The 113,675-nt window shown below is 71.6% G+C and carries 98 protein-coding genes and 4 pseudogenes (1 of these 102 running past the window's edge); 40 read left to right on the top strand and 62 right to left on the bottom strand.

Annotated features, from left to right (window positions below):
• Positions 1–2,791: the 5' portion of an AAA family ATPase gene (locus AB0H81_RS04430; protein WP_358369083.1), read on the bottom strand. The gene continues 269 nt to the left of window position 1, outside the view; the window shows 2,791 of its 3,060 coding nt (coding positions 1–2,791); its start codon is at positions 2,789–2,791; its stop codon lies beyond the left edge, outside the window.
• Positions 2,792–2,801: 10 nt separating this feature from the next.
• Positions 2,802–3,482 (bottom strand): hypothetical protein, encoded by a 681-nt coding sequence (locus AB0H81_RS04425; RefSeq protein WP_358369081.1) that lies wholly within the window; start codon positions 3,480–3,482, stop codon positions 2,802–2,804.
• 254 nt (positions 3,483–3,736) lie between these two features.
• On the opposite strand from AB0H81_RS04425, the gene AB0H81_RS04420 reads away from it, so the two are divergent.
• Positions 3,737–4,060, top strand: coding sequence for a carboxymuconolactone decarboxylase family protein (locus AB0H81_RS04420; protein ID WP_358369079.1), 324 nt, complete (start codon positions 3,737–3,739; stop codon positions 4,058–4,060).
• Positions 4,061–4,081: 21 nt separating this feature from the next.
• Here the strand turns inward: AB0H81_RS04420 and AB0H81_RS04415 are convergent, their stop codons facing one another.
• Positions 4,082–5,197 carry a ferritin-like domain-containing protein gene (locus tag AB0H81_RS04415; protein WP_358369076.1) on the bottom strand — a complete coding sequence of 372 codons (1,116 nt, stop codon included), beginning with the start codon at positions 5,195–5,197 and terminating at the stop codon, positions 4,082–4,084.
• An 82-nt stretch (positions 5,198–5,279) separates the two neighbouring features.
• Here AB0H81_RS04415 and AB0H81_RS04410 point away from each other — a divergent pair, with 82 nt between their 5' ends.
• Complete coding sequence (locus AB0H81_RS04410) at positions 5,280–5,945, top strand: TetR/AcrR family transcriptional regulator C-terminal domain-containing protein (RefSeq protein ID WP_358369073.1); 666 nt, start codon at positions 5,280–5,282, stop codon at positions 5,943–5,945.
• 125 nt (positions 5,946–6,070) lie between these two features.
• Here the strand turns inward: AB0H81_RS04410 and AB0H81_RS04405 are convergent, their stop codons facing one another.
• On the bottom strand, positions 6,071–6,622 hold the full coding sequence (locus AB0H81_RS04405) for a lytic transglycosylase domain-containing protein (RefSeq protein ID WP_358369070.1): 552 nt from the start codon (positions 6,620–6,622) through the stop codon (positions 6,071–6,073).
• 338 nt (positions 6,623–6,960) lie between these two features.
• Positions 6,961–7,248: pseudogene (locus AB0H81_RS04400) on the bottom strand (transglycosylase SLT domain-containing protein); the annotation flags it as partial.
• Between the two features lie 350 nt (positions 7,249–7,598).
• On the opposite strand from AB0H81_RS04400, the gene AB0H81_RS04395 reads away from it, so the two are divergent.
• Complete coding sequence (locus tag AB0H81_RS04395; RefSeq protein ID WP_358369067.1) at positions 7,599–8,084, top strand: glutathione peroxidase; 486 nt, start codon at positions 7,599–7,601, stop codon at positions 8,082–8,084.
• Between the two features lie 510 nt (positions 8,085–8,594).
• Here the strand turns inward: AB0H81_RS04395 and AB0H81_RS04390 are convergent.
• Both AB0H81_RS04390 and AB0H81_RS04385 read right to left on the bottom strand, forming a co-directional pair.
• Positions 8,595–9,167, bottom strand: a complete 573-nt coding sequence (locus AB0H81_RS04390; RefSeq protein ID WP_358369064.1) for a hypothetical protein — start codon at positions 9,165–9,167, stop codon at positions 8,595–8,597.
• 56 nt (positions 9,168–9,223) lie between these two features.
• Positions 9,224–9,586, bottom strand: a complete 363-nt coding sequence (locus AB0H81_RS04385; RefSeq protein ID WP_358369061.1) for a helix-turn-helix domain-containing protein — start codon at positions 9,584–9,586, stop codon at positions 9,224–9,226.
• A 207-nt stretch (positions 9,587–9,793) separates the two neighbouring features.
• Between AB0H81_RS04385 and AB0H81_RS04380 the strand changes: the two genes are divergently transcribed.
• Positions 9,794–10,948, top strand: a complete 1,155-nt coding sequence (locus tag AB0H81_RS04380; protein WP_358369059.1) for an FAD-dependent oxidoreductase — start codon at positions 9,794–9,796, stop codon at positions 10,946–10,948.
• A 29-nt stretch (positions 10,949–10,977) separates the two neighbouring features.
• On the opposite strand, the gene AB0H81_RS04375 is transcribed toward AB0H81_RS04380, so the two are convergent.
• From AB0H81_RS04375 to AB0H81_RS04355, 5 genes are all read right to left on the bottom strand, one after another.
• The gene (locus AB0H81_RS04375) at positions 10,978–11,652 is read right to left on the bottom strand and encodes a response regulator transcription factor (protein ID WP_358369056.1); all 675 of its coding nucleotides are present in this window, start codon (positions 11,650–11,652) and stop codon (positions 10,978–10,980) included.
• Positions 11,649–13,061 carry a sensor histidine kinase gene (locus AB0H81_RS04370; RefSeq protein ID WP_358369053.1) on the bottom strand — a complete coding sequence of 471 codons (1,413 nt, stop codon included), beginning with the start codon at positions 13,059–13,061 and terminating at the stop codon, positions 11,649–11,651. The genes AB0H81_RS04375 and AB0H81_RS04370 overlap by 4 nt, the downstream gene beginning before the upstream one ends.
• Before the next feature lie 33 nt (positions 13,062–13,094).
• A complete protein-coding gene (locus AB0H81_RS04365; RefSeq protein WP_358369050.1) occupies positions 13,095–14,456 on the bottom strand; it encodes an acyltransferase in 1,362 nt (453 codons plus the stop codon).
• Complete coding sequence (locus AB0H81_RS04360; RefSeq protein WP_358369047.1) at positions 14,449–15,432, bottom strand: alpha/beta hydrolase; 984 nt, start codon at positions 15,430–15,432, stop codon at positions 14,449–14,451. The genes AB0H81_RS04365 and AB0H81_RS04360 overlap by 8 nt, the downstream gene beginning before the upstream one ends.
• Positions 15,433–15,650: 218 nt before the next feature.
• Entirely contained in the window at positions 15,651–16,718 is a 1,068-nt protein-coding gene (locus tag AB0H81_RS04355; protein WP_358369044.1) for a LacI family DNA-binding transcriptional regulator, read from the bottom strand.
• Positions 16,719–16,897: 179 nt separating this feature from the next.
• Between AB0H81_RS04355 and ugpC the strand changes: the two genes are divergently transcribed.
• Positions 16,898–18,118 carry a sn-glycerol-3-phosphate ABC transporter ATP-binding protein UgpC gene (ugpC, locus tag AB0H81_RS04350; protein WP_358369041.1) on the top strand — a complete coding sequence of 407 codons (1,221 nt, stop codon included), beginning with the start codon at positions 16,898–16,900 and terminating at the stop codon, positions 18,116–18,118.
• 148 nt (positions 18,119–18,266) lie between these two features.
• Here the strand turns inward: ugpC and AB0H81_RS04345 are convergent, their stop codons facing one another.
• Positions 18,267–19,031, bottom strand: coding sequence for an SDR family oxidoreductase (locus AB0H81_RS04345; RefSeq protein WP_358369039.1), 765 nt, complete (start codon positions 19,029–19,031; stop codon positions 18,267–18,269).
• A gap of 193 nt (positions 19,032–19,224) precedes the next feature.
• Between AB0H81_RS04345 and AB0H81_RS04340 the strand changes: the two genes are divergently transcribed.
• Positions 19,225–19,536, top strand: coding sequence for a hypothetical protein (locus AB0H81_RS04340; RefSeq protein WP_358369036.1), 312 nt, complete (start codon positions 19,225–19,227; stop codon positions 19,534–19,536).
• A gap of 77 nt (positions 19,537–19,613) precedes the next feature.
• Entirely contained in the window at positions 19,614–22,790 is a 3,177-nt protein-coding gene (locus AB0H81_RS04335; RefSeq protein ID WP_358369033.1) for a protein kinase, read from the top strand.
• Between the two features lie 21 nt (positions 22,791–22,811).
• Here AB0H81_RS04335 and AB0H81_RS04330 read toward each other — a convergent pair whose 3' ends face one another.
• The 9 genes from AB0H81_RS04330 to AB0H81_RS04290 form a co-directional block, all read right to left on the bottom strand.
• Positions 22,812–23,639 (bottom strand): MBL fold metallo-hydrolase, encoded by an 828-nt coding sequence (locus AB0H81_RS04330; protein ID WP_358369031.1) that lies wholly within the window; start codon positions 23,637–23,639, stop codon positions 22,812–22,814.
• A gap of 30 nt (positions 23,640–23,669) precedes the next feature.
• Entirely contained in the window at positions 23,670–24,917 is a 1,248-nt protein-coding gene (locus tag AB0H81_RS04325) for an NAD(P)/FAD-dependent oxidoreductase (protein ID WP_358369146.1), read from the bottom strand.
• Between the two features lie 71 nt (positions 24,918–24,988).
• Positions 24,989–26,626 carry a cytochrome c oxidase subunit I gene (gene ctaD, locus AB0H81_RS04320; protein ID WP_358369143.1) on the bottom strand — a complete coding sequence of 546 codons (1,638 nt, stop codon included), beginning with the start codon at positions 26,624–26,626 and terminating at the stop codon, positions 24,989–24,991.
• A 188-nt stretch (positions 26,627–26,814) separates the two neighbouring features.
• Positions 26,815–30,351 (bottom strand): S8 family serine peptidase, encoded by a 3,537-nt coding sequence (locus AB0H81_RS04315; RefSeq protein WP_358369028.1) that lies wholly within the window; start codon positions 30,349–30,351, stop codon positions 26,815–26,817.
• 167 nt (positions 30,352–30,518) lie between these two features.
• Complete coding sequence (locus AB0H81_RS04310; RefSeq protein ID WP_358369025.1) at positions 30,519–32,015, bottom strand: Ig domain-containing protein; 1,497 nt, start codon at positions 32,013–32,015, stop codon at positions 30,519–30,521.
• A gap of 16 nt (positions 32,016–32,031) precedes the next feature.
• Entirely contained in the window at positions 32,032–32,943 is a 912-nt protein-coding gene (locus tag AB0H81_RS04305) for a carbohydrate ABC transporter permease (RefSeq protein ID WP_358369022.1), read from the bottom strand.
• The gene (locus tag AB0H81_RS04300) at positions 32,940–33,821 is read right to left on the bottom strand and encodes a sugar ABC transporter permease (RefSeq protein WP_358369019.1); all 882 of its coding nucleotides are present in this window, start codon (positions 33,819–33,821) and stop codon (positions 32,940–32,942) included. The genes AB0H81_RS04305 and AB0H81_RS04300 overlap by 4 nt, the downstream gene beginning before the upstream one ends.
• A complete protein-coding gene (locus AB0H81_RS04295) occupies positions 33,822–35,195 on the bottom strand; it encodes an extracellular solute-binding protein (RefSeq protein WP_358369016.1) in 1,374 nt (457 codons plus the stop codon).
• Positions 35,196–35,208: 13 nt separating this feature from the next.
• Entirely contained in the window at positions 35,209–37,128 is a 1,920-nt protein-coding gene (locus AB0H81_RS04290) for a beta-L-arabinofuranosidase domain-containing protein (RefSeq protein ID WP_358369013.1), read from the bottom strand.
• Positions 37,129–37,271: 143 nt separating this feature from the next.
• Here AB0H81_RS04290 and AB0H81_RS04285 point away from each other — a divergent pair, with 143 nt between their 5' ends.
• Entirely contained in the window at positions 37,272–38,294 is a 1,023-nt protein-coding gene (locus AB0H81_RS04285; RefSeq protein WP_358369011.1) for a LacI family DNA-binding transcriptional regulator, read from the top strand.
• Positions 38,295–38,409: 115 nt separating this feature from the next.
• On the opposite strand, the gene AB0H81_RS04280 is transcribed toward AB0H81_RS04285, so the two are convergent.
• Both AB0H81_RS04280 and AB0H81_RS04275 read right to left on the bottom strand, forming a co-directional pair.
• The gene (locus AB0H81_RS04280) at positions 38,410–39,552 is read right to left on the bottom strand and encodes a serine hydrolase domain-containing protein (RefSeq protein ID WP_358369008.1); all 1,143 of its coding nucleotides are present in this window, start codon (positions 39,550–39,552) and stop codon (positions 38,410–38,412) included.
• Positions 39,553–39,637: 85 nt separating this feature from the next.
• Complete coding sequence (locus AB0H81_RS04275) at positions 39,638–40,123, bottom strand: metallophosphoesterase family protein (protein WP_358369005.1); 486 nt, start codon at positions 40,121–40,123, stop codon at positions 39,638–39,640.
• A gap of 201 nt (positions 40,124–40,324) precedes the next feature.
• Here AB0H81_RS04275 and AB0H81_RS04270 point away from each other — a divergent pair, with 201 nt between their 5' ends.
• Positions 40,325–40,546, top strand: a complete 222-nt coding sequence (locus AB0H81_RS04270) for a hypothetical protein (protein WP_358369002.1) — start codon at positions 40,325–40,327, stop codon at positions 40,544–40,546.
• A 338-nt stretch (positions 40,547–40,884) separates the two neighbouring features.
• On the opposite strand, the gene AB0H81_RS04265 is transcribed toward AB0H81_RS04270, so the two are convergent.
• From AB0H81_RS04265 to AB0H81_RS04250, 4 genes and pseudogenes are all read right to left on the bottom strand, one after another.
• The gene (locus AB0H81_RS04265) at positions 40,885–41,517 is read right to left on the bottom strand and encodes a hypothetical protein (RefSeq protein WP_358368999.1); all 633 of its coding nucleotides are present in this window, start codon (positions 41,515–41,517) and stop codon (positions 40,885–40,887) included.
• A gap of 230 nt (positions 41,518–41,747) precedes the next feature.
• Positions 41,748–42,116: a hypothetical protein gene (locus tag AB0H81_RS04260; protein ID WP_358368996.1), complete on the bottom strand. Its 369-nt coding sequence runs from the start codon at positions 42,114–42,116 to the stop codon at positions 41,748–41,750.
• An 85-nt stretch (positions 42,117–42,201) separates the two neighbouring features.
• Positions 42,202–42,383: pseudogene (locus AB0H81_RS04255) on the bottom strand (transposase); the annotation flags it as partial.
• 220 nt (positions 42,384–42,603) lie between these two features.
• Positions 42,604–44,253, bottom strand: coding sequence for a hypothetical protein (locus AB0H81_RS04250; RefSeq protein WP_358368993.1), 1,650 nt, complete (start codon positions 44,251–44,253; stop codon positions 42,604–42,606).
• 219 nt (positions 44,254–44,472) lie between these two features.
• Between AB0H81_RS04250 and AB0H81_RS04245 the strand changes: the two genes are divergently transcribed.
• Positions 44,473–44,925, top strand: a complete 453-nt coding sequence (locus tag AB0H81_RS04245) for a hypothetical protein (protein WP_358368990.1) — start codon at positions 44,473–44,475, stop codon at positions 44,923–44,925.
• Positions 44,926–45,092: 167 nt separating this feature from the next.
• On the opposite strand, the gene AB0H81_RS04240 is transcribed toward AB0H81_RS04245, so the two are convergent.
• The 3 genes from AB0H81_RS04240 to AB0H81_RS04230 all read right to left on the bottom strand — a co-directional run bounded on the left by AB0H81_RS04240 (position 45,093) and on the right by AB0H81_RS04230 (position 47,625).
• A complete protein-coding gene (locus tag AB0H81_RS04240) occupies positions 45,093–46,088 on the bottom strand; it encodes an alpha/beta hydrolase (RefSeq protein ID WP_358368988.1) in 996 nt (331 codons plus the stop codon).
• A 221-nt stretch (positions 46,089–46,309) separates the two neighbouring features.
• The gene (locus tag AB0H81_RS04235; RefSeq protein ID WP_358368985.1) at positions 46,310–47,026 is read right to left on the bottom strand and encodes an alpha/beta hydrolase; all 717 of its coding nucleotides are present in this window, start codon (positions 47,024–47,026) and stop codon (positions 46,310–46,312) included.
• Between the two features lie 239 nt (positions 47,027–47,265).
• A complete protein-coding gene (locus AB0H81_RS04230; protein WP_358368982.1) occupies positions 47,266–47,625 on the bottom strand; it encodes a hypothetical protein in 360 nt (119 codons plus the stop codon).
• A gap of 67 nt (positions 47,626–47,692) precedes the next feature.
• Between AB0H81_RS04230 and AB0H81_RS04225 the strand changes: the two genes are divergently transcribed.
• Positions 47,693–48,676: a YafY family protein gene (locus AB0H81_RS04225; RefSeq protein ID WP_358368981.1), complete on the top strand. Its 984-nt coding sequence runs from the start codon at positions 47,693–47,695 to the stop codon at positions 48,674–48,676.
• 75 nt (positions 48,677–48,751) lie between these two features.
• Here the strand turns inward: AB0H81_RS04225 and AB0H81_RS04220 are convergent, their stop codons facing one another.
• Both AB0H81_RS04220 and AB0H81_RS04215 read right to left on the bottom strand, forming a co-directional pair.
• Positions 48,752–49,588 carry an NAD(P)H-binding protein gene (locus AB0H81_RS04220; RefSeq protein ID WP_358368978.1) on the bottom strand — a complete coding sequence of 279 codons (837 nt, stop codon included), beginning with the start codon at positions 49,586–49,588 and terminating at the stop codon, positions 48,752–48,754.
• Between the two features lie 176 nt (positions 49,589–49,764).
• Complete coding sequence (locus AB0H81_RS04215) at positions 49,765–51,303, bottom strand: amidase (protein WP_358368975.1); 1,539 nt, start codon at positions 51,301–51,303, stop codon at positions 49,765–49,767.
• A 293-nt stretch (positions 51,304–51,596) separates the two neighbouring features.
• Between AB0H81_RS04215 and AB0H81_RS04210 the strand changes: the two genes are divergently transcribed.
• Positions 51,597–51,815 (top strand): hypothetical protein, encoded by a 219-nt coding sequence (locus AB0H81_RS04210; protein ID WP_358369148.1) that lies wholly within the window; start codon positions 51,597–51,599, stop codon positions 51,813–51,815.
• Positions 51,816–51,854: 39 nt separating this feature from the next.
• Here the strand turns inward: AB0H81_RS04210 and AB0H81_RS04205 are convergent.
• A pseudogene (locus AB0H81_RS04205) lies at positions 51,855–51,920 on the bottom strand (hypothetical protein); the annotation flags it as partial.
• A 159-nt stretch (positions 51,921–52,079) separates the two neighbouring features.
• Here AB0H81_RS04205 and AB0H81_RS04200 point away from each other — a divergent pair.
• Complete coding sequence (locus AB0H81_RS04200; protein ID WP_358368972.1) at positions 52,080–52,493, top strand: hypothetical protein; 414 nt, start codon at positions 52,080–52,082, stop codon at positions 52,491–52,493.
• Positions 52,494–52,538: 45 nt separating this feature from the next.
• Here AB0H81_RS04200 and AB0H81_RS04195 read toward each other — a convergent pair whose 3' ends face one another.
• The gene (locus tag AB0H81_RS04195) at positions 52,539–52,997 is read right to left on the bottom strand and encodes a MarR family transcriptional regulator (protein ID WP_358368969.1); all 459 of its coding nucleotides are present in this window, start codon (positions 52,995–52,997) and stop codon (positions 52,539–52,541) included.
• 57 nt (positions 52,998–53,054) lie between these two features.
• Between AB0H81_RS04195 and AB0H81_RS04190 the strand changes: the two genes are divergently transcribed.
• Positions 53,055–54,197: an FAD-dependent monooxygenase gene (locus tag AB0H81_RS04190; RefSeq protein ID WP_358368966.1), complete on the top strand. Its 1,143-nt coding sequence runs from the start codon at positions 53,055–53,057 to the stop codon at positions 54,195–54,197.
• Positions 54,198–54,430: 233 nt separating this feature from the next.
• Positions 54,431–54,829 (top strand): hypothetical protein, encoded by a 399-nt coding sequence (locus AB0H81_RS04185; protein WP_358368964.1) that lies wholly within the window; start codon positions 54,431–54,433, stop codon positions 54,827–54,829.
• Here the strand turns inward: AB0H81_RS04185 and AB0H81_RS04180 are convergent.
• Complete coding sequence (locus AB0H81_RS04180) at positions 54,819–55,244, bottom strand: tetratricopeptide repeat protein (RefSeq protein WP_358368962.1); 426 nt, start codon at positions 55,242–55,244, stop codon at positions 54,819–54,821. The two genes, AB0H81_RS04185 and AB0H81_RS04180, sit on opposite strands and share 11 nt — an antisense overlap.
• Before the next feature lie 93 nt (positions 55,245–55,337).
• Here AB0H81_RS04180 and AB0H81_RS04175 point away from each other — a divergent pair, with 93 nt between their 5' ends.
• Positions 55,338–55,790 carry a nuclear transport factor 2 family protein gene (locus AB0H81_RS04175; protein WP_358368959.1) on the top strand — a complete coding sequence of 151 codons (453 nt, stop codon included), beginning with the start codon at positions 55,338–55,340 and terminating at the stop codon, positions 55,788–55,790.
• Positions 55,791–55,870: 80 nt separating this feature from the next.
• Here AB0H81_RS04175 and AB0H81_RS04170 read toward each other — a convergent pair whose 3' ends face one another.
• Positions 55,871–56,278, bottom strand: a complete 408-nt coding sequence (locus AB0H81_RS04170) for a hypothetical protein (RefSeq protein WP_358368957.1) — start codon at positions 56,276–56,278, stop codon at positions 55,871–55,873.
• 93 nt (positions 56,279–56,371) lie between these two features.
• Here AB0H81_RS04170 and AB0H81_RS04165 point away from each other — a divergent pair.
• Positions 56,372–57,328, top strand: a pseudogene (locus AB0H81_RS04165) (sigma-70 family RNA polymerase sigma factor); the annotation flags it as partial.
• Positions 57,329–57,429: 101 nt separating this feature from the next.
• On the opposite strand, the gene AB0H81_RS04160 reads toward AB0H81_RS04165, so the two are convergent.
• Positions 57,430–58,068 (bottom strand): class I SAM-dependent methyltransferase, encoded by a 639-nt coding sequence (locus AB0H81_RS04160; RefSeq protein ID WP_358368954.1) that lies wholly within the window; start codon positions 58,066–58,068, stop codon positions 57,430–57,432.
• 649 nt (positions 58,069–58,717) lie between these two features.
• Here AB0H81_RS04160 and AB0H81_RS04155 point away from each other — a divergent pair.
• From AB0H81_RS04155 to nirD, 5 genes are read left to right on the top strand one after another with little or no spacing between them, the layout of a single operon-like run.
• Positions 58,718–60,031, top strand: a complete 1,314-nt coding sequence (locus AB0H81_RS04155; RefSeq protein ID WP_358368952.1) for an MFS transporter — start codon at positions 58,718–58,720, stop codon at positions 60,029–60,031.
• A gap of 3 nt (positions 60,032–60,034) precedes the next feature.
• Complete coding sequence (locus tag AB0H81_RS04150) at positions 60,035–62,059, top strand: molybdopterin-dependent oxidoreductase (RefSeq protein ID WP_358368950.1); 2,025 nt, start codon at positions 60,035–60,037, stop codon at positions 62,057–62,059.
• Positions 62,056–63,453, top strand: coding sequence for an FAD-dependent oxidoreductase (locus AB0H81_RS04145; protein WP_358368948.1), 1,398 nt, complete (start codon positions 62,056–62,058; stop codon positions 63,451–63,453). Before AB0H81_RS04150 ends, AB0H81_RS04145 begins: the two co-directional genes overlap by 4 nt.
• Entirely contained in the window at positions 63,450–65,882 is a 2,433-nt protein-coding gene (nirB, locus tag AB0H81_RS04140) for a nitrite reductase large subunit NirB (RefSeq protein ID WP_358368946.1), read from the top strand. The genes AB0H81_RS04145 and nirB overlap by 4 nt, the downstream gene beginning before the upstream one ends.
• A gap of 8 nt (positions 65,883–65,890) precedes the next feature.
• Positions 65,891–66,298 carry a nitrite reductase small subunit NirD gene (gene nirD, locus AB0H81_RS04135; protein WP_358369141.1) on the top strand — a complete coding sequence of 136 codons (408 nt, stop codon included), beginning with the start codon at positions 65,891–65,893 and terminating at the stop codon, positions 66,296–66,298.
• Here nirD and AB0H81_RS04130 read toward each other — a convergent pair.
• The 6 genes from AB0H81_RS04130 to AB0H81_RS04105 all read right to left on the bottom strand — a co-directional run bounded on the left by AB0H81_RS04130 (position 66,269) and on the right by AB0H81_RS04105 (position 74,233).
• Complete coding sequence (locus AB0H81_RS04130; protein WP_358369139.1) at positions 66,269–68,686, bottom strand: glycoside hydrolase family 2 protein; 2,418 nt, start codon at positions 68,684–68,686, stop codon at positions 66,269–66,271. The two genes, nirD and AB0H81_RS04130, sit on opposite strands and share 30 nt — an antisense overlap.
• A gap of 2 nt (positions 68,687–68,688) precedes the next feature.
• Complete coding sequence (locus AB0H81_RS04125) at positions 68,689–69,591, bottom strand: ATP-binding cassette domain-containing protein (RefSeq protein ID WP_358368944.1); 903 nt, start codon at positions 69,589–69,591, stop codon at positions 68,689–68,691.
• Positions 69,591–70,532 carry an ABC transporter ATP-binding protein gene (locus AB0H81_RS04120; RefSeq protein ID WP_358368941.1) on the bottom strand — a complete coding sequence of 314 codons (942 nt, stop codon included), beginning with the start codon at positions 70,530–70,532 and terminating at the stop codon, positions 69,591–69,593. Before AB0H81_RS04120 ends, AB0H81_RS04125 begins: the two co-directional genes overlap by 1 nt.
• Positions 70,529–71,416: an ABC transporter permease gene (locus tag AB0H81_RS04115; protein WP_358368939.1), complete on the bottom strand. Its 888-nt coding sequence runs from the start codon at positions 71,414–71,416 to the stop codon at positions 70,529–70,531. Before AB0H81_RS04115 ends, AB0H81_RS04120 begins: the two co-directional genes overlap by 4 nt.
• A complete protein-coding gene (locus AB0H81_RS04110) occupies positions 71,413–72,408 on the bottom strand; it encodes an ABC transporter permease (RefSeq protein WP_358368936.1) in 996 nt (331 codons plus the stop codon). The genes AB0H81_RS04115 and AB0H81_RS04110 overlap by 4 nt, the downstream gene beginning before the upstream one ends.
• 67 nt (positions 72,409–72,475) lie before the next feature.
• Positions 72,476–74,233: an ABC transporter substrate-binding protein gene (locus tag AB0H81_RS04105; protein ID WP_358368934.1), complete on the bottom strand. Its 1,758-nt coding sequence runs from the start codon at positions 74,231–74,233 to the stop codon at positions 72,476–72,478.
• Between the two features lie 258 nt (positions 74,234–74,491).
• On the opposite strand from AB0H81_RS04105, the gene AB0H81_RS04100 reads away from it, so the two are divergent.
• The 4 genes from AB0H81_RS04100 to AB0H81_RS04085 all read left to right on the top strand — a co-directional run bounded on the left by AB0H81_RS04100 (position 74,492) and on the right by AB0H81_RS04085 (position 79,025).
• Positions 74,492–75,517, top strand: a complete 1,026-nt coding sequence (locus AB0H81_RS04100; RefSeq protein WP_358368931.1) for a LacI family DNA-binding transcriptional regulator — start codon at positions 74,492–74,494, stop codon at positions 75,515–75,517.
• A gap of 77 nt (positions 75,518–75,594) precedes the next feature.
• A complete protein-coding gene (locus AB0H81_RS04095) occupies positions 75,595–77,097 on the top strand; it encodes a sugar ABC transporter ATP-binding protein (protein ID WP_358368929.1) in 1,503 nt (500 codons plus the stop codon).
• On the top strand, positions 77,087–78,052 hold the full coding sequence (locus AB0H81_RS04090) for an ABC transporter permease (protein WP_358368926.1): 966 nt from the start codon (positions 77,087–77,089) through the stop codon (positions 78,050–78,052). Before AB0H81_RS04095 ends, AB0H81_RS04090 begins: the two co-directional genes overlap by 11 nt.
• Positions 78,053–78,065: 13 nt before the next feature.
• Entirely contained in the window at positions 78,066–79,025 is a 960-nt protein-coding gene (locus tag AB0H81_RS04085; protein ID WP_358368923.1) for a D-ribose ABC transporter substrate-binding protein, read from the top strand.
• A gap of 89 nt (positions 79,026–79,114) precedes the next feature.
• On the opposite strand, the gene AB0H81_RS04080 is transcribed toward AB0H81_RS04085, so the two are convergent.
• A complete protein-coding gene (locus AB0H81_RS04080) occupies positions 79,115–79,999 on the bottom strand; it encodes an FRG domain-containing protein (RefSeq protein WP_358368920.1) in 885 nt (294 codons plus the stop codon).
• Positions 80,000–80,114: 115 nt separating this feature from the next.
• On the opposite strand from AB0H81_RS04080, the gene AB0H81_RS04075 reads away from it, so the two are divergent.
• Positions 80,115–80,765, top strand: coding sequence for a DUF2975 domain-containing protein (locus AB0H81_RS04075; protein WP_358368917.1), 651 nt, complete (start codon positions 80,115–80,117; stop codon positions 80,763–80,765).
• Entirely contained in the window at positions 80,766–81,008 is a 243-nt protein-coding gene (locus AB0H81_RS04070; RefSeq protein WP_358368915.1) for a helix-turn-helix transcriptional regulator, read from the top strand.
• A 25-nt stretch (positions 81,009–81,033) separates the two neighbouring features.
• On the opposite strand, the gene AB0H81_RS04065 is transcribed toward AB0H81_RS04070, so the two are convergent.
• Positions 81,034–81,411 (bottom strand): VOC family protein, encoded by a 378-nt coding sequence (locus AB0H81_RS04065; RefSeq protein WP_358369136.1) that lies wholly within the window; start codon positions 81,409–81,411, stop codon positions 81,034–81,036.
• Between the two features lie 117 nt (positions 81,412–81,528).
• Positions 81,529–83,205 carry an endo-1,4-beta-xylanase gene (locus AB0H81_RS04060; RefSeq protein ID WP_358368912.1) on the bottom strand — a complete coding sequence of 559 codons (1,677 nt, stop codon included), beginning with the start codon at positions 83,203–83,205 and terminating at the stop codon, positions 81,529–81,531.
• 373 nt (positions 83,206–83,578) lie between these two features.
• On the opposite strand from AB0H81_RS04060, the gene AB0H81_RS04055 reads away from it, so the two are divergent.
• Positions 83,579–83,959, top strand: a complete 381-nt coding sequence (locus AB0H81_RS04055) for an STAS domain-containing protein (protein WP_358368909.1) — start codon at positions 83,579–83,581, stop codon at positions 83,957–83,959.
• A 257-nt stretch (positions 83,960–84,216) separates the two neighbouring features.
• Here AB0H81_RS04055 and AB0H81_RS04050 read toward each other — a convergent pair whose 3' ends face one another.
• The 3 genes from AB0H81_RS04050 to AB0H81_RS04040 form a co-directional block, all read right to left on the bottom strand.
• Positions 84,217–84,420 carry a cold-shock protein gene (locus tag AB0H81_RS04050; protein WP_358368906.1) on the bottom strand — a complete coding sequence of 68 codons (204 nt, stop codon included), beginning with the start codon at positions 84,418–84,420 and terminating at the stop codon, positions 84,217–84,219.
• A gap of 270 nt (positions 84,421–84,690) precedes the next feature.
• On the bottom strand, positions 84,691–85,641 hold the full coding sequence (locus AB0H81_RS04045) for a nitronate monooxygenase (RefSeq protein ID WP_358368903.1): 951 nt from the start codon (positions 85,639–85,641) through the stop codon (positions 84,691–84,693).
• Between the two features lie 177 nt (positions 85,642–85,818).
• Positions 85,819–87,156, bottom strand: coding sequence for a sugar ABC transporter substrate-binding protein (locus AB0H81_RS04040; protein ID WP_358368900.1), 1,338 nt, complete (start codon positions 87,154–87,156; stop codon positions 85,819–85,821).
• Between the two features lie 122 nt (positions 87,157–87,278).
• Between AB0H81_RS04040 and AB0H81_RS04035 the strand changes: the two genes are divergently transcribed.
• On the top strand, positions 87,279–88,478 hold the full coding sequence (locus AB0H81_RS04035) for an RNA-guided endonuclease TnpB family protein (RefSeq protein WP_358368897.1): 1,200 nt from the start codon (positions 87,279–87,281) through the stop codon (positions 88,476–88,478).
• 20 nt (positions 88,479–88,498) lie between these two features.
• Here the strand turns inward: AB0H81_RS04035 and AB0H81_RS04030 are convergent, their stop codons facing one another.
• Together AB0H81_RS04030 and AB0H81_RS04025 are read right to left on the bottom strand one after the other, a co-directional pair.
• Complete coding sequence (locus AB0H81_RS04030) at positions 88,499–89,389, bottom strand: carbohydrate ABC transporter permease (RefSeq protein ID WP_358368894.1); 891 nt, start codon at positions 89,387–89,389, stop codon at positions 88,499–88,501.
• Positions 89,386–90,321: a sugar ABC transporter permease gene (locus tag AB0H81_RS04025; protein WP_358368891.1), complete on the bottom strand. Its 936-nt coding sequence runs from the start codon at positions 90,319–90,321 to the stop codon at positions 89,386–89,388. Before AB0H81_RS04025 ends, AB0H81_RS04030 begins: the two co-directional genes overlap by 4 nt.
• Before the next feature lie 170 nt (positions 90,322–90,491).
• On the opposite strand from AB0H81_RS04025, the gene AB0H81_RS04020 reads away from it, so the two are divergent.
• A complete protein-coding gene (locus tag AB0H81_RS04020) occupies positions 90,492–91,448 on the top strand; it encodes a carbohydrate kinase family protein (RefSeq protein ID WP_358368888.1) in 957 nt (318 codons plus the stop codon).
• Positions 91,445–92,746: an alpha-glucosidase/alpha-galactosidase gene (locus AB0H81_RS04015; RefSeq protein ID WP_358368885.1), complete on the top strand. Its 1,302-nt coding sequence runs from the start codon at positions 91,445–91,447 to the stop codon at positions 92,744–92,746. Before AB0H81_RS04020 ends, AB0H81_RS04015 begins: the two co-directional genes overlap by 4 nt.
• A 60-nt stretch (positions 92,747–92,806) precedes the next feature.
• Here the strand turns inward: AB0H81_RS04015 and AB0H81_RS04010 are convergent, their stop codons facing one another.
• Positions 92,807–93,586 (bottom strand): DeoR/GlpR family DNA-binding transcription regulator, encoded by a 780-nt coding sequence (locus AB0H81_RS04010; protein WP_358368882.1) that lies wholly within the window; start codon positions 93,584–93,586, stop codon positions 92,807–92,809.
• Positions 93,587–93,594: 8 nt separating this feature from the next.
• The gene (locus tag AB0H81_RS04005; protein ID WP_358368881.1) at positions 93,595–94,893 is read right to left on the bottom strand and encodes an alpha-glucosidase/alpha-galactosidase; all 1,299 of its coding nucleotides are present in this window, start codon (positions 94,891–94,893) and stop codon (positions 93,595–93,597) included.
• A gap of 462 nt (positions 94,894–95,355) precedes the next feature.
• Here AB0H81_RS04005 and chvE point away from each other — a divergent pair, with 462 nt between their 5' ends.
• The 3 genes from chvE to mmsB are packed head-to-tail and all read left to right on the top strand — an operon-like array spanning position 95,356 to position 99,307.
• The gene (gene chvE / locus AB0H81_RS04000; protein WP_358368879.1) at positions 95,356–96,486 is read left to right on the top strand and encodes a multiple monosaccharide ABC transporter substrate-binding protein; all 1,131 of its coding nucleotides are present in this window, start codon (positions 95,356–95,358) and stop codon (positions 96,484–96,486) included.
• Between the two features lie 22 nt (positions 96,487–96,508).
• On the top strand, positions 96,509–98,038 hold the full coding sequence (gene mmsA / locus AB0H81_RS03995) for a multiple monosaccharide ABC transporter ATP-binding protein (RefSeq protein WP_358368877.1): 1,530 nt from the start codon (positions 96,509–96,511) through the stop codon (positions 98,036–98,038).
• 6 nt (positions 98,039–98,044) lie between these two features.
• Positions 98,045–99,307 carry a multiple monosaccharide ABC transporter permease gene (mmsB, locus tag AB0H81_RS03990; RefSeq protein WP_358368875.1) on the top strand — a complete coding sequence of 421 codons (1,263 nt, stop codon included), beginning with the start codon at positions 98,045–98,047 and terminating at the stop codon, positions 99,305–99,307.
• Positions 99,308–99,366: 59 nt separating this feature from the next.
• Here the strand turns inward: mmsB and AB0H81_RS03985 are convergent, their stop codons facing one another.
• The 5 genes from AB0H81_RS03985 to AB0H81_RS03965 all read right to left on the bottom strand — a co-directional run bounded on the left by AB0H81_RS03985 (position 99,367) and on the right by AB0H81_RS03965 (position 106,193).
• Positions 99,367–100,203 (bottom strand): carbohydrate ABC transporter permease, encoded by an 837-nt coding sequence (locus AB0H81_RS03985; RefSeq protein WP_358368873.1) that lies wholly within the window; start codon positions 100,201–100,203, stop codon positions 99,367–99,369.
• Positions 100,200–101,168: a sugar ABC transporter permease gene (locus AB0H81_RS03980; RefSeq protein WP_358368871.1), complete on the bottom strand. Its 969-nt coding sequence runs from the start codon at positions 101,166–101,168 to the stop codon at positions 100,200–100,202. The genes AB0H81_RS03985 and AB0H81_RS03980 overlap by 4 nt, the downstream gene beginning before the upstream one ends.
• A 70-nt stretch (positions 101,169–101,238) precedes the next feature.
• A complete protein-coding gene (locus tag AB0H81_RS03975; RefSeq protein WP_358368868.1) occupies positions 101,239–102,570 on the bottom strand; it encodes an ABC transporter substrate-binding protein in 1,332 nt (443 codons plus the stop codon).
• 69 nt (positions 102,571–102,639) lie between these two features.
• Complete coding sequence (locus AB0H81_RS03970) at positions 102,640–104,892, bottom strand: alpha-galactosidase (RefSeq protein WP_358368867.1); 2,253 nt, start codon at positions 104,890–104,892, stop codon at positions 102,640–102,642.
• 248 nt (positions 104,893–105,140) lie between these two features.
• Positions 105,141–106,193 (bottom strand): LacI family DNA-binding transcriptional regulator, encoded by a 1,053-nt coding sequence (locus tag AB0H81_RS03965; RefSeq protein ID WP_358368864.1) that lies wholly within the window; start codon positions 106,191–106,193, stop codon positions 105,141–105,143.
• 163 nt (positions 106,194–106,356) lie between these two features.
• Between AB0H81_RS03965 and AB0H81_RS03960 the strand changes: the two genes are divergently transcribed.
• From AB0H81_RS03960 to AB0H81_RS03945, 4 genes are all read left to right on the top strand, one after another.
• Positions 106,357–107,319 (top strand): CAP domain-containing protein, encoded by a 963-nt coding sequence (locus AB0H81_RS03960; protein WP_358368862.1) that lies wholly within the window; start codon positions 106,357–106,359, stop codon positions 107,317–107,319.
• A 145-nt stretch (positions 107,320–107,464) separates the two neighbouring features.
• Positions 107,465–108,208, top strand: a complete 744-nt coding sequence (locus tag AB0H81_RS03955) for a class I SAM-dependent methyltransferase (RefSeq protein WP_358368859.1) — start codon at positions 107,465–107,467, stop codon at positions 108,206–108,208.
• On the top strand, positions 108,208–109,263 hold the full coding sequence (locus AB0H81_RS03950; protein ID WP_358368856.1) for an iron-containing redox enzyme family protein: 1,056 nt from the start codon (positions 108,208–108,210) through the stop codon (positions 109,261–109,263). The genes AB0H81_RS03955 and AB0H81_RS03950 overlap by 1 nt, the downstream gene beginning before the upstream one ends.
• Positions 109,260–110,357 (top strand): glycosyltransferase family 2 protein, encoded by a 1,098-nt coding sequence (locus tag AB0H81_RS03945; protein ID WP_358368853.1) that lies wholly within the window; start codon positions 109,260–109,262, stop codon positions 110,355–110,357. Before AB0H81_RS03950 ends, AB0H81_RS03945 begins: the two co-directional genes overlap by 4 nt.
• Here AB0H81_RS03945 and AB0H81_RS03940 read toward each other — a convergent pair.
• Positions 110,347–110,790 carry a DUF4383 domain-containing protein gene (locus tag AB0H81_RS03940; protein ID WP_358368851.1) on the bottom strand — a complete coding sequence of 148 codons (444 nt, stop codon included), beginning with the start codon at positions 110,788–110,790 and terminating at the stop codon, positions 110,347–110,349. The genes AB0H81_RS03945 and AB0H81_RS03940 overlap by 11 nt on opposite strands.
• Before the next feature lie 149 nt (positions 110,791–110,939).
• On the opposite strand from AB0H81_RS03940, the gene AB0H81_RS03935 reads away from it, so the two are divergent.
• Entirely contained in the window at positions 110,940–112,142 is a 1,203-nt protein-coding gene (locus AB0H81_RS03935; RefSeq protein WP_358368849.1) for a hypothetical protein, read from the top strand.
• A gap of 29 nt (positions 112,143–112,171) precedes the next feature.
• Here the strand turns inward: AB0H81_RS03935 and AB0H81_RS03930 are convergent, their stop codons facing one another.
• Positions 112,172–113,005, bottom strand: a complete 834-nt coding sequence (locus AB0H81_RS03930; protein WP_358368846.1) for an SAM-dependent methyltransferase — start codon at positions 113,003–113,005, stop codon at positions 112,172–112,174.
• 146 nt (positions 113,006–113,151) lie between these two features.
• A partial coding sequence (locus AB0H81_RS03925) for a universal stress protein (RefSeq protein ID WP_358368843.1) occupies positions 113,152–113,675 on the bottom strand: 524 nt, incomplete at its 5' end.

Below are 113,675 nucleotides of genomic sequence, written 5' to 3'. Positions count from 1 at the left end.
CCATCCCGGTCAGGGTCAGGCCGACCAGCAGGACGAGCGTCACCAGGGCGAGCAGGCTCACGACCAGCACCCAGCCGCAGCCGCGCGGCCCGCGCGCCGGGCCGGCGACGGCTCCGGTGGTGACGGACTCCGCCGCGGGCCCGCCGACCATCGCGGCCGCCGGGCCGTATCCGGGGACGGGCGAGGGCGGGGACGCGGGCGCGGCCGCGGGGACGACCGCCGGTCCGGGCTCCGGCGCCCACGGCATGAACTCCGGCCGCCCGTCAGCCCCCGCCCCCGGCGACACCCCGCCCGCCGGAGTCCCGGCCGTGGGGAGCGCCGTCGTGGTGGTCACGGCGGGAGAGGACGGCGGCGAGGCCGCCGCGACCGGCAGCGCTCCGCTGGGCACGGTCTCGACGATCTCCCCGGTGACCACCTCCCCCGCGGGCGGCGGGCCGGCGGCCTCCGGCAGGTCCCGGTCGACGCGGCTGTGCTCCTTGTGCGCCCGCGCCGCGTCCCGGTGGTACTCCTCCAGTTCCTCGTACAGCTCGTCCGAGGCGTAGACGGTGCCGTTGATGATCGCCCCGGGCCGCCGCTCGATGATGGCCACCACGTCGTCGCCGTTGAGCGTCTTGTGGGTCTCCAGGGCGTGCGCCACGCACAGCACGTCGCGCCGGTGCTCCTCCAGCAGCCGCTCGGTCCGCTCCAGCAGCCGTACGAGGTTGAACTCGATCCGCTCCCCCAGCACGTCGGGCGCCGGCTCCGCCTGCCCCTGGACGGGCCGCTTGTCGGCGATGCCGACGGGACCGCCGCCGCGCCGGGGCATGGCCTTGCCGCCCATGATCTCCAGCTCCTGGAGGGCGGGCAGCGAGGTGACGCCGGAGCCCATGCCCCAGTGCGACTCCATGAGCGCCGTCAGGTAGGTCGCCGAGTGCAGGTCGCCGGAGACGCCGGAGGAGTTGTCCTCGCCGAAGAACATCCGCTCGCCGGCCAGGGAGGCGAGGGAGACCATGATGTCGGCCTCGTACTCGGACTTCCAGCGGGTGAACTGGTCCTCCGGCTTGATGGAGGCCACCATGCCGAGGTAGTCGGCGCCCTTCTCGATGGTGGCGATGTCGATCTCGAGGTGGAAGCGGGTGACGTAGGCGACGACGGCGTGGCACGCCTCGTGGACGGCGACCGCGTGCCGTTCCCGCTCGATGTACTCGACGTCCTCGGGCGGCCCGAGCTGCTTGAGCCGTTTGGCGCGCAGCACGTCGGACCAGGTGATGACCTCGCGCCCGTCGCGGATGGCGGTGATCAGCGACTCGTTGACCAGGTCCTTGATGGTGGCGCCGGTGGCGTACGGGGTGATGGTGGCGAGCTTGTCGATCTGCTCGGCGGTGAGCTCGTGCTCGACCTTGTCGAAGTAGCCCTGGTAGGTGCGCAGCCGCCCGGCCTTGGACGGGTAGCCCACCTTGTAGATGCGGTCGATGCGGCCGGGCCGCAGGAGCGCCTCGTCGAGCGCGTCCGGCCGGTTGGTGGCCATCATGACGAGGATGCGGTACTTGGGCGGCGGCTTGGGCCGCATGCCGAGCAGCCGCCGGACGAGGCGGTTGAAGAATCCGCGCGGCTTCTTGAGCCCCGACAGCTCGGTGAGCAGCGCCTGAAGGGTGCCGGGGTCGCCGCTGTTCATGCCGCCGCCCATGATGAAGCGGTTGCGGGCGCCGGGCTCCTCCGGTTCGCGGGCGCGGCGGAAGGCCAGCGCCGAGCGGGTCTCCTCGGACAGGTAGCCGAGGCCGTGGCAGCCGTGCGCGCCGGAGAACGCCGACCAGCCGCCGCCCTGGCCGGGCGGCCCCTGCACGGCGAGCCGGCCGCGCTTGCCGAGCGAGTCGGCCTCGTCGAAGAAGACGATCACGCCGCCGTACCGCAGGGCTAGTTTGCGCAGTTTGCGGAACAGCGTCTTGACCTTGAGGATGCCGATGCCCATGAACATGTTGGTGAACGCGCCGGGGTCCACGAACACGTACGGCTTGCCGGTCTCCCCCGCGACCGCCTCGGCCATGAGGGTCTTGCCGGTGCCGGGCGGCCCCCACAGCAGCAGGCCGCTGGGCACGTAGCCGCCGCGCTCCTCGATCTCGCCGGGCCGTTCGAGGAAGACGATGTTCTCCCGGACGCGCTCGACGACGTGGTCCTGGCCCCAGACGTCGGCGAAGCGGGTCTTGATGTCGTCGGGGAAGTACGTCTCGACGCCGCCCCGCGACAGGAACCAGAACATGCCGACGAACTGGATGATGACCACGAAGAACAGGAAGACGATCTGGAGCAGGAACGGCAGCGCCTGGAACACCAGCGCGGGCGCCCGGAACAGCGCCAGGAACGGGCTGGTCTCCAGCACCGCGCCGAGCACCAGCGCCACCAGCACGCCCCAGAAGGCGATCTTGACGGCCCGGGCGATCCGGTAGCGCGTCCAGTCGTCGAAGCGCCGGTGCGACCACCGCTCGAACCCGCCGAAAACCCGGCGGCTCCAGAAGCCGTGGTAGCGGGACGAGCGCTCGCTGACGAGGAAGTGGAGCTGGCGCAGCGCCTCAGCGCCGAGCAGCCAGAAGATCCACTGGTGCTCGTACGCGATGACCTGGACCGCCTCGGGGAAGCCGACGATGCCCTCGTAGTCGGCCATGGTCTTCCAGGAGAGCACGAGGAAGGCCGCGACCAGCCCGAGGAGGAACTTGCTCCGGTCCCAGAACGGCATCCTCTTCCTGGTGACGGAGTCGGGGTCGGCCGGCCCGCTGCCGGGCGCGCGCAGCCCTTCGTGGTGGGTGGTGGTGATCAACTGTGCCCCCTCAACCGGGCAGCCGGAGCAGTCGGAACGAGTCGGCGATCTTGTCGAACTCCGCGGCGCGGGCCCGGAAGCAGATCGCCTGGCAGCCGATGAGCATGATCGAGACGGTGTCGCCCTGCTCATCAAGGATGGCGGTGTGGTCGAAGGTCTGGATCTGCGTCCCGATCCGGTAGGTGAAGCGCACCCTGACGCCCCTGGCGCCCCGGTCCAGGGTGAGGACCTGGTCGCTGATCTCCTCGAAGCCGCTGAACAGCGGCTGCCTGCCGGAGGCGGCCGCCCGCGCCTCGTACAGCTGACGCACCCGCTCGGTCACCGGGAAGAGGAAGTCGCGCAGCTGGTCGAGGGAGATCGTGTCGCGCTGCTCGTCGGTGAGCTGGTGGACGGTGGCGTAGAGGAAGGGGTCGGTGGAGCCGAGCAGGTGGGTGACGTTCGGCTCGGCCGACTGGTCGAAGGCGACGGACCAGACGCGCCGCGCGCGCTCGGCCTCGGCGAGGGAGCCGGGCTGGGTCCCGCTCAGGTACAGGTCGATGGGGTGTGCGTTGAGCTGGGCGAACGAGGAGGGCACCTTGAAGTAGGTGGTGCCGTCCCGATCGCGCACGTAGGTGTACTCGGGCTGTCCGCAAGCGGACAGCGACATGAGGGCCGCGGCCATGAGCGCGACCCAGGCCCGTGCCGTTCTCACCGGGGGGTACCTCCGCTTTGCGGACCGACGCCGTTGTTGTGCCCGTTTTCAGGCCAGGTGAGCCGGATGTACGGTGAGAAATCTTGACCAAATCTTGGCCGGGCCTTGGCTTCAGTTGTTACAGACCAGGCAATGCCCCAGTCAGGGCGTCACCTTCCACGGTCACCGCCGTACAACGTTCGTGCAACCCCCCATTGGTTCCTCTCAGGAAGTGACGAAAGATATGAGGATCCCTCCGACTGGGGAGCACACTCATGAAGGAACCGGTGATCGAGACCGTGGACTCCTACGGCATGACGGCTGAGCGTCAGTTCAGCGACCTGTGGGCGCGCGACGTGCTGTCCATGAGGGACCGCCGCCTGCTGCTGCTCGGCCTGCTGGTCGGGCAGGGCATCGACGACCAGGCCGAGGTCCAGCTCGACGCCGCCCTGCGCACGAAGCTGCTGTCGGAGGGCGAGCTGCGCGAGGTCGTGGTGTTCGTCACCCACTACGCGGGCTGGTCGCGGGGGGCCAAGCTGAACGCCCAGGTGGAGGAGCTGATCGCCCGGGCGGCGGAGGACGGCGCGGGCCCCGCCTGATCGCGGGGCCCTCCCCGGCCGTCAGGACGACTCGCCGAGGGCGATGGTCTCGGCCACCTCGGCGTGCCGTTCCTCCTCTTCCTGGGCGAAGCGCTTCTGGTCGAGCCGCTCGGCGATGTCCTCGTCCTGCTTCATCAGGGCCTCCAGCGACTGGCCGGCCATGTCGAGCACGCCCATGTCCGCGTACGCCTGCTGGAGCCTGGGGCTCCACAGCCCGATGTCCTTCACGCACGGGACGATGCGGCTGAACAGCAGCGACCGGAAGACGCGCAGGTACTCCGAGCGGTCGGTGGCGACCATGGCCTCGTCGACCTCGGCCTTGGACAGACCCATGTACTCCCAGGTCTCCCGGCCGCGCAGGCGGTCGCGCATGAGGTAGCAGCCCTCGATGACGAAGTCCTCGCGATCGCGCAGCTCGCTCTCCGACAGGTCGCGGTAATAGTCGCGCAGCGCCATCCGGCCGAAGGCGACGTGCCGCGCCTCGTCCTGCATGACGTACGCGAGGATCTGCTGGGGCAGCGGCTTGGTGGTGAAGTCGCGCATCACGCCGAACGCGGCCAGGGCTAGCCCCTCGATGAGCACCTGCATGCCGAGGTAGGGCATGTCCCAGCGGGAGTCGCTCAGGGTGCTGTCCAGCAGCGCCTTGAGGTGCTCGTTGATCGGGTAGGCCAGGCCGACCTTCTCCTGGAGGAAGCGGGCGTAGGTCTCGGCGTGGCGGGCCTCGTCCATGGTCTGGGTGGCGGCGTAGAACTTCGAGTCCAGGTCGGGGACGCTCTCGACGATCTTCGCGGAGCAGATCATGGCGCCCTGCTCGCCGTGCAGGAACTGTGAGAACTGCCAGGCGGCGCTGTGCCGGCGCACCTCGCGGCGCTGCGCCTCGTCCATCCGCTCCCACAGCGGGGTGCCGTGGATGGCGATCGTCTCGTCGGGGACGCCCAGCACGTCGTACGGGTCCACCTCGAGGTCCCAGTCGATGCGCTTGGTGGAGTCCCACTGCTTGTCCTTGCCCTTCTGGTACAGGGCGAGCATCCGGTCCCGGCCGTCGTCGTACTCCCAGGTGAACCTGGTCTGCCCGGCCATGTCCACGTTCCAGGTGGAGAGCTCGGCGGGGATCGTGTAGAGATCGTGCGTCGACATCGGACCTCCGAGGGGGGACGTACACCGTACGTACCCTTTCGAGGCTGGCACGTACACCGTACGTCCGTCAATAGAATGAGCTATGACCACGGAGCCCCTGTCCAGGGCGCGCATCGTCACCGCCGCGATCGACCTGATCGAGAGAGAGGGCGCCGACGCGGTGTCCATGCGGCGCATCGCGGCCGAGCTGGGCGTCGGCGTGATGTCCCTCTACAACCACGTCCCCAACAAGGACGCGCTGCTCAACGGCGTGGCCGAGACCGTGCTCAGCGAGATCGAGTTCACCGACGACCCCGACGCCGACTGGCCCGACCGGGTGCGCACCCAGGCGCGCGCCTTCCGGCAGATCGCGCACCACTACCCGCGGTGCACCATGCTCGTGGTCAGCCGTCAACTCTCCTCCGCCGCCGGGCTGCTGCCGGTGGAGCGGGCCCTGGCCACGCTGCGCAGCGCCGGGTTCGACGGGCCCGACGCGGTGCGGGTCGTACGGCTGTTCATCGCCTTCATCGTCGGCTCGCTGCTGCGGGAGGTGGGGGTGACGCCGACGTTCGCGCCCGTCCACCACCGGCACCTCGCCGGGGCCGAGGCCGTCGACCCGGCCCTGTTCCCGGAGGTGAGCGCCCTCGCGCCGCTGCTCGGCGCGTGCGACCACGAGGCCGAGTTCGAGTTCGGGGTGGAGCTGCTCATCCAGGCGATCACCGTGCTCCAGGCGCACAAGGAGGGCACGCGCCGAGGCAGTGAGCGCTGAGGCACTGAGCGCTGAGGCACTGAGGACGGACACGCGGGAGGGCGCCCGCTGACACCGGGCGCCCTCCGGGCGGGGCAGCCGTCCCTTCCCCTGAACGGCTGCCGTCAGTACCGGTCGTCCGACCGTCAATACCAGTTGTGCGACTGGAAGTGTCCCCAGGCGCCGCACGGGCGTCCGTACCTGCCCTTGATGTAGGCGAGTCCCCAGCGGATCTGCGTCGCCGGGTTGGAGCGCCAGTCGGCGCCGGCCCCGCTCATCTTGCCTCCGGGCAGGGCCTGCGGGATGCCGTACGCGCCCGACGAGCTGTTGTAGGCGCGATGGTCCCAGTTGCTCTCCCGGGTCCAGAGGCTGTCCAGGCAGCGGAACTCCTGGTAGGACCAGGATCTGCGGACCACCTGGTCCAGGGCGATCACCTTGTTCCTGCGCTTGGGCCGCAGGTCGTCGGCGCGGCGGCCGTTCAGGAGCACGGGGGCGAGCCGGGGCTTGGCCGACGGGCTCCACGTGCCGATCCGGATGACGGGAGCGTGCCAGACGCCCTGGCGGACCACCGGAGGGGCGGCCTCGCGCCGGAGTGCTCCCTGGTTCGAGTCGGCCCTGGCCGCCGCGGTCGTGGAGCCGAGCGCGACGACGGCGGCCGTCGCGGCCAGAGCGCTGTGAAGAGCGCGTTTGCTGTCCAATGCGATCCTTGCTGTCGGGTCGCGTGCGGACAGGCGTACCGGCTGGCCGGCCGCCCTGACGCTCCTCGTCCGTGGCTCGGACGCGGATGGTCCGCGCGGCCGCTCCGGGTTCCTGTGACCGCCCGGTCGTGCTGGGCGGCCCGGAGGGCTCCGCGACGTTCCTCTAGCCGGTTTCTATTACGCTGCGTAATCATCGGTCACGGACAGCGACACGCGACGGACAGGTGTTTGCGCGATCGTTCACGATCGATCACCGTCTCGCTGGCTCCTCGTGGCGCGGCCCGGCGGCGGGCTTGCGCCACCTTTACGGGAAACGGGGACGCCCGAGAGCTCCCGGCTCAGTACCAGCCGGTGGACTGGGAGTGCGCCCACGCGCCGCACGGCGAGCCGTAACGCTGCTTGATGTAGGACAGGCCCCACTTGATCTGCGTCCGGGGGTTGGTGCGCCAGTCGCCGCCCTTGGAGGCCATCTTGCGGCCGGGCAGCGCCTGGGGGATGCCGTAGGCGCCGGACGAGCTGTTCTGGGCGCGGTGGTTCCAGCCGCTCTCCCGGTGCCAGAGCTTGACGAGGCACTTGAACTGGCCGTTCTTCGTCCAGCCGCGCTTGGCGGCCAGGGTCTTGGCGATGGCCTTGTTCTGCTTGCTGGCCGCCTGGGCGGTCTGGGCCTGCGCGGCCGTCGCCCCGCCAGAGGTCACGAGGGCGGCGGAGAGGATCAGGATTCCGGCACGGCGAAGCGTGGGCATGGGCGGGGGTCCCTTTCGAAACGGGGGTCGGGGAAGCGACACCATGCCCGAATTGCACCCTTTATCGCTAGTTGTCCATGTATGCGTAGATCGGTAGCAAAGAGCGTAATATGCCGTTTATCAGGGCTTTTGTAGGGAAATGTGAGGCTCGTCACACTTTTTGGTGATCACGTTTAGAGATCCACAACGCCGCCTCGCGGGGTGATCGCGCAGGGGCTCTATAGGGTCGGTTCATGACCATTCGCGACATTCCGGTCCGCACGCTCGCGGGCTCCCCCACCACGCTCGGCGAGCTCGCCGGCGGCCAGACCCTCCTGATCGTGAACGTCGCCTCGAAGTGCGGCCTCACCCCGCAGTACGCCGGCCTCGTGGAGCTCCACCAGCGGTACGGGCCGCGCGGTTTCAGCGTCGTCGGCGTGCCCTGCAACCAGTTCATGGGCCAGGAGCCGGGCACGGCCGAGGAGATCCAGGAGTTCTGCTCGACGACGTACGGAGTGGACTTCCCGCTGCTGGAGAAGGCCGACGTCAACGGCCCCGACCGGCACCCGCTCTACGCCACCCTCACCGAGGCGCCGGACGCGGACGGCCAGGCGGGCGACATCCAGTGGAACTTCGAGAAGTTCCTGGTCACGCGGGACGGCGAGGTGGTGGCCCGCTTCCGCCCCGGGACCACTCCGGAGGACCCGGCGGTCGTGGCCGCCATCGAAAACGCCCTGTAAAGTCCACACCAAGGACAGCGGGCCAAGGGAAACCCGGAGGCAAGAAACCCAAGAGCGCACCAGATGTCCGCGGGGCGCAAGGCTCGAAGGCAAGGTCCTTCGGGGGGCGCGCTACGCGCGACACGCCTCGGGCAGGCTCTGCCCCGAACCCCGAGCGGGTGGCCTCCGGGCCCCTTGCACCCCCGCGCCCTGCCCGCCTCGGCGCCAGAGGTGGACTCCCACGAGCCTCGAAAAGAGGCACACAACCAGCCGCAGCAGGACGAAGAGCCCCGCCGTGGAGGTCCTGACGAGGTATTACGCGCGGGAGGGGCTGGGCCCGCCGAGCAGTGCGCCGGCGGGTTCCTTCACGGGCAGACGTTCCGGTAGGGGACCCCGGTCACGTATCGCCTCCACTCGGCCTCCGACACCGAGCCGGTAGCCGCCCAGCCGCCGGGGATCCCCCTCGATCGACATTTGCCATGATCCCTTGGACGGGGCATGGCCGCGCGAAGGTTCGCGGACGGCCCGAGATCAGAGCTCGATGCCCTTGATGATCTGCGCAAGCTCGGGGACGAGCGGCTGACTGGCCATCACGGTGACCACGACGCCCTTGCGCTCGACCCAGCCCGCGTACCGCCCGTGGCCCAGCGCGCCGTCGCCCTCCTGGGTGAGCACCCGGCGTGCGCCGACCTTCATGGTCCTCGTCTCGCCGGAGAACGTCCCGAGGTCGAACGGCGCGTTCTTGAGCTGGGTCAGCCTGCTCGCCCTCGGCCAGCACACCACCCGCACCCACAACGACCGGTGCTTGATGTCGACCTCGCTGCGGTCGTCGCTCCACTGGTAGCTGTACTCGGTGATGCCGTCGTGCTTGTTGACGACGGTGCCGCCGTTGGTGAAGCCCCTCGGGATGTGGTTGACGCGGACGCCCTTGATCGCGCCGGCGCCCTTGGGCGGCGTGTCGGTCTCGGCGGCGGCCGCCTGCTTCTCCTGCGCCGTCGTCGGAGCCGGGCAGCCGGGACGCTGGGCGGCCTGCGCCGGCAGCGGGATCAGTCCAGCGGCGAGGGACAGAACTGACAGGGCGGCGAACTTCTGGATCTTGTGCATGCCGGGTTGGATACCGCGGGCATGCGAAAGGTTCGTCGGCGCCCTCTGGCAGACCTCTAGCAGTCGCCGGAGAGCAGGTGCTCCTGCGCCCAGGCCGAGATCTGGGCGAGCGCCGGCATCAGCGCCTCGCCGCGCTCGGTCAGCGCGTACGACACGGCGACCGGCGGCCCCTCCTCGACCCTGCGCGTGATCAGGCCCGCGGCGGCCAGGTCGGCGAGGCGGTCGGACAGCACCGAGTCGGAGATCTTGCCGATGAAGCGCGACAGCTCACGGAAGCCCGCCGGCCCCTCGCTCAGCGCGCCCAGGATGACGGCGTTCCAGCGCTTCCCCAGGAACACGAACGCGCGAGCCAGCGCGGCGTCGCCACGGACGCACGCCTCGGACGTCACGTCGTGGCTCCGGTTGGGGGTTGCCGCCATGCTCCAACGCTAGCGCACGGACCCGCCCGGCGGACGGTGACGACCGGGGCGCGCACACGGCTCTCCGCCGGCGGCACGGCCCTTCCCCGGCACACCAATGGGGGACTTCCCCATCGCACTCGGGGAACGCTAGCGTGTAGCTTCTAACTAGGAAATTAGAAGCGACTCGGTTTTAACTCACTCGCATCCGTAGAGGCTGGATTCGCCATGACCGACACCACATCCACCGGCCGTCCGTCCGTCGTCGTCCTCGGGGGCGGGTACGGGGGCGTCGGCGTCGCCAAGACGCTCGACGACGTCGCCGACGTCACCCTCGTCGACCCCACCGAGGGCTTCGTGCACAACGTCGCCGCGCTGCGCTCGCTGGTGCAGCCCGACTGGGTGGAGCGCATGTACCTGCCCTACGACCGCCTGCTGACCCACGGCCGGTTCGTCCGCGACCGCGCCGTACGAGTCGACGGGCGGCGGGTCGAGCTGGAGTCCGGCGGCGTCCTCGACCCCGACTACCTGGTCCTCGCCACCGGCTCCTCGTACCCGTTCCCGGCCAAGAACGACGAGCCCGGCCTCGCCGCCGCCAAGGCCCGTCACCGGGCGGCCCACGAGGAGCTGGCCCGTGCCGGGCGCGTCCTCATCGTGGGCGCGGGACCGGCGGGGCTGGAGCTGGCCGGCGAGATCAAGGCGTTCCACCCGGACAAGCATGTCGTCATCACGGACGTCGCCGACGACGTCCTGACCGGCCCGTTCGTCCAGGAGCTGCGCGACGAGCTGCGCCGCCAGCTCGTCGAGCTGGGCGTCGAGCTGCGGCTCGGCGTCAAGCTGCGCGAGCTGCCCGGTGCGCCGCCCGCCACGCGCGAGGCCATCCGCGTGACGACGACCGAGGGCGACGAGATCGCCGCCGACATCTGGTTCCGTACGTTCGGCGTCAAGCTGCACACCGAGTACCTCGACGGCGGGTCGCTGGCCGGGCGGCGCGACGAGCGCGGCTACGTCCGCGTCGACCCGCGGATGCGCGTGGAGGGCGAGACGCGCGTCTTCGCCGTCGGGGACATCACGAACGCCGACCGCGACATGGCCGCGGCGGCCGGTCGCCAGGCGGAGGTGGTGGCCGGCAACATCCGCGCGCTGGTCACCGGCGAGGGCGAGCCGCTGGAGTACGCGCCGATCGGCTCGCTCATCGCGGTCCCGCTCGGGCCCGAGGGCGGTTCGGGCTTCTTCGGCGACGGCGGCATCGCCACCCCGGAGATGGTCGCCGAGGTCAAGGGACGCGACATGATGACCGGCCACTACGACGCCCTGTTCGGCCCGTCCCCCGACGCGGCTCAGGAGCCGGACGGGGCGCGGCAGGCCGGCGAGGCTCGGTAGCCGGGCCAGGCTCAGCAGCCCGACGGGGCTCAGTAGCCGGACGGGCGGACGAGGCCGACCTCGTACGCGAAGACCGCCGCCTGGGTGCGGTCGCGCAGGCCCAGCTTGACCAGGATCCGGCTCACGTGGGTCTTCACGGTCTGCTCGGCCACCACCAGGCGTCCGGCGATCTCCGCGTTCGACAATCCCTGAGCGATCAGGGCCAGCACCTCGGTCTCGCGCTCCGTCAGGTCGCCGACCCGCTCCTTGAGCGGGGCGCGGGGGGCCTCGGCCATGCGGGAGAACTCCCCGATGAGCCGCTTGGTGATGTTCGGCGCCAGCAGGGCGTCGCCCGCCGCCACCACTCGCACCGCGTGGGCCAGCTCGGCGGCCGAGGCGTCCTTCAGCAGGAACCCGGACGCCCCCGCGCGCAGCGCCTCGTACACGTACTCGTCCAGGTCGAACGTGGTCAGGACGAGGACCTTGGCGCTGACGCCGGCGAGCCGGGTGATGCGGCGGGTGGCCTCGATGCCGCCGAGCTCCGGCATCCGGATGTCCATGAGGACGACGTCCGGGGCCAGCTCTTCCGTGACGGCGACGGCCTCGAGGCCGTTCACGGCCTGGCCGACGACCTCGATGCCGGGCTCGGCGCCGAGCAGCACCGTGAAGCCCTGGCGCACCATCATCTGGTCGTCGGCGATCACTACGCGGATGGGGGTCGTCATGGGGTGTCCTCGCTGGGATCGGGCCGCGGGGACGGCAGGGGGGCGGACGTGGGGGCGGCCTCGGGCGTCCTCGCCGCGGAGGAGGTGGTGGCGACGGCCGTCACGGGAACGGCGGGGAGGACGGCGGTCACCTCGAAGCCGCCGTCCGGGGCGGGTCCGGCGGCCAGCTCCCCGCCCAGCATGGCCGTGCGCTCCCGCATGCCCAGCAGCCCGTGCCCGGGGCCGCGCGAGGGCGGCGCGGGGCGGGCGGACCCGGTGTTGGCGGGTGCGGTGTTGGCGACCCGGATCGCCAGGGCGGCCGGCAGGTAGCCGACCTCCACCCGCACCCGCGCTCCGGGCGCGTGCCGCAGCACGTTGCTGAGCGCCTCCTGGATGATCCGGAACGCCGACAGCTCCACTCCCGGCGACAGCGGCCGGGCCTCGCCGGTGGTCTCGATCGTGACGGCCAGCCCGGCGCCGCGTACGTTGCCGATCAGCTCGTCCAGCCGGTCGAGGGTGGGCTGCGGGCTGTGGCGCAGCCCGTCGGCCTCGGCGTCCTCCGAGCGCAGCACGCCGAGGATCCGCCGCAGCTCGGTCAGCGCCTCGACGGCGTTCTCGCGGATGCCCGCGAGGTTCTCGGTCAGCTCCTGGGGAGGGTCCTTGACCAGGTGGGGCGCCACCTGCGCCTGGATGGAGATCACGGACATGTGGTGGGCGACCACGTCGTGCAGCTCGCGGGCGATCCGGTTGCGGGTCTCCAGCACGGTGCGCCGCGCCCGCTCCTCGGCGGTGAGCACTTCCTGCTCGACCAGCTGGGTACGGGCGACACGACGGCCGCGCAACGCGGCGCCCGTCGCGGTCGCGATCAGGAAGATCGGCACGGCGTACACGGCGTCGCGGGAGCTCTCCGGCACGTCCCAGCCCACCACGGAGACCGCCCCCACCAGGATGGTGATCACCAGTGTCTCGGCCGCCACTCGGGGCTGCACTCTGAGCGCGACCAGGAACAGCACCCCGGCACCCAGGGCCAACCCGGGGCCGGTCCAGTACCAGGCGAGCGGAGGCCACTCGTCGATGGATACCGCCGAATCCGGCAGTTGGGGCATCGGGGTCGGTGGCCCACCGACCCACAGACGCGGATCGGTGGGTGTCGAACCGACGATCATGACAGCTATGGACGCCCACCACGCCATCAGCGGGCGGAACATCGCCACGACGAGCACCGCCGCCTGGACCGGGGCCAGCACGGCGAAGGCCGGGTAGTCGGGGTAGGACCGGCCTGCGAAAGCCATGAGCACCGCGTACAGCACCACCAGCGTGTGCGGCAGCCGTGCCAGCAGGCGCGTCCCCTCCCTGCGCGGCAGCGGGTCGGCGGCGGTCGTCCAGAGGTCCGCGCGCAGGGTACGCGCCACATCCGCCACCTGGATCACGCCCACTCCCCCTCCCCGATCACCACGCTCACCCTAGACATTCCGGGCCGCCTCCCCGTGACCGAGGCCGGTCCCCACGCGCCCGGAGGAACCGGGAGGCGTGGTTCCGGCGCGCCCGGAGGAGCCCCGGCGCCCCGGCGAAGAGCCTCGCTCGTACGCGTGGAAGGCCGCCAGGCAGACCAGCAGGGCCAGCGCGAAGACGGGCAGCCAGGCCAGGCGGGCGAGCAGCCAGCCCGCGTCACCGGGGACCGTGTGCAGGCCGGGCAGGGGCGCTCCGGCGAGCAGGCCGAGCGCCGTCACCGCGATCATGGCGGTCTGGTGCCAGAGGAACAGCGTCATCGCCGACAGGTTCACCACCGCCACCATCGCCCAGGCGGCGGGGCGCCGCAACACCCGTCGCAGCGGGTCGTACAGCAGCCGGGCGGCCCCGCACTGCGCCAGCCCGAACGTGACGGCGGCCAGCGTGGGCGGCGACAGGTTGGAGACGGGGGCTCCCGGCACGCCGACCATCGCGGCCGGGTAACCCGCCCACAGCACGAGCCCGGTCGTGACCGCCACGCCCCCGGCCAGCAGACCCCACCCGGCCGCGCGGGCGCGCGGGCCGTCCCAGAAGCGGGCCGCGCCCAGGCAGTACGGCACCAGCCAGCCCGCCGGCAGGTTGATCCAGCCGGCCCAGGCGGGGCCGTCGAGCCCGTACCGGACCAGGTCGGCCAGCGCGACGACGGCCAGCGGCCACAGCGGGTTCAGCCGGGCGGCGAGCGGGGTGGCGGCCGTCAGCGCGGCGTAGACCAGCAGGAACCACAGCGGCGACAGCACGAGCCTGAAGAGCCCGTACACGGTCTGCTGGCCGGCGCCCTGGGCGAGCATCGCCACCGCCGCAACGCTCCACACGGCGAGCACGGGCGCGACCGGGCGGGACAGCCGCGCCAGCCGGCCGCGCGCCCACGGTCCGTAGCCCGCTCCCGCGGCCCGCGCGGCGGCATACCCTCGTGCCGCCGCCCTGCCGCCCACCCAGAAGAACACGGCCAGCGTCTGCAGGGTCCAGGAGACGGGGGCCAGCCCGGGCAGGTACGACAGGGGACTGGTGCCGCGCAACGCACCGCTGTCCAGGACCAGGGCGGTGACGAGCCAGTGCCCGAGGACCACCCCGGCGATCGCCAGGGCACGCAGCCCGTCCAGCGCCCGGTCGCGTCCTTCGGGGGTGTCCGCCTCGATCCGGGCGACCAGGCGACGGACACCCGCTCCCCACGCCCCGCCCACGCCCACCGGCCCGCCCCGCCCCCGCACGCTCGCAAGTCCGGACGCCCCGCCCACGCTCACCGGCCCGCCCGCTCCTCCGGCCGCACCCCGGACGATCTCCCGCCCGGCCGTGCCACGCGCCACGGAGTCACGCATGTCCGCCCACCTCCGCAGGAGCCCGGCCCGACACGATCGCCGCCAGTCCGGCGAGGGAGAGCGAGCCCTCCTTGAGGTAGTCGCTGTGCCCGCCGTCGCCCGCCGCGAAGATCCGCGCGCCGAACCCCGGCGTGACCGGGTCGGCGCCGAAGCCCAGCATGGCGAACGGCAGGACGATCCGCGTGTGCGGCACCGCCGCCACCCAGTCGCCGCCGGCGCGCCCGGCCCAGACCGTGGCGCGGGTGCGCAGGGCCGCGACGGTGTCGACGCCCACACCGCCGCTGCCGTACAGGACGATGTCGTTCACGTCGAGGCCCGGCGCAGCCCGCCCGCACACCACCGACCCGTAGGAGTGGCACAGCAGCGCGATGCCGGCGTCCGGCCTGAGGCGGCGCAGCGTCCGCACGAACTCCCGCAGGGCGGGCGCGCCCTCGTCGGCGCGTGCCGCGGTCAGCACCTCGGTGCTCAGCGTGGCCGGCGTCCGGTACCCCAGCCAGGCGATCACCGCCGTCTCGCCGGGCGCCGCCCGCAGGCCCGTCGCGCCGCCCAGCGCCGCCCGTAAGCGCGTCGCGCCGTCCAGCAGCCTCCCGTACGTGTCCAGCGCCGTGTCGGAGCCGGGCACCAGCACGGCGACCCGCTCCGCGCGGGACAGGTCGCCGAAGACCTCCACCGTGCGCCCTCCGTCGCGCCCGTCGAAGGACAGGAACCGCCGGCCGGGGTCCGCCATCTCGCGCAGGTTCCCGGCCCGCCGGCGATGGCCGGCGCGCTCGGCGGCCCGCCCGGCGGCCAGGATGTCCTCGCGGGTCGCGGCGTAGCGCTCCTCCAGGGCGGCGGGCGTCGCGGACCCCAGCGGCGGCAGGGCGGCGGGGGCGGGCGCCGGTACGGCCCCGGGGCGGGCGGCCCCGGACACCGGCACGGCCACCGCCCCGGCGACGAGCGCGGCCAGCAAGGCACGGCGCAGGCGGGCGCGGGGCAAGCGAGCGTGGTGATCCGCTCGGCCGGGTGTTTCCGCCGTCGCTGCCGGCACGTCGCTTCGCCCGGATGTACGCGGAGGGGATCCCTGGAGCGAGGATGCCATCGCTGTCGGTCCTTCCGAGCCGGAGATTGTTCCGGCACCGACGCTAGGGATCACCCGTCGTGGTCATCGTCCCTCCGGGGAGCCCACTTCCGCGTAGCTCTCAGGTATGACGGCGGTCAGCGGAGCGGGCCGCAGCTTCCGCGGACGATCAGCTCCGTGGGCAGGACGACGGTGCGCGGGCGGCGCCCCGCGGTGCGCAGCACCAGCTCGCACGCCCGGTAGCCGATGTCGCGCCCCGGCTGGGCGATCACCGTGAGCGGGGGCGAGCACAGCTCGGCCCACGGCACGTCGTCGTACATGACGAGCGACACGTCGCGCGGCACCCGCAGGTCCAGCTCGCGGGCGGCCAGGACGGCCGCCTCCCCCAGCATGTTGCCGCCCGCCAGGACGGCCGTCAGGTCGGGACGACTCTGGAAGAGGCCGGAGGCGGCGGCGTAGGCCGAGTCGCGGCTGCCCGTGGCGAACACGACGAGGTCCTCGTCCGCCGGCGGGCCGACCGCCTCGCGGAACGCGGCCACCCGCCGGTCGTGCCCGGGACCGCCGAGGAAGGCGATGCGCCGGTGGCCGAGGCCGCGCAGGTAGCGCACCGCCGTACGGATGCCGGCCCGGTCGTCGGCGAGGACGGCGGGCACGCCGGTGGGCGGGGCCGGCGGAGGCGGCGGGGGCGGCAGGACGCCGTCGAGCAGCATGAGGTCGGCCGTGGAGCCGGGCAGGGCGTCGCCGGGCCGCTCGGCGGGCAGCCGGTCGGCGAACACGACGGTCATGCCGGCCCGGGCCGCGGGCGCCCAGGTGTCGGCGCCGCCCGACGGCACGGCGATCACCCGGTCCACGCTCTGCTCCAGCAGCATGCCCACCAGCTCGGCCTCCTGCTCGGGGTCGTCGCCGGTGGAGCCGAGCACCACGGGCTCCCCGGCGGACCTGGCGCAGGCGAGCACGCCCTCGGCGAGCTGGCCGAAGAAGGTGTCGGTCAGGTCGGGGACGAGCAGGCCGATGCCGCCGGTGCGGCGCTGGCGCAGGTTGCGGCCGAGCGCGCTGGGGCGGTAGTCGAGCTGGGCCGCGACGGCCAGGACCCGCTCCCGGGTGCGGGGGCTGGCCGACCCTCCGGAAAGCACCCGGGACACCGTGGCCACGCCCACGCCGGCCGCCTCGGCGACGTCCTTGATGGTCGCCCGTTTCGCCTCCATGGAAACGATTCCATCATGGTTTCCACCTGACCGGAACCCCGTGCCGCCCGGAGAAGCTGCTCACCCAGCAACCCTTGACACCCCTGTCCGTTTCGGGTGAGATGCTTGAAAACGTATCCATGTGAGTGGACACCCCCGCACAACACCTGGGCCACCGCCCTGGACCGCGAAGGAATGGCATGGCATCCATCGTTCTGACCAATGTCGACAAGGTCTACGCCGGTGGCGTGAAGGCCGTGAACGGGCTCAACCTTGAGATCAAGGATGGCGAGTTCATGGTGCTGGTAGGCCCGTCCGGTTGCGGCAAGTCGACCGCGCTGCGGATGATCGCCGGCCTGGAGGACATCAGCGGCGGCGAGATCGCCATCGGCGACAAGGTGGTCAACCACCTGCCGCCGAAGGACCGCGACATCGCGATGGTCTTCCAGAACTACGCCCTCTACCCGCACATGACGGTCGAGGAGAACCTCGCCTTCGGCCTCAAGCTCCGCAAGATGCCCAAGCCCGAGATCCAGAAGCGGGTGAACGAGGCCGCCAAGATGCTCGGCCTCGAGACGTACCTCAAGCGCAAGCCGGCCGCCCTGTCCGGTGGTCAGCGCCAGCGTGTCGCCATGGGCCGCGCCATCGTCCGCGAGCCGCAGGCGTTCCTCATGGACGAGCCGCTGTCCAACCTGGACGCCAAGCTCCGCGTCTCCATGCGCGCCTCGCTCAACACGCTGCACGAGCGCCTCGGCGTCACCACCGTGTACGTCACGCACGACCAGGTCGAGGCCATGACCCTGGGCGACCGCGTCTGCGTCCTGCGCGACGGCCTGCTCCAGCAGGTGGACACCCCGCAGAACCTGTTCGACAAGCCGGTCAACCTGTTCGTCGCCGGCTTCATGGGCTCGCCGTCGATGAACTTCGTCACCGCCGAGCTGGTCCGCGACGGCGGCGCGGCCGTGACGTTCGCCGACATCAGGCTGCCGATCCCCGACTCGACGTTCACCGACAAGCCGGGCCTCGACAAGTTCATCGGCAAGAAGATCATCCTCGGCATCCGGCCCTCCGACTTCGAGGACGCCAGCGCGGCCGGCAACCACGCCAACGGCTGGGCCACGCTGCCCGTCAAGGCCGAGGTGACGGAGGAGCTCGGCTCCGAGATCAACGTGCTGTTCCTCATCGACGCCCCGCCGGTCGAGCACAAGGACACCGTCGCCGCCGCCGACCAGGGCGACGACGACGAGGCGGCGCTGCCGCTGGTGGGCGACAAGTCGCTGTGGACCGCGCGTGTCAACGCCCGCAGCCACGTCCGCCCCGGCCAGAACATCGACCTGGTCCTGGACACGCACAACCTGCACTTCTTCGACCCGGCCAGCGGCCTGGCGATCGGCCACGAGCAGAACCGTGGCAGCCTGTAACGACACGCGTCAGCGGTCCCGGCCGGCGCTGTCCGGCCGGTGACCTCCCCCAAGGCGTCGGCCACGAGCCGCGCTCGTGACCGACCGGGCCCCCACCGCGACCCCCTCCCGCGGCGGGGGCCCACCCTTTTCCAGGCGGTACGCGGTGTCAGCGGCGGCCCAGGCGGGCCGAGACGGCGCCCGCCAGGCCGCGCGGCACGAACTTCCCGACGGCCACGATCGCCTTGTAGCGGGCGTCCGGCACCGACACCCGCTTGCCCAGCGCGAGATCCCGCATGGCCACCCGCGCCACCTCGTCGGCGTCGAGCCACAGGAAGCCCGGGACGCCGGACATGTCCATCGACGCGCGTTCGTGGAACTCGGTGCGCACGAACCCTGGGCACAGCGCCATGATCCGCACCTTCGGCTCGTGGACCTCGACCGCGGTGGACTCGCTGAAGTTCACCACCCAGGCCTTGGAGGCGCTGTAGGTGCCGCGGGTGAAGAACGCGGCGACGGACGCCACGTTGATCACGCCGCCCCGGCCGCGCCGCCTCATGCCGGGCAGGACGGCCAGGGTCAGCCGCAGCACGGCCTCGCAGTGGACCTTGAGCATGCGCAGCTCGTCCTCGACCGTCACCTCCAGGAACGCCCCGGGGTGGCCGAAGCCGGCGTTGTTGACGAGCAGGTCGACCTGACGGCCGTCGTTCTCGCGCAGGCGCGACTCCACCCGGGCCAGCCCCTCGTCGGTGGCGAGGTCGGCGGGGAGCACCTCGACGCTCACGCCGTACCTGAGTTTGAGCCGGTCGGCGGCCTCGCCGAGCCGCTGCTCGTCGCGGGCCACGAGGACGAGGCCGAAGCCGTCGGCGGCCAGCCGCCGGGCGAAGGCGGCGCCGATGCCGGCGGTCGCGCCGGTGATCAGTGCGGTAGGCATGCCAGCACCCTAACCCGTGGGACCGCGGCCCGCCGTCCACCCCTGGCTGAGAGCTTTATCAGCGAACGCCACGGAGTTTCCGCAGGTCGCCGCCGATTCGGCACATGCGGCCCCCGGCAGGGCTGGTCGGCCTCGTCACTGAGCGTTAGGGTCTGCCCCGACACGACACCATGGGTGAGAGCGGGCGGCGAGGATGGGCATCACCACCGGCAGCCGGCAGACGGCGGGCGAGGAGTCCGGAAAGTCCACCGGGAAGAGACGCTGGCCCTCGTGGACCGTCGCCGTGTGCTTCGCCGTGTGGACGCTGGAGCGGCTGGCCGGGGCGGAGCAGGGCTCGTTCGACACCCAGCTCACGACGCTGACGCCGTACGCGGCGGCGTTGACGGCGCTGCTGACGGTGCTGTTCCTCTTCCGGAACCGGCCGGCGGCGGTGGTCACGGCCGTGTCCTGCGCGGCGTCTTCGCCGAGCTGCGCCTCCCGCCCGCCGCCTGACCGGACGTCCTGACGCCGAACTCCGCCTCCCGCCCGCCGCTCGGGGCTACGCTGAAGGCACGCTGTCCCCTCCGGCAGAGGCAGGGCGAGGTGCTGAAGGTTCCGCTCGCCGAGTCGTTCCGCTACGTGCACGAGCCGCTGCGCGCCGACGAGCAGGCGTTGCCGCTGCTCGGCAACCACGCGCTGATCGAGGAGCTGAAACACCGGCTGCGGCGCTCGCGCGGCGGGACGTTCCTGATCACCGGGTTCCGCGGCGTGGGCAAGAGCACGATCGTGGTCCGCGCCCTGGACGAGATCGCGGCGGAGGGCGACCCCGCCGGCCTGATCGTCCCGATCATGCTGAACGTGGCCCGGCCGACCACGCCCGAGCGGCTGTTGTTCGCGGTCGTGCGGCGCGTCTACGAGGCGCTCCAGGACCGCGGGGCGCTGCCGGAGCTGAGCGAGGCCGCCCAGCGGGCGCTCATGCTGGCGCACATCCGCACCTCGCTCGGCGTCAAGCAGACCCAGGGCGACGCCACTGAGCGCAACGCCTCGCTGACCCTCGGCGTGGGCGACGCGGTGCGCAGGCTGGCCGGACCGGCCGGGTTCGTGGTGCCGGCGGCGGGCCTGTCGAGCAAGCGCACCCGGTCGCTGGCCACCGAGGCGTCGTTCCTCACCTACTCCGACGCCGACGTCGAGTACGACCTGGCCCGGATCGTGGACCTGCTCGACGGCCGCGGACCCGCGGGCCCTCCGGCGCGGCGGCGGCTGTTCGGCAGGCGACCGGTCCGGCGCTTCCCGCGCGTCCATCTGGTCGTCGTGCTCGACGAGGTGGACAAGCTGACCGCCGCCTCCGACGGCCTGGCCGCGGTCGAGGAGCTGCTGACGAGCCTCAAGAACACGCTGACCATGCGGGGCGTCCACTTCCTCGTCGTGGCGGGCCCCGACCTGCACGACAACGCGGTCAGGGACGTCAGCCGGGGCAACAGCGTCTACGAGAGCGTGTTCGCCTGGCGGATGTACGTGCCCTGCACGTGGGACGCGCCCGAGCGGCTGGTGCGCGCCATGGTCGGCGAGCCGCCGCCCGGGACGGCGGAGGACGTGGCGCGGCTGGTGCGCTATCTGCGCTTCAAGGCGCGCGGGGTGCCGCGCCGGCTGCTGCAGGAGTTCGGCGACCTGGTGGTGTGGGAGGGCCCCCGCCCGTTCCTGGTCGCGGCGGGCGCCGACTACGACCGGATGGTCTTCTACGCCCGGCTGGAGGAGCTGGCCGACCGGTACTTCCGGCAGCCCGGCCAGGAACGGCTGTTCCCGGTGCCGATCGACGAGGACCGGTGGCGGCTCGGCGGCTACTACATCCTCGACTGGATCCTGCGCAGCGAGGGCGAGCCGTTCACCTCGCTCAGCATCGTCGGCTCCCCCGAGCGGGCCGAGCTGGACCCGCTGCTGCGCATCGCCCAGCCCGCGGTCGAGCGGCTGCTGCGGCACCTGGCCGGGCAGGGCGTCATCACGGTGCTGCGCGAGCCGGGCGTCAACGCCACGCTCGTGGGCGGCGACGACTACGCGCAGCAGCTCACCTCGTACAAGCTGGCCGAGGACGTGAAGCGGACGCTGCTCGGCATCGCGTTCGGCAGCGAGGCGGAGCGGGCGGCGCTCGACCTGGCCGCGCCGCCGGTCGCGGTGTCGCAGACCGGGTTCGTGTCGGGGGCGCCTCCGTGGGGCGCCGGGGAGGCGTACCCCTCCTACCAGCCCGCCTGGGACCGGCCGGGCACCTACCCGGCCCAGCCCGTGCAGCCCGCGCCGCCGCAGCCCTCCCCCGCGGGCGCCGATCCGCCGCACATGCGCCGGATCGCCGACCGGTACGACCTGCTGGAGGTGATCGGGCAGGGCGGCATGAGCACCGTCTACCGGGGCTACGACACCCAGCTCGGCCGGATCGTGGCGGTCAAGGTGATGCGCGGCGACCGGGCCGGCTCCGAGGACCTGGCCCGCAGGTTCCGCCGGGAGAGCCGCATCGCCACCCGGCTGCGGCATCCGGGCATCGTGACCACCTACGACGTGGTGGACGACCCCGTCGCCGGGCTGGCCATGGTGATGGAGCTGGTCGAGGGGCGCACACTGCGCGAGGTGGTGGCCGCCGACGGGCCGCTCCCGCTGCCGGAGGCGGTACGGCTGGCCAGGACGCTCGCCTCGACCCTCGCGTACCTGGAGGGCGAGAACCTCACCCGGCTCGACCTCAAGCCCGACAACGTCATGATCGCCCCGGGCCGTGACCCGGTGGTCATCGACTTCGGCATCGTCAAGGGCCTGGTCGACTCGACCGTCGCCACGGACATCGGGATGATCGTCGGCACTCCGGCCTACATCGCGCCGGAGGCCGTCAGGGGCGGGCGGGTGGACACGCGCTCCGACATCTACACCTTCGGGATCGTGCTGCACTTCGCGCTGACCGGGCGGGTGCCGTACCCGACCGACAGCGTGCAGAGCGTGCTGCTCGCGATCGCCGAGGGACGGCTGGACCTGTCCGGGCTGGACGGGGTTCCGGAGCCGCTGGCTGCCGTGGTGCGGCGGGCCACGGCGCTGTCGCCGGACGAGCGCTACCAGTCGCCGCAGGAGCTGATCGAAGGGCTGGACGAGGCGGCTCAGGCCCTGGACCTGGAGGACGCCGCGCCCGGGGACGACGAGAGCGGCGGCGGGGCCGGGGCGGACGAGGGGTGGGAGGAGCCGCCGACCGTGCAGGTGCCGGTCCGGAGCCCTGCCGGGTCCGGGGGGAACGGGCGAGGCCCGCGCGCGGAGGAGGCGGGCGGGGACGGGGCGGCGCCGCTCGTGTACGGGATGCTCTGCCCGCAGGGGCACTTCAACGATCCGCGCCTGCCGGACTGCGCCGTGTGCGGCGTCGCAATGGTCGGCGGCGTGTGGGTGCGGCAGGCGCGGCCGCCGCTCGGCGTGCTGCTCGTGGACGACGGGCAGGTCCTGCCGCTGGACCGGCCCTACCTGGTCGGCCGCAGACCGGAGACGGCGCCGGAGGTGGAGGACGGGTCGGCCGTGCCCGTGCCGGTGGACGACCGGGAGCAGTCGGTCTCGCGCCGCCACCTGCTGGTGGACATGGACGGCTGGGACGTGGTGGTCGTCGACCTCGGCTCGACGAACGGCACCGCGCTGCTCACGCCCTCCGCGCCCGGCTTCGCGGAGCTGCCGCCCGAGTCGCCGGTCGTGCTGCCGCCGGGCGCGGTGATCCGGGTGGGCCTGAGCCGGACGCTCCGCTTCGAGCCCCACCGCCCCGCCCCGTGAGGTGGACGTGCCCGGCCGGGTTCAGGTGCGGGCCGGGGCCGGTGGGCGGACCGGCAGCGGGTAGGTGTCGCCGCGGTCCAGGTAGACGACCCGGTCGGCGTGGCCCGAGCGTTCCATGTGCTCGCGGAAGTCGTCCAGGCCGGAGCTGAAGACCGTGTAGTCGTCGTAGTGGACGGGCAGCACCCGCCGGGGGCTGATCAGGTCCACCCAGTCGGCCCCCTGGTTGCCGTCCATGGTGACCATGACCGTGCCGAGCAGCTTGGTGCCGCCCAGGTGGACGATGCCCACGTCCAGGTCGGGGAAGCGTCTCGGGATCTGGTGCAGGCGGCGGTCCATGAGGGTGTCGCCGCTGATGTGCAGGCGCAGGTCGATGCGGCCCTCGCGGCGGAACTCCAGCACGCTGCCCATCACCGGCGGCAGCAGCCCCTCGGCCGGGCCGGGCGCGTGCCGGGCGGGCACCGCGGTCACCGTGAGCGCGTCGGCCCCGTTGCGGAGCTGGTGCTCCTGCCAGGTCTTCAGGCCGACGGCCCGCTCGAAGCCCTGCTTCCTGAGCCGCCGCGCGGCGTGCGTCGTCGTGATGACGGGCGTGGCCTTGTCGAGGCCGTCCCGGGCCACCCGGTCCCAGTGGTCGCCGTGCAGGTGCGACAGGACGATCGCGTCCAGCGGCGGCAGGTCCTCCACCTCCATGGCCGGGTCGGCGAGGCGGCGTGAGGTGAGGCCGTAGCCGAGGTGGGCGCGCTGCCCCCGGTGCAGGAAGTTGGGGTCGGTGAGCAGGGTGAAGCCGTTGTACCGGATGAGGGTGGTCGCGTTGCCGATGAACAGCACGCTCCCCCCGTCGGCTCTGCGCATGACGCGAACCCCCCTCGTTCGCCGGGCGGGCTACTCCGCGACTGACGCGCGGCTCCTGCGCGGCCCGAAGTAGCGCCAGAAGAAGTTGACCAGCACGCTGGTCCGGTTGCGCCCGCCGAGCAGGTAGGCGACGTGCAGGAAGATCCACGTCAGCCAGGCGGGCAGCCCCCGGAAGGTGAAGCCGTTGGCGAGCTGCACCACGGCCGCGCAGCGGCCGACGATGGCCATGATCCCGGGATCCCGGTAGTGGAACGGCACGGTCGGACGTCCCGTCGCCGCGGCGATGATCTGCCGGCCGGCGTGCTTGCCCATCTGGAGGGCGGGCTGGGCGAGCTGCGGCAGCGGCTCCGGCGGCAGCGCGAGGTCGCCGACGACGTAGACCTCGGGGTGCTCGCTCAGGTTCAGCCGTTCGGTGACGAGGACCCGGCCGCCCTTGCCCTGAGGCAGGCCGGAGTCGGCGACCTCCTTGGGGGCGGTCACGCCGAGCGCCCAGACGGTGACGTCGCTGTGCAGGCGCGTTCCGTCGGCCAGGACGACGGCGTCCGGCTCGACCGAGGCGACGGTGGCGCCGAGACGCAGCCGCACCTCCCGCTTGCGCAGGTCGCGCGCGGCGGCGTCGCGCAGGTGCGGCTTGTACGGCGCGAGCACGTAGTCGAACCGCTCGACCAGGGTGACGCTCGTCTGGTCGGGCTTGATCTCGGGGTGGGTGAGCGGGATCGTCCGCATGCGCAGCTCGGCCATGGAGCCCGCGATCTCGACGCCCGTGGCGCCGCCGCCGACGACCACCACATGGGTGCTGGCCCGCTTGCCCAGGGCGGTCTCCTCCAGGCAGGTCTGGAGCCGGTTGCGCAGCGCTTTGGCGTCGCGCACGGAGTACAGGGGCTGCGCGTTCTTCTCGGCGCCCTCGATGGCGAGCCAGTTCGTGCTGACCCCGGTGCCGAGGACGAGGTAGTCGTAGTCGAGGACGGCGCCGTCGGTCAGCTCGACCTGTTTCTGGTCGAGGAGCAGCTTGCCGAGGCCGGCGGGGTGCACGCGCACGGTGGGGTACTTCGCGGCGAAGGCGCGCAGCGGGTAGGTCACGTCGCCGGCGGCCATGGCGGCCGTCGCCACCTGGTACAGCAGCGGCTGGAAGGTGGTGTAGGCGTTCTGGTCCACGAGCGTGACCCTGGCTCCCGCCCGGGCGAGCTCGCGGGTGGCGCTGAGCCCCGCGAAGCCCCCACCCACCACGACGACGTGCGGCGGCCTGCCCGTCCGTTCCTGCCGCGTACCTTCGACCATCACGAGGCGCCCCTTCCGGCGTGTCGACCCATCAGGTGCATATGGCACCTCAGCCCGCCCTTAAACCCCGTTCAGGCGGCCTTGTCCAAGGGTTCTCGCGGGTAGTGCAGGTCGAAGGCGGGCCGTTCGGAGCGGATCGGCGGCATGAACGTGAAGTTGTGCCGGGGCGGCGGACAGGAGGTCGCCCATTCCAGGGAGTTGCCGAAGCCCCAGGGGTCGTCCACCACGACGCGCGGGGCGTGACGGGCGGTCTTCCAGACGTTGTAGATGAACGGGAGCGTGGACAGCCCCAGCAGGAACGCGCCGAGCGAGGAGATCTCGTTCAACGTCGTGAACCCGTCGGCGGCGCTGTAGTCGGCGTAGCGGCGCGGGAAGCCCACCACGCCCAGCCAGTGCTGCACGAGGAACGTCGTGTGGAAGCCGACGAACAGCAGCCAGAAGTGCACCTTGCCGAGCCGGTCGTCGAGCATCCGGCCGGTCATCTTGGGCCACCAGAAGTAGAAGCCCGCGAACATCGCGAAGACGACGGTGCCGAACACCACGTAGTGGAAGTGCGCCACCACGAAGTAGGTGTCGCTGATGTGGAAGTCCAGCGGCGGCGAGGCGAGGATGACGCCCGTCAGGCCGCCGAGCAGGAAGGTGACGAGGAAGCCGATCGAGAACAGCATCGGCGTCTGGAAGCTCAGATGGCCGCGCCACATGGTGCCGATCCAGTTGAAGAACTTCACCCCGGTCGGCACCGCGATGAGGAACGTCATGAACGAGAAGAACGGCAGCAGCACCTGACCGGTCGGGAACATGTGGTGCGCCCACACCGTCATCGACAGACCGGCGATCGCGATCGTCGCCCCCACCAGGCCGACGTAGCCGAACAGCGGTTTGCGGGAGAACACCGGGATGACCTCGGAGATGATCCCGAAGAACGGCAGCGCGATGATGTACACCTCGGGATGGCCGAAGAACCAGAACAGGTGCTGCCACAGGATCGGCCCGCCGTTCGCCGCGTCGTATATGTGGGTGCCGAACTTCCGGTCGGCCTCCAGGGCGAGCAGCGCGGCGGCCAGGACCGGGAACGCCATGAGCACGAGCATGCTGGTCAGCAGTGTGTTCCAGGTGAAGATCGGCATGCGGAACATCGTCATGCCGGGCGCGCGCATGCAGATGATCGTGGTGATGAAGTTGACGGAGCCGAGGATCGTGCCGAGCCCGGACAGCACCAGGCCCATGATCCAGAAGTCGCCGCCCATGCTGGGCGAGAAGGTGATCGACGACAGCGGCGTGTAGGCGAACCAGCCGAAGTCCGCCCCGCCCAGGGGCACCACGAAGCTCCAGAGCGTGATCAGCCCGCCGAACAGGAACAGCCAGTACGCCACCGCGTTCAGCCGCGGGAACGCCACGTCCGGCGCGCCGATCTGCAGCGGCATGATGACGTTGGCGAACCCGGCGAACAGCGGCGTGGCGAACAGCAGCAGCATGATCACGCCGTGGTTGGTGAAGAGCTGGTTGTACTGCTGGTTCGTGACGAACTGCAGCCCCGGCTCGTACAGCTCGGCCCTGATGATCATCGCCATCACGCCGGCGACGAGGAAGAACCCGAAGGACGTGATGAGGTAGAGGTAGCCGATGACCTTGTGGTCGGTCGTGGACAGCCAGTTCGCGAGCACCGCGCCCACGCGGCGCGTCTTGGCCGGGGCGAGCGGTGAGGTCATCGGCTCGCCGGTGGCCGGTTTCTGCGTCGTCACCGGGCCCTCCCCTGGGTCCTGCCCTGCGCGTGGCGCCTTCCCCCAGGGATACCCGGGACCGGGTCAAGGAAGGATCCGCTCCGGGTCACGACTCGCCCCGCATCGGCGGGGCGAGTCGCGCCCGGCGCGTCAGGAGGTCGCGGCCTCCTCGCGCGTCATGGCGTCGCCTTGTCCGGGCGCTCGGAGACGCGGACGGCGTTCACGATCGTGCTGCCCTCGCGGGTGGCGAAGCGGACGTTGAGCTGGCCGTCGGTGACCTTCACCGTGTACTGCCTGGTCACGGCCGTGTACGTGCCCGCCTCCAGCGCGAGGTCGAGGGCCGGGATCGCGAGCTGCCCCTCGGCCAGCACGTCGAAGACGCGCTTGCCGATGCCCGTCGACTTGGTGTCGGCGAAGCCCAGCTCGACGGTGTAGGTGCCGGCGGGCACGCCGTCGAAGCGGTACTCCAGCATGCCCTCGCGGGCGGTGCGGAACAGCGCCTGGTCGTCGGTGCCCTTGATGGTCCTGGACGTGGAGGAGGTGCGGTTGGAGGTGGCGACGTAGCCGTGGCCGCCCTGGGTGTACTTGCGGTCGGCCGTCCAGGAGTCGCCGGCGGCGTCGACCAGGCCCTTGCTCGCGCCCACGTCCACCGCGACCTGGTACTTGGGCACGACGACCGTCACCTTGACCTCGATGACGGGCTGCCGTCCGCTGGCCGATTTGATCACCAGCTTGCCCGAGCGGAGCGTGCCGGGCTGGACGCCGGCGCTGGAGGCCGTGACCTTGAGCGTGACCCGCTGGCCCTTGGCCAGGTCGCCGGCCGTGGGTGTGACGGCGAGCCAGCTCTGCGCCGGGTCGGCGGTGACGGTGTAGGCGGTGGGCGAGCCGAGGTTGGTCAGCTCGAACGTGCGCGTCCGGCTGGCCTCGGCGGGCATCACCAGGGTGAGCTCGCCGACGGAGGAGCTGACCCGGCCGGTGACCAGGGCCGTGTCGATCCGGGTGATCGTGGCCGGGGCGATGGTGACGGGCTTGGTGAAGGTGCCGTAGTTCTCCTTGGACACCTGGACCTGGTAGTCGCCGGCCAGCACCTGGCCGGAGAAGGCGCCGTCGGGGCCGGTGGTGAGGGTGGCCACGTCGCCGATCTTCACCGTGGCGCCGGGCAGCGGGTCGCCGTCGTTGGCGTCGGTGACGACGCCGATGACAAGGCCGTGCCGGCTGGCGGTGAAGGTGATGCTCTGGCCGTTCGTGAGGGCGGGCTCCTCGTAGGAGTAGAGCATGCCGTCGGTGCCGGCCGCGTTCTCGATGCCGATGGTCGCGCTGGTGCCCTGGTCGCGCTGGCTGTCGACGTCCTTGTAGCGGTAGCTGACGGTGCCGTCCTCGCCGAGCAGCGCGGCGAAGGAGATGCGCTGCGCGGCGTCGTTGTAGTAGCGCACGTTGCGCCACTCGATCACGAACTGGCGGTGCGGCGCCGTGCCGGTGACGCCGGTGTAGACGCCGGCGCTCGCGTCCACGACCAGGTCGTCCCAGTACGGGTAGACGGCGTTGTTGGGCGTGCCGGTGGTGGGCAGCCGGCCGTTGCCGCCGCTGGTGACCTTGTCGGCGGCGAAGGTGACCAGGCCGTTGGTGGCGATCCAGGCCTTGGCCTGCCCCGTGCCGTAGAACGGGACCGGGAAGGGCAGCGTCACCTGCTGGGCGTCGTCGTCGCCGGTGAGGGCGAGCTTGTCGGTGCCCGCGACGTACGGCTCGGCGCCGGTGCGGCAGGTGTAGCCGAAGCCGTCGCCGCGCAGGCCGAGCTCGATGTCCTTCACGGTGTCGCCGGTGAGGCTGAGGCCCACGGAGGCGCCGCGGGAGCAGCGGGAGGAGGGCGTGACCGTGATGGTGTAGTCGCCCTGCGGCAGCGTGAGCCGGTAGCGGCCGGCGGCGTCGGTGACGGTCCTGACCGGGGTGCCGGCCGCCTCGACGGTGGCCCCGGCCTCCGGCGCGCCGGCCGCGGTGACCGTGCCGGACAGGACGGCCGAGGGCTGCTGGGCCATGGTGACGTCGGCCGTGACGCTCTGGCCGGCGACGACGGTGGCGGTCGCGGCGCCCTTGCCGTAGCCGAACTTCTCGGTGGTGATCCGGTAGTCGCCCGGCAGCAGGCGCGGGATGGCGTACGTGCCGTCCTGGCCGGTCACCACGGTGCGGGTGATCGGGCCCGTGACGGTGACGGTGGCGCCGGCCACGGGGGCCCCGCCGGACGTCCCCGTGGTGGAAGTGACGGTGCCGGCCAGGTCGCCGACGCCGTCGCGCGGCGCGGCCTGGACGGCGGCGTAGGCGTCGAGCCGGCCCTCGCCCCAGACGTTGTTGTCGGCGGCGGTGCCGCCGCAGGAGGTGTCGTTCACGTCGACCGCGGTCGAGTCGAGCAGCGGCCGGGTGGCCGCCACGTCGCCCTGGAGGGCGGGCGCGGCCGACCAGATGAGCGCCACGGTGGCCGCGACGTGCGGCGAGGCCATGGACGTGCCGGTGTAGGAGTCGTAGCCGCCGCCGGGCACGGAGGAGCGCACGTTCACGGCGGGGGCGGCGATGTTCGGCTTGGTCTCGCCGTTCTCGCCCTCGCCCTTGCTGGAGCGGGCGTAGAGGGTGCCGTTGACGTCGAAGCCGCCGGCGCTGTAGCTGCTCACGTACTGGCCGGGCGAGCCGCTGGTACGGCAGGCCGGGCCCTCGTTGCCGTTGGCGAAGGCCGGGAAGATGCCGGCCGCCACCCACGCCTCGACGGTCTCCTTGTACCAGGGGTCGAAGCCGTCGCCGCCCCAGGAGTTGTTGACGATGTCGGGCGCGAGGTCGGGCCGCGGGTTGGCGCCGTTGCGGTCGGTGGGGGCGAGCACCCACTGGCCGGCGGCGAGCAGGGAGGCGTCGGTGCAGGTGTTGACCTCGCAGCCCTTGGCGGCGATCCACCGGGCGCCGGGCGCGACGCCGATGCCGTTGGCGCCGACCATGGTGCCCATCGTGTGCGTGCCGTGGCCGTTGTTGTCGCACGGCGCGGCGGTCGGGCAGATATGAGCGGGGTCGAACCAGTTGTAGTCGTGGCTGTAGCTGCCGTCGGGGTTGCGTCCCCGGTAGGAGGCGGCCAGCTCGGGGTGGTCGAACTGGGCGCCGGAGTCGATGTGGGCGACGACGATTCCCTCGCCGCGGTCGCTCAGGTCGCTCCACACGCGCGGGGCCCCGACGCGGTCGACGTTCCACTCGACGGCCTTGACGCGCGCCTCGACCTTGCCCGGGTCGGGCTTGGGCAGCGCGAGCGTGCGGACCGGCTCGATGCCGGTGACCTCGGGCAGCTTGGCGATCTCGGCGGCCAGCTTGGGCCCGGCGGTGACGCGGACGGCGTTGACGATCCAGTACGGGGTGTAGTCGGCGTCCTGGGCGTCGAGGAGCTTGCGCAGGCCGGCCTGGGAGGTGGCGGCCTGCTCGTGCTTGGCCTCGAAGACCTGCTCGGCCTTGGCCTCCTTGGTCTTGGCCTTCCGGGCGGCGCTGAGGTCGGCCGCTCCCTTGAGGCGTACCCAGAAGGTGGACTTGCCGTCGTCGTCGAGGTCGGACCGGACGGCGGTGCTGATCTTGTCGGCGCCGGGTCCGGCGGCCGCGTTCGCCGCCGGCGCGTGGGCGCCGAGCGGCAGGATGAGGGTGAGGACGGCGATGATCCCGGTCAGGATCACACGCCGGCGGGGGGTGTTCGGCACACGCTCTCCTTCACACCCGGCGGGGGCGGGCCCCCGCCGGGGTAGAGCTGATCTTTACGCCTACGGGTCGAGGGTGAAGAGATCGTGTCCGCTTTGCAAGGGGTCCTGCCACAACAAGACCCGACATGTCATGAAATGTGATCTGGTCAGGTGGAATGTCAGCCCCATCAGCCGACGGTGAGCTTGTACTCCTTCGTCACCGGGGTGCCGAGCTTGTCGTAGTCCTTGAGCTGGACGGTGAAGGTGAACGTGCCCGCCTTGGCCGGGGTGCCGGCGAGCGCGCCGGTGAACCGGTCGAGCGTGACCCCCTCGGGCAGCGCGCCCGAGGTGACCTGCCAGTCGTAGAACGGCACGCCGCCCTTGGCCGCCAGCCGCTGCTCGTACCGCTTGCCGGCGGTGGCCCGGCCGAGCGAGCCCGTCTCGATGGACGGCTTGAGGAACGGCGTGAGCCTGCGGTTGAGCTTCCACCCGGCGTTCTCGGCGACCAGCAGCGAGAGCTTGGTCATCATCCACCGGCGGGTCGGGAACAGGTGGGTCCAGCCGCCGCTCTGGCCGCTGATCCGGTCCCAGTACTTCTGGTCGCCGGGGATGTGGTAGCTGCTGTCGAGCGGCACGGCGTAGCCCTGATACTCGACGACGTCCGGGTCGTTGCCGCCGCCCGAGACGTAGGAGCGCATGCCGGCCCAGTCGCTGTGGAAGGCGACGGCGTGGCCGTACTCGTGCATGACCAGGCCGTGGACGTCGAGCACCGAACCCGCGAGCTCGGTCTTGTACCAGTCCTCGTCGGCCAGGGAGGTGAACAGCCGCTTCCCCGCCTCGTCGTACTCGAAGATCATTGCGGTGGAGCGGTGGAGCGGGCCGGCGACCTGCTGGCCGTTCCGGGTGCTGTACTTGCCGTTGGCGGCCGGGTAGCCGGTGGAGTACGGCGTCTGGATGCCGCGGAAGAACACGTACATGCCGTTGTAGGCGGAGCCGTTGGTGACGTTGATGGTGTTCTGCCAGTCGTTGCCGGGCAGGTGGTTGTTCTCCGCGCCGGCCGCCACGGTGTCGAACGGCTGCATGTCGAAGAACCGGAACCAGTCCTTGACCGCCTCCTCCGAGGCCGTGCGGAAGGCCGGGTCGGAGAAGTAGCCGGTGATCGTGTCGTAGCGGTAGTCGAAGGTGAGGGGGATCGACGGCTCCAGCGCGGTCTTCTCGTCCTGCTGGACCATGATCGGCATGGTCTGCTGGAACGTGGCCCCGCTCGCGTCCCTGACCGACAGCCGCAGGGTGTGCCGCTCGTCGGCGCCGGGTCCGCGCTTGGAGTGGATCGCCAGCTTGAACGTCTTCTGCTCGCTGGCGCTCGCGAAGGTCAGCGTCTTGGCGGCGCCGGTGGCGCTGAGCCGGCTGGGCAGGTCCATCATCAGGCGGGAGGTGCCCTCGGCCCTGAGGTTGATCGTGACCGGGAAGCGGGCGTCCTGCGGGGGCTTGACGGTCAGCTCGACGTACGGGTTGACCAGGTAGCCCTGCCAGTCCACCAGCTTGACGCCGTAGTCGTTGACGACCCGGCCGAACATGTCGGCGACCTGGGCCGCGGACAGGGCGTGCGCGGGGAGCACGCCCGTGCCGAGCGGGACGAGGATCGAGGCGAGGAGCAGGACGAGCGCGGCGGCTGATCGCTTCATGAGGGGTGGCCTCTTTTCAGTTCTTGATGCCGGTGAGCGTGACTCCTTCGATGAAGTAGCGCTGCAGGAAGAAGAAGAGCGCGATGATCGGGGCGATGACCGCCGCCGAGGCGGCCATGAGGTAGCCCCACTGCGTGATGAACACGCTCTGGAACGAGGCGAGCCCGAGCGAGAGCGTGTACTTCTCCTCGTCCTGCAGGTAGAGCAGCGGCCCCAGGAAGTCGTTCCAGGTGCCGATGAACGTGAAGATCGTGACGACCACGATGGCCGGCTTGGACAGCGGCATGACGATCGTCCAGTAGACCCGCCACGGCGAGGCGCCGTCGATGTAGGCGGCCTCGTCCAGCTCGAACGGGATGGTCAGGAAGAACTGCCGCAGCAGGAACACGTTGAACACGCCGCCCCCCGCCCCGGCGAACCAGGCCGGCACGGTGAGCGGGACGAACGTGTCGATCGCTCCCAGCTCCTGCCACATGACGAACGTCGGGATGATCGTCACGGCGTACGGCAGCATGACGCCGGTGAGCAGCAGCGCGAAGACCACGTTGCGGCCCTTCCAGCGCAGCCGGGCGAAGCTGAAGGCGGCCACCGAGCAGGTGAACACCGTGCCGATCACGCAGACCACCGCGATGATCACCGTGTTGAGCAGGTAGAGGCCGAACGGCTGGGCGGTGAGCGCCTCGCCGAAGTTGGACCACTGGAAGGGGTCCGGGATCCACTCCGGCGGGGCGACGAACATCTGGGTGTCGGTCATGAGCGCGCTGCGCACCAGCCACACGAACGGCAGGATCGTCGGGATCGCGCCCAGGACCAGCGCCGCGTACAGCAGCGCCCTGCCGTACCGGCGCGGCCGGCGCAGCCCGGCGGTCGGCGCGACGTCCCGCGCCCTCGAGCGTGGGGTCTTCTCCGGTGTCGCGAGCGCGGTCATCGGGCGCCCGCCATCTCGTAGTAGACCCAGCGGCGGGCGTTGCGGAACATGAGGAACGTCACCACCATGATGATCATGAACAGCACCCAGGCGAGGGCGCTGGCGTAGCCCATCTCGCTCTCGGTGAAGGCCTTGCGGAAGATGTAGTAGACGTAGAAGAGCGTGGCCTGGTTGGGACCGCCCTCGGTCATGACGTACGCCTGGGTGAAGACCTGGAAGGTCCCGACGACCCCGACCACGAGGTTGTAGAAGATGGTCGGCGTCATCATGGGCAGCGTCACGTGCCAGAAGCGCCGCCACGGGCCGCCGCCGTCGATCGACACCGCCTCGTACAGGTGGCGCGGCACGCCCTGGAGCCCGGCCAGGAAGATCACCATGGTGTTGCCGAAGCCCCACGTGCTCATGATGATCAGCGACGGGACGGCCATCTCCTCGCTGTAGACCCACTGCGAGGTCGGCAGCCCGGCCTGGCGCAGCAGCGAGTTGAGCAGCCCGAAGTCCGGGTTGAAGATCCAGATCCAGAGCACCACGTTCGCGATGGCCTGGACCAGCGTCGGCAGGTAGAAGATCGTGCGCCAGAGGGGCAGGCCGCGGACCTTCTGGTTGAGCAGCATGGCGACCGCGAAGCTGACGATCAGCGTGAGCGGCACAGCGCCGAGCGTGTAGTAGGTGGTGGCGCTCAGCGACTTCCAGAACAGCTCGTCGCCGGCCAGCGCCGTGTAGTTGTCCAGCCCCACGAACGACGGCCGACCGCCCACCTGCCAGTCGGTCAGGCTGAAGAAGAACGACGCGATCATCGGGCCGACCGTGAAGATGACGAACCCGAGGATGGCGGGCAGCGCCATGAGGACGCCCCAGCGCGCCTCGAACCTGCGCATCTAGAGCCCCTGCGTGTGGTGCCAGCCCTGCAGCATCGCGGTGATCTTGGGGGTGGCCTCCTTGAGCACGTCCGCGGCCGGCCGCTTGCCCGACTCGATCTCCTGCAGCGCCGGCGTCAGCACGTCGCTGGAGATGGACGACATGTTCTTGAGCCGGTTGCGCAGGTCGGGCACGCCGTGGTCGCGGGTGTAGTCGACGACCGCGGCGCGGAACTCCGGCGGGTGCGCCGCGTTCTTGGTCCACGCGTCCACCGACGCCTGGTCCTCGTAGTACTTCTTCTCCTGCGGCATCCACAGGCCCTGCTGGAACAGGTCCACGTACCGGGGGTCGTTGTGGAAGGCGAACAGCTCGACCGCCTCCTCCACGTGCTTGCTGCCGGCGAACACCGACGACGCGCCGGCCACCTGGGTCGTGGTGAACGGGTCGCCGTACTTGGGCAGCACGCCGATGCCGAAGTCGACCTTGCTCTGGTTCATGTCGAGCAGCGACCAGTGGCCGTCGACCACCATGGCCACCCGCTTGGTCTTGAGCAGCACGTTCGTGCCGGGCACGTCGTCGCCGGTGGCGGCCAGCTGGCCGGGGCCGGGCATGACCCGGTGCTTGTAGATGAGGTCCTGAAGGTTCTGGAACACCTTGATCGCCTCGGGGCTGTCCAGCAGGCAGCGCTTGCCGGCCTCGTCGGCGAAGTCGCCGCCGTTGCTGCGCAGGAAGCCGTACCAGGCGGCGCCGTAGGTGATGCTGCTGGAGATGCCGAACTGCCGGATCTGCTTGGGGTCGAAGCCCGACTCGTCGGGGTGCTTGCCGTTCTGGTCGACGGTCAGCTTGTAGGCGTTCTGGACGAGCTGGTCCCACGACCAGGCCGACGCGGCGTCGGCGGGCGGCGGGGCGACCCCGGCCTCGGACAGGGCGTCCTTGGCGTACCAGAGGAGCATGACCTCGTTGGCGGTGGCCAGGCCGTGCAGCTTGTCCTGCCCGTACCACAGGTAGGCGTCGGGCAGGCAGCCCGCGAGCTGCGGGTACTTCTTCACGTACGGGAACAGGTTGACCAGCGTGCCCTGCTCGGCCAGCCGGTAGGACATGCTCATCGGCACGTAGCCGACGTCCGGCACCCGGCCGCTGGCCACCAGGGTGTTGAGCTTGACGTCGTACTCGTCGGGCGTGAACAGCGCCTTGACCTTGACGCCCGCGTTCTTCTGCTCGTACTGCCGCAGCATCTTCTCCACGGCCGTCTTCTCGAAGGTGGACCCCCAGTACATGAACTGCAGCTGGGTGCCGCCCTTCGAGCCGCCGCCTCCACCGCCGCCCCCGCAGGCCGCCGCCGCGGCGCCGAGGGCGGCCAGCCCGCCGATCTTGAACAGGTCACGTCGATTCATGGGGATGTGTTCCTTACGCGAGGGGGAGCCAGACCCGCATCGCGCCCGCGCCGCGGTTGTCCCACTGGTAGTAGGGGACGGCCGTGGCGGTGACGCGGGCGCCGGAGGGGTCGCCGGCGGGCTCCGGGGTGGGGGGTGCGCTGCCGTACGGCAGGCCGGTGGCGGGCGGGTCGGCGGCGTACGCGCCGGCCTCGATGAGGACGGTCCGGCCGAGGCCCGGCACGTCCTCCCTGTCGATCACTCGCAGCTCCGCGCGCGGGTCGAGGACCAGGTCGTCCACGTCGGCCTGCTGGTCCACCTGCTCGAAGCAGTAGACGAGCGGGCCGCGCTCGACGGCGGCCGTGCCGCGCACGGCGTCGATCCGCCGGTTCGGGTAGGTGAGGCGGGGGGTCAGGTCGAGGTCGAGCTGCACCGTGTCGCCGGTGCGCCACTCGCGGGTGACGACGGCGTAGCCGTGCTCGTCCGGCTCGGCCGCGACGCTCTCGCCGCCGACGGTCAGGGTGGCGCTGCCGGCGCTCCAGGCGGGGACGCGCAGCGCCAGCGACCAGGGCCCCACGGGGGCCCGTTCGGCGGTGAAGACGACCTTGCCGTCCCAGGGGTAGCCGGTGGCGACGGCGAGGTCGAGGTCGCCCGAGCGGATCGCGCCCGGCGCGTACTGGTGGACGTGCAGCGCCCGCTCGGCCGTCGTGGCGACGTAGTGGCCGAGCGAGGAGACCGTCCGCATGATGTTGGGCGGGCAGCAGGCACAGGCGAACCACTCCCGCCGCCGCCCCAGGTAGGCGTCCTCCACGGTGTCGTCGCGGCGCTGGAGCGGGTTGACGTAGAAGAAGCGCAGCCCGTCGGCCGAGGTGGAGGCCGCGAAGGCGTTGTAGAGGACGCGCTCGATCAGGTCGGCGTAGCGGCCGTCGCCGGTGGCCAGCAGCAGCCGCCAGTTCCAGTGGATGCCGGCGATCGCGGCGCAGCTCTCGTTGTAGGCGCGGTCCGGCGGCAGCTCGTAGCGCTCGCCGAACGCCTCGCCGTCGTGGCGGGAGCCGACCCCGCCGGTCAGGTACATCTTGGTGGCGACCATGTCCTCCCAGCGGCGGACCGAGCACTCCAGCAGCGACTCGTCGCCCGTCTCCAGGTAGACGTCCACGACGCCGGCCTCGAGGTAGAGCTGGCGCACGGCGTGTCCGACCGGGGTGTCGGCCTCCCTGACCGGCAGGTGGTCCTGGGCGTACAGGGGGCCCATGCCGCTGTCCTTGATGAGGCCCTTGCCGCGGTTGTCGATGAGCTTGGCCGCGAGGTCGAGGTAGGAGCGCTCGCCGGTGACCCGGTAGAGCTCGACCAGGGCCGTCTCGACCTCGGCGTGCCCGTCGATGCCGTCGTCGCCGCCGGTCAGGAACACCTCGACCAGGTGGTCGGCCAGCCGGCGCGCCACCGCGGTCAGCCGCTCGTCGGCGCCGGCCCGGGCCCCGGCCACCGCGGCCTGGAACAGGTGGCCGGCGCAGTACATCTCGTGGCTGTACTCCAGCTCGGCGTAGATCTTGCCGGGCTTGACGACCTGGTAGTGGGAGTTGAGGTAGCCGTCGGCCCGCTGCGCCCTTCCGAGCAGGGCCGCCGACTCGGCGACGAACTCGGGGTAGCCGGATCCGGGGCGCCGGGCGTGCTCCCAGGCCACCGCCTCCAGTTGCTTGTACAGGTCGGAGTCCTGGAACCGGTACCCCCGGTACTCGCCTTCGGCCTCGCCGGCCGCCAGCCGCAGGTTCGGCACGCTGCCCGCGCGCTCCATCTGCTCCAGGCCGAGGGGGATGCTGGCCTCGCGGTTGATCCGCTGCCAGCGGCCCATCGGCCCGCCGGTGATGTCGACGTCGCGGACGCCCAGCGGACGCCACACGGCCTTGGCACCCTGGGTGGGTACGGCCGGGCCGCAGACCTGGGAGGGGTTGACCATGGAGCTCCTCACAACGCTGCCTCCGGGCACTGCCACTCGCCACGAAGGAAAAATTAGGAATAGGTTTTCCTTAGGCGAACGTAGATCCAGCGCGAGGTCAGCGTCAAGAGCCTTATAGTGGGAGCGGTCGGGAAGGAAAAGGTTTGTCCTCTGAACAGGCGCACGTCGCCACCATCCGCGAAGTCGCCGCGGCCGCCGGCGTCTCCATCGGCACGGCGTCCAAGGCGCTCAACGGCCGCGGCAAGCTGCGCGAGGAGACCCGCGCCCGGGTGACCGCGGCGGCGGAGCGCCTCGGCTTCCGCCCGAACCCCCTCGCGCAGGGGCTGCTCCAGGGCCGCACGTACACGGTGGGCCTGGTGACCGGCGACAGCTTCGGCCGCTTCAGCATCCCCGTCATGCTGGGCGCGGAGGACGCGCTCGGAGCCGGGCAGATCTCGGTGTTCATGTGCGACACGCGCGACGACCCGATCCGGGAGCAGCACTACGTCGAGCGGCTGCTGGCCCGGCGCGTGGAGGGCATCATCGTCACCGGCCGCCGCACCGAGCCGCGTCCCAGCATCGGCGCCGACCTGCCGGTGCCGGTGGTCTACGCGATGACCCAGTCGGCGAGCGACGACGACTTCTCGGTCATCCCCGACGACCGGGGCGGAGGGGCGCTCGCCGCCCGCCACCTGCTCGCCACCGGCCGCACCCGCATCGGCCACGTCACGGGCCCGGAACGGTTCGAGGCGGCCCGGCGGCGGGCCGAGGGACTGACGGACGCGCTGGCCGAGGCGGGCACGGGGCTCGCCGGGGAGCCGCTGTTCGGGGAGTGGACCGAGGAGTGGGGGCGGCAGGGCGCCGACATCCTGCTGCGGGCCCACCCGGACGTGGAGGCGGTCTTCTGCGGGAGCGACCAGATCGCGCGGGGGGTGTCGGAGACGCTGCGGGAGCGGGGGCGGCGCATCCCGGACGACGTGGCGGTGGTGGGCTTCGACAACTGGGAGCCCATGGTGGAGGGCAGCCGTCCGCCGCTGACGACCGTCGACATGAACCTGGGCGAGATCGGGCGGATCGCGGCGGAGCACCTGCTGGAGGCGATCGGGGGGGCGCCGCGGGCGCGGGGGGTGCTCACGGTGCCGTGCAGCCTCGTCCTCAGGGAGTCCACCCGCGTGAACCCGGCCTGACCCGTACTGCCAGCGGCCTCACACGGCAGGCGGCGCTGTACGGCGGACGACTCTGCACTACGGGCGGCTTCGGACGGGCGGCGGCGCCGTACGGCGAACGGCTTCGGACGGCTGGTCAGCGGGTGGCGGCCTCGATGACGGCGGCGGCGAGGCGGGTGTTCTCCGGGGCGCCGGCGCCTCCGCCGAAGGAGAAGCGGCGGCGCGTGTAGGCGTAGGCGACGCCGCCGGCCGGGTCGGCGAAGGACTGCGCGCCGACCGCGCCGCTGTGCCCGAACGCGTCCGGCCCCAGGAACGGGTAGCGCCGCGCCTGCGCCTCGAACCCGAGCAGGAAGTGGTCCCGCTCCCCCGTCACCAGGTCGGGCCCGCTGGAGTGCGGGCGGGTGAACTCGGCGAGGACGTCGGGCTTGAGCAACGGCCCCCGCGCGCCTCCCTCCACCTCGCCGAGGACCGCCGCGTACATGCGGGCCAGCCCACGAGCGCTCCCCACGCTCCCCGAGGAGGCGGGCCCGAGCGCGCGCACCTCCCGGGTGTTGGCGAACTCGACCAGGTCGGTGGGCGGGGTGGCGTTGAAGTTGAACGCGATCCCCATGAGGCTGTCGGCCGCCGGCGCCATGGACGCGGCCAGCGCCTGTTCCCGGGGCGGGAGCGGCCGGACCGGAACGTAGCGCGCCTCCTGCTCCGCCGGCAGCCCCAGATAGAAGTCCAGGCCGTACGGAGCCCGCACCCGCTCCTCGTACACCTGCTGGAGCGTGCGGCCGGTGACCCGTCGCACGACTTCGCCGGCGAGCGCGCCGATCACGAACGCGTGGTAGCCGTAGCCCGTGCCCGGCTCCCAGAAGGGCCGCTGGCCCGCGAGCCGGCGGGCGAGGAGCCGGTCGTCGGCCAGCTCGGCCGTGCTGAGGCCGCCGTCGACGCCGATGAGCCCGGCCCGGTGGGCGAGCAGGTCGCGCACGGTCAGCCCGCCCTTGCCCGCGGCGGCGAACTCCGGCCAGTAGTGGGCGACGGGCCGGTCGAGGTCGATCAGGCCGTCCTGGACCAGCAGCGCCACCACCAGGTACGCCGCCCCCTTGCCCGAGGAGTACAGGGCGTGCAGCGAGTCACCGGAGACTCCTTCCCCCACCCACAGGTCGACCACCCTCCGGCCGTGGACGTAGGCCGCGAGCTGGGCTCCCGGTTCCTCCTCCGCGGCGGCGACGGCCTCGAACTCCTCGAAGACGCCCTCGAACCCCTCGGCCACGGTGCCGTGAACGCGCGCCATCACTCTCATCTCCCCGCCTCGTCGGTACGGGAAGAATCATATAGTCATCAATCTTTATAGTCAATTTCAGTGACTATATTGTCGATCATGGAGTGACGGGGACGATGCGCGCCTCCCGCAGCTCGCCGCGCTCGATCGTCAGCAGGCCGATCGTGCCGTGGGGCTGGCGGCGGCGGTCCGTCGGCGAGCCCGGATTGAAGACGCGCAGGCCGTCGCCCGTCTCGTCCATCGGGATGTGGGAGTGGCCGAAGACCACCAGGTCCGCGCCGGGGAAGCGGCGGCGCATCCGGGGCAGACGGCCCTTGGCCGGTCCGCTGTCGTGGATCATGCCGACGCGCAGGCCGTCCAGGGTCAGCTCCAGCGTCTCGGGCGCGACCACGTCCGGGCCGTCGTTGTTGCCCTTGACGACGTGGACGGGCGCGTACGCCGACAACTCGTCGATCACGGACGCGACGCACACGTCACCGGCGTGCAGGATCACGTCGGCGCCGCGCAGGTGTTCGGCCACCCGGGGCGGGCACGAGCGCCAGCGGCGGGGCGCGTGCGTGTCGGACAGGACCACCACTCTCACCCCTCCCCCCTGCCCGCTTTCCCCGGAAGGGCACCGCCCTGTCCTGGGGAAGGGCACCGCCCTGTTCTCTCCGGCAGAGCGCCCCCGCGATTCCCGCGAGGGCATCCCCCACGTCCATGGGAAGGCATCCCCTACGAAAGTCGGCCGACCGCATCCCGATGACCGATCCGCCGGGGTCCGGGCGGGCCGTAGCGTCCGGTCATGCGTAAAGCCATCCAGGTGACCGGTCTGATCATGCTGCTCCAGGGCGTCAGCGGCGCCATCGACCATCTGGCCGTCCAGCCGTTCATGGGGCTGTTCCTCAACTTCTTCAACCGGGTGATCGTGCCCCGGGTGGACTTGCTGGCCGCCCAGCCGCTGTTCGCCAACCTCGCCCTGGCGGCGCTCGGCCTCGTGATGATCATCGCGGCTGCCCGCTCGTAGTCCACACTCGAAGGACCACAAGGCAAGGTCCTCGCGGGAGTGAGGGCGTGAGACTCGCGTCGAGCACATGAGGCCGTCGGCAGACCCCCGGTGACGCTCACCCCGGCCAGACACGCCACACCGAAGGCCACGAACAAGACGCTGACTGTGCTCGGGGGAAGCCGCTCACGTCGCCCAGGAACCTGCCTCCTGGCCCCGTCCATAGGGCCACCTCAGCGGGCTCACCGGCACCGCCCCAACCGAATTGATCGGCGGAACCAGTCGCCTCCGGATCCGCGACACGTGTGTTTCCGATGCCCGAGTTCCGCCGATGAAACCATGCTCGGCGCGCTGGTGCCTCAGATGTCGTGGTCGCGGGCTTCGCCTCCCTCTCGAGCGGACGCGGGGACGACGTATCTGGTGTGCGGGCCGTTCAGCCACGCCTCGTCGAGTTCCCTCCCCGTGACGCGGCCGATGAGGCGTAGAGCCGAGGTCACCTCGGCCGCGGCCGTGTCGCCTTCGAAGGCCAGCCCATCCAGGTAGCCGTCCAGCGGATTCGGGTCAGTGCCGTCCCGCTCCTCCGGGTCCCCGACCACCAGGGTCGTCACGACCTCGCCGTCGACCACGTATTCGAGGTCTTCGAGCCCCTCCAGTTCGTACAGGGGCCAGCCGAGGTAGAGCAGCCGCCCGCCGTCCCGGGTCAGCTCGACCCAGGACCGCCATTGCCACGCGTCGTTCCCGTCGAGTTGGATCACCTGGACCCAGCCCGGCGCTTGCGGGCCGAGCCAGATGACGCCGTCGCCGTGCTCGGTGTAGCAGCCGGTGACGATGTCCCGCCAGCCGCAGGCCCGGGCACTGCTCGGATCGGCACCCAGCCTCCGTGCCACCTCCTCGACCTCCGAGCCTTCCACCCAGATGCCCCGGAACGGCGTGTCCCAGTCGATGCCGTGAGCCACGAGGAGATCCCAGAGGTCCTTGTCGGTGTCCGACACCGCTCTCCTTTTCCACGCACGAAGCTTTCTCTACGCACGAAGTTCCTCCGCACGAAAGGCCCGTGCGGAGGAGCGGCTCCCGCGCACCGGCAGGCTCCGCTGACACCGAGCCACCGCCCGACACTGCCACTAACAGCGCAGATCCGAAGCATGATCGCGAAGTGTCACGGGAGTACCAGCACGTCCGCAAAGACAGGACGCGGGCTCCTGGATCCGCAGGCTTCTGATCGTCAGGCTCTCCAGCCGGGGCCGGCGATGCGCGCGAGCACCCGCCGGCTGAGCACGACGTCGAGCGGCAGCCGCCTGAGCGCGTCCGCGTCGACGATGGCTCCCTGCCGCTGGGCGATCTGCTGGAGCGAGGCCCAATGGCCGGCTTCCATGTCGTCCCGGGTGTGGCCACCGAATGGCTCGTCGGGCCCGACCACCACCCGCGCCGTCTCCTGGATGTCCGCCACCGACGTCGCGGCCCAACCTTGGGACGCGCCCCAACCTCGGTCGTTCAGCAGCGGCACCCGGCTTCCGTCGGCCAGTTCCGCCTCGAGACGCGCCGAGACCGTGACGGTGTCCGCCGCCTCATCGTCGACGTCGACGAACGCCACCAGACGTGTGACAGCCTTCATACGCCTCATCTCGGTGCAAGTATCCACCACTGCGGCGGCTCCGCCGGTGACTCACGACGGGAACGTCACGTACGGCGTCGGCGTCCCAGCACGCGCAACGCAGCAGCCGTTGCATCGCCTGCGGACCACTCAGCCCGGCATGCTCGGCAAGGTTCCAGCAGTTCTTACGTTCGAGATCGGACAGCAGCCCGCGGACGTTGGCGGTGGCGGTGCGACGCGGCCGAAACGGCTCGCGATCCGGCCCATCAGGTCGTTGAAGGTGACCATCCAGCCGTCAGGGTCTACAGTGTCGGCCACGGCCATCACTCGATCTTCAGATGTCTTCACAAACTCCGAATGATCACGCGGTGGCCGCGAGCCACAGCGTAGACCCTGATGGCGCCTGGAACACGTCGGCGGGGCCTGGTGAGTCACCACCGGATCCCGGCCGAGGTGCCCGGCCCGGCGCCGGGCACCGGTCGTCGGGTCACTTGACGATGATCTGATGGGTGGCCTGGGCCGGTCCGGTCGCGCCGTCCCCCGCATAGTTCGCGAGGTAGCTGTACCTGCCGGCGTTGGCGGGCGTGTCGGTGAACGTGTACGTGCCGTCGGCGTTCACCCTCACCGGCGGGAGCTTGACGGTCTTACCGCTGGTGCCCTTGACGTACAGGGTGCGCTGCACGGTGAGCGTGGACCCCGGAGAGGGCGGCCTGTCGCCCGCCGTCAGGACGCCGCTCAGCTCCACGGCCGTGCCGGCGACGCCGGACTGCGGCCCTGTCAGGGTGAGCGTGGCTTCGCGCTTGACCGTCACGGTGACGGAGGCGCTGCTGCGGCGGTGGCCGTCGTCGCCGTCCCAGAACACCCAGTAGATCACCTCGCCGATGTACGGCGGCAGCTCGAAGACGGGCGTGTCCTGGAAGGAGAACGTGCCGTCCTGCCGCGTCGTCACGCCGGTGATCGGCAGTTTCGTCCAGCCGGGCAGGTACTGGATCACCGTGAGCGGCTTGAGCCCGAGCGCCTCGCCGTCGGCGCGGGTGAGCCGCCCCTCGACGGTGATCGGCGAGCCGGCGTACGCGTCCGCGGGGGCCGTCACCGTGAGCTTGGTGGCCGGTAGCGCGACGCCCGTCACCCGCCACAGCAGCAGCCGGTCCGCGGAGCTGCGCAGCAGTGCGAAGACGTCCGTGCCGGAGAAGGCGACGCCGTCCTGGAGCAGTTCGGCGTCCGGCTGGTCGGCCGCGAACAGCTCCGCGCCCGTCGCCGCGTCGTAGAGGGTGAGGTCGGTGCTGCCCCACTGGCGTCCGGCCGCGACGTACGCGCCGTCCGAGCCGAGCGCCACGGCGGACGGGTACCCGTCCCAGCCGTCGCCGTAGGTGCCGATCGCCGCCAGGGTCCTGGTGTCGTACCTGGTGAAGTGACCGGGGGTGTCGGCCGCGCTGAACAGGGTGCCGCCGTCGGAGCTCAGGGTGAGGTCGCGCAGGTAGTCGATGCGCCACTCTTCGCCGTCGATCGTGCCGCGCAGCGCGGGGGCGCCGTCGCCGAGGTCGTAGACCAGCATGTCGGCGTGGTGCAGGGCGGTCTGGCCGACCACGAGCGTGTCGCCGGCGGCCGCGAGCACGGGAGGCCGCAGGTGCTCGCCCCCGACCGCCACGGGCGCCGGGGCGCTCGCGCTGAGATCCAGGCCGACGACGCCGCCGGGGCCGTCGTCGCATCCGTGCCCCACCCACAACCGCTCGCCCAGCAACGCCAGGGTGGACGGGCAGGGGTGGGCCGACAGGTCGATCCGGCGGGTGACGGCGAGGCTCGCGGTGTCGATCTCGGCGACCTCGTTCGAGCCGGTGAGAGCCGCGTACAGGCGGGTACCGTCCGCGTTCACGGCCAGCTCTTGGACGCCGGGCAGGCCGGTGACGACACCCCCGGTGAGGTTTCCGTCAGTGCCGGCCACGATGACGCGGTCGCCGGCGGGAACGAACACCCGGCCGCCGCCGACGGCCAGGTCGGCGGTGTAGGAGTCGGTGACCCCGAGGTCGGTGGTGGTGCCGGCCGCCGAGGCGGCGGGGGCCGTGACGGTGAGCAGGCCGGTGATCACGCCGGCGGCGCCGCAGTAAGCGGCTAATCGGCGAACCAGGGATGGGGACACGAGAGCCTCCTGCACGGGATGGGAACAGACGTTCTAATAACGTCTCATGGGTGCTCCCACGTCAAGATCATTCGGTCGCGCGACACCAAACCGTGATCAAGCACCCTCCGGGGTTCGAGACCGGGACGATTGTCGGTGCCCGCCGACATAGTCGTCGCCATGACGATTCCCCTCACGTGAGTCCGCGCCGTCCGCGGCCACGAGCCGGCGCTGGACGGGATGACCCTGCGCTGCAGGAAGACCGGCGGCCAGCTGCCGGCGTCCGTGCCAAGGGCCGTGCGGTCCAGCACGGTCGGTGAGCAGTTCGCGGCGCTGCTGGAGCACCTGGACGGGCACGAAAAGGAGTGCCGCGCCACCGTGGAGTCATGGATGCTGAACGGCTGCCGGTGCCTGCCGGGCTCCTCGCCGGGGTGTGGCCCGCCCCCTGGTGGCGGGCCTGCCTGCGGCACCTGGTGGTTCCGCGTGGAGGGGCGGGCCGGGCTGCTGGAGGAGGTGTCCGAGCACGGGCGGGTGAGCGTCAGGACGGCGAACGGTCGGCGGTTCAGGAGGCACCAGGCCCTCGGCCCCGGCGAGCGGCGGGTCAGCCCGGACGGCCACAGGTTCCACGACGGCCGGGACTTCTGGTGGCACCCCGGCACAACGACTGGGAGCCGCAGGGCATCAGCTCGTTGAGGCGACCATCCAGCCATCAGGATCTACGCTGTGGCTCGCGGCCACCGCACGATCTTTTGTTGTCTTCACCAACCACGAATGATCACGCGGTGGCCGTCGCCATGTGACCTCGACCCCTCAAGATCCCGAAGTGTCACTGGAGTATCAGGCGAAGCATCCGAGCCTATTCAGTGGAGCGCGGCGGTGGCCGGCAGAGATGTCGCCCGCTGCTCAGGATGAGAAGCGCTCAGTCCCGTGGTGGACAGGAAGTCCCGCTCGCGCCGCAGTTCCCGCTCCGTGACGGTCAGCGGGAACAGGGTGAAGCCGTGCATGGCGCCGGCGACGACCCCGAGCTGCACAGGCGCGCCTGCCGCCTGCCACCGTTGCGCCAGGAACAGCGAGTCGTCCAGCAGCGGATCCTCGCTCCCGACGACGATCCGGGCGGGCGGCAGACCGGTGAGGTCGGCGAACAGCGGCGAGACCTCGGGATCGCGCCGTTGTTCCGCCCCCATGCCGGGTGTGAACAGCTCGTACGTCCGCCGCAGCGTGTCGGTGTTGCTCAGCAGCCGCCTCGATCCGAACGATCGCTGGCTCGGCGTCATCGACAGGTCGTACGGGCCGAACACCAGGTTGGCCGCCCGGAACGCGCCCGTGATGCCGTGCCGGTCGCGAAGGCGCAGCAGCGTCACGACGCTCAGGTGGGCGCCGGCCGATTCACCCCCGATCAGCAGCCGTCGGGTGCCGAACTCGGCTGCGGCGTGATCCACCAGCCACCGGGCTGCCGCTTCGCAGTCGTCGGGACCGGCGGGGAACGGGTGCTCAGGCGCGAGGCGGTACTCCACGCTGACCACGGCCAGCCGTGCCTGCTCGGCGAGCCGCCACAGCCTTTCGTCCTGGCCGTCCGCGGAACCGAACACCCAGCCGCCTCCGTGGATGTGCAGATACACGCCCTCGACCTGGTCGGGCACGAATGCCCGGACCCTCACCCCACCGGCGATGACGCGGTCCTGGCCCTGCGGCAGTCGCACCGGCGGCGTGTCGCCACCGAGCCGGTTGCGCCGAAGGGCGGCCAGCGCGGTCGCGTCCGGCCTCTCGTCGCGCGCCGGGCGGCTCACGGCGGCGGCCTCGAATTCCTTGTTGAACGCCATGGTCTCGGCGAGGCAGTCCTCATCGGTGATCGTCATGCGTCGACCATCGCAGCCGTCCGCGACAACACCGTGTCACTGTTGGCCGGTGAGCCGCATCACACTCCCGCCGGCCGCTGCGGGCGGGCACCAGGGCCGACGTCTTCGGATCCCGGCACCCGCCGGACAGCGGCCGCGACTCGCGCAACGCTGGTCGACCTGCACGATCACCGATCGGGAACGGATCCCGATCGGCGCCTCACGGACGACAGGCGGCGGTGTCAGCCCAGATGCCGGGCGAAGAACCGCAACGCGCTGTCGGCCTCGAGGGCCGGCACGTCCTCGTGCTTGCCGGGGTTGGCGTGCAGCGTCTTCTCGCCCGAGGCCAGAGCGTCGAACAGCGCCATGGCGTCCTCGCGCGGCACCCGCTCGTCGTCCCACTGCATCAGGAACCGCACAGGGACGGTGACCCCGGCGGCGGCCTCGGCCGAGGCCAGTGACGTTCCGCTCAGCCCCAGCACCGCCGCGCGGATCCGCGGCTCGGCGGCGACCAGCGGAATGCCGAGAGCGCAGCCCAGCGACATCCCCCAGTAACCCACCGGGCCCATGTCCCCGAGCGCGTCAAGGACCGACCGCCATTCCGGGACGACCTGAGCGGCCAGCAGCGTGTGGAGCTCGGCCAGCAGCGGGACCGGGTCGCCCGCGCCGGCCATGCGGGCCCGCATCTCGGTGACGATCCGCTCGTGTTCGGCGGTCCTGGGCCGGCCGCCGTGGGCGGGGGCGTCGATGGCCGCCGCCGCGAAACCGCACTCGGCCGCCAGCCGGCCGGCGCGGGCCACGACGCCAGGGGCCTGCTTGTGCTGGCCGCCGCCGTGTCCGATGAGGACCAGGGCGCGGGGCTGGGTGTCGTCCGGCGTCCACAGCGCGCCGGGGATCTCGCCGAGGGTGAAGGTTCGTTCGGTGACGCCGTCGTTCGACGTGTGAGAAGTGAAGCGCATGCGCGTTTCAAGCCTTTCGGGATGCCTTGTGCGGGCGCTCCCTAGGCCATGCGAGGGAGGGAGCCCCGACCTGTCACAGCGTTGATCGGTCTCACCTCCTACGGTCGATGCGGTGCACAGCGACGGTGAACGTATCACACGGCTGCCTGCCGGCGGCCATGACACCGTCCGAGGAGGTGAGCCCCATGAACGCCGCATCGAGGTGGGCGCTCCCTCTCGTCCTCACGGCCGGGCGATGTTCAGCTGCGCCGGAGGCGCTCGGCATGCGGCAGTTCCCCGGCACGCAGGCGACCGGGCCGGGTGTCCAGGAGGCGCCATCGCGTCGTCCCACCGTCCGGGCTCTCGAGCGTCCCCAGAGCGAGCGCGGCGTCGATGCGATCCCGCACCTCCCCCTCCTTCTCCGGCTCCGTGGCGAACAGGACGCGCACCCGCACCGTGCCGCCCCGGCGGTCGGCAGCCGTATGGTGCGGAGCGAGCGGGCAGGGGGGCTCGTGCTCCCAGTCCCCGCACAGAGCCAGGGTGACCGCCGCGCCGGGGGCGCGCAGATCACCGTGCGCTTCCATGACGATCGTCGCCTCGTGGGCGAATGCTTGACGCACCCTCCCATGGTCTGTCGCGCCACCAAAGGAGGACAGATGCGGTCCTCCTGGCATGGACAATGCAGACATGCTCGAAACTTCTGCTCGGCTGCTTCGGGTGTTGTCCTTGCTGCAGCAGCACCGGGAGTGGTCCGGACCGCAGCTGGCCGACCACCTGGGGGTGACGGTGCGCACCGTACGCCGCGACGTCGAACGGCTGCGCGAGCTCGGTTACCCGGTGCACGCCACGATCGGGAACATCGGGGGGTACCGGCTGGGCGCCGGGGCCGCCATGCCTCCGCTGCTGCTGGATGACGAGGAGGCCGTCGCGGTCGCCGTGGGCTTGCGCACCGCGGCGAACGGCACGGTGGCCGGCATCGAGGAGACGTCGGTGCGGGCCCTCGCGAAACTGGAACAGATCCTGCCCGCGCGGCTGCGGTACCAGGTCTCGGCGTTGGACGCGGCCACCGTGGCGCAGCACCGTCCGCGTGCGGTGGTCCCGGCGGACGTGCTGACCACGATCGCCGGGGCCTGCCGCGACCACCGGCGGCTGCGCATGGACTACCGCAGCCACGACGGCACGGACACCACCCGTACGGTGGAGCCGCACAAGCTGGTCCACGCCGGGCGCCGCTGGTACCTGGTCGCCTACGATCTCGACCGGGCCGATTGGCGGACCTTCCGGGTCGACCGGCTGAGCCCGCGAACCCCTGAGGGTCCACGGTTCACGCCGCGTGAGCCGCCGTCCGGCGACATCGGCGGGTACGCGTCCTGGGCGGTCGGTGTCGACCGGTACCGCTACCAGGCACGGTTCACCATGTACGCCCCCGCGGCGCAGGTCGCCGAGCGGGTGCCGGCCGACGCCGGGGTGGTGGAAGCCGTCGACGAGCGCACCTGCACCCTGCGCGCCGGTTCGAACTCCCTGGACGGGCTCGCCCTGCACGTGACCCTCCTCGGCTTCGACTTCACCGTCCACGAGCCGGCCGAGCTCGTCGAGCACTTCAAGGGGCTGCACGCGCGCATCGGCCAGGCGCTCCAGGCGCCGGGCGAGGGCGGCCCGCCGGCCGGATGACCGGCGGGCCCTGCTGGGTCGCGAACAGTTCTGCCCCGTCCTGGACCTCCGACCGGCGGGGATGCTCCGCCTTCCTCAGGAGAAGTCGGCGACGCGGTCGGCGGCCCACTGGGCGAAGGCGCGGGCCGGGCGGCCGGTGAGCCGCTCGACGGTGTCGTACACCGGCGCGGGGTTGCCCACCGACTGCTCCCACTGCTCGAACAGGGTGTTGAGGATGAAGGGCGGCATGAACCGGCTCATCTGCTCGCGTGCGACCTCGGGAGTCAGTTCCTCGAAGACCAGCGGACGGCCGAGCGCCTCGCCGATCAGCGTGACCTGCTCGGCGGCGGTGAGGGACGCCGGGCCGCTCAGCGGGTACACCTGGCCGGCGTGGCCGTCCTCCGTCAGCGCGACGACGGCGACCTCGGCGAGGTCGGCCTCGTGGATGGGGGCGCTGGTGGCACCGGCGTAGGGAGCGCGGACCACGTCACCGGCGCGGATCTGCCCCGCCCACGGCAGGGCGTTGGTGGCCATGTGCGCCGAGCGCAGGAACGTCCAAGCCGGCTTGCCGCCGCGCAACGCCTGCTCGATCTCGGCGTGGTAGGCCGCGATCGGGTTGGCCTGCTCGGCGGCGGTGTCATCGACCCCGTTGGACGACAGCAGGACGACGCGTTCGACACCCGCCCGCTGCGCCGCTTCGACGAACGCCGGACCGCTGCCGGGCACCGCGAACAGGAACACGCCGGTGACGCAGTCGAGAGCCGCGTCGAGGGTTTCCGGGCGGGACAGGTCGCCCTCCACCACCTCGACTCCGACCGGCAGGACCGCACGCCGCGGATCCCGCACCAGCGCGCGCACCTTCTCACCACGGGCGACGAGCCGCTCGACGACGTGGCGCCCGACGTTGCCGGTGGCTCCGGTGACCAGGAACATGCTCACTCCAGAATTCATTGGGGCCGGACCTGTTATCCGCTGCCGTGCTCAGAACTCTGTCAGCCAAGCAGGACAGGTTCGTTCCTCCTTGGTCCACGTTTTCGACGACAAGGCGATCTTGGCGCGGCCGTCGTGACCCACACCTCACCCCCGACGGACATCGGGGGGATACGCCCCTATCTCGGTGCTTGGAAGCCGCCGATCTCCTGCTCGAGCAGTTCGGCCAGCCGTAGCGGGGTGCGGTCCTCAAACATCGGACCGATGAGCTGCACCCCCACCGGCAGGCCTTCGGGGGATCGACCCGCTGGTATGGCGGTGGCGGGCAGGCCGGGCATGGTGGCCAGGCCGGCCCAGACGAGCTGGTCGAAGTACGGGTACTCGACGCCGTCGATGTCGATGCGCCGTTCCAACGGATTGGGGTTGTGGTCGTGCGGGAACGCGGGCGTCGGCGTGATCGGGCACACCACGGCGTCGAACTCGGCGAACAGCTGCCGCCAGCCGTGGCGGTGGACCTCACGGCGGCTGTTCGCCTCCATCCAGTCGCGGTGGCTGAACACCATGGCGCGCAGCCGCACGGCGTCAAGACTCTGGTCGTCCGCGCTCAGTCCGGCGACGCGGGTCCGCAGCTGCTCGTACGATTCGACGGGAAAACGCGCAACGGAGCCCGAGATCAGCAACTGCAGGTAGAGCGTCGCGGCTTCGGTCAGATCGGGCAGCAGCGGACTGTGCCGTGCGACGCGGGCGCCGCCGTCGGCGAGTGCGGCGGCCACCCGGTTCACGCCCGCCCGCACGGCGGCCCCCGTCGGAAGGAGCGGATGCTCGTCGAGGACCAGGACCCGGAAGTCGCGGAGCCGCTCGTGGCGGGCGGGCGGCAGCGCCAAACGGTGCGCCACGCCGAGCGTCAGCGGGTCCGGTCCGGCCATGACGTCGAGCAGGAGCGTGAGGTCGCGGGCAGTGCGCGCCATCGGGCCGACGACGGCGAGGTCGAGGTCGGTCGGCAATGCCGGCGTGGCCGGCGGGACCATACCGCGGTTCGCCGCCAGCCCGAGCGTCGGCTTGTGCGCGTAGACACCGCAGAAATGCGCGGGGGTGCGCAGCGAGCCGCCGATGTCGGAGCCGATGGACAGCGCGCCGAACCCGGACGCCAGGGCCGCCGCCGACCCGCCGGAGGATCCGCCCGACGTGCGACCGTGATCCCATGGGTTGTTGGTGGTGCCGTAGATCTCGTTGAAGCTCTGGATGTCCTGCAGCCCCAACGGCACATTGGTCTTGCCGAGCACCACCGCGCCCGCCGCCTTGAGTCGCGACACCTGTACCGCGTCCTCGGCCGGCATGTAGTCCCGGTGCGGCGGCATGCCCCAGGTCGTGGGCAGCCCGGCGATGTTGAAGCACTCCTTGACCGTCACCGGAATGCCGAGCAGCGGCCGGTCCTCACCGCGGGCGCGCGCCTGGTCAGCGCCGCGCGCGGCGGCCCGGGCACGGTCGAAGTCCGGCACACAGATCGCGTTGATCACCTTGTCGTCCCGCTCGATACGGGCGATCGCCTCGTCGGTCAGTTCGGCCGAGGTCACTTCACCGGCACGCAAGGCAGCTGCGAGTTCTTCGGCCGACTGAAAGTTCCATTCCATGGAGTTGACTCTAACGGCCTGCCGTAAACGCTTGTCGCCACACAAGTCGCCCGCATCCGCCGGAAAAGTCAGAACGGCCGCCTCCATTGGCGAACATCCACTCATTCCGTCACCCGAAGGTGCCCCGTCCCAGGTCAGCAGGAGTGAGAGGGGTCAACTCCACTGGCGCAGGGCATGAAATGCCGCTCCGCACAACGAGATAGATGTCTCAATCATCACCGTGTTTCCCTTCGGTCACGGACTATTCTCCCGACCGGTGGCCATAGCGCGCGGGAATTGTCCAGTAGACGGGGAAACTTCTTGTGAATCCGCTTGAAGGTTCACACGCACCCTTGTGGCAACTCCAGCCACGAACTAGCTCAACCCTCTACCCCGACGCCGTGGACGCCTACATCCGCGCCTTCTCCAGGTCTGGAGCTCTGCGGGCCGACTTCGACGACTACCGCGCCCAGGAGCAGGATCTCGCGCTCGACGACGCCGACGCGGCGATGGGCCGCAAACTCGTCATGCCCGTGCTGGCCTTGTGGGGGTCGGCCGGACTTCCGGCCCGTCTCCCGACACTCGAGATCTGGCGTGACTACGCTCGGCGTCCAAGCTGAACTCGGCTCGTCCAGCATCATCAGATCCCTGTCCGCCCGCAGGAATGCGCGGGCGAGTGCGATCCGCTGCCACTGTCCACCGGACAGGACGACTCCCGTCCGCACGCCCCATCCGTACGGTCCGCGAAGAAGCTTCGGGTGAGCAAGGTCTGAGACCTTCGTGGCTCCGGAGCAGGACCTATATGTCCGGACAATGCCCGGTCGGCGCCCTGGAATCGCTCCCCGTGGTGATCAATCCTTTCTCAGTAAGAGAAAGGGGTTCCCATGAACCGGAACAAGTTCTTCACCGCAATGGCCGGAGCCACGCTCGTAGCAGGACTGACCGCCGCGGCGCCTTCGGGCGCGGCTGCGGTCACCAGGGGCGGCGTGGACGCGTCGGCCGCCGTCGCCACCGAGAGCGGCTGCAGCCGCTGGACCTGTATCGAGGCATTCCGCACCGTGGCCAACGTGGTCTACGCCAGGGCGACGAAACGCCCTGAAGCGCCCAGCAACTGCGAGAGCGCCCCGTATCACTTCCGCATCTGGGGACCGGGCAAGAGCGTCAACAGCGAGCTCATCCACTACTGCTATCAGTGGACCAGGTATGTCACCTTCAGCCCGGGCAAGATCTGCGCCGAGGGATGGGCCCACGTACCCGGAGGGGTGCAGAGCAGAGGGCTGCCCTGCGTCACCCTCTGACCCCGTCCGGCGACGCACGCGCTCCCGGCGACGCCGTCGGCCGGCTCAGCCGGGCTCGTCGCGCAGTTCCCGGGTCGCCGAGCGATAGGCGGCGGCGACGCGGGTGAGCATGCCGAGCATCAACGGCACCTGCTCCGGCGTGTAGTGCGCGCGGATCCCGTACAGGTGGCGCTCGGACGTGACGCGGGTGGCGTGGTACTCGGCCATGCCGTCCTCGGCCAGTTCCACGGTCACCGTGCGCCGGTCGCGTTCGCCGCGCACGCGCCGCGCGTAGCCGGCCTTCTCCAGGCGGTCGATGAGCCGGGTCGTGGAGGCGGACGGCAGCCCCAGCTCCTCGGCGATCGCCCCCACCGGGAGCGGACCGCGCATCTCCAGCAGGATCAGGGCGGCGACGTCGACGTGGTGCACGCCCAGCCGGTCGGCGATGGCCTCGATGTGCAGCATGACCGCGATCAGGAATCCGCGGAAGACGTCCTCTTCCGGTTGCTTGTCGACCACCCTCACCAACCTACTCCACGACGATGTATCTTCGAATCGGAGTTACTTCGATCCGGAGGAGATGTGGACGTTCTCGTCATGGGCGCGGGCGTGGGCGGCCTGGCCGTCGCGCGCAGCCTGCTGGCCGCCGGTCACCGGGTCCGGGTCCACGAGCAGGCGCAGGCCATGCGGACGGGCGGCGCGGGCCTGAGCATCTTCAGCAACGGCGCCGCCGTACTGAACGATCTGGGCGTCAGCCTCGACGGCGTCGGCGGCCGGTTCGACCGGATCGACGCGCTGACGTCCGACGGCCGGCTGCGCCTCAGGTCCGACATGGCACACGCGGCCGCGCACTACGGCTTCCCCAACAAGTCGGTCTCCCGCCGCCTGCTGCTGGAGCGTCTGTCCGAGGGGCTGCCCGACGACCTGATCAGGTACGGCACGGCCTGCCGGGGCGTCACCCAGGACGCCGACCGGGTCACCGTGACCTTCGGCGACGGCTCGACGGCCACGGGTGACCTGCTCATCGGAGCCGACGGCCACCACTCGGTCGTGCGGCGCGCGCTGTGGGGCGACGTCCCCATCCGGACGGCCGCCTTCGGCACCTGGCAGGGCCTCAGCAAGATCGACATCAGTCTCACCCGCACCCACGTCCACCTCATGATCACAGGGCGCGAGGGCGCGTGCGGGCTCATCCCCGCCGGGGACGGCATGCTCCAGTGGTGGTTCGACGTGCGCTGGTCACCCGGAGACCCGCGCCCCGCCTCGCCCCTGGCCGAGCTGCGGCGCCGCTTCGGCCATTGGGCGTCCCCCGTTCCCGAGGTGCTCGCCCAGGCGTCCGAGGACGACCTCGACTTCTTCGGCCACCACTGGCAGAAGGTGCGCCGGGTGTGGGGCAAGGGCCGCGTCACCCTGCTCGGCGACGCCGCCCATCTCATGCCGCCCACTCTCGGCCAAGGCGCCAACCAGACCCTAGAGGACGTGTGGGTGCTCGGGCGCGAGCTCGCCAAGGACGGCGACGACCTGCCGGGACGGCTGCGCGCCTACGAGAGGGCCCGCTACCCGCACGTCTCCCTGGTGTCCCGGCTGGCCAGGCACAGCACCGCCAACTGGCGGATCCCGCCGGCGATCGGCCGCCTGTTCTCCGAGACGTCCCAGACCGCCATGCTGGGCCGCTTCAGCAACCGCCTCACCGCCCTCACCGCCACCGGCGCCGCCTCCCGCTGACCGCTCGCCGCACACGGCGCCGCGTCAGGCGTCGACCCCCAAGAGTTCGCCCAGGAGCGCGCTCAACCGGCCACGCTCCTCGGGCGTAACCGGATGGTCGCAGATTTCGCTACATTCACTACCGTTTGTCACTATCTGTAGCGGAGACGATGTACTTCGTAGCTGCAGGTGGGAGATGCGCGCTCCGGACAAGACCATCTTCGGCCTGATCGGGCGAGCCCAGGAGAGTGAGCATGTCGTACGAACCGCTCGGATCATCGGTGCCCCAGGTGGCCATGACACTGGCCGCGATCGCGGCGACCGCGGCCACCCCGCGCCCGTCGGGAGAGACGCTCGCGGAGCAGAGCGACCGCATCTTCCTGGGCATCAACCAGCAACTGGCCGACTCCTCCCTCGCGACCGGAGGCACCTGGATGTCGCAGTGGATGGGGCTGAGCGCGGACAACGCGAACGTGGTGTACCTCGCGAAGAACACCGACGGCTCCAACACGTTCGCCGTGGTCATCCGTGGCACGGTCGCCAACGTGACCGACATCCTCGACGATCTCGACGTCGGTACGGTGGTCCCGTTCACCGCCGTCGGATCGCCGCCGAGCCCGGTCTCCGTCTCCAAGGTCCGGCTCATACCGTGAGGTCGAGGTTCTCCGCGTAGAACTCCACCGCTCGCTCATACCCTCCGACCTGCTTGGTCTCGGCGAGGATCCGCAAGAGGTCCTGTACGGCCTCGTGGTGCCTGCCCAGGTTGTGCAGTGCCATCGCGCGAAACGTGCGCAGCCCTCGATCGCCGGGGAACTCCGCCAGTCCCTTGTCGAAGGCCGCCAACGCCTCTTCGTAGCGGCCGCACACACGCAGGGTGCTGCCATAGCCGGTCCACGTGCCGAGCCGGTCGCCGGCGCCCATCTCCAGCACCTTCTCGTAGTACGGCAGCGCCTCGTGCTCGTTGCCGAGGGCGTCGTGGGTGTGGGCGATCTGCCGCAGCACCTCGGGGTCGCTCAGGTCCCGGGTCAGCAGATCGGTCAGTCGATCGCGAAGTTCCTCATCAGTCACGGAGATCAGTATGCCTTCGCCCGCACGCCCCGGGTCACCGCTCGCCGGTGGCCCGGGCTGGCATGCCCACCAAGCGTTTGGTTAGATCCGGTGATGGACCTCTGCGAGACAGCCGACCGATTGGAGATCGTCGACGTGCTGGGCCGTTACGCCCGCGCCGTCGACTCCGGGCGATGGGACCTCCTCGACGACGTCTTCACCCCCGACGCCGTCATCGACTACCGCTCCGCGGGCGGCATCCGCGGCACCCGCGCCGAGGTCACGGCGTGGCTGGCCGAGGTGCTGTCCGGGTGGCCCGGCCGGCTGCACCTGATCGGCTCCGTCACCATCACGTTCGACGGGCCCGGCCCCGAGGGACGGGACGAGGCCGCGGTGAGCGCCGCGTTCACCGACACCCTGGCCCCGTCACGCGAGATGGTGTCGGCGCGCACCGCCGGGCTGCTGCGGGGCGGCGGCTGGTACCACCACCGCGTGTGCCGCACCTCCGGCGGCTGGCGCAGCCGCGAGCTGGTCGAGGAGCAGTCATGGCGGACCATCACCGGCTGACAGGCCATGACGGATGATCGCCGTCAGGTGGACGCGCGAAAGGGTGGGCGGCGGAGGGCCATGGGGCCCGGAGCTGACGGTCATGTGCCCCCGGCGCGGGCGCGCAGGGTCGCCACACCGTCGCCTTCGTGCTCGTCCCAGTAGCCGGCGCGTCCGGTCATCGCCATGATCAGCGCCAGCGTGGGGCCGGTCACGCGCGCGCCGGAGCCGGTGGTGAAGGGGCCGTCGGTGGCGACGAGGCACAGGCCGCGGATTCGGCCCTTGGCGAGGACGACCATGTCGGAGCCCTGGTAGTAGTCGGCCAGGCGGGTGAGCATCTCGATCGGGTAGTCGCACCGGATGCCCAGAGGTCGCCGGATGTCCTCTTCGTGCACGACGGTCTCACCCAGCATCGCCATGACGGACAAGGGCGGCTTGGTCGCGCTGGTGATGACGCGGCGGAACCTGGTGAGCGTCTCGGCCGGGGTCGCGCCCAGCTGTTCGGCCAACCGCATGGCCTACGGGTTTCACGTGGATTTGGCGGTGCAGCACGTACAGGAGGCTGACCTGGCCCAGGCCCGCGCGGGCGACGATGCCGCTTCGCCCGCCTGGTGGGACCGCTACGCCCCGAGTTGCACGCCCACTGCTACCGCATGCTGGGTTCGAGTCACGACGCCGACGACGCCCTGCAGGACGCCCTGCTGCGGGCGTGGCGAGGGCTCGCGCGGTTCGAGGGCCGTGGCTCGTTGCGGTCGTGGCTCTACACCGTGGCCACCCGTACCTGCCTGGACCTGGCCGACTCCCGCGCCAAGCGGGCGTTGCCGGCCGACCTCGGCTCGTCCAGCGAACGAGCGGTGCTCGACGCCACCCCGCTGACCGACGTCGACTGGCTCGGCCCTTACCCCGACCGGGGCCTGACCGACGGCCGGGCCGTCCCTGAGGCGCGCTACGAGCAGCGTGAATCCGTCGAACTCGCCTTCGTCGCCGCCCCGCAGCACCTGCCGGGCAACCAGCGGGCCGCGCTGCTGCTGTTCGACGTTCTCGGCTTCTCCGCCGCCGAGATCGCCGCCATGATGAACACCTCGACCACGTCGGTGAACTCCGCCTTGGCACGGGCCCGCAGGCTCGTGACGGCGAAGATCCCCTCCCCGAGCCAGCACCAGGCGCTGCGGAAGATCGGCGACGCCAGGGTTCAGCAGGTCGTGGCCGCGTTCGCGGCGGCGCTGGAACGTGGCGACATCGACGTCCTGGTGCCGTTGCTGACCGAGGACGTCACCTGGTCCATGCCGCCTCTGCCGACGTGGTACCAGGGGTTGGCGGCCGTCACCGACCTCGCCGTGCAGGTCCCCATGACCAGATGCCCGAGCTGGCGCTCCCTTGTGACCAGCGCCAACGGCCAGCCCGCCGTGGCGTTCTACCTCGGTGACGACGCCGAGGGAGCGCACGCCGCGTGGTCGATCACCGTGTTCGCGTTCCGCGACGCGCGCATCTGCCAGATCGTCTCCTTCCTCGATCCCGAGCACTTCCCGCCCTTCGGGCTGCCCGCCTCACTGCCCTGACCGCGAGAGCCGCTGGGCCTTGCCGAGGACCGCGCACACCGCCCGCCGGCGCATGACGGTCCGGCGATCCCGGGCGTGCGAGCTCAGCGCGAGATCCACGTTCACTGCCGGCGCATCAGCAGGCGGCCCTGGCGGAACCGCTCCCCCACCTGAGGCTCGCGCAGCACCCGGCCGACTTCGACGAAATCGGCGGCGCGCGCCAGCGCGGCCAGTTCGTCGATCGGCCACCGATATGCCGGCGTCACCTTGTGGTCGAAGGGCGTCACCGGCTCATCCTCGGACTCGAAGAAGCCGAGCAGGAGATGGCCGCCCGGGGCCAGGACCCGGCGGAACTCCCTGAAGTACGCCGGCAGCTCCCGCGGGGGCACATGGATGACGGAGTACCAGGACACGATGCCCCGCAGCCCTCCATCGGCCAGGTCCAGGGCGTCCATCGAACCGACCTCGAAGCGCAGCTCCGGATACGCCTCACGGGCGAGGTCGATCATCACCGGCGACAGGTCGAGGCCGAAGATGTCCAGTCCCCGCCTCCGCAGGTACGCCGTCACGTATCCGGGGCCGCATCCCAGCTCGGCGACCGGCCCACCACCGTCGGTCCGCACGACCTCGGCGAACACATCCAGCGCCGCGCGGTCCAGCGGCTGGTCCTCGAGCGCGCCCCGGAAGAGGTCGGCGTAGAGGGCGGCGACGGCGTCGTAGGCGTTCGCTGTGGCGGTGAGATGGGAGGGGCGTTCGATCATGACGGGCCACCCTACCCGAATCGCCCCAAGATCCATGAAGGGTCCGAAGAGCGCCTCTCACACTCGCCGGCGATATCGACCTCCAGCTCCGAGACCTTTCTCCACCGCCCCTCTGCTGGTCAAGACGCACAGCACGCGTCAGGGTGAGACCGGCGACGGCATCCACGATGCGCATCGATGACGTCGGTGGGCGATCGCCCACCCGCGACGTTTCTCCTTCACGACACGCGACGGTGCCGAAGCACACGGCCTCTTCCACGCGCCGACGACGAAGGTCGCCGCTCGCCCGGCCCTCGTTGTTCGCGTACCCCCGGCCCCACGGCGAACTGGCCCATGAGGCTTGACAAGGGTCCGGGGGCCGGAGGCCTCCGGCCAGGGGGTGTGGGGGAGCTCGGCTCCCCCACTGTCACAGCCCGAGCCCCATCGCGCGAAGCGCGCTCCTGGGAGGACCTTGCTTTCGAAGCCCCGAACTCCTGTTGCGCGTCCGTTCTCACATCGCGTTTGTTGCGGCTGTGTTTCGAGCGTTACCCATGTGTGCGCCTTGTTACAGGCGTGCGACACACGTAACCGGAGCACGGCCACGGACCGTCAGAGTGCGTAACCCGCGCTTCCTACGCTCGGCGACCAGAAAGACAGAGCGTAGGAGGAGATGATGGCGCGGTGGCTCGCCGAATGGCACCCCGATGACGAGACCTTCTGGGAGAGCACGGGCAAGAGGGTCGCACGACGCAACCTCATCTTCTCGATCTTCGCGGAGCACCTGGGTTTCACCGTCTGGACAGTCTGGAGCATCGTGGCGACCAGGATGGGCGCCTACGAGTTCTCCACCGACCAGCTCTTCTGGCTCGTCGCGCTGCCCAACCTGATCGGGTCGGCGCTGCGCGTGCCGTACACGTTCGGCCCGGCGCGGTTCGGCGGGCGTACCTTCACCACCTTCAGCGCGCTCATGCTGCTGATCCCGGCCGTGCTCCTCGGAGTGGCGGTGAACGATCCGGGCACGCCGTACTGGCTGTTCCTGGTGATCGCGGCGCTGGCCGGGGTCGGCGGCGGCAACTTCGCCTCCAGCATGGCCAACATCACCTACTTCTACCCCCGCTCCAGGCAGGGCGTCGCCCTCGGGCTCAACGCGGCCGGCGGCAACATCGGCGTCAGCTCCGTGCAGCTCGTCATGCCGCTGGTGATCGGCGGGCTCGGGCTGGCCGCCGCCGGCTGGTTCTGGGTGCCGTTCATCCTGGTGGCCGCGGGTTGCGCCTGGTTCTTCATGGACAACCTGGCCAGCGCCAAGGCCAGCCCGCGCGAGCAGCTCGCGGTGGCCGGGCGGGCGCAGACCTGGGTGATGTCGTTCCTCTACATCGGCACGTTCGGCTCGTTCATCGGCTACTCGACGGCGTTCCCGCTGCTGGCCAAGAGCCTGTTCCCGGACTCGCCGTGGGCGGCGGTGGCCTTCGCCGGTCCGCTGGTCGGCTCCCTCATCCGGCCCGTGGGCGGCTGGCTGGCCGACCGGCTCGGCGGCGCCCCGGTCACGCTGTGGAACTTCGCCGCCATGGGCGTCGGTGTCGCGCTGGTCTGGCTCGCGGTCGACGGGGGCGCGTTCTGGGGGTTCTTCCTGGCCTTCCAGGTGCTGTTCGTCACCGCCGGCATCGGCAACGGCTCCACGTACCGGATGATCCCCGCGATCTTCCAGGCGAAGGCGGTCGCCGAGCGCGGCGAGAGCGAGGAGGCGCTCCTGTACGGCAAGCGGCAGGCCGCGGCGGCGATCGGCATCATCTCCGCGGTCGGCGCGCTCGGCGGGTTCCTCATCAACCGGGCCTTCGGCATGTCGTTCGCGCAGACCGGCAGCCCCGCGACCGCGCTGGCCGCCTTCGGCGCCTTCTACGTGGCCTGCTTCGTCCTGACCTGGTGGTGCTACACGCGGACCGTCGGCGTCTCGCGGGTGGCCAGCCTCGCCCACGCGCGGGTCTGAGACATGACAGAGCTTCCCGTGCTGAGCCACTGCCCGTACTGCGCCCTGCAGTGCGGCATGGCCATCACCGCCGAGGCGGTGATCAGCCCCCGGACCGACATCCCGGCCAACGCCGGGGGCGCCCTCTGTCAGAAGGGGTGGACCGCGGCCGAGCTGCTGACCGGCGGCGAGCGCCTGACCACCCCGCTCCTGCACGGCAGGCCCGTCTCGTGGGAGACCGCGCTCGACCACGTGGCCGGCCGGCTGTCCGAGATCCGCGCCGAGCACGGCCCCGACGGTGTGGCCGTGTTCGGCGGCGGCGGGCTGACCAACGAGAAGGCCTACCAGCTCGGCAAGTTCGCCCGGGTGGTGCTCGGCACCAGCCAGATCGACTACAACGGCCGCTTCTGCATGTCGTCGGCCGCGGCCGCGTCGTCGCGGGCGTTCGGGATGGACCGCGGGATGCCGTTCCCGATCACGGACCTCGCCGAGGCGGACGTCGTGCTGCTGGCCGGCGGGAACGTGGCGGAGACGATGCCGCCGTTCGTGCGGCACCTGAACGGCCCGCGGCTCATCGTCGTGGACCCGCGGCGCACCGCGACCGCCAAGCTCGCCTGGCTGCACCTGCAGCCCACCCCGGGCACCGACCTGGCGCTGGCGCTGGGGCTGCTGCACCTGGCGATCGCCGACGGGCTCGTGGACGAGGAGTACGTCGCCGCCCGCACCTCCGGCTTCGACGCGGTGCGCACCTCGCTCGCCTCGTGGTGGCCGGAGCGGGTCGAGCGGATCACCGGCGTGCCGGTGCCCCGCATGCGGCAGGCGGTCCGCGCGCTGGCCTCGGCCGGGCGCGGGATCGTGCTCACCGGACGCGGAGCCGAGCAGCATGCCAAGGGCACCGACACGGTCACCGCGTTCATCAACCTGGCGCTCGCGCTCGGCCTGCCCGGCCGGGCCGGCTCCGGGTACGGCTGCCTGACCGGGCAGGGCAACGGCCAGGGCGGCCGGGAGCACGGCCAGAAGGCCGACCAGCTCCCCGGCTACCGCAAGATCGACGATCCGGCGGCCCGCGAGCACGTCGCCCGGGTGTGGGGAGTGTCCCCCGAGGAGCTGCCCGGCCCGGGCCGTTCGGCCTACGAGCTGCTGGACGCGCTCGGCACGCCGGAGGGGCCGCGGGCGCTGCTGCTGTTCGGCTCCAACCCGGTGGTGTCGGCGCCCCGCTCGGGGCACGTCACGGACCGGCTGCGCGCCCTCGACCTGCTGGTGGTGGCCGACGTGGTGCTGTCGGAGACCGCCGCCATGGCCGACGTCGTCTTCCCCGTCACCCAGTGGGCGGAGGAGACGGGCACGATGACGAACCTGGAGGGCAGGGTGCTGCTGCGCCGCCAGGCGGTCCGGCCGCCCGACGGCGTCCGCGGCGACCTGGAGCTGCTGCAGGGCCTGGCCAAGCGGTTCGGCCACACGTTCTCCGCCGACCCGCGCGAGGTGTTCGACGAGCTGCGCCGGGCCAGCGCGGGCGGGCTCGCGGACTACGCGGGCATCACGTACGAGCGGATCGAGGAGGAGAAGGGCGTCTTCTGGCCCTGCCCCTCCCCCGAGCACCCCGGCACGCCGCGGCCGTTCCTCGACCGGTTCGCCACCCCGGACGGCCGGGCCCGGTTCGTGGCGGTCGAGCACCGCCCGGCCGCCGAGGAGATCGACGAGGACTACCCCCTCTACCTCACGACCGGCCGGGTGCTCGCCCACTACCAGAGCGGCGCGCAGACCCGCCGCATCGCCCCGCTGGCCGAGGCGGTGCCCGAGCCGTTCGTGGAGCTCCACCCGGACCTCGCCGGCGAGCTGGAGATCGGCGCCGGCGACATGGTGCGGGTCACCAGCAGGCGGGGCGAGAGCCGGGGGGTGGCCAGAGTCAGCGACGCGATCAGGCGCGACACGGTGTTCATGCCGTTCCACTGGGAGGGCGCCAACCGCCTGACCAACCCCGCGCTCGATCCCGTCTCCCGTATGCCGGAGTTCAAGGTGTGCGCCGTCAGAGTGGAGAGGGTCGCATGAGACTCGTCGTCGTAGGCAACGGCATGGCCGGCTCGCGCCTGGTCAGCGAGGTGCGGGCGCGTGACCCGCACATCACGGTCACGGTGCTCGGCGCCGAGACGTGCCGGCCGTACAACAGGGTGCTGCTGTCGAACGTGCTCGCCGGGACCACCCGGCCCGACCAGGTGCGGCTGGTGGACTCGTCGTGGTACGCCGCGCACCATGTGGAGGCGGTGTTCGGCAGCGCCGCCACGTGCGTGGACCGGGACTCCCGCATGGTGGTCACCGAGGACGGGCGGCGGGTGCCGTACGACGTGCTGGTCCTGGCCACCGGCAGCGAGGCGATCGTGCCGCCCATCCCCGGCGTGGAGCGGGCGATCCCGTTCCGCACGCTGGACGACTGCGAGCGCATCCTCGACGCCGCCGGACGCAGCCGGCGGGCCGTGGTCGTCGGCGGCGGGCTGCTCGGCATCGAGGCCGCCCGCGGCCTGGCCGGGCGGGGCCTGCCCGTGACGCTGCTGCACCTGGCCGGCCACCTGATGGAGCGCCAGCTCGACGTGGAGGCCGGGCAGGTGCTCGGCGAGACGCTGGCCGGGCTGGGCGTGGACATCCGCACCGGCGTCACCGCCCAGGAGGTGCGCGAGGACGGCGTGGTCCTGGCGGGCGGCGAGCTGGTCGAGGGCGACCTCGTGATCCTGGCCTGCGGCGTCCGCCCGCTCACCGGCCTGGCCGCCGACGCCGGCCTGGAGGTGCGGCGCGGCGTCGTCGTGGACGACGAGATGCGCACCGACGACCCGTCGATCTTCGCGATCGGCGAGTGCGCCGAGCACGACGGCAACGTGTACGGCCTGGTGGCGCCCGCCTGGGAGCAGGCCACGGTGGCGGCCGACGTCATCACCGGCGGCAAGGCGCTCTACCGGGGCTCGCGGCTGGTGACCCGGCTGAAGGCCAAGAGCGTGGAGCTGGCCGCGATGGGCGAGACGCAGCTCACCGAGGAGCACGCCGAGGTGGTGCGTTTCAGCCACCGGGCCCGCGGCACCTACCGCAAGCTCGTCATCCGCGACGGCCGGCTCGTCGGCGCGATCCTGCTGGGCGAGAGCGACGCGGTGGGCACGCTGACGCAGCTGTTCGACCGGGGCGGCACGCTGCCGGGCGACCGGGCGGGGCTGCTGTTCCCGGGCCTGTCGTCGGCGGCGCACGTGGCCGACAGCCCGACCCTGATGCCGGACGCGGCCAGGGTGTGCCAGTGCAACAACGTGACCAAGGGCCAGATCCGGGCGTGCTGGGAGGCCGGCGCGCGGGACGTGGCCGGGATAGCTGCGGCGACCAGGGCCACGACCGGCTGCGGCACCTGCCGCGACGCGGTCGAGGGCATCGTCGGCTGGCTGTGTGAGCAGGAAGGAGTTTCGGCATGAGCCGAGTCGTCGTCGCGGGGTACGGGCCCACCGCCCACCGGTTCGTGGAGGCGCTGCGCGAGCGGGGCTTCGCCGGCCGTATCACGGTGATCGGCGAGGAGCCCCGACCGGCCTACGACCGGGTGGCGCTGACCTCGTACCTGACCGGCACGAGCCTCGAGGACCTCACCTACGAGGTGCCCGAGGGCGTCGAGACCCTCCTCGGGACCCGCGTCACCGGCATCGACCGGGAGGCGCGGGTGGTCACCACGGCCGAGGGCGCCACCGTGCCGTACGACGTGCTCGTCCTGGCCACCGGGTCGGCGCCGTTCGTGCCCCCGGTGCCCGGCGCGGAGCACGCCCACGTCTACCGCACGATCGACGACCTCGACGCGATCCGCGCGGCGTCGGACGGCGCGGCGGAGGGCGTGGTCGTCGGCGGCGGCCTGCTCGGCCTGGAGGCGGCCGACGCGCTGCGCGGCCTCGGCCTGCGCACGCACATCGTGGAGATGAGCCCGTGGCTCATGCCGCGCCAGGTGGACGAGGGCGGCGGCGCGGTGCTGAAGGGCCACATCGAGGACCTCGGGCTGAGCGTCCACGCCGGCGCGGGCGTCCAGGAGATCGTCACCGCCGACGGGCGGGTCACCGGGCTGCGCAAGCCCGACGGCACCCTGCTCGACGCGCAGATCGTCGTCTTCTCGGCCGGGATCAGGCCACGCGACGAGCTGGCCCGGGCCGCCGGGATCGACGTGGGCGAGCGCGGCGGCGTCGTCGTGGACGCGGGCATGCGCACCTCCGACCCGGCCGTCTACGCGATCGGCGAGTGCGCGCTGGCCGGCGGCCAGGTCTACGGCCTGGTCGGGCCGTGCAACACGATGGCCGAGGTGGCCGCCGACCGGATCCTCGGCGGGACGGCCGTCTTCGAGGGCGCCGACCTGTCGACCAAGCTCAAGCTGCTCGGCGTCGAGGTCGCCCAGTTCGGCGCGATGAGCGGGGCGCTCGACGTCACCTACATGGACCCGGTGGGCGGCGTCTACAAGCGGCTGTTCATCAGCGACGACGCCAGCACGCTGCTCGGCGGCATCTGCGTGGGCGACGCCTCGCCGTACGCGACGCTGCGGCCGTTCGTCGGCAAGCCGCTGCCGGCCGCGCCGGCCGACCTGCTGTTCACCGGGACGGGGGCGGCCAACCTGGACCTGCCCGACGACGCGCAGGTCTGCTCCTGCAACAACGTGAGCGCGGGCGCGGTCCGCACGGCCATCGCCGACAAGGGCGTGACCGACGTCCCCGGGATCAAGGCGTGCACCCGGGCCGGTGCCACGTGCGGGAGCTGCGTGCCGATGCTCAAGCAGCTCCTGGAGAAGTCGGGCGTCGAGATCAGCAAGGCGCTGTGCGAGCACTTCACCTACTCGCGGGCCGAGCTGTTCGACATCATCCGCGTGCGCGGCGTCACGACGTTCTCCGAGCTGATCGCCAACCACGGGACGGGGCGCGGCTGCGACATCTGCAAGCCCACGGTGGCCTCGATCCTGGCTTCGCTGCACAACGGGCACGTGCTGGAGGGCGAGCGGGCGGCGCTGCAGGACACCAACGACGCTTATCTGGCCAACATCCAGAAGAACGGCACCTACTCGGTCGTCCCGCGCATCCCGGGCGGCGAGATCACGCCGGACAAGCTCATCGTGATCGGCGAGGTGGCCCGCGACTTCGGCCTCTACACCAAGATCACCGGAGGTCAGCGGATCGACCTGTTCGGCGCCCGCGTCGAACAGCTCCCGGAGATCTGGAAGCGGCTCGTGGACGCCGGGTTCGAGTCGGGGCACGCGTACGGCAAGGCGCTGCGCACGGTCAAGTCGTGCGTCGGCTCCACCTGGTGCCGCTACGGCGTGCAGGACTCGGTGGGCCTGGCCATCGCTCTCGAACTGCGCTACCGCGGCTTGCGGGCCCCGCACAAGCTGAAGTCGGCGGTGTCGGGCTGCGCCCGCGAGTGCGCCGAGGCCCGCTCGAAGGACTTCGGCATCATCGCGACCGAGCAGGGCTGGAACCTGTACGTCGGCGGCAACGGCGGTTTCAAGCCCCGCCACGCCGACCTGTTCGCCTCCGACCTGTCCACGGACGAGCTGATCAGGACCATCGACCGGTTCCTCATGTACTACATCCGCACGGCCGACCGGCTCCAGCGCACCGCCGCCTGGGTCGAGTCCATCGAGGGCGGCCTCGACCACGTCCGCGACGTGATCGTGAACGACTCGCTGGGGCTGTGCGCCGAGCTGGACGCCCAGATGGCGCACCACGTGACCACGTACGAGGACGAGTGGCGCGCCACCATCGAGGACCCGGAGAAGCTGAGCCGTTTCGTCAGCTTCGTCAACGCCCCCGGGGTCCCCGACCCCTCGATCGTCTTCGAACGCGAACGTGACCAGATCAAGCCGATGGTGGTGACCCCGTGACTGTTCCCATGACCGTTCCCACGACCGCACCCGTGAGCTGGACGACCGTGTGCGACTACCACGTCCTGCTGCCGGAGCGCGGCGTGTGCGCCCTGGTGGACGGCGAGCAGGTGGCCGTCTTCCGCACCTTCGACGGCGCCGTGTACGCGATCGGCAACCTCGACCCGTTCAGCGGCGCCTACGTGCTCTCCCGGGGCATCGTCGGCACCCGGGGCGGCGAGCCGACCGTGGCCTCGCCGCTGCACAAGCAGGTGTTCTCGCTGGTCACCGGCGCCTGCCTGGACGAAGCGGGGGCCGCGGTGCCGACCTATCCGGCGCGGGTGGTGGACGGCCGGGTGGAGGTGGCCGCGCGGGCCGCCCTGCCGGAGCAGAGCGGCCCGATGGGCTCAGGGCGCCGTCTCGTTGACGCACCGTAGGACGGGGTGGCCGGTCAGGGCGCGAGGGTCCAGCTCCTGGCCGGTCGCCACGGCGAACGTCGCCGACTCCCCCGGCAACAGGGTGACGAGCATGTCGTCCACCGAGGCGTCGGGGTCGAGCCGGTCGGGGAACAGCGCCAGGTCGCGCAGCACGGTCCGGGCGGTGACGGTGACCCGGTAGCCGCCCGGGACCGGTTCGGCGCGCGCCTCGTAGGCCGCCGGGGGAAAGTCCACGGCGGTGTCCTCGGCGTAGAAGCCCACGGCCCGGCTCTCGCCCAGCCGGGCGACCAGCAGCTCGCGCCGCGGGTCGCCGGGGACGCCCACGGCCGGGGGCAGCGGGATCCGGGCCGCCGACCGGGGCGGCGCGTCCACCGGGACGGCCTCCTTGGCCAGCGGCTCGCCGCCGAGCCCGTGCCGGACGAGGAGCAGCTCGCCCCGCCACGGCCGGTCGGTGTCGTTGACGACGGCGACCTCGCCGTCCAGCACGGCGAGCAGCCGGTCGGCGTAGACGCGGCGCAGCGCGTACCACAGCGGCTTGCGCCGGCCGTCGCCGTCCACGGCCGACCAGGAGGTGACCGGCCAGCAGTCGTTGAGCTGCCAGAGGATCGTGCCTGAGCAGTGGGGCGCGAGCGCGCGGAACCGCTCGATGCCGTAGGTGACGGCGCGGGCCTGGTTGAGCTGGGTCAGCCAGTGCCAGGCGTCGAACGTCGCGGGCGGCGGCAGGTGGTCGCCGAGGCCGCGCAGCAGCTTGCCGTTGCCGTCGTCGGCCTTCTGGTGGTGCAGCACGAGCGGCGCGTCGTGGGCCAGCTCGCCGGCGATGGCGCGGCGCATGGTCGCGTACGCCGCCGGGCCCTGGAAGCCGAACTCGGCGACGAAGCGCGGCGTGTAGGCGGCGTAGCGGGTGTAGTCCTCGCGGTTCCACACGTCCCAGATGTGCACGGTGCCGGTCGCGGGGTCGTTGGGCGGCAGCTCGGGCGAGCCGGAGTACGGGCTGCCCGGCCAGTACGGCCGCGTGGGGTCGAGCTCGGCGACGACCGACGGCAGCAGGTCGTGGTAGTAGCCGGCGCCCCAGGTGCGGCCCTCCAGGCGCTCGGGCCAGCCCCAGTCGGCGTGCCCCTCCAGGTTCTCGTTGTTGCCGCACCACAGCACAAGGCTGGGGTGGGGGGCCAGGCGGGTGACGTTCTCGCGGGCCTCGGCCTCCACCTCCGCGCGGAACGGCTCCTCCTCGGGGTACGCGGAGCAGGCGAACGGGAAGTCCTGCCAGACCATGAGGCCCAGCTCGTCGGCCAGGTCGTAGAAGTCCTCGCTCTCGTACAGGCCGCCGCCCCACACGCGCAGCAGGTTGACGCCCGCCCCGGTGGCCTGCGCGAACCGCCCGGCGAGGCGGTCGCGGGTGACGCGGGCCGGGAAGCAGTCGTCGGGGATCCAGTTGACGCCGCGCACGAACACCGGCACGCCGTTGACGGACAGGCGGAACGCCTCGGGCTCCAGCTCGACGGTCCGGAAGCCGATCTTCCGCCGCCACTCCCCCGCGGCCCGGCCGTTCGCGTCCCCGAGCCGGACGGTCAGGTCGTGGCGGTGCTGCCCGCCGTACCCGCGGGGCCACCACAGCGCCGGCTCGTCCACCGTCAGGCGCGCGACCGCGCGGCGGCGCCCCGCGGGGACCGGCACCTCGACGCTCGTCCCGGCCACCTCGGCCGTCACCACCAGCGGCTCCTCCGAGGACCGCTCGACCCGGACGTGCACCTCCACCTCGCCGCGCCCGTCGGTGACGCGAACCACCGGGCGGACCTCGGCCAGGCGGGCGACGCTCCAGCTCTCCAGCCCGACGGGCCGCCAGATGCCGGCCGTGACGAGGGCGGGGCCCCAGTCCCAGCCGAAGTTGCACGCCGCCTTGCGCACGAACGCGTACGGTGCCGCGTACGCGCCGGGCCGGTCGCCGAGGGCCGTCCGCCACGCCTCGGCGTAGGCGGGGGCCGGGTCGAAGCGGACCTGCAGCGTGTTGGCGCCCTCGCGCAGCAGGTGGCGCACCGGGAAGCGGTACGACCGGTGCTGGTTGGCGCTCTGCCCGAGGCGGACGCCGTTGAGCGTGACCGTGGCGACGGTGTCCAGGCCCTCGCACACGAGGTCGGTGCGGTCGTGCCCGTCGGGGGTCCAGGTGAAGGCGGTGGCGTAGGTCCAGGCGGTGTCGCCGATCCAGCCGAGCCGGTTCTCGTTGTCGTCGAGGTAGGGGTCGTCGATGAGGCCCGCGGCGAGCAGGTCGGTGTGGACGCAGCCGGGCACGGTGGCGGGCACGGTGGCGGGCACGGTCCCCGCGTCCAGGACCTCGGAGGGGACGTCGGTGCCGCCGGGTCGCAGGGTCCAGCCGTCGGACAGCGGGTGGTACACGGTCAAGAAACGTCTCCTTGGCAGTCGCTGAGCCGGGCGCAGGCCACGAAGTGCCCCGGCGTGGCCTCCGCCAGGCCGCCGGTGGCGCCCATGTCGTGGTGTTTGTCGTGGTAGAGGCAGGATCGCACCTCGGGCGCCTCCTCCCAGGGGGCGTGCAGCCGGGGCACGGCCGCCAGCAGCCGGCGGGTGTAGGGGTGGAGCGGGTCGCCGAACACCTGCTCGGTGGGGCCCCGCTCCACGACCGCGCCGCGCCAGAGCACGACGGTCCGCTCGGCGAGGTAGGCGCCGAGCGCGAGGTCGTGCGTGACGTACAGCACGGCGAGGCCGCGGGCCTTGAGGTCGGCCAGCAGGTTCAGCACGTCGACGCGGGTGGAGGCGTCGAGCATGCTGGTGATCTCGTCGGCGACGAGCAGCTTGAGGTCCAGCAGCAGCGCGCGGGCGATGAGCATGCGCTGGAGCTGGCCGCCGCTGAGCTGGTGGGGGTACTTGCCGAGGACCTCCCCGGGGTTGAGGCGGACGTCGCACACGGCCGCGCGGACCCGTTCGGCCCACTCGTCCTCGGGCACGGCCGGATGGTACGTCTCCTTGATCAGCCGGAACACCCGGTCGGCCTTGAAGATCGGGTTGTAGCAGCTGAACGGGTCCTGGAAGACGCCTTGGACGGAACGGTAGTAGGCGCGGCCGGGGCGCACGGGCGTCCCGGCGACGGTGATGGAGCCGCCCGTGACGGGGGTGAGGCCGAGGATCATGCGGCCGATCGTGGACTTGCCGCTGCCGCTCTCGCCGATGAGCGAGACCACCTCGCCGGCCCGGACGTCGAAGCTGACGCGGTCGACGGCGGTCACCGCCTTCCCGCCGAGGGCGCCGGTCCGGTACGTCTTGGTGACGTTGTCGAGGGTGAGCATCAGGCCTTCCAGCAGGCGACGTGGTGACCGGGGGCGACCTCGGCGACGGGCGGCTGCTCGGCGCAGCCGTCGTCGGCGAGGGGGCAGCGTCCGCGGAAGCGGCAGCCGGGCGGCGGGTCGAGCAGGGAGGGCGGGCTGCCGGCGATGCCGGTCAGCCGCCTGCCCGTGTGCCGGGCGCCGACCTCGGGCAGCGCGTTGACGAGCATCCGGGTGTACGGGTGGCGCGGCTGCTCGGTCATCACCTTGGCGGGCGCCTTCTCGGCGAGCCGGCCCGCGTACATCACCATGATCGTGTCGGCGATGCGGGAGGTGAGCGCGAGGTCGTGGGTGATGAAGACCATGCTCCTGACGTGGCCGGCGTCGCGGAAACCGAGCAGCGCCCGCGCGACCGCCTTCTGGGTGGACACGTCGAGCGCGGAGGTGATCTCGTCGGCGATCAGCAGCGACGGGTCGAGCAGGGTCGAGATCACCATGACCACGCGCTGCTTCATGCCGCCGGACAGCTCGATCGGGTAGCGGTCGAGCACCTCGCGCGGCAGCCCGACCTGGTCGAGGCGCGACCCCAGCTTCGCGCGGTCGAGGGTCTCGCCGCGCGAGCGCAGCAGCTCGCCCACCATGCGGCCGATCTTCCGGGTCGGGTTCAGGGCGCTCATCGAGTACTGCGGGACGAGCGCCACCTCGCGGAAGCGGAAGGCGTTCATGGCCCGGTCGTCGGCGATGGGCAGCTCCCGGCCGTCCAGCTCGACCGTGCCGCCGGCGTGGCGCATGCGGCCGTCCAGCCGGATGAGGCTCTTGCCGAGCGTCGTCTTGCCGCACCCGGACTCGCCGGCCAGGCCGAGGATCTCGCCGTCGGCCACGGCGAACGACACCCCGTCGAGCGCCCGCACCTCGCCGCGCAGCGTCCGGTAGAAGACCCGCAGGTCGGTGACCGTCAGGCTCATGTCGTCCTCAGCTTCGGGTTGAAGACCTCGTCGAGGCCGACGTTGGCCACGTACAGGGCGCCGACGACGGCGGTGATCGCCGCGCCGGGCGGCACGAACCACCACCACAGGCCGAGCTGCAGCGCGCTCCACTGGGTGGCGTTCTGCAGCATCAGCCCGAGCGAGACGCCCTCCGTGGGGCCGAGGCCAATGAAGTCGAGCGAGGAGGCGATGAGGATGGAGCCGCCGAACAGCAGGATGAACGTCATGAACAGGTAGGAGCTCATGTTCGGCGCGATCTCCCGGGCGATGATCCGGCCGGTGCCGAGGCCGCTGAGCCGGGCCAGGTCCACGAAGTCGCGGGTGCGCAGCGAGAACGTCTGCGCCCGGATCGCGCGGGCCGCCCACGGCCAGGAGGTGAGCCCGATGAACAGGCCCTGCACGGCGACGCTGCGGATGCCGAGGTAGGCGTTGACGATGAGCAGCACCGCCAGGGTCGGGATGACGAGGATGACGTTGGTGAGCATGGTGAGCGCCTCGTCCAGCAGCCCGCCCCGGTAGCCGGCGGCGAAGCCGACCACCATCGCGATCACCGCGGCGACGCCGCCGCCGAGCGCGCCGACGGCGAACGTGGTGCGCAGGCCGTGGACGAACTGGGTGAAGACGTCCTGGCCGAAGGTCGTGGTGCCGAACCAGTGCTCCGCCGACGGCGCCAGCATGGGCGCGGCGACGTACTCGTTGGGCGGGGCCGATCCGAGCAGCAGCGGCCCGAGCAGGCCGGTCAGCAGCAGGACGAGCACGACGGCGAAGCCGGTGACCAGCTTGCCGTTGCGCACGGCGAAGTGGAGGGCCTCGCGCCGCACGGCGCGCGGCTCGGGCCTGGTCTCGGTGAGGGCAGCCGTCATGCCGGCACCCCCGCCATCCCGGCCCGGGTACGGGGATCGACGACGACGTACACGAGGTCGATGACGAAGTTGGCCACGAGCACCCCGATCACGATGAACATGAACGTGCCCTGCAGGAGGAAGAAGTCGTGGTTCTGGATGGCCTTGAGGATGAGGCTGCCCAGGCCGGGATAGGAGAAGACGATCTCGGTGACGAGGGCGCCGGCCACGAGCACGCCGAGCTGCAGGGCCAGCCCGGTGATCTGGGGCAGGACGGCGTTGCGGAAGGCGTAGCGGCGGATCAGCCGGGCGGGGGCGCCGAGCGCGGCCAGGTAGGACGCGTAGTCGGACTCCAGCTCGTAGATGATCATGTTGCGCATGCCGATGGCCCAGCCGCCGAGCGCGACCAGGAACAGCGACAGGAACGGCAGCACCCAGTGGTGCAGCAGGTCGAGCAGGAAGCCGGTGGTGAAGGAGGGCTGGAGGGAGAAGCTGTAGCCGCCGGCCACGGGGAACCAGCCGGCGACGACGCCGAGCCCCCAGGCGAGGATCACGGCCAGCCACATGTACGGCGTGGCGGTCAGGACGTACCCGAGGGGCAGCACGGTGTTGTCGAGCAGCCGGCGCCGCGCCGCGAAGGCGCCGAGCCGGTTGCCCGCGACCCAGCTCAGCAGCACGGCCGGCACCATGAGCCCGAGCGTGTACGGCACGGCGCGCAGGATGACCGTGCTGACCGGGGTGGGGAACAGCCAGATGCTGATGCCGAAGTCGCCCCGCAGCAGCGTGCCCCAGAAGCTCGCGTACTGCTGCCACAGCGGCCGGTCGAAGCCGAACAGGTTCGTGTAGTAGGCCCGCATGGCCTCGGCGGCGGCGGGCTGGGAGACGCCGGCCCGGGCCACCATGCCGGCCACGGGGTCGCCCGGCATGAAGCGCGGGATCATCCAGTTGACGGTGACGGCGACCACGAAGGTCAGCGCGTAGACGAGCAGTTTCCTGCCGAAGTAACGACGCACGTGGGGGCTCCAGGAGGGCTCCTCCTCCCGCGCGGGCGGGAGGAGGAGTGTGATCGTCGGGAGGCGGCTAGGAGGCGGCGGGCTGGATCTGGGTGAGGGTCTCGAAGCCGCCGAGCTCCATCCAGTTGCGCCACATGACGGGCGCCGACTTGGGGGCGCCCGGCTTGGCCGACGGCCAGTTCTTCCACACGCTGACGCTGGACTGGGCCCACAGGCCGTTGTACCAGAGCGGGATGATCGGCAGCTCCTCCAGGTGGATCTTCTGGAGCTGGGAGGTGATCGCCTTCATGCCCGCCGGGTCGTCGGTCTTGACCTGGTCGAGCTGCTGGACGAGCTGCCAGGCCCGCTTGTTCTCGTACCGGCCGAAGTTGACGGTGTTCTGCGTCTTCCGGATGGGGAGCTGGAAGATGTAGTCGTAGTAGGTCCACGGCGTGTTGGACAGTTGCCGCTCGTTGTTGAGCAGCAGGTCGAAGTCGCCCTTGCCGCGCTTCTCCACCAGGGCGTTGAAGTCGGGGAAGTCGGGGGTGACGTCGATGCCGGCGGCCTTGGCGCCGGCCGCGATGGTGCGGGCGGCCTCCATCCAGTCGGTCCAGCCGGTGGGCACGATGAGCGTCAGCTTGATCTTGGAGCCGTCCTTGTTCTCCACCAGCCCGTCGCCGTCGCGGTCCTTGTAGCCGGCGTCGGCCAGCGCCTTCTTGGCCTTGGCCGGGTCGAAGCCGAAGCCGCTCCGGCTCACCACCGCCTGGTCCACGAACTGCTCCCACTGCGGCAACAGCCCGGTCGGGCCGGCGGCCTTGACCAGGTTGCCGTACACACCCTCGACGATCTTCTTGGTGTCGACGGAGGAGGCCAGCGCCTTGCGGAAGGCCGGGTCGTCCATGGGCTTCCTGCGGGTGTTGGGCACCAGCCAGGCGGTGTTGGCCGACAGCATGTACGGCGGCTGGTCGTAGTAGGACACGATGCCGAAGTTGCCCTTGACCAGGTTGGCCACGCCGGGCAGGAAGTTGTTGCTCAGGTCGAGGCCCTTCTGCAGCAGCATGCCCATGGCCACCTCGTTGCTGGGGGTGGCCACGTCCACGATGTAGCGGGCCTTCGGCTCGACGCCGAGCGCGCTCTTGCCCCACCAGTCGTCACGCCGCTTCCACACGACGCGGTCCTGGTCGTGGCTCTGGTAGGCGTAGGCGCCCGTTCCCACGGGCTTGTCGTTCACGCCGTTGAGCACGTCCTCCTCCGACCGGCCGGACCACAGGTGCTCGGGCACGATGGAGCGGCTGTAGAGGTTGAAGTCCCATTCCTGGTAGTTGGCGGTGGAGAAGGTGAAGCGCACGGTGCGCTCGTCCACGGCGTCGGCGCTCTTCAGCCAGTCCCACAGGTTGTGGTACGGGCTCGTCGCCATCTTGCCGAGCCCGTAGGAGAAGGCGACGTCCTTGGCCGTCAGCGGTTTCCCGTCGGACCACTTCACACCGGCGCGGATCTTGGCCTCGTACACGGTGGGACTGGTCCAGGAGCCGCTCTCGGCCAGCCACGGGACGAGCTTTGCGGCGTTCGGGTCGTAGTGGAACAGGGTCTCGTAGACCAGGCCCTTCGTGCCGGTCGCGGAGTCCCACTCGCGGATGGGGTTGAAGTTGGCGGGCGGCCCCCACTGGGTGCCGGTGGTGTAGAGGGTCTCGTTGCGGGGCAGCGCGCCGGGGTTCGCCGCGGTCGGCCCCTGGGAGCCGGGTGGAGCCGCCGTCGGTCCCACGACGGGGCCTCCGCCGGAGCACGCGGCGGCGGCCAGGGCCGTCGCCGCCAGGAGCGGAACGAGGATCGGCGTCCGCTTGCGCATCTGTCTCTCCTTCCCCCGCCGCGGCGGAGGCTCGGCCGTCTGTCTCAGCCCCGAGGTGCCACTCGATCGGTGAGAGCGCTCCCACTGAACCGGTGAAGTAACGCGAACGTAAAGTGGCCCTGCCGCCGCGTCAAGACCCCTTCTGATCCTGCCGTTTCCGGTGGCACGCCCTGCCCGTGCCAACCGGGCGGCGCGGTAGTAAGGTTCGGGTGCACGGGTGGCTAACCGGTTCACTCGGCGGTGTATCCAGGGGGATCGGTGAAGCGACCGACGATCGCCGACATCGCGCGTCGGGCGGGCGTGTCCAAGGTGGCGGTCTCGTACGCCCTGAACGACCGGCCCGGGGTGTCGGAGGCCAGGCGCGCCGCGATCAAGGCGATCGCCGAGGAGATCGGCTGGCGGCCCAACAGCGCGGCGCGGGCGCTGAGCGGGGCGCGGGCCCACTCGGTCGGGCTGACCCTGTGCCGGCCCGCGCGCATCCTCGGCGTGGAGCCGTTCTTCATGGAGCTGATCAGCGGCATCGAGGGCGAGCTCGCCGACCGCTCGTACGCGCTGATGCTCCAGGTGGCCGCCACGCCCGAGCAGGAGGCGGAGGTCCACCGACGCTGGTGGGGCGAGCGGCGGGTGGACGGCGCGATCCTCGTCGACCTGCGCTTCGACGACCCGCGCGTGACCGCGCTGGAGGAGCTGGGGCTGCCGGCCGTGGTGGTCGGCCATCCGTCGCAGGCGGGCTCGCTGACACCGGTCTGGTCCGACGACGCCGCGGCGGTCCGCGAGACCGTCGAGTACCTCGCCGCGCTCGGCCACCGCCGCGTCGCCCGGGTGGCGGGACTGCCCGAGCTGGTCCACACCGTGCTGCGCGACCAGGCGTTCACCGCCGTGTGCGAGGAGCTCGGGCTGGAGTGGCACGCCGTCATGCACACCGACTACACCGGCGGCGAGGGCGCCCGTGCCACGCGCCGCCTGGTCGGGTCGCCCACCCGGCCGACCGCCATCGTCTACGACAACGACATCATGGCCGTGGCCGGCATGTCGGCGGCCCAGGAGATGCGGCTCGACGTGCCCCGCGACCTGTCGATCGTGGCCTGGGACGACTCGCCGCTCTCGCAGATCGTCCGGCCCGCGCTGAGCGCGCTCACCCGCGACATCCCCGCGTACGGGGCGCACGCGGCGCGCGCGCTGCTGGCGCTGATCGGCGGCGAGCTGGTCGAGGGCGTACGTGACGAGGACGCCCGGCTCATGCCCCGGGGCAGCACCGCCCCTCCCCCACCGGTCCGGCCGTGACCCCGCAGAAACCGGGGCAGCGTACCTGACCTGCGCTTTCCAGGTTCGTACGGCGCGTTATCGGCAAGTATCACGACGTGACGGGGGACATTCTCCGGGCCGAGGGCCTGCGTAAACAGTTCCCGGGCGTCCTCGCCCTGGACGGGGTGGACCTGAGCCTGCGCGCGGGCGAGGTCCACGTGCTGCTGGGCGAGAACGGCGCCGGGAAGAGCACGCTCATCAAGATCCTTTCAGGCGCCTACCATCCGGACGGCGGCCGGGTCCTGATGGACGGTCGGCCGGTGCGCATCAGGTCGGCGGGCGACGCCCGGGCGCTCGGGATCGCCACCATCTACCAGGAGTTCAACCTGGTCCCCCAGCTCACGGTCGCCGAGAACCTGGCGCTCGGCCGGCCGCCGCGCCGCTTCGGCCTCGTGGACCGGGCCCGCATGGAGCGGGACGCGACCGACCTGCTGGCCCGCGTGGACGTGCGCGTCGATCCGCGCACCCCCGTCGGACGGCTCGGCATCGCGCGGATGCAGATGGTCGAGATCGCCAAGGCGCTGGCGCTGGACGCGCGGATCCTCATCATGGACGAGCCGACCGCCGTGCTGACCACCGGCGAGGTCGAGAAGCTGTTCGCGATCGTCAGGCAACTGCGCGACGAGGGCGTGTCGATCGTGTTCATCACCCATCACCTGGAGGAGATCCCCGAGATCGGCGACCGGGTGACCGTGCTGCGCGACGGCCGCTCCGTGGCGGAGGTGCCCGCCTCCGCGCCGCACGACGAGCTGGTCCGCCTCATGGTCGGCCGCCCCATCGACCAGCAGTACCCACGTCAGCGCAGCCGCCCCGGCGAGCCGCTGCTGAAGGTGAAGGGGCTGACCCGGCGGGGCGTGTTCGCGGACGTGTCGTTCGAGGTGCGCGCGGGCGAGGTGGTCGGCGTGGCCGGGCTCGTCGGCGCGGGCCGGACGGAGGTCGCGCGGGCGGTCTTCGGCGCCGACCACTACGACGCGGGCGAGGTCACCGTGAACGGCCGGCGGCTGCCGCCCGGGGACGTGCACGCGGCCATGGAGGCGGGGCTCGGCCTCGTCCCCGAGGACCGCAAGGGCCAGGGCCTGGTGCTGGGCGCCGCCGTGGACGAGAACCTGGGCCTGGTCACCCTGCGCGCCGCCACCCGGGCCGGGTTCGTGGACCGCAAGGGCCAGCGGACGGCCGCCGCCAAGGTCGCCGGCCAGCTCGGCATCCGCATGGCGGGGCTCGACCAGGAGGTCCGCACCCTGTCCGGCGGCAACCAGCAGAAGGTGGTCATCGGCAAGTGGCTGGTGGCCGGGGCCCGCGTGCTCATCCTCGACGAGCCGACCCGGGGCGTCGACGTGGGCGCCCGGGTCGAGATCTACCAGCTCGTCAACGAGCTGACCGCCGCGGGGGACGCCGTCCTGATGATCTCCAGCGACCTGCCGGAGGTGCTCGGGATGAGCGACCGGATCCTCGTCATGGCGCGCGGCCGCCTCGTCGGCGAGCTCCCGGCCGTGGAGGCCACGCAGGACGACGTGATGGCGATGGCCGTCTCGGAGGTGGAGGGTGGCCGTGTCCAGTAACGTGCTCGTCCAGCGGCGCTCGCCGGTGGCGGTGTGGCTCGCCGAGAACGGCGCGCTGGTCGCGCTCGTCGTGCTCGTCGTCGGGCTGTCGCTGCTGTCGTCCGACTTCCTCAGCGTCACCAACCTGCTCAACGTGGGCGTCCAGGCGGCCGTCACCGCGATCCTCGCGTTCGGCTCCACGTTCGTCATCGTCACCGGCGGCATCGACCTGTCGGTGGGGTCCGTCGCCGCGCTGTCGGCCATCGTGCTCGCCTGGGGGGCCACCCCCGCGGGCTGGCCGTGGCCGGTCGCCACCGTCGCCGGGCTGGCCGTGGGCGTGGCGTGCGGGCTGGTCAACGCCGTCCTCATCGCGTACGGCAAGCTGCCGCCGTTCATCGCCACGCTGGCCATGCTCGGCGTCGCCCGCGGCCTGGCCCTGGTGATCTCGCAGGGCAGCCCCATCGAGCTGCCGGACCAGGTGGCCCACCTCGGCGACACCATCGGGCGCTACCTGCCGGTCCCCGTCATCGTCATGGTCGTCATGGGGGTCGTCGCGGCCGTGATCCTCAACCGCACCTACGTGGGCCGCGCCATGTACGCCATCGGGGGCAACGAGGAGGCCGCCCGCCTGTCCGGCATCAAGGTGGACCGGCAGAAGCTCATCACGTACGCGCTGTCGGGCGGGTTCGCCGCGGTGGCCGGCATCGTGCTGGCCAGCCGCCTGGCCTCGGCCCAGCCGCAGGCCGCCACCGGCTACGAGCTGGACGCGATCGCGGCCGTGGTCATCGGCGGCGCCAGCCTGTCCGGCGGCAAGGGACGGGCGCTGGGCACGTTCGTCGGGGCGCTCATCCTGGCCGTCCTGCGCAACGGCCTCAACCTGCTGTCGGTCTCGGCGTTCTGGCAGCAGGTGGTGATCGGCGTGGTCATCGCACTCGCGGTGCTCGTCGACACCCTGCGCCGCAGGGAAACGTCCTAGGAGGGGGAAGATCATGCGGATTTCCGCGACAGTCCTGGCCGCGGCCGCCCTGGTGGCGGGCCTGGCCGGGTGCGGCTCGTCCGGCTCGTCAGGGTCGGGTTCGTCGGGGGGCGGCTCGACCGGCGGGGCCGGCGTCAAGCTCGGCATGTCGGTCTCGACGCTGAACAACCCGTACTTCGTGCAGTTCAGGGACGGCGCGCAGGCCGCGGCCTCCCGGCTCGGCGCCGCGCTGACCGTCACCGACGCCCAGAACGACGCCTCCCAGCAGGTCAACCAGGTCCAGAACTTCACCAGCCAGAGCATGAAGGCGATCATCATCAACCCGGTCGACTCCGACGCGGCGGCGCCCGCGGTCAAGGCCGCCGACCGCGTCTCCATCCCGGTGATCGCCGCAGACCGCGGCGTCAACGGCGCCGAGGTCGCCCAGACCGTCGCCTCCGACAACGTCGCGGGCGGCCGGTTCGCGGCCCAGGAGCTGGCCAAGGCGCTGAACGAGAAGGGCAAGGTGGTGGTCTTGCAGGGCGTGCCCGGCACGTCCGCGAGCCGCGACCGCGGTCAGGGCTTCACCGAGGGCATCAAGGCGTACCCGGGGATCCAGGTGGTCGCCCAGCAGCCGGCCGACTTCGACCGCACCAAGGGCCTGGACGTCATGACGAACCTGCTCCAGTCGCACCCCGACCTGAACGGCGTGTTCGCCGAGAACGACGAGATGGCGCTCGGCGCGATCAAGGCGCTCGGCGCCAAGGCCGGGCAGAAGGTCAAGGTGGTCGGCTTCGACGGCACACCCGACGGCCTCAAGGCGGTCGCGGCGGGCACCATGACCGCGACGATCGCGCAACAGCCGAAGCTGCTCGGCCAGCGGGCGGTGGAGGCCGCGGTCAAGGCGGCCAACGGCGAGACGATCCCGAAGACCGTGGCCGTGCCGGTGAAGGTCGCCACGAAGGCCAACGTCTCCGAGTTCCAGACGTCCTGACCGGTACGGACGTCCTTGAGAGGTCCGTACGTGCCGAGACGATCGGAGACGTCCGTACGTGCCGAGACGTCCTGACCTCCGGTCCGGGGTCAGGCGTTGCCGGTGTTGCCGGGGGCGCACTCGTCGCCCTGGTGGTCGAGGCACGCCTCCGGCGAGTAGTAGCGGCGCAGCCAGGCGGCCAGCCCGTCCAGGCCGGGCAGCAGCGCCCGCTCGGTGATGCCGGCCTGGTCGAGCCGCTCACGCACCTCGGCCTTGACCTCCGGCGGGATGCGCCACGCCCACCACAGGCCGGGATGGGCGTTCAGCCACCGCTCCACCGACCACGTCACGTCCGACAGCGCCGACAGCACCGACGACTGGGTGACGATCCGCTCGTCCAGCGACGGCGGCTCGAACAGGGCGAGGAACGGCTCCGCGCCCGCCAGCTTGCCGAAGCTGTCCAGGTCGGGGGCGCGCCGGGCGAGCATCTCGGTCGTGAACAGCACCGCGCCCTCAAGGTCGAGCACCTCCCGCAGCGGCCCGGGCAGCAGCCGGTGGACCGCCTCGCAGTCGAGCCCGATGAGCATCGCCTCGTCACGCGGCCAGGTCGCCGTGGCGAAGTGCAGCGCGACGAGCGGCGAGAACGTCCAGTCGACCAGCCGCGTGGGCAGCCCGTGATGCTGGCCGAGCGCCAGCCAGTCCCAGATCGTCGGGCCGGGCGCCTGGCGGTGGGCGTACTTGCGGAAGTTGCGGATCAGGTGGCGCTCCACGGCCTGGTACTCGCCGGCCAGCCGGGCCAGCCCCGACAGGTGCGAGTGCGGAGGGCGCGACCGGCCCCGGAACACCACGGCGGAGTGCGAGGGCCCGCCGCGCGGGTGCGGCCCCCGGGGCCCGCTCACCTCGCTGATCGCGTCGTCCAGCTCCCGCCAGGACGACACCGTGACGATCCGTCCCTCTTCGATCTCCCCGCCGGCCCCGTTCGCGCTGCTCCCCATACAGGCCCGCCTTCCCAACACACAGCGGGCCACACCCGTCACAGCACGGGTTGTTTTATCGTTTTTCGATGCTATCGTGGCCGTGTCGCATTGATAAACGATAAGGAGGCGTCTGATGAGTGAGGCCGCGCTCGGATACGTGCCCTCGGCGGCCGGTGCGTGGACCCGGCGCCTGCACGCGATCCTGACCACCGCCCTCGTGCTCGGCGCGCTCGCGCTCCTCGCACGGCTGGCGGGTGACGTCATCCTCGCCGCCGTCCCGGCCGCGAAGCCGGACTTCGGCTTCACCGGGCTCCGGCCGTCCCACACCGGCGTGTCGTTCGACGGCGCCCTCGCCCCGGGGACGCGGGCGGTCGGCGCCACCGTGGACGTGGCGCTGTACGACCCGGCTCACGCGCCGCTGCTGGCCGCGCTGCACCTGCTCACCTGGTTGCCCGGGATGCTCGCGATCCTGCTGTCCCTGTTCTGGCTGGTGCGGATCACCGGCAGGGGCACGGCCGGGGACCGCGCGTTCTTCTCCACCGGCACGGTCCGTGACCTGCGCAGGATCGGGGCCGTCCTCACGCTCGGCTCGCCGGCCGCGTTGGCCCTCGACTTCACCGCCAAGACCGTGGCCGCGAGAATGCTGACCGTCGATCCGCGTCTCGTGCCTGGCGACATCGACGTGCCGGTCGTGACTGTGCTGATGGGAGTGGGGGCGTTCGTGGCAGCCGAAGTGATCGGGCGTGGCCTGGCCATGCTCGACGACCTCGAAGGCACGATCTGAGTGCCGCCCGGAGAGCTCGACGGGCACATCGAGGTCCGGCTCGACGAGCTGCTCGCCCGGCGCGGCATGACGCTGACCGAGCTGTCCCACCGGGTCGAGGTGACGATCGCCAACCTGTCCATCCTCAAGACCGGCAAGGGCAGGGCCGTCAGGTTCTCCACCCTCGCCCGGCTGTGCGACGTCCTCGACTGCCAGCCCGGCGACCTGTTGCGCTACACGCGGGACCCCGGCGCCGGCCGTTGACGCCGGGGGTTCCGCGGCGCGAGGGTCACATGGCCGCGCGGGCCTCCTCGCTGAGCTGGATGATCTGGACGTAGTTGCCGTCCGGGTCGAGGACGGTGGCGAACAGGCTGCCGTCGCGGTCCTCCAGCTCCGCCAGCCAAGAGACGCCCAGCCCCTCCATGCGCGCCGCCACGGCGCGGGCGTCCGGCACCTCGAAGTTGAGGATCATCCGGCCCGGCTCCGGATTCTTGTCGCCGATGTCCTTGCGGCTGTCGATGACGAGGTGGAACGCGCCGAACTTCAGCACGCCGTAGCCGCCGACGTCGGCCTCGGACTCGGGGTCGAGCGCGGCGGCGTACCACCGGCGCAGCCGCTCGGGGTCGGTGCTGGCGAGCAGCATGCCGCCCAGGCTGGGTCGCTGCATCATGGCCTCCCTGTCTGTACGGGCCTGTCCGTACGGGACGATCCGATGGGTCGTCCCGTACAGACCGGGCGGCCGGGGGAAACTCATCGCTCGCCGGCGAGCATCCCCCGGGCCGGGTCAGGAGGCGCAGGTGTAGCCGCTCGGCGTGGCGGTGTCGCCCGACGGGCGGGACGCCTGGAAGCCGAAGGTGGCGCTGGCCCCCGGGGCGAGGGCGCCGTTGTAGGACAGGCTCCTCGCGGTCACCGTCTGCCCGCTGGTGGTGAGGGTGGCGTTCCACGAGCCGGTGACGGCGTGGCCGGCGGGCAGGGTGAAGGTGACGGTCCAGCCGCTGGTCGTGGCCGTGCCGGTGTTGGTGACGGTCACGGGCTGCACCACGTACCCGCCGCCCCACTGGTTCTGCACGGTGCCGGCCGCCGAGCAGCCGCCGCCCCCGCCGCCGGTGGAGGTGGTGAAGGCGGCGGTGGGCGAGGCGGCCGACAGGTTGCCGGCGCCGTCGCGGGCGCGCACGTACACCTGGTACTGCGTGGCGGCGTTCAGCCCGGTGAGCGTGATGGACGGGCCGGTGCTGCGCCCGAGCTCGGGGTCGGTGGCGCCCTGCTCCCGGTAGACGGTGTAGCCGGCCAGGCCGCTGCCGCCGGAGTCGGTGGAGGCCGCCCAGGTGAGGGAGGCGGAGGTGGCCGTCACGCCGGACGCCGCGGGTGTGCCGGGGGTGGTCGGCGGCGTCGTGTCGGTGCCACCGGTCCCTTCGGCCAGCGCGTCGTGGACGGCGGTGTAGGCGGGTTTGGCCTGGTAGCTCTCGTTGTAGATCAGCGCGGCGCCCTGGCCGGAGAAGGTGTCGGGCACCCAGGAGTACTTGTCGGTGAAGCCCCAGATCGTGATCCCGGCGCACGCGGTGACGGCCAGGCAGGCGTTGACGACGTCCCGGTAGTAGGTGGCCTGCGTGGCGTCCTTGGTGGCGTCGCGGGGCATCACCATGCGCACGTCCAGCTCGGTGATCCGGACCTGGACGCCCAGGTCGGCGAAGCGCTGGAGGTTCTGCCGCATCTGGTTCGGGAAGCCGTACTGGATGGCGAGGTGGCTCTGGAAGCCCACGCAGTCGACCGGCACGCCCTGCTGGCGCAGCGAGCTCACCAGGTTGTAGAGCGCGGTGCTCTTCGCGTTGATCCCCTCGATGTTGTAGTCGTTGATGCACAGCCGCGCGTCGGAGTCGGCGGCGCGGGCCGCGCGGAAGGCGTCGGCGATGTAGCTCTGGCCCAGCGTGTTGTACCAGAACGAGGTGCGCAGGTTGCCGTTGTCGTCGAAGACCTCGTTGACGACGTCCCACGAGACGACGGCCGGGTTCGACGCGTAGCGGCCGACGACCTGGCTGATGTGGTTCTGCATGGCACCGCGCATGGCGCCGGCGCCGAGGCTCTGCACCCAGCCGGGGGTCTGGCTGTGCCAGACCAGCGTGTGGCCGTGGACCTGCTGGTTGTTCTGGGTGGCGAAGGAGACGATCGCGTCGGCGCCGGAGAAGCTGAACTGGCCCTGGCTGGGCTCGGTGGCGTCCCACTTCATGGCGTTCTCGGCGGTGACCTGGTTGAACTCGGTGGCGGCGAGGTTGCGGTAGGCGCTCTCGTTCGCCAGCGGCCCGGTGGCCAGGGCGGCACCGATGAACTTGCCGCGGGCGGCGGCGTGCTGACGCAGCGCGGCCGACGCGCCGGCCGGGCTCGCGTGCAGGAGGAACGTGGCCAGCAGTCCGAGCAGGGCGGCCAGCGCCAGGCTCCTGGAGCGGTGGGGTGAGGACGGGGGCATGAAGGTCCACCTCCGCGGCGTGCGGTTCCGAAAGTTTCGGCCCGGCTCCGGGCCGGGCCCCCCGGACGCTAGAGGCCGCACCCATGGTGGTCAACGCGAGCCGTGTCTCTAGGGTGGCGGGACAGCCCTGGGCGGCCGAAATTATCGGAGAAGAAGTGAAACTTCCATGAGCACCTCCAGGACGCCGGCACTTCGAACGCCTCGGCGGCGGGGGCGCGGGCCGGGATGCCGCCACGAGCGTCCGGGCCGCGACGCGCCCGGCGGTCAGGGTTACGCCGCTCTCTCGCGCTGTGCAATCATGGTGTCTCGGAACGTATGCGCCATAAGCGCACAGCCGACAGACCGCCGAGGCGCGGCGGCGGGAGGGCACGACGTGGAACGGGCGGGCGCGAAGCGGGCCGGCTTTTCCTGGACCGGCGGGCGGCACGACGGCGTGACCGTGGTCGCCCTGGCCGGTGAGCTCGACATCGCCACGGCGGCAGCCCTGCGCCAGGCCGTGGCCGACGCGTTGTCCGGCGCGCCCGACGAGCCGCCTCTCCTGGTGATCGACATGCTGGCCGTCGACTTCTGCGACTCCACCGGGCTCAGCGTGCTCGTGTCCACGATCAACGGCGCGGCGGGCGAAGGCGGGCGGGCGGTGCTCAGCGGCATCGGGCCGCGCATGGCGCGACTGCTGCGCGTGACGGGCCTGGACAAGCGCTTCCAGACGTACGACACGGTGGACGACGCCGTCCAGGCGCTGCGCACCCCGTGAGTCGCGCCCACGGGAAAGGCTCCGCGCGTCGTGAGCTTCGCCGCGTCCTAGGCCCCGCCGCGCGTCGTGAGCTTCGCTGCGCCCTAGGCCCCGCCGCGCGTCCTGAGCTCCCGGCGCGTAGTTGAGCCCCGCCGACTCGTAAGGCGCATGCCCAGGACAGGCCGGTGGGACGGACGCGGCGGTCGGTGCCAGAAAGCGGCGAGCCGGCCCGCGCCCCTTCTTCAGGGGCGGGACCGGCTCGCCGAGGTGATCTCGCGTCAGGCGGGGGTGATGTTCTCCGCCTGCGGGCCCTTCTGACCCTGGGTGATGTCGAAGGTCACCTTCTGGCCCTCGTGCAGCTCGCGGAAACCGCGGCCGGCGATGTTGGAGTAGTGGGCGAAGACGTCGGCGCCGCCGCCGTCCTGCTCGATGAAGCCGAAGCCCTTCTCGGCGTTGAACCACTTCACGGTACCGCTCGCCATGTCAATCTCCTTCGATAGGCGCAGGTCTGGGATCCGCACCTCGCGGATCCCGCGTCGCCGCGATGCCCCGTCCGGAAAAGACCGGCAAACAAAATGCGCCCGAGGGGTCGGATCCCGTCAGGCGCACACACGTTCATGGGTACCACACTGCAACGGGTATGAGCCTACCATGCCGCCTCGACCGCGAGTCTCCCATCAATTCGGCGACGTTTCCCCAGGTCCAGGCCCTTTTTCGGAAAGGCGGCCGGCACGACGGGGACATACGGCGGGTTACCGGGCGAAGCGGTGCAGGAGCTTCTCGGCCTCGGCGAAGGCGGCGACCACGTCGGCCGCTGTGCGGCGTTCCCGTACCAGGCCCACCCCTTGGCCCGCGTAGATGTAGGCGGTGTCGAAGTCGTCGTCGCGGCGGGCCGCCTCCAGGTCGGCCCGGGCGCTCTCGTCGGCGGCCAGCTCGTCCTCCCGGCCCGTCCACCGGTCGAAGAAGGCGTTGCGCAGGGCGCGGCCGCCGTACTCGACCGGCCAGCCGAGCCGCTGCGCCACGTCGAAGACCCGCCCGTACGCCGTGTCGATCTCCTCCGCCTCCAGCAGGCGCCGCGTGGCCGCCGGCGAGATCGTCGTCTCCTCACAGCCCATGAACGCCGTGCCCGCCCAGGCGCCCTCGGCGCCCGCGGCCAGCACGGCGGCGAGCCCGCGGGCCGTGGCGACGCCCCCGGCGGCCAGGACCGGGATGCGCACCGCGTCGAGCACGCCCTCCAGGAGCGGCAGCGTCGCCACCTCGCCGCGCCCGTGGCCGCCGCCCTCGGCGCCGCGGGCCACGACGGCGTCCACCCCGGCCCGCTCGGCGGCCAGCGCCTCCTCCGTGGTGCCGGCCTGCGTGACGACCGTGATGCCCGCCTGGCGCAGCTCTGCGACATACGGCTCGTACGGGCCGAAGCTCACGGACACGATCGCGGGCCGCACGTCGAGGACGGCCTGGAGCTGGGCGGGGTTACCGGGCAGCGCCCACGCCATGAGCCCGATCCCGTACGGCCGGCCGCTCGCGGCGGCGGCCGCCGCCTGCTCCCCGATCCACTCGGCCGTGGCGGCGGCCGGCACGCCGAACATGCCGAGCGCCCCGGCGGCGGACACCGCGGCGGCCAGCCGGCCCGCTCCCACCCCGGCCATGGGCGCCCCCACCAGGGGCACGGCCAGGTCGAACCGCTCGGTGAGCCACGTGCGCATGACGATCCTCTCGTCCGTTCCCCACCCGCGGAGGGCCTGCCCATCGCCACCCTGCCACGTCCGCCGAACCTCTCCCCCACCGCCCCGCCGGCGCGGGACTCACCTGACAGCCCCGTCGCGTGAGGGCCGGGGCTGCGACCCGTCATGGGGGAGGCTCCCGTCACGTGGGCTCCGGGGTCATCCGCCGGCGGTGAACAGGGCGTTGACCCGCTGGTTGGCCGCCGTCAGCGCGGTGCGGGCGTCCTTCTGGCCGAGCCAGACCTCCTCCATCGCCGTGCCCACGATCTGGTCGATCTCGTCGCCGTGGTCACTGACCGGCAGCACGAACGTGCCGCCCTGCGCGTCGGCCTGGCTGGTGAAGGCGCTGACGTCGCGGTGCGCCGCCTTGTGCGCCTCGATGGCGCGCTTCGTGGACGAGGTGATGGCGGGGAACGCCACGGCGCTGTCCGCGACGATGTCCTGGCAGGCGGTCGAACCGAGGAACTTCACCCACTTCCAGGCCGCCTCCGGGTGCTCGGTGCCCGCGTAGACGGTGTCGGCCAGGCCGTTGAAGGCGGACTTGCGGCCCTGAGGCCCGGTCGGCAGCGGGGCGAAGGCGAACTTCTGCTCCGTCGAGTCCAGGTACGTCTTGATCATCCAGGAGCCGGTGATGCCGAGCGCCCCCTTGCCGGAGCCGAGCACGGCGTCGGGCCCGAGGGAGCTCTTCTTGTCGTACGGCGCCGCGTACCCCTTGTCCATGAGCCGCTTGAACCAGGCGGCGGTCTCGGCCAGCTTGGGGTCGTCGTAGAAGTACCTGGTGCCGAACGGGTTCTTGTCGATGTAGCTGAAGCCGTTGGAGACGGCCAGGTCGCCCCAGCCGTTCTGGCCCTGGGAGCCGTCGTTGAGCTCCGGGACGATCCCGTACACAGCGATCTTGGTCTTGTCGAAGCCGGGCTCGTCGCCGCGCCGGCCGGAGGTGTCGACGGTGAGCCGGGCGAGGGCCTTCTCGAAGGTGCCGCCGTCCGCGGGGTTCCAGGTGAGGTCGCTCAGGTCGAGGCCGGCCTTCTTGACCAGGGCGGTGTTGTAGACGATCGCGATCGTGTCCCAGTCCTTGGGCAGGCCGTACCTCTTGCCGTCCTTGACCCACAGGTCGGCCAGGCCGGGCCGGTACCGGCCGAAGGCGATCCTGTCGGCCTCGGCCATGGGCCCGAGGTCGAGGAGCTGGCCGTTCTTGACGAACTGCGGGTAGTAGGTCGTCTGCATGGTGATGACGTCGGGGGCCTTGCCGGAGACCATCTGGGTGGTGAGGTTCTGCCAGTACTGGTCCCAGGCCGCCTGGTTGATCTTGATGGTGATGCCGGGGTTCGCCTTCTGGAAGGCGTCGGCGCACTGCTGGTAGGCGCCCTGCTGGGCGTCGTCCCACAGCGCGTACGTCAGCGTGACGGGCCCGTCGTCCGAGCCCGAGCCGCCCGAGCCGCCGCCGCAGGCCGCCGTGAGCAGCAGCAGCGCGCCCGCCGCCAGATGCGCCTTGTTCATCGAAACTCCTTGAAGCGGGAAACCCCGGGCTTCAGCCCTGAGGAGGAAAAGCTGGACACCACCCGCATCCGCTTCATGCCAAGCGGGTGATTCTTGAGCGGGTGATTTCTTAAAATCGATCTGTGAGGACGGCGTACAAGTGCCGGGCGTACCCGACGCCTGAGCAGGCCGGCGTGCTGAATCGCACGTTCGGCTGCGTGCGCGCCGTCTGGAACCGCACCCTGGCCTGGCGGAACGCCCGGTACCGCAGCGAGCGGACGCAGACCGGCTTCGCTCAGGCCAATGCCTACCTCACCGCGATGAAAGCCACCGACGAGCTGGCATGGCTGAACGAGGTGTCCTCGGTCCCGTTGCAGCAGGCGATCCGGCACCAGCAGGCGGCGTTCACGAACTTCTTCGCCGGACGCGCCAGGCACCCGCGCTACAAGTCCCGCACAGGACGACAGTCGGCCGAATACACCCGTTCCGGTTTTCGCTACCGCGACGGACGACTGTTCCTCGCGAAGACGGACGCGCCGCTGGCGTTCGTCTGGTCCTGGCCCGGCGTGGATCCGGTGTCGATCGACCCGACCACGGTGACCGTCTCCCGGGACCCGTGCGGACGGTGGTACGTCTCCTTCGCCGTCGATGTCGCCGCCCCCGACCGACTTCCGGCGACGGGAGCCATGGTCGGCGTGGATCTCGGGGTAAAGGACTTCGCCGTCACCTCCGACGGCGAGAAGATCCCGAACCCGCGTCATCTGGCCAAGCGGGAACGCAACCTGGCCCGCTACCAGCGTCGCCAAGCGCGCAAGGCCAAGGGGTCTAACAACCGGAAGAAGGCGAAGGCCAAGGTCGCCCGCGCCCACCGGAAGGTGCGCGCGTCCCGGACGGACTTCCTGCACAAGACCAGCACGCGGCTGGCCCGCGACCACGAGGTGATCGCGATCGAGGACCTGGCCGTGACCGGCATGGTCCGCAACCGCAAGCTGGCCAAGGCCATCTCCGACTGCGGGTGGGGAACCTTCCGCCGCATGCTCGCCTACAAGACGGCCAGACACGGCCGTCACCTGATCGTGGTCGACCGCTGGCTGCCCAGCTCCAAGACCTGCTCGGCCTGCGGACACCTGCTCGCGGGAATCTCGCTCGGCACCCGGACGTGGCAGTGCCCGTCCTGCGGCACCCGGCACGACCGGGACATCAACGCCGCCAAGAACATCCTGGCGGCAGGTCTTGCCGTGTCCGCCTGTGGAGGCGACGTCAGACACTCCGGGTCCCCCCGGGTGCAGTCGCCCGCGAAGCAGGAACCCCGACCTGTGAAGGCGGGAATCCCCGGCCCTTAGGGGTGGGGAAAAAGTCAACGCTAACCTTTCAAGCCGGAGAACTGGATGGAGTCCACGAGCCGGCGGCCGAAGAAGACCACGAGCAGCAGCACGGGGATGATCGACAGGAGGGAGCCGGCCATGAGGCCGGTCCAGTCGGGCGCGGTGTTCGGCGACTGCTTGAGGAAGACACCGAGCGCCGCCGTGAGCACCCGGGTCTCCTCGCCCGGCGCCACCAGCAGGGGCCACAGGTAGTCGTTCCACGTCCAGACCGCGGTGGTGAGGGCGAGGGTGAGCAGAGGGCCGCGGCTCATCGGCAGCACCACCCGCCAGAAGATGAGGCCCTTGCCCGCCCCGTCGATGAGGGCCGCCTGCTCCACGTCGCGCGGCACGCCGAGGAAGAACTGCCGCAGGAAGAACACCGCGAACGGCGTCATGAGCAGGCTGGGCGCGACGAGCCCCTGGTAGGTGTCGAGCCAGTCCAGCTCCTTGACCAGCACGAAGTTGGGCAGCAGCGTGAAGATCGGCGGCACCATGAGGGCGGCCACGAACACTGCGAACAGCAGGTCGCGGCCGGGGAAGCGGAGCCGGGCGAAGGCGTAGCCGGCCATCGCGCACAGCAGGGTCTGCGCCGCGGTGACGAGCCCCGTGTAGAGGATCGAGTTGCGCAGGTAGCGGAAGAAGTCGAGGTCGGCCCCGGACCCGCCGGCCGCCCGCGCCTCCTCGCGGGTGGCCAGGCCGAGCACCCGCTCGAAGTTGAACAGCGTCGGGTGCCGGGGCAGCAGCCCGGCGTTGTCGCCGGCCAGCTCGCGGCCGGGCGTGATCGCCGTGCGGAGCATCCAGTAGAGCGGGAACAGGGAGATCACGATGGCGAGGATCAGGCAGGCCCAGGCGAGCGGGCGGCCGATCCGGCCCCGGAGGGTTCGGTTCATGCCAGGTCCGAGGTGGAGGCGCGCAGCAGGCGCATCTGGACGAAGGTCAGGGCGCCGAGGACGAGCACGAGGCTCAACGCCAGCGCGGAGGCGTAGCCCATCTTGAAGTGGGTGAACGCCTGCTCGTAGATGTAGTAGTAGACGACCCGGGTGGCGTTGACCGGCCCGCCCTTGGTGGTGACCGCCACGGCGTCGAAGAGCTGGAACGAGTCGATCAGCGACACCACGAGCACGAACGCGAGGATGGGGCGCATCAGCGGCAGCGTCACGCGGAAGAACGTGCGGATCTCCCCGGAGCCGTCCAGGGCCGCCGCCTCGTAGATGTGCCGCGGCACCAGCAGCATGCCCGCGTACAGCAGCAGCGCGGTGTAGCCGGTGCCGCTCCACGAGGTGATGACCGCCACGCTGGGCAGCGCCAGGTCCGGCGAGGTGAGGAAGCCCTGGGCGGGCAGCCCGACGCCGGTCAGCAGGTGGTTGACGAAGCCGAGGTCGGCGTCCAGCAGCCACATCCACAGCAGGCCGGTGGTCACATTGGGCACCAGCCACGGCACCACGAGCAGCGACCGGAGCACCAGGGATCGGGTCAGGCGGTGCAGCAGGGCGGCCAGGCCGAGGCCGGCGACGAGCTGGATGCCGAGGTTGAGCAGCACGTAGCCGGCGGTGACCTTGAGCGAGTTCCAGAACAGGGGGTCGTGGAGGAGCCGGGCGTAGTTGCCGAGCCCGACGAAGCGCGGCTTCGACAGCAGGTTCCAGTCGGTCATCGAGTACCAGGCGCCGCGCAGCGCCGGATACAGGTAGAACAGGCCGAACCCGATGAGCACGGGCGCGAGGAACGCGGCGGCGAGCCGCCCGTCGCCGCGCGGGCCGGCCTTGCGCCGGCGGGCGGGCCCGGCCACGGGTGGCGCGGCGGGCTCGCCCTGTCGTAGCAGCATCTCCGAACCTCCTGGGGGCGGGGGAGCCGGCCGAGCGGCCGTGGTGCAGCCCATCATGGCGACTTTCGAAAACTTGTCAATACCTTCGAGCAATCCCCACTTCGCCTGCGATTCCCGGTAATCTTCGAAAGTATTGACAAGAGTTCGAAGGTGCTGGGAGCGTCCTCCCCATGGCCTTCACGGACTTCGACCTGCTCGTCGTCGGCGACGCCAACCCGGACGTGATCGTCTCGGGAGCGCCCCGGCGGCCCGCCTTCGGCCAGCGCGAGCACCTGGTGGACACCGGCGACCTGGTGCTCGGCGGCTCCGGCGCGATCACCGCCTGCGGGGCCGCCCGCCTCGGACTGCGCGTGGCCTTCGCCGGCCGCGTGGGCGACGACCCGGCCGGAGCCTTCGTGCTGGACGCGCTCCGGCGGCGCGGGGTGGACGTCTCCGCCTGCGTGACCGAGCCCGGAGCGGCCACCGCGCTCACCGTCATCCTGGCCGACGGTCAGGACCGCGCGATCCTGACCGCCCCGGGCTGCCTCGGCCGGACCTCGGCGGACGACGTGCCGCCCGGGCTCCTCGCCCGCGCGGCGCACGTGCACGTCTCCTCGTTCTACCTCCAGCCGCTCCTGGCCGAAGGGGTGCCCGAGCTGTTCCGCGCCGCGCGGGCCGCGGGCGCGACCACCTCGCTCGACACCAACGACGACCCGTCCGGCCGCTGGGAGGGCCTCGGTGAGGTGCTGCCGCTGACCGACGTCATGCTGCCCAACGAGCGCGAGGCTCTGGCGGTCGCGGGCGTCGCCGACCTCGGACGGGCCGTGCGCGAACTGGCCGCGCGCGGCACGACGCCGGTGGTCAAGTGCGGCGCCGAGGGCGCCCTGACGATCGTGGACGGCGAACCGCTCCACGTGCCGGCCCCGGCGGCGGCGAAGAGAAGGACAGCCGGCGGGCCGCCTGCGGCGGGAGGAGTCGTGGACACGGTCGGGGCGGGCGACAGCTTCGACGCGGGCCTGATCGCGGCCCGCCTGCGCGGCCTGCCCGTACGGCGGAGCCTGGAGGTGGCCGTGGCCTGCGGCACCCTCTCCACCCGAGCCGCGGGGGGCACAGCGGCGCAGCCGACCTGGGAGGAAGCCACCTCATGAGAAACCCGAAGATCGTCTTCATCGGCGCGGGCAGCGTCGTGTTCACCCACGGCCTGCTCGCCGACCTGCTGGCCCATCCCGAGCTGTGGCAGGCCCGGATCGCGCTGCACGACATCGACCCGGAGCGGCTGGAGACGGCCGAGGCCGTGGCCCGCCGCATCGCCACCGCCCGCGGCGCCGCCCCCGAGATCGCCGCCACCCTCGACCGGCGGGCCGCGCTCGACGGCGCCGACTTCGTCATCAACATGATCCAGGTGGGCGGGCACGCCGCGACCGTGGCCGACTTCGAGATCCCCGCCCGCCACGGCCTGCGGCAGACGATCGCCGACACGATCGGCGTGGGCGGCGTCTTCCGGGCCCTGCGCACCTTCCCGGTGCTCGACGCGCTGGCCGCCGACATCCGCGCCGTCTGCCCGGACGCCCTGCTGCTCAACTACACCAACCCCATGGCCATGAACGTCTGGTACCTGGCCGGCCGGGTCCGGAACGTGGTGGGCCTGTGCCACTCGGTGTACTGGACGATGCACGACCTGGCGGCGCTGGTGGGGGTGCCGTACGAGGAGGTCACCTACCTGGCGGCGGGCGTCAACCACCAGGCGTGGGTGCTGCGCTTCGAGCGTGACGGCGCCGACCTGTACGAGCGGCTCGACGCGAAGATCGAGGCGGACCCCGAGCTGCGCCGCCGGGTCCGGGTGGAGATGTACCGGCGGCTCGGGCACTACCCGACCGAGACGAGCGAGCACTCGTCGGAGTACGTGCCGTGGCTGCTGCGCCACGACGCCGAGATCGAGCGGCTGCGCGTCCCGGTCGGCGCGTACGTGGGCATCAGCGAGGAGAACGTCCGCGAGTACAAGCGGACGCGCGACGCCGTGCGGACCGGCGGGGAGCTGCCCGTGGAGGGCACCGGCGAGTACGCGCCGCAGATCATCCACAGCATGGTGACCGGCGTGCCGCGCGTGGTCTACGGCAACGTCGTCAACGACGGGCTCATCGCGAACCTGCCGCCCGGCTGCGTGGTGGAGGTGCCCTGCGCGGTGGACGCCACGGGGGTGCGGCCCACCCGGGTGGGCGCGCTGCCGCCGCAGTGCGCGGCGCTCAACCGGGCGTACGTCAGCGTCGGCGAGCTGACCGTGCGGGCGGCCGAGGAGGGACGGCCGGAGCACGTACGGCACGCGCTGATGGCCGACCCGAACACCGCGGCCACGCTGTCGCTGGACGCGATCTGGCGGATGTGCGACGACCTGACCCGCGCCCACGGCGACCTGCTGCCCGAGCCCCTGCGCGCCACGCTGCTGTAGAAGCGCACGGTGCAGAAGCGCCCGGCGCGGGGCCGCGGGCGCCGAGCCCGGGCGCGGGCATCAGCCGACGAGGTCCACCTTGAGGCCGCGCTCGCGCAGGACCGCCACCACCGCCGGGTCGGCCGACTCCCCGGTGACGAGCAGGTCCACCTCCGACAGCGGGCAGACCGGCGCCATCTCCACCTTGCCCAGCTTGGAGGAGTCGGCGACCACCACGCACCGGCCGGCGGCGCGCAGCATCCGCTGCTTCATCTCGGCGTCGGGCAGGTTGACGTTCGTCACCCCCGACTCCGGGTGGACGCCGCCGCAGCCGAGGAACACCAGGTCGGCCCGGATGCCCTCCAGGACGCGGGTGGCGAGCGGGTCGACCAGGGAGTGCTGCTGGCGGCGGAGGCTGCCGCCGGTGACGACGACGGCGAAGCGCGGCAACGCCGGCTCCAGCTCCAGCGCGGTGCGCAGGCCGTTGGTGAAGACGGTCACATCGGTGAGGTCGGCCCGGGCGACCAGCTCCCTGGCCACGTACGCCGTCGTGGTGCCGGCCCCCATGAGCACGCTCTCCCCCGAGGCGACCAGCCGCGCCGCCGCCTTGGCGATGAGCGCCTTCTCCACGGCGGCGGTGCCGAACGACAGCTCGAACGACGGCTCGACGCGCGGCGACGACCCGGCGGCCACCGCGCCGCCGCGCACCCGCCGCACCCTGCCCTGCTCCTCCAGCGCGTCGAGGTCGGCCCGGACGGTCACGGTGGACACGCCGAACGCCTCGGCCAGCTCCGCGACCCGGGCGAACTCCTGCTCCATGAGCAGCCCGAGCATGCGCTCGCGGCGCACCTCGGTCGGCATGGACTCCATCATCGGCGGATCGCCTCCGGCAGCAGCTCGCCGTGCGCCTCGATCAGCTCGTCGCACATCTCCTCGATGGCGGGCAGGGGAAGCGTGGCGGCGGTGTTGGGGTCGAGCATCGCGGCGTGGTGGACGTGCCGGCGCTCGCCGTCGAGCACCGCGCGGACGGTCAGCTCGACGACGTTGAGGAACGTCCGGTGCAGCGCGACGAGCTGGATCGGCAGGTCGCCCACCGGCCGGGGGTGAATGCCCGCGGCGTCGACCGTGGCGGGCACCTCCACGCAGCAGTCCTCCGGCAGGTTGCCGATCAGGCCGCCGTTGCGGACGTTGACGTAGACCTCCTTGCTCCGGTCGGTCAGCACGGCGAGGATCGCGGCGGCGGCGGGCTCCTGGTGCTGCCACCTGATCAGCAGCGGCCGGCCGGCCGACAGGGCGCGGCGCGTCTCCTCGTACGCGTGCATGCCCTGGCCGAAGCGGCGCAGGAACTCCTCCATCGGCACCCCGAGGCGCTCGGTCTCCTCCTCGTGCCGCATGAACCACGGCACGTACTCGGCGGCGTGCTCGCTCGACTGGGTCGGGAAGTAGCCGAAGCGGCGGTACATCTCCATGCGGACGTGCCGCCCGAGGTCGGGGTCGGCGGCCAGCGCGGCGTCCAGCTCCGGGTAGAGCGAGCGGCCGCCGGCCTCGAAGCGGAGCACGAACGACTGGTGGTTGAGCCCGGCGCTGAGGAACGTCACCTCGTCGAGGTCGCGGCCGAGGAGGTCGGCGAGGTAGGCGTGGGTGTCGCAGACGGCGTGGCACACCCCGGCGAAACGCTCGAAGCCGGTGGCCTCCCGCACCGCCCAGCCGATCATCGCCATGGGGTCGCTGCTGTTCAGCAGCCACGCCTCGGGGCAGAGCTCGGCCATCTCGCGGCCCAGCTCGACGAAGAACGGGATCGAGCGCAGGCCGCGGAAGATACCGCCCACGCCGATGGTGTCGCCGATCGTCTGCCGCAGGCCGTAGCGGCGAGGGATCTCGAAGTCGCGCAGGGCGGCCTCGAACCCGCCCCGGTCGACGTAGCTGATCACGAAGCCGGCGCCCTCGAGCGCACGCCGCCGGTCGGGGAAGGAGGCGATGTCCGCCGCCGCGCCGGACTCGGCGTCGAGAGCGCGCACGAGCGCCTCGGCCGTCGCCAGCCGGCAGGGGTCGTCGTCGTGCAGCACGATCTCCAGGCGCCCCTTCAGCGACGAGGCGAGGAACAGGTCGGAGACCACCCTGCGGATGAGGTCGACCTGGCCGGCGCCGACGAAGACGATCCGAGCCATGCTCACCTCCCGCCCGCTCGTGCGCGCAGACTACGGCACAGGAGGCGGACGCGCACACCCCACCTTACGGCCGCGTGGCGCCGAGCCCCGGCGGACGAGGTGCAGTGTTCTCGCTCACATGGGCAAGACCGCCCGTGGAAGGGGCCGGGAGGCCGGAATCGGCGGCGGGAAGGGACCTGTCAGGCCGTTCACCTGGGACAAGAGCAGACCAGAATGTGAAGGCTCTGTTTCCGAGACGTTATCGCACACCGTTGACAGGCAAATTGTTAGCGATAACACTCAAGGCCTTAGGCAAGTTGTCGTCCACAACAATCATGCAGTGGGGCGGGACGAAGTGCCACAAATCGGACGTATCCTACCGCGCAGGTCGATGTCCGGCACGTGGGTTCCGGATTTCCCGCTGGAAGGCCCGAGAGGGACGGCACCCCCTTCGCGCATGCGCAACCTCGCAAGGAGACACACATGAGATTCGGACGGATCGCGACGGTCGTCTCAGCCCTCGCACTCACCGCCACCGTCGCGGCGTGCGGATCGAGTGAGAAGACGATCGACAAGGAGGCGACCTCCGGCACCACCAGCGGCGCCCTCATCGGCGTCACCATGCCGACGAGGTCCTCCGAGCGCTGGATCCACGACGGTGACAACGTCAAGTCCAGCCTGGAGAAGCTCGGTTACAAGGTCGACCTCCAGTACGCGGAGAACGACATCCCCACCCAGGTCAACCAGATCGAGAACCAGATCACCAAGGGCGCCAAGCTCCTGATCATCGCCTCGATCGACGGCACGGCCCTGACCACGCAGCTTCAGCAGGCCGCCGACAACAAGATCCCGGTCATCGCCTACGACCGCCTGATCCGCAACAGCCCGAACGTCGACTACTACACGACCTTCGACAACTTCAAGGTCGGCGTCCAGCAGGCCACCTCGCTGCTCACCGGCCTCAAGGTGCTCAACGCCGACGGCTCCGAGGGCAGCGCCAAGGGCCCGTTCAACGTCGAGCTGTTCGCCGGCTCCCCCGACGACAACAACGCCACGTTCTTCTTCAACGGCGCCATGTCCGTGCTCAAGCCGTACATCGACAAGGGCACGCTCAAGGTCAAGAGCGGCCAGACCGACTTCAAGACCGTCGCCATCCTGCGCTGGGACCCGGCCACCGCGCAGAAGCGCATGGAGGACATCCTCACCAAGACCTACTCCGGTGACGCCAAGGTCGACGGCGTGCTCTCGCCGTACGACGGCCTGTCGATCGGCATCCTGTCGGCGCTGAAGTCCAACGGCTACGGCACCTCCGGCCAGCCGTACCCGATCGTGACCGGCCAGGACGCCGAGCTGGCCTCCGTGAAGTCGATCATCGCGGGCGAGCAGTACTCGACCATCTTCAAGGACACCCGCGAGCTGGCCAAGATCACGGTCACCATGGCCGACACCGTCCTCAAGGGCGGCAAGCCCGCGGTGAACAACACCAAGGACTACGACAACGGCAACAAGGTCGTCCCGGCCCAGCTCCTCGAGCCGATGATCGTCGACAAGAGCAACTACCAGAAGGCCCTGGTGGACACGGGCTACTACACCGCCGCCCAGCTCGGCGGCTGAAGCCCCTCGGGAAGGACCTTCGATGACCGATGACATCCTGCACATGCGGGGCATCACCAAGACGTTTCCCGGAGTGCGCGCGCTCCACGAGGTGAGCCTCTCCGTCCGCCGTGGCGAGATCCACGCCATCTGCGGCGAGAACGGCGCCGGCAAGTCGACGCTGATGAAGGTGCTGTCCGGGGTCTACCCGTTCGGCAGCTACGAGGGGCGGATCGAGTTCGACGGCGAGCTGTGCCGGTTCGGCGGAATCAAGGACAGCGAGGACGCCGGCATCGTCATCATCCACCAGGAGCTGGCGCTGTGCCCGCAGCTGTCCATCGCCGAGAACATCTTTCTCGGCAACGAACAGGCCAGCCGCGGGCTCATCGACTGGAACCGCACCAACCACCAGGCCGGCGAGCTGCTCCGGCGCGTCGGCCTGGAGGAGAACCCGGTCACGCAGGTGGCCGACATCGGCGTGGGCAAGCAGCAGCTCGTCGAGATCGCCAAGGCGCTGTCGAAGAAGGTGAAGCTGCTCATCCTGGACGAGCCCACCGCGGCGCTCAACGACCAGGACTCGGCGCACCTGCTCGACCTGCTGCGCGGCCTGCGCGACGAGGGCATCACCTGCGTGATCATCTCGCACAAGCTGAACGAGATCATCGACATCGCCGACTCGATCACGATCATCCGTGACGGGCAGACGATCGAGACGCTGGAGATGGCGAGCGGCCAGGTGACCGAGGACCGGATCATCTCCGGCATGGTCGGCCGCGACCTGGACAACCGCTTCCCGCCGCACGAGCCGAACGTCGGCGAGGAGGTCCTGCGGATCGAGGACTGGACGGTGCACAGCCCGTCGCAGCCCGACCGGCAGGTCGTCTCCCGGGCCAGCCTCACCCTGCGGCGCGGCGAGATCGTCGGCCTGGCCGGGCTCATGGGCGCCGGCCGCACCGAGCTGGCGATGAGCGTGTTCGGCCGCACGTACGGCGTCGGCATCTCCGGCCGCGTCTACAAGGAGGGCCGCGAGGTCCACATCCGCAACGTCCAGGACGCGGTGAAGCTCGGCATCGCGTACGCCACCGAGGATCGCAAGCGGTACGGCCTCAACCTCATCGAGGACATCAAGCGGAACATCTCCTCGGTCAGCCTGGGCCGGCTCAGCCGGAACGGCTGGGTCAACGAGAACGAGGAGTACCGGGTCGCCGACGGGTTCCGGCGCAGCATGAACATCAAGGCGCCGAGCGTGCAGAGCGTCGTCGGCAAGCTGAGCGGCGGCAACCAGCAGAAGGTCGTGCTGTCGAAGTGGATCTACACGGATCCTGACGTGCTCATTCTCGACGAGCCGACCCGCGGCATCGACGTCGGAGCCAAGTACGAGATCTACACGATCATCAACCAGCTCGCCGACGAGGGCAAGGCCGTCCTGGTCATCTCCTCGGAGCTGCCGGAGCTGCTCGGCCTCTGCGACCGCATCTACACGCTGTCGCAGGGCCGGATCACCGGCGAGCTGCCACGCGAGGAGGCGACCCAGGAGCGCCTGATGTACCACATGACCATGGGACAGGAGTAAGTCCGGATGAGCAGCAGTACGACCCCCGCCGACCTCGAGGCGGGCCCGCGACGGGACGCCAAGGGCGAGCCGCCCGGCAGGCTGAAGCTCGGCGGCCTGTCCATCAACATCCGCCAGAGCGGCATCTACATCGCGTTCGCGCTGATCGTGGTGCTGTTCTCGGCGCTGACCGACGGCGCCCTCCTGCAGCCGCAGAACATCTCGAACATCGTCGTCCAGAACTCCTACATCCTGATCCTGGCCATCGGCATGATCCTGATCATCATCGCCGGGCACATCGACCTGTCGGTCGGCTCGGTGGTGGCGGTCACGGGTGCCGTGTCGGCCGTGCTCATGGTGAACTACGGGGTCCCCTGGCCGCTCGCGCTGCTCCTCACCCTGGTGGTGGGCGGCCTGATCGGGGCGTGGCAGGGCTACTGGATCGCCTACTTCGGCATCCCGTCGTTCATCGTGACGCTCGCCGGCATGCTGCTGTTCCGGGCGCTCACGCTGACCGTGCTCGGCAACCAGGGCATCGGCCCGTTCCCCGACGCCGTGCGGACCCTGTCGAACGGCTTCACCGACAGCTACCTGGGCAACGTCGGCCTCGGCCCGCTCGGCGGCGCCGACGTGTTCAGCCTGCTGATCGGCCTGATCGCCATCGCCGGCATGGCCGCCGCCCAGTGGCGCACCCGCGCCGCCCGCGCCGGGTACGGCCAGAGCGTCGACCCGCTGCCGGTGTTCGTCCTGAAGGTCGCCGCCGCGGCCGTGCTCATCATGGCCGTGGTGGTGCAGCTCGCGCGCTTCCGCAACCTGCCGTGGGTGCTGGTGCTGCTGGCCCTGCTGGTGCTGGGCTACTCGCTGCTGGCCAACCGGTCGGTGTTCGGCCGCCGGATCTACGCGGTCGGCGGCAACCTCCAGGCCGCGGTCCTGTCGGGCATCAAGGTCAAGTCCGTGGTGTTCTGGATCTTCGTCAACATGGGCGTGCTGGCGGCCGTCGCCGGCATCATCTTCGCCGGCCGGCTCAACCAGGCCGGCCCGACGGCCGGCAACTCGTTCGAGCTGGACGCGATCGCCGCGGCGTTCATCGGCGGCGCGGCCGTCCAGGGCGGCGTGGGCAAGGTCGTCGGCGCGATCACCGGCGGCCTGATCATGGGTGTGATCAACAACGGCATGTCGCTCATCGGCTCGCCGAGCGAGCGGGTCATGCTGGTCAAGGGCATCGTCCTGCTGGCGGCGGTCGCCTTCGACGTGTGGACCAAGCGGCGGGCGGGCGCGGGCGCGCGCTGATCCGTCGCACCGGGTGAAGGGCGGGCCGGACGGCCCGCCCTTTTCCGTGCCTGCACGGCTCACTTGACCGCGCCTCCGGTGATGCCCGAGATGATGCGCCGCTGGGCCACCGCGAACACCACCAGCAGGGGCAGGCTCATGAGGATGATGTACGCGAAGATCAGGTGCCAGTTGTTGAGGTAGAGGCCGGCGTTGGCCACCTGGAACAGGTTCAGGGGCAGCGTGTCGAGCCGGCCGCCGACGACGAAGAAGGCGTAGAAGACGTCGTTCCAGACGTACAGGCAGATGAGGATCGTCGCGGTCGCGAGCACCGGGCGCAGCATCGGCAGGATGACGGAGAAGAACACCCGCACCGGTCCGGCCCCGTCCATGCGGGCCGCCTCCTCGATCGACAGCGGCACCGTGCGCACGAAGCCGGTGACGAAGAAGATCACCGTGGACAGGTAGATGCCGACGTAGACGCCGATCATGCCGACGGCGCTGCCGGCCAGGCCGAGCTGCCGCAGCAGCAGCACGATCGTCACCACGGCCGGGGGCAGCACGATGCCGCTGATCGCGCACGCGTACAGGACGGCGTTGAGGCGGGTGGCCCGCCGGGCCAGCACCCACGACGCCATCGAGCCGAACGTCAGGACCAGCACCACCGACGGCGCGACGACCAGCACGCTGCCGAGGAACGCCTTCGGCACGTCCCCCTGCTCCCACACCTGGGCCAGGTTCTCCCAGAGCAGCCACCGGGACGGCAGGGACAGGTCGGGCGACAGGGCCTCCCCTTGGGACTTGGCCGCCGTCACGACGACCAGCCAGAGCGGCACGCCCATGACGAGCACGACGAGGGCGACGACGACGAGTGGCCGCAACCGGGCGGCCACTCCCTTCGCGGCGGGCGACGTCACAGGATCTCCTCCCTCTTGCGCAGGACGCGGATGACCGGGAAGGCCAGCAGCGCGACCATGAGGAAAAGCACCAGGCTCATCGTGGTGGCCTGCGCGAACAGGCCCTGGCCGAAGGTGCGGTAGATGAAGATGTTGAGGATCTCGGTGCTGCGGGCCGGCCCGCCGCCGGTGGTGGCCTGGACGATGTCGAAGCCGTTCATGGAGCCCAGCAGCGCGGTGGCCACGTTGAACGTGATCGCCGGCGCCAGCAGCGGGAAGCGGACCGACCAGAACGCCTGCCATCCGGTGGCGCCGTCGATGCGGGCCGCCTCGGTGACGTCCTCGGGGATCGTCTTCAAACCGGCCAGGTAGATGAGCATGGACAGGCCCATCCACTTCCAGGCGTGGATGACCGCGACGACGACCAGGGTCCAGGTGGTGTCGCCCAGCCACGGGACCGTCACCTTCGTGCCGAGCACGCCGCCGAGCAGGTCGTTCAGGCTGCCGTCGGGTTTGAGCAGCGCCTGGAAGACGTAGCCGACCGCGAGCGCCGACATGAGCACCGGGATGAGGAACACCAGGCGGGCCGCCCGGTTGAGCCAGGTGTCGCGCTCCAGGAGGACGGCCAGGCCGAACCCGAACAGGTTCTGGAACACCGCGACCAGCACGGCGTAGACCAGCGTGACGCGCAGCGCGCCGTACAGGGTGCCGTCCGACAGCAGGTCGGCGAAGTTGTCCCAGCCGACCGGCCGGATCTCGCTCTTGAAGCTGGACCAGTCGGTGAACGCGTAGACGAAGTTGAACAGGGTGGGCAGGAAGAAGAAGACGAACAGGATCGCGAAGGCGGGCGCCAGGAACCACATGGGGTGGGTGCGGCGCCCCGCTCCGGCGGCGGGGTTCCGCCGGACGGGTCTGCCCGGGGCGCCCGCCGGGCGGGCGGGCGCGGGCCGGGCGGCGGTGTCGGTGACGCGTGTCTCGGTCGGCACGGGTCGCTCCTCGCCTCGGGGACTTGCGGGTCGGCGGATCACGGGTCAGCGGTCGCGGCGAGCCGGCGGGTCAGAAGCCGGACGCCCCGGCCGCCTTGGCGAGCTGGGCGAACTGCTTCTGCGTGGCCGCCGCCACCTGCTCCGGCGTCAGGCTGCCGGTGATCATGTCGGCCAGGTTGAGGTACAGGTCGGGGTTGGCCACGGCCAGCGCCTGCATCGACCCGACCGAGCCGCCGAGCGACTTGTGCACGTCGAGCAGCGCCTGCGGCACGCCGGCCGGGGTGGGCACGTCCGTCTTCAGGGACACGGTCTTGCGGGCGTCGACGAACCCCTGGTAGCCGGGGCCCATCCAGTACGCGAGGAGCTGCCGCGCGGCGGCCTCCCGCTTGGCGTCGCCGGTCTTGAACGCGACCAGGGCGTTGGACTGGTCGGGGATGAACGTGCCGACGTTGCCGCTCGGGGAGATCGGGAAGAAGCCGATCTTCTTGTCCAGCTCGGCGGTGTCGGCCTTGGCCTGGAGCTGGCCGAAGAAGGAGTTGACCTGGACGGCCATCGCGGCCTTGCCGGACAGCAGCGCCGCGCCCTGGTCCTCGAAGGTGGCGGTCTTGATGTCGGCGTTGAACAGCCCCTCGCCGATGAGCGACTTGTACGTCTTGATCGCGTCGACGATGGTCTTGTCCTCGAAGGTCTCCTTGCCGGTGTTGATCCGGTCCCAGAGGCCGTCGCGGGCGGCGTCGGCGAGCTGGACCTGCACCCACCACTGGGTCGCCCACTTGTCGCCGGCCATCTCGAAGAACGGGGTGACGCCCTTGGCCTTGAGCTTGCGCGCGGTCTCGACCATGTCGCCGAAGTTCTTGGGCGGCTCGGTGATGCCGTTGGCCGCGAAGACCTCCTTGTTGTAGTAGACGCCCTCGACGGCCGGGCTGGTGATGAGAGCGGCGTAACGGGTCTTGTCCAGCAGGCCCGTGATGTCGCGCAGCTCGGGCGACATCGACGAGAGCCAGGGGGCGTCGTCGAGGGACTGGAGGTTGGCGCGGGCGTTCAGCGCGGTCAGCATGGACGCGGTGGGCTGCCAGAAGGCCAGGTCGGGCTTGTCGCCCGTGGCCACCTTGGTCTGCACGCCCTGCTCGTACGGGTCGGGGATGGTGACGACGTCGACCTTGGCGCCGGTGGCCTTGGTGAAGGCGGCCGTCACCTGCTCGGGCACGGTGGTGCTGTTCTGCGCGGCCCAGATGGTGAGCGTGACGCCGTCGAGCCGGGCCGTCGGGGAGGGCCAGGCGGCGGGGGTCGCGTCCCCGGCCTGGGCGGCGGGGCCGGAGGCGGGGTCGCTGCATCCGGTCAGGACGAGCAGCGCGGTGGCCGCGGCCGTGGCGGCGGTGGTGAGGCGCGGTGCCAGTTTCACGGTGTGGTTCCTTTGTCCGTGTCCGGCCACTATCGTGCCGGACAATCCCATTGGGGGGGAGATGGGGTCTTACTCGGGGCGGAGCTCGCGGAGCTCCAGGATGCGGGCGGTGGGGGCGGCGACGGTGGCGGTCACGGTCAGCTCGCCGGTCTCCGGGTTCCAGGAGTGCTCCCAGCCGGGCGCCTGCCGGGGATAGGCCACCCGTACCTGGACCTCCCGGCCGGCCAGCTGCGGGAACGACAGGACCGCGCTCCCGCCTGCGCTGTCGCCCGCGTTCTCGGCGGCGTTCTCCCCGGCGTTCTCGCCGGCGGCGGGACGTCGCCACACGCCCACGTGGGTGACCTCGCCGGCGCGCAGGCCGAGCGCGCACCACGGGTCGTCCCAGCGGGGCAGCCCGAGCGGCCAGCACGGCGCCGACGCGATCACGTCGGACCGCAGCGCCTGGTGCAGCCGCACCCCGTCGCGGACCAGGGCGAGCCGCTCCGGGCTCATGGCGTGCAGGTTGCCCGACAGGTAGAGCCGGCCGAGGACACCGGTGCACATCGTGAACGCGACCTCCTCGTCCGTCATGTCCGGCTGCGGGTACGCCCAGTTGGCGGCCTGCTCCGGCGGCATGGCGAGCGGCGCGGCCACGGCGATCGGCGGGTAGCGGAGGAAGTCCTGCTGGTCGCTGGTGGACTGGAGGTTCAGCCGCGACAGCATCGCGAAGTCCATCCGCATCGCGCCCGAGGCGCAGTTCTCCAGCACCAGCGCCGGATGCCGGTCGAGAACGCCGTCGAGCCAGGCCAGGTGGGCGCGGTTGTGGGCGAGCAGACCCGCGCCGGCGCTGGTGGCGTCCACGTCGGTGCCCGCGCCCGGGTTGATGTTGTAGTCGAGCTTGAAGTAGCCGACGCCCAGCTCCCGCACCAGCCGGTCCACCACCCCGTCGAGGTGCTCGACGGCGGCGGGGTGGCGCAGGTCCAGGTGGTAGCGGCCGTGCTCGACGACCCGCTCGCCGCCGCGCTGCAGGAACGCCTCCTTGGGCAGTTCGTCGGCCATCGGGCTGCGCACGCCGATCACCTCCGGCTCCAGCCACAGGCCGGGGGTCATGCCGTGGGCCCTGATGTGCCCGAGGACCTCCTCGATGCCGCCCGGGAACCGGCTCCGGGACGGCCGCCAGGCGCCGACGCTGTCCCACCAGCCGCCGTCCTCGTCGTACCAGCCGGCGTCCACGCAGAACACCTCGGCACCTGCGGAGGCGGCGGCCTCGATCAGGGGCAGCAGCTTGGCGGTGGTCGGGTCGCCCATGAGGGTGTTCATGTAGTCGTTGAAGACGACGGGCAGCGTGTCACGGTCGGGATGGGGGCGGCGCAGCGCGCGGCGGTGCGCGGTGAGCGCGGCGACCGCCTCCTCGAGGCCGTCGGGGCGCCGCGCGGCGGTCGCCTCCCTCGAGCCGTCACGGCGGCCGGCGGGGCCGGCCGCGGCGCGCTCCGTGCCGTCGGCGGCCGGGGAGACGGCCACGGAGACGGGGACCGTGGTGAACGACTCGCCGGGGGCCAGCGTCTGGCTCCACTGGTGGTCGAGGTCGGCAGGGCCGCTCGCGGCCACGTACACGCCGTCCCGGCGGGCGCCCAGCTCCCACCGCCACGCGCCGTTGTGCTCGATCTGCCACACCCACGCCTCGCCCGTGCGCCGGTCCACCAGGCCGCCCATCGGGACGTGCCGGCCGCTCGACCAGGTGCCCGAGCTGGTCAGCGCGAACGCGCCCCGGCCGTGCTGCCCGTGGCCGTCCAGCCCGAGGTCGGGCACCAGCTCGCCGAGCGGCCGCCGGATCCAGCGGCTCTCTCCCAGCCACTCGCTGTCGGCGTACAGGACGTCGAGGTCGCCGGCGTGGCTGCCCAGGAAGCCCGCGGCGAACGAGGTGACGCCCAGCAGCAGCACCGGCGCCGTCCCCTGGTTGGTCACGCGGACACGGGCCTGGCAGGCGGGCACGCCCTCGTACGAGCGGAGCGTCACCTCGGCGGCCAGGCCGGTGCGGTCGTCGCGCAGGGCGAGCCGCAGCACGTGCCAGCCGCCCTCCCGCGACTGCTCGGCCCCCGCGTACCGCAACCGGCAACCCACGGCGGTCTCCGAGAGCCGCTGCGACGCCCGCGCCCGGCCCTCGCCCGGGACCAGCACTTCCACCAGCGGCTGGGCCGGCGCGCCGCCCTGGCCGGCCACCCCGCCGGGCGCGCCGCCCGCCGCCAGCCTCCGCAGCGCCACGGGCCGGTCGGGGTGGATCTCCACCACCGCCGTCAGGGCGTCATGGCCCCATCGCAAGGTCTGGATCACGTCAGCGGGCATCGGCGCATCTCCTCAGGTACGGCCCATGTGACCGGTCACATCAATTCCGTTGGCGTAAGTGTGAGCGGTAACACGCACCCAGAGGAACCCTTCTTTGCCGGATCGTTACCGGCGCGTTTCCGCTCGCCCGACGCACCCCTGTCCGGGCAAGCGGCAATCCATCGTCGGCCTCGGTCGCCATGCTTTCCCTGTCGTTTCACCTGCGCCGCGGGCGATGACGAGGATGGAGGCGCGCCGGACGCGGAGGGTCAGCGTGAGGAGCGGGGAGGGGCGGTGGACTCGCGGACGATCAGGCGGGGCGGGGTCAGGGTGAGGGTGGGCTGGGGCTGTCCGAGGAGTTCGGCCACCCCCGCCCGGAAACACGCCTTGCCCAGCCCGGCGAAGTCCATCCGCACCGTGGTCAGCGCCGGCGTCCAGTACGCGGAGCCCGGGATGTCGTCGAACCCGACGATGCTCACGTCCCCCGGCACGTCCTTGCCCGCGTCGTACAGGGCCCGGCGCACCCCCTGCGCGATGTCGTCGTTGCCGCACAGCACGGCCGTCACCCCGGGGTCGGCCAGCAGGCGCCGACCGGCCTCGTAGGCGCCGGCGACGTCCCAGCCGCAGTGGATGATCTCGGGCACCGGGGCGCCCGCCTGCCGCAGCGCGTCGTACCAGCCGGCGTGGCGCCCGCCGGAGCGGCCTTCCGAGGGGATCGCGACGTGATGGACGGTGCGGTGTCCGAGCCCGAGCAGGTGCCTGGTGGCGTCGGCGACGGCGCCGCGCTCGTCGAGGGCGATGGCGACCCGCCCCATGTCGGGGGCGGCCGGCTCGCTGGCGGCGACCGCGGGCACGTGCTGGGGCAGCGCCTGCAGCACCGCCGTGCCCGCCGGGTCGAACGCGATGACCACCACGGCCCCCGCGCTGGGGTCGCTGACGTAGTCGACGGTCTGCTTGACGTCGCCCGGCCCGTCGGACTCGACGACGCGCACCCCCACGGCCATGCCCTCCACCCGGGCGGCCTCCTCGATGCCCTGGAGCGTCGAGGCGTAGCCGTACAGCATGGTGTTGGACATGACGACGGTCACGCCGTGGGCGCGGCCGAGGCCGAGGGCGCGCGCGGCGCGGTTGGGGCGGAACCCGAGCCGGTCGATGGCCGCGAGCACCGAGGCGCGGGTCTCGGCGCTCACCCGGGGCGAGTCGTTGAGGACGCGCGAGACGGTCTGGTGGGACACGCCCGCGGCGGCGGCTACGTCGCGGATGCTCGGGACGGTCCCGCCACGGGCGGACGCGCGCGCCTCTCGCCGGGGGCTGCTGGTCACGATCACATCGTAGGCCGCCCGGGTCCGCGCCGCGGACCGCCCCCTCTGTCTCTCCCGTCTCTTCCGGTCACCCAAATATCCGGAATTTCATGACACGGGTGTTAGATCCCGACAGAATGCGGAGTCCATCCAGCCTTACCGCAAAACTGGAGGGAAACCCCATATGCGTAGACCCCTAGGGGTACTCGCCGGCCTCGTCAGCGTCGCGGCGCTTTCCGCGCCCGTGGCCACCGCTCACGCCGAGTCGGTGTCCCTGGCCGCGTGCCGGCTGACCGTGAACGAGCCCACCCTCAGCACCGCCGGCCGGATCCAGGCTTCCGCCGTCCGGCAGGACTGCGCCCGCCCCGGGCTGGTCCGGGTCCGCATCCTGCGGGCCGTGCCGGGAGACGACCGGGTCGTCAAGAGCGCCGCGGCGCGTGGCCGCGTCAGCCGCGTGACCGTCGCCATGGCCTGCGTGCCGGGGACCTACTACACGACGGCGACCGACTACCGCGGCAACGCCGGCAAGTCCAAGGCCGTCAAGCTGACCTGCTCTCCCACGGCGACGGCCTCCCCGTCGCCCACCTCGAGCTCCACCGCCACCTCCACGGCCACCCCGACCTCGTCCCCGAGCGGGACCCCCACGAAGCCGACGGCCACCGCGACCCCGAAGCCGACCCGCACGGCGACCCCCACGCCGACCCGCACGGTGACCCCACGGCCGACCCCCACGTCCACCTCGACGTCCGGCACGGTCGGCAGCGCCGAGGAGAACGAGGTCGTCCGGCTGACCAACGCCGAGCGGGCCAAGGGCGGCTGCCAGCCGCTCAAGCACGACCCGCAGCTGCGCAAGGCCGCCTTCGACCACTCGGCCGACATGGCGGCGCAGAACTACTTCAGCCACACCTCCAAGGACGGCCGCAGCTTCATGGACCGCATCCGCGGCGCCGGCTTCACCGGCGGCTCGGGCTGGGCCGAGAACATCGCCATGGGCCAGCCGACCCCGGCCTCCGTGGTCGAGGCCTGGATGAACAGCTCCGGGCACAAGGCCAACATCATGAACTGCAAGTACACCCTCATCGGTGTCGGCGCGGCCAAGAACTCCAAGGGCCAGATCTACTGGACCCAGGACTTCGCGGCACGCTGACCGCCCCACCCCGAAGGACGCCCCGCGACGGCAGCCCGTCGCGGGGCGTCCCCCTCTCCGCCGTGACCGCGGAAAGGCGGCGGAGTTTGCCCCGGATGCCGGCGGGAAGCACTTCACCTGCGGAAACATGAGGGACGGGGGTCTCATGGCGGCAGCATTCGACGCCTCCGCCTACGGGCGGAGCATCGCCGACATCTACGACGCCACCGCCCGGGACCTGCCGACCGAGGCCGCCGTCGAGCGGCTGTTCCGGTTGGCCGGTGGCGGGCCGGTGCTGGAGTTCGGGATCGGGACGGGGCGCCTCGCGCTGCCCCTGGCGGCCCGGGGGTTGACCGTGGCGGGTGTGGACGGCTCGCCGGAGATGGTCGCGGAGCTGAGGCGGAAGCCGGGCGGCGACCGCCTCCCGGTGGCCGTCGGCGACTTCTCGGTCACCAAGGTCGAGGGCCGGTTCGCCCTGGTGGTCCTGACCACGAACACGATCTTCGCGTTGCCGTCCCAGGACGCCCAGGTGGAGTGCTTCCGCAACGCGGCGGAACACCTGGAGCCGGGCGGCCGGTTCGTCGTGGAAGCGTGGGTGCCGGACCTGAGCGGGTTCGTCCACGGGTCGGCGCTGCGGCTGCTGTCGCTGTCGGAGGAGGCCGTCACCGCCGAGGCCGCCCGCCTGTCGCCCGCCACGCAGATGATGTACACGACCCGCGTCCGCATGACCGGCGAGGGACTGCGGCTGCTGCCCGCCAACCACCGCTACGCCTGGCCCGCCGAGCTGGACCTGATGGGCCGCCTGGCCGGCATGACGCTGGAGTCGCGCTGGGCCGACTGGGAGGGCACGCCGTTCGGCGACGACAGCCGCGCGCACGTGTCGGTCTACCGGCTGACCGGGGAGGCGTGATGCGCCTGCCGCGTCCCCGCGGGCCCGTCACCGCGGCCCTGTTCGCCCGCCTCGCCACCACCCCGCCCCTGGACCCGTGGCCATGCGATGAGCTTGCCCCCGCCAGGTCCGCTCCCGTGCCGCGCGCGCTGGGCGACGGGGATCTCCAGCTCGCCCTGTTCACCTGCTACGAGCTGCACTACCAGGGCTTCGACGACGTCGATCCGCGCTGGGAGTGGGAGCCGTCGCTGCTGGCCTTCCGGGCCACCCTCGAACGGGGCTTCGAGCGGGCCCTGGCACGGGCGGTGCCCCGCCCGCCGGCCGTACCTCCCGGCGGTGTGCGGGAGGCGCTGACCGAGATGACCGCGCCCGGCGGGGGGCCGTCACTGGCGGCGTTCCTGCGGCGCCACGCCGGCCTGGCGCAGTTCCGCGAGTTCGTGGCGCACCGGTCGGTGTACCACCTCAAGGAGGCCGACCCGCACACCTGGGCGATCCCCCGGCTGCGCGGCGGCCCGAAGGCGGCGCTGGTGGAGATCCAGTCCGACGAGTACGGCGGCGGCCGGACGGAGCGGATGCACGCGGAGCTGTTCCGGGTCACCATGCGCGGCCTCGGCCTGGACGACTCCTATGGCGCCTACCTGGACCGGGTTCCCGGCATCACGCTGGCCGTGTCCAACGTGATGTCGCTGTTCGGGCTGCACCGGAGGCTGCGGGGCGCGGCGGCGGGGCATCTCGCGGCGCTGGAGATGACGTCCTCGCTGCCGAACCGCCAGTACGCCGAGGGCCTGCGGCGGCTCGGCGGGGACGCGGCGACGGCCCGGTTCTTCGACGAGCACGTGCAGGCGGACGCCGTCCACGAGCAGATCGCCGCGCACGACCTGTGCGCGGGCCTGGCCACGCAGGACCCGTCGCTGGCGGGCGACATCCTGTACGGGGCGGCGTGCGCCCTGGAGGTGGAGCGGCTGTGGGCGGAGCACGTGCTGGCGTGCTGGCGGCGCGGGACGTCCTCCCTGGAGCCGCCCGGCGAGCCGGGCGCCCATGCCGCCGAGGAGAGCGCGGTGGCGAGCTCCGCATGACCCGCATGATCGGCACCAGGAGGTGGGCCGGCACGGCGCGCGTGAGCGGCGCGAGGCCCATGGCCGGGCCGGCCGGCGCGGCGGGCCCGCTGTCCCGGCACGTGGTCGACTACGTGCTGCCCCTGCGCTGGGACGGCGACGCCGGCCTGGACGAGCTGACCGCGTACCTGAAGGAGCTGTCCCGGCACGCACGGGTGATCGTCGTGGACGGCAGCCGGGACGAGCTGTTCGACCGGCACGCCGAGCGCTGGCGCGGGCTGGTGACGCACGTGCGCCCGGATCCCGGCCTGCGCTTCGCCAACGGCAAGGTGAACGGCGTGACGACCGGCCTGCGGCTGGCCCGCGCGCAGCACGTGGTGATCGCCGACGACGACGTCCGCTACGACCCGGCCGCGCTGGCCGGGATGGACGCCCTGCTCGCCGGGGCCCACCTGGTCCGGCCGCAGAACCACTTCGACCCGCTCCCCTGGCACGCCCGCTGGGACACCGCCCGCACGCTGTTGAACCGGGCCCTCGGCGCCGACTATCCGGGCACGTTCGGGCTCCGGCGCGCCTTCTTCTGGGAGATGGGCGGCTACGACGGCGACGTGCTGTTCGAGAACCTGGAGCTGATCCGCACCGTCCGGGCCCGGGGCGGCGTCGAGTACCACGCCCCCGGCCTGTACGTGCGCCGCCTGCCCCCGGACGTCTCCCGCTTCTGGTCCCAGCGCGTACGGCAGGCGTACGACGACCTGGCGCAGCCCGTACGCCTGGCGCTGTTCCTGTCCGTGCTGCCCGCCGTGGCGGCCGGCCTGGCGCGGCGCCGGTTCGGCACGCTGGCCGTGGCGGCCGGGCTGGTGGTGGGCCTGGCGGAGGCGGGCAGGCGCCGGGCGGGCGGCCGCCGCGTGTTCCCGTGGACCGCGTCCCTGTTCGCCCCGGTGTGGGTGCTGGAGCGGGCCACGTGCGCCTGGCTCGCGGTGGGCGCCGCTCTGGGCGGCGGCGTGCCGTACGCCGGGCACAGGCTGAGGCGCGCCGCGCACAGCGTACGGTCGCTGCGCCGCCGGCCGGAGCCTCTCTCCCCCGGCCGGGACGGCTACGCCCGCCTCACTTGGTGAGGACGGAACGGCGCGACAGCAGGAAGCCGAGCGCGATCATGCCGACGCCCAGGAGGAAGTGCAGCCAGTCGTCGGCCGTGTTCAGCGGCACGAAGTTGGCGGCGCTCTCCTTGGCGACGAGCAGCCCGTATATCCACAGCAGCAGGTAGATGACGCCGCCGCCGATCAGGAACCCGCGCGCCCCGTTCCAGGTGCGGGAGAGCACGATGCCGGCGATGCCGAACAGCAGGTGGACGATGTTGTGCAGGATCGAGACCTGGAACACGCCCACCAGCAGCGCGCCGGAGTCGTGCCCGGCGAAGGCGATGGCGCTGTAGTGGGTGGTGATGCCCGGGATGAAGCCGAGCACGCCGACCAGCAGGAACACCGCCCCGACGATGAGCGCGGCGAGCTGGACGGGTGTGCGGTCAGCTCTGGTTCTCGGGGTGTCCATGGAAAGCCTCCCTCGGCAAGGGTGTGTGCTGTCCTCACCTGCGACTACCCCGCAGGCTCCCTCTCACGCGCGCCCCCCGCGTGAATGGCTCCGTCGCCCCCGGGTAGGGCCGATGGCTCATGGAGTCGACTGCGAGGGAGCGCGGCCACATGACCTTCAATCCGCTGCGGGAGCGCGGCATCCCGCTGGACAAGCAACTCCGCAACTGGCGCGAGCTGAACGTCGCTCCGATCGACCCGGACCACTCCGATCCGTACACCCGTTGCCGGATCATCGCGATGAACGGCATCGAGGTGGAGGCGATCCTGTTCAGCCACCAGCTCGCCCGGCACTGCCCGAGCGTCGAGCTCAAGCAGCAGCTCGCGCGGGTGCGCTACATCGAGGCCCAGCAGCAGAAGGCGGTCAACTGGCTGCTGCCCGGCCTGTCCTCGGTGCTGGAGACCACGCTGGCCTACGAGCAGGTGGCGGTGGACCTGACCGCCTGGGTGGCGCGGATGGAACCGGACCCGTACCTGAAGCGGGCCTACGAGTTCGGGGTGCTGGAGGACTTCGACCACCTGTACCGGTACGCCAACCTGTACGAGATGATCGAGCACCGCAGGGCCGAGAAGATCGTCGACAACCTGACCGAGGTCATGCCCGGCCGCCCGACGTACCTGCACCACCGGGACCCGGTCGACAACGTGCGCGAGCCGTACGACAGGTCCTCGGCGGCGCCGATCTCGAAGCTGCACGCGCTGACCATCATGGCGGCCGAGCAGCAGACCATGAACTTCTACATGAACGTCGGCCCCACCTACATGGAGCCGATCGCCCGCCAGCTCTACCAGGAGATCGGGCTGATCGAGGAGGAGCACGTCACCCACTACGAGTCGCTGGTCGACCCGGGCGAGAGCTGGTGGGAGATGCTGCTCAACCACGAGTACAACGAGTGCTACCTCTACCACTCGTTCATGGAGACCGAGTCGGACCCGAAGGTCAAGGCGATCTGGGAGCTCCACCTCAACATGGAGCTGGAGCACCTGCGCCTGGCCGCCGAGCTGTTCAAGAAGCACGACGGCCGCGACCCCGAGCAGGTGGTGGCGCCCGCGCTGCCCGCCCCGGTCACCTTCGAGCCGAACAAGGCATACCTGCGCGAACTCATCGCCACACAGATCGACTACACCACCATCGGCACCGGCTACGTCCAGGAGGCCCACGAACGGTTCGAGAAGATGCAGGAGGCCCTCATGGGCGGCGAGAAGGCGCCGTCGGAGATCGTCGTCCAGGAGAACGCCGGCAAGTCCGGCCACGAGTACCGCCTGGAGACGGAGGGGCCGCACCCGGTGGGCAGCCTGCGCGCCGACCGCTGACTCCTCACCGGCCGTCAGAGGCCGGCGGGCTAGGCCGGGGTGGTCAGGCGGCCCACGGCCGCGTCGATGCGGACCGCCGGGACGCCCTCCAGCAGCGGGATCGGCGGCTCGTGCTCGTCGTCGCCCGCGATCCGCCACTCGTGGACCGGCGCGAGGCCCGGCCCGATGAGCTCGAACCCGTCGGCCAGTCGCAGCACCTCCTCGCGGGTGCGGAACACCGACTGCGCCGACGTGCCGGCCGTCGCGGTGCTGAGCTGGGCGATCGCCTCGGGTGAGCTGTCGGCCATGGCGTGGGTGAGCACCAGGTGGCTGCCCGGGGCCATCCACTTGCGAAAGCCCGCCACGATGCCGGCGGGGTCCTCGCTGTCGAGGACGAAGTGCAGGATGCCGACCATGAGCACGCCGACCGGCCGCGAGAAGTCGATCAGGCGGGTGACGCGCGGGTCGCCGAGGATGGCGGCGGGCTCGCGCAGGTCGGCCTGGATGGCCTCGACGCCGGGCGAGCTGGCCAGCAGCACCTCGCTGTGGAGCCGTACGACGGGGTCGTAGTCGACGTAGACGACCCGGCTGCCGGGCGCGATCTCGCGGGCCACCTCGTGGACGCTGGGCGAGGTCGGGATGCCGGTGCCGAGGTCGAGGAACTGGCGCACCCCCTGCCGGGCCAGGTGACGTACGGCGCGGACGAGGAAGAGCCGGTTGGCCCGGGCGACGAGCCGCGTCTCGGGGGCGACGGCGAGCAGCTTGTCGGCGAAGGCGCGATCGACCGCGAGGTGGTCCTTGCCGCCCAGGAGGTAGTCGTAGACCCGGGCGACACTCGGGACACGGGGGTCGACACCCGGCGGCACTCGCTCCAGCTCGCTCACGCGGGGGCCTCCTTCGAATCCGAACGCCGTACGGGCCGGGTCCGACGTCATCCTACTCCCGTCCGCCGACGGGAAGATCGCCTTTCCGGATCACCGTCCGAATCCGCACAGAACGCCACAAACGATCAGTTCCCGCCCTCAGTCGGTCAGTCCCCGCTCGCGGTAGGCGGCCGGTCCCCGCCGCGGACCACGGCGAGCGGGCAGGGCGCGTGGTGCAGCATGGCCTGGCTGACCGAGCCGAGCAGCATGCCGGCGAACGTCCCATGACCGCGCGAACCCACGACCAGCAGGTCCGCCGCCTTCGCGGCCTGCCGGAGCACGGCCACCGGATGGCCGTGGACGACCTCCTCGACCACCGGCACGTCCGGATGACGCTCCCGCCGGTCTGCCAGGGTCGCCTTCAGCGCGGCCAGCTCCCCGCCCTCCCGCTCCGGGTCGGCCGGGGGGAACCCGCCGATCCGCGGCCAGGACCAGGCGTGCACGGCCCGCAGAGTGGCCCCGCGCAGCCGCGCCGCGGCGAAGCCGAAGTCGAGCACCCGGCCGAACGACGCCGAGCCGTCCACGCCCACCACCACCTCGCCGCGCGCCGGCACCGGCACCTCGCGGACCACGACCACGTCGCAGGGCGCGTGCCCGGCCACGCCGTACGCCACCGACCCCACGAGCATGC

The organism is Nonomuraea sp. NPDC050691 (genome assembly GCF_040654455.1).
Lineage (GTDB): Bacteria > Actinomycetota > Actinomycetes > Streptosporangiales > Streptosporangiaceae > Nonomuraea.
This window is presented reverse-complemented; position numbering and strand designations above follow the sequence as displayed.

Excerpts from the sequence above, each read along its gene's own strand:
- AB0H81_RS04420 (WP_358369079.1), top strand. The coding sequence starts at position 3,737 with ATGAAGGAACCGGTGATCGAGACCGTGGACTCCTACGGCATGACGGCT.
- AB0H81_RS04415 (WP_358369076.1), bottom strand. The coding sequence starts at position 5,197 with ATGTCGACGCACGATCTCTACACGATCCCCGCCGAGCTCTCCACCTGG.
- AB0H81_RS04410 (WP_358369073.1), top strand. The coding sequence starts at position 5,280 with ATGACCACGGAGCCCCTGTCCAGGGCGCGCATCGTCACCGCCGCGATC.
- AB0H81_RS04395 (WP_358369067.1), top strand. The coding sequence starts at position 7,599 with ATGACCATTCGCGACATTCCGGTCCGCACGCTCGCGGGCTCCCCCACC.
- AB0H81_RS04390 (WP_358369064.1), bottom strand. The coding sequence starts at position 9,167 with ATGCACAAGATCCAGAAGTTCGCCGCCCTGTCAGTTCTGTCCCTCGCC.
- AB0H81_RS04385 (WP_358369061.1), bottom strand. The coding sequence starts at position 9,586 with ATGGCGGCAACCCCCAACCGGAGCCACGACGTGACGTCCGAGGCGTGC.
- AB0H81_RS04380 (WP_358369059.1), top strand. The coding sequence starts at position 9,794 with ATGACCGACACCACATCCACCGGCCGTCCGTCCGTCGTCGTCCTCGGG.
- AB0H81_RS04375 (WP_358369056.1), bottom strand. The coding sequence starts at position 11,652 with ATGACGACCCCCATCCGCGTAGTGATCGCCGACGACCAGATGATGGTG.
- AB0H81_RS04365 (WP_358369050.1), bottom strand. The coding sequence starts at position 14,456 with ATGCGTGACTCCGTGGCGCGTGGCACGGCCGGGCGGGAGATCGTCCGG.
- AB0H81_RS04355 (WP_358369044.1), bottom strand. The coding sequence starts at position 16,718 with ATGGAGGCGAAACGGGCGACCATCAAGGACGTCGCCGAGGCGGCCGGC.
- ugpC (WP_358369041.1), top strand. The coding sequence starts at position 16,898 with ATGGCATCCATCGTTCTGACCAATGTCGACAAGGTCTACGCCGGTGGC.
- AB0H81_RS04345 (WP_358369039.1), bottom strand. The coding sequence starts at position 19,031 with ATGCCTACCGCACTGATCACCGGCGCGACCGCCGGCATCGGCGCCGCC.
- AB0H81_RS04340 (WP_358369036.1), top strand. The coding sequence starts at position 19,225 with ATGGGCATCACCACCGGCAGCCGGCAGACGGCGGGCGAGGAGTCCGGA.
- AB0H81_RS04330 (WP_358369031.1), bottom strand. The coding sequence starts at position 23,639 with ATGCGCAGAGCCGACGGGGGGAGCGTGCTGTTCATCGGCAACGCGACC.
- AB0H81_RS04325 (WP_358369146.1), bottom strand. The coding sequence starts at position 24,917 with ATGGTCGAAGGTACGCGGCAGGAACGGACGGGCAGGCCGCCGCACGTC.
- ctaD (WP_358369143.1), bottom strand. The coding sequence starts at position 26,626 with ATGACCTCACCGCTCGCCCCGGCCAAGACGCGCCGCGTGGGCGCGGTG.
- AB0H81_RS04310 (WP_358369025.1), bottom strand. The coding sequence starts at position 32,015 with ATGAAGCGATCAGCCGCCGCGCTCGTCCTGCTCCTCGCCTCGATCCTC.
- AB0H81_RS04305 (WP_358369022.1), bottom strand. The coding sequence starts at position 32,943 with ATGACCGCGCTCGCGACACCGGAGAAGACCCCACGCTCGAGGGCGCGG.
- AB0H81_RS04300 (WP_358369019.1), bottom strand. The coding sequence starts at position 33,821 with ATGCGCAGGTTCGAGGCGCGCTGGGGCGTCCTCATGGCGCTGCCCGCC.
- AB0H81_RS04295 (WP_358369016.1), bottom strand. The coding sequence starts at position 35,195 with ATGAATCGACGTGACCTGTTCAAGATCGGCGGGCTGGCCGCCCTCGGC.
- AB0H81_RS04290 (WP_358369013.1), bottom strand. The coding sequence starts at position 37,128 with ATGGTCAACCCCTCCCAGGTCTGCGGCCCGGCCGTACCCACCCAGGGT.
- AB0H81_RS04280 (WP_358369008.1), bottom strand. The coding sequence starts at position 39,552 with ATGGCGCGCGTTCACGGCACCGTGGCCGAGGGGTTCGAGGGCGTCTTC.
- AB0H81_RS04270 (WP_358369002.1), top strand. The coding sequence starts at position 40,325 with ATGCGTAAAGCCATCCAGGTGACCGGTCTGATCATGCTGCTCCAGGGC.
- AB0H81_RS04245 (WP_358368990.1), top strand. The coding sequence starts at position 44,473 with ATGACCCTGCGCTGCAGGAAGACCGGCGGCCAGCTGCCGGCGTCCGTG.
- AB0H81_RS04240 (WP_358368988.1), bottom strand. The coding sequence starts at position 46,088 with ATGACGATCACCGATGAGGACTGCCTCGCCGAGACCATGGCGTTCAAC.
- AB0H81_RS04235 (WP_358368985.1), bottom strand. The coding sequence starts at position 47,026 with ATGCGCTTCACTTCTCACACGTCGAACGACGGCGTCACCGAACGAACC.
- AB0H81_RS04225 (WP_358368981.1), top strand. The coding sequence starts at position 47,693 with ATGCTCGAAACTTCTGCTCGGCTGCTTCGGGTGTTGTCCTTGCTGCAG.
- AB0H81_RS04220 (WP_358368978.1), bottom strand. The coding sequence starts at position 49,588 with ATGTTCCTGGTCACCGGAGCCACCGGCAACGTCGGGCGCCACGTCGTC.
- AB0H81_RS04215 (WP_358368975.1), bottom strand. The coding sequence starts at position 51,303 with ATGGAGGCGGCCGTTCTGACTTTTCCGGCGGATGCGGGCGACTTGTGT.
- AB0H81_RS04200 (WP_358368972.1), top strand. The coding sequence starts at position 52,080 with ATGAACCGGAACAAGTTCTTCACCGCAATGGCCGGAGCCACGCTCGTA.
- AB0H81_RS04185 (WP_358368964.1), top strand. The coding sequence starts at position 54,431 with ATGTCGTACGAACCGCTCGGATCATCGGTGCCCCAGGTGGCCATGACA.
- AB0H81_RS04175 (WP_358368959.1), top strand. The coding sequence starts at position 55,338 with ATGGACCTCTGCGAGACAGCCGACCGATTGGAGATCGTCGACGTGCTG.
- AB0H81_RS04160 (WP_358368954.1), bottom strand. The coding sequence starts at position 58,068 with ATGATCGAACGCCCCTCCCATCTCACCGCCACAGCGAACGCCTACGAC.
- AB0H81_RS04155 (WP_358368952.1), top strand. The coding sequence starts at position 58,718 with ATGATGGCGCGGTGGCTCGCCGAATGGCACCCCGATGACGAGACCTTC.
- AB0H81_RS04150 (WP_358368950.1), top strand. The coding sequence starts at position 60,035 with ATGACAGAGCTTCCCGTGCTGAGCCACTGCCCGTACTGCGCCCTGCAG.
- AB0H81_RS04145 (WP_358368948.1), top strand. The coding sequence starts at position 62,056 with ATGAGACTCGTCGTCGTAGGCAACGGCATGGCCGGCTCGCGCCTGGTC.
- nirB (WP_358368946.1), top strand. The coding sequence starts at position 63,450 with ATGAGCCGAGTCGTCGTCGCGGGGTACGGGCCCACCGCCCACCGGTTC.
- nirD (WP_358369141.1), top strand. The coding sequence starts at position 65,891 with ATGACCGTTCCCACGACCGCACCCGTGAGCTGGACGACCGTGTGCGAC.
- AB0H81_RS04125 (WP_358368944.1), bottom strand. The coding sequence starts at position 69,591 with ATGCTCACCCTCGACAACGTCACCAAGACGTACCGGACCGGCGCCCTC.
- AB0H81_RS04120 (WP_358368941.1), bottom strand. The coding sequence starts at position 70,532 with ATGAGCCTGACGGTCACCGACCTGCGGGTCTTCTACCGGACGCTGCGC.
- AB0H81_RS04115 (WP_358368939.1), bottom strand. The coding sequence starts at position 71,416 with ATGACGGCTGCCCTCACCGAGACCAGGCCCGAGCCGCGCGCCGTGCGG.
- AB0H81_RS04105 (WP_358368934.1), bottom strand. The coding sequence starts at position 74,233 with ATGCGCAAGCGGACGCCGATCCTCGTTCCGCTCCTGGCGGCGACGGCC.
- AB0H81_RS04085 (WP_358368923.1), top strand. The coding sequence starts at position 78,066 with ATGCGGATTTCCGCGACAGTCCTGGCCGCGGCCGCCCTGGTGGCGGGC.
- AB0H81_RS04080 (WP_358368920.1), bottom strand. The coding sequence starts at position 79,999 with ATGGGGAGCAGCGCGAACGGGGCCGGCGGGGAGATCGAAGAGGGACGG.
- AB0H81_RS04075 (WP_358368917.1), top strand. The coding sequence starts at position 80,115 with ATGAGTGAGGCCGCGCTCGGATACGTGCCCTCGGCGGCCGGTGCGTGG.
- AB0H81_RS04065 (WP_358369136.1), bottom strand. The coding sequence starts at position 81,411 with ATGCAGCGACCCAGCCTGGGCGGCATGCTGCTCGCCAGCACCGACCCC.
- AB0H81_RS04060 (WP_358368912.1), bottom strand. The coding sequence starts at position 83,205 with ATGCCCCCGTCCTCACCCCACCGCTCCAGGAGCCTGGCGCTGGCCGCC.
- AB0H81_RS04050 (WP_358368906.1), bottom strand. The coding sequence starts at position 84,420 with ATGGCGAGCGGTACCGTGAAGTGGTTCAACGCCGAGAAGGGCTTCGGC.
- AB0H81_RS04045 (WP_358368903.1), bottom strand. The coding sequence starts at position 85,641 with ATGCGCACGTGGCTCACCGAGCGGTTCGACCTGGCCGTGCCCCTGGTG.
- AB0H81_RS04040 (WP_358368900.1), bottom strand. The coding sequence starts at position 87,156 with ATGAACAAGGCGCATCTGGCGGCGGGCGCGCTGCTGCTGCTCACGGCG.
- AB0H81_RS04030 (WP_358368894.1), bottom strand. The coding sequence starts at position 89,389 with ATGAACCGAACCCTCCGGGGCCGGATCGGCCGCCCGCTCGCCTGGGCC.
- AB0H81_RS04025 (WP_358368891.1), bottom strand. The coding sequence starts at position 90,321 with ATGCTGCTACGACAGGGCGAGCCCGCCGCGCCACCCGTGGCCGGGCCC.
- AB0H81_RS04020 (WP_358368888.1), top strand. The coding sequence starts at position 90,492 with ATGGCCTTCACGGACTTCGACCTGCTCGTCGTCGGCGACGCCAACCCG.
- AB0H81_RS04015 (WP_358368885.1), top strand. The coding sequence starts at position 91,445 with ATGAGAAACCCGAAGATCGTCTTCATCGGCGCGGGCAGCGTCGTGTTC.
- AB0H81_RS04010 (WP_358368882.1), bottom strand. The coding sequence starts at position 93,586 with ATGCCGACCGAGGTGCGCCGCGAGCGCATGCTCGGGCTGCTCATGGAG.
- AB0H81_RS04005 (WP_358368881.1), bottom strand. The coding sequence starts at position 94,893 with ATGGCTCGGATCGTCTTCGTCGGCGCCGGCCAGGTCGACCTCATCCGC.
- chvE (WP_358368879.1), top strand. The coding sequence starts at position 95,356 with ATGAGATTCGGACGGATCGCGACGGTCGTCTCAGCCCTCGCACTCACC.
- mmsA (WP_358368877.1), top strand. The coding sequence starts at position 96,509 with ATGACCGATGACATCCTGCACATGCGGGGCATCACCAAGACGTTTCCC.
- mmsB (WP_358368875.1), top strand. The coding sequence starts at position 98,045 with ATGAGCAGCAGTACGACCCCCGCCGACCTCGAGGCGGGCCCGCGACGG.
- AB0H81_RS03970 (WP_358368867.1), bottom strand. The coding sequence starts at position 104,892 with ATGCCCGCTGACGTGATCCAGACCTTGCGATGGGGCCATGACGCCCTG.
- AB0H81_RS03960 (WP_358368862.1), top strand. The coding sequence starts at position 106,357 with ATGCGTAGACCCCTAGGGGTACTCGCCGGCCTCGTCAGCGTCGCGGCG.
- AB0H81_RS03955 (WP_358368859.1), top strand. The coding sequence starts at position 107,465 with ATGGCGGCAGCATTCGACGCCTCCGCCTACGGGCGGAGCATCGCCGAC.
- AB0H81_RS03950 (WP_358368856.1), top strand. The coding sequence starts at position 108,208 with ATGCGCCTGCCGCGTCCCCGCGGGCCCGTCACCGCGGCCCTGTTCGCC.
- AB0H81_RS03945 (WP_358368853.1), top strand. The coding sequence starts at position 109,260 with ATGACCCGCATGATCGGCACCAGGAGGTGGGCCGGCACGGCGCGCGTG.
- AB0H81_RS03940 (WP_358368851.1), bottom strand. The coding sequence starts at position 110,790 with ATGGACACCCCGAGAACCAGAGCTGACCGCACACCCGTCCAGCTCGCC.
- AB0H81_RS03935 (WP_358368849.1), top strand. The coding sequence starts at position 110,940 with ATGACCTTCAATCCGCTGCGGGAGCGCGGCATCCCGCTGGACAAGCAA.